The sequence below is a fragment of the Massilia frigida genome, from assembly GCF_011682175.1.
GTDB lineage: Bacteria > Pseudomonadota > Gammaproteobacteria > Burkholderiales > Burkholderiaceae_D > Telluria_A > Telluria_A frigida.
This window is the reverse complement of the sequence record NZ_WHJG01000009.1, coordinates 1-114,243: the sequence shown is the minus strand read 5'-3', so window position 1 is coordinate 114,243 and position 114,243 is coordinate 1. Positions and strand designations below refer to the sequence as shown.

At 64.5% G+C, this 114,243-nt stretch carries 100 protein-coding genes and 2 tRNA genes (1 of these 102 only partly in view); 55 read left to right on the top strand and 47 right to left on the bottom strand.

Translation table 11 applies throughout. The annotated features are described in order from the left end of the window. Positions 1 to 1,277, bottom strand: partial view of a M4 family metallopeptidase gene (locus F2P44_RS11530; RefSeq protein WP_167086841.1) — the 5' portion only. The gene continues 472 nt to the left of window position 1, outside the view; the window shows 1,277 of its 1,749 coding nt (coding positions 1-1,277); it begins with the start codon at positions 1,275 to 1,277; the stop codon falls past the left edge of the window. Between the two features lie 206 nt (positions 1,278 to 1,483). Between F2P44_RS11530 and F2P44_RS11525 the strand changes: the two genes are divergently transcribed. Further along, positions 1,484 to 2,644, top strand: a complete 1,161-nt coding sequence (locus F2P44_RS11525; RefSeq protein WP_167086840.1) for a glycerophosphodiester phosphodiesterase — start codon at positions 1,484 to 1,486, stop codon at positions 2,642 to 2,644. A gap of 48 nt (positions 2,645 to 2,692) precedes the next feature. Here F2P44_RS11525 and F2P44_RS11520 read toward each other — a convergent pair whose 3' ends face one another. Continuing rightward, complete coding sequence (locus tag F2P44_RS11520; protein ID WP_229423500.1) at positions 2,693 to 4,831, bottom strand: TonB-dependent receptor; 2,139 nt, start codon at positions 4,829 to 4,831, stop codon at positions 2,693 to 2,695. Positions 4,832 to 4,960: 129 nt separating this feature from the next. Between F2P44_RS11520 and F2P44_RS11515 the strand changes: the two genes are divergently transcribed. Both F2P44_RS11515 and F2P44_RS11510 read left to right on the top strand, forming a co-directional pair. Further along, positions 4,961 to 6,142 carry a PepSY-associated TM helix domain-containing protein gene (locus tag F2P44_RS11515; protein WP_167086839.1) on the top strand — a complete coding sequence of 394 codons (1,182 nt, stop codon included), beginning with the start codon at positions 4,961 to 4,963 and terminating at the stop codon, positions 6,140 to 6,142. Positions 6,143 to 6,595: 453 nt separating this feature from the next. After that, the gene (locus F2P44_RS11510) at positions 6,596 to 9,181 is read left to right on the top strand and encodes a TonB-dependent receptor plug domain-containing protein (RefSeq protein ID WP_167086838.1); all 2,586 of its coding nucleotides are present in this window, start codon (positions 6,596 to 6,598) and stop codon (positions 9,179 to 9,181) included. A 165-nt stretch (positions 9,182 to 9,346) separates the two neighbouring features. On the opposite strand, the gene F2P44_RS11505 is transcribed toward F2P44_RS11510, so the two are convergent. Then, a complete protein-coding gene (locus tag F2P44_RS11505; RefSeq protein ID WP_167086837.1) occupies positions 9,347 to 9,964 on the bottom strand; it encodes an FMN-dependent NADH-azoreductase in 618 nt (205 codons plus the stop codon). Between the two features lie 115 nt (positions 9,965 to 10,079). Between F2P44_RS11505 and F2P44_RS36105 the strand changes: the two genes are divergently transcribed. Together F2P44_RS36105 and F2P44_RS11500 are read left to right on the top strand one after the other, a co-directional pair. Next, positions 10,080 to 10,244 (top strand): LysR family transcriptional regulator, encoded by a 165-nt coding sequence (locus F2P44_RS36105; protein ID WP_308610099.1) that lies wholly within the window; start codon positions 10,080 to 10,082, stop codon positions 10,242 to 10,244. Between the two features lie 30 nt (positions 10,245 to 10,274). Then, complete coding sequence (locus F2P44_RS11500; protein WP_370662675.1) at positions 10,275 to 11,024, top strand: LysR family transcriptional regulator; 750 nt, start codon at positions 10,275 to 10,277, stop codon at positions 11,022 to 11,024. A gap of 166 nt (positions 11,025 to 11,190) precedes the next feature. Here F2P44_RS11500 and F2P44_RS11495 read toward each other — a convergent pair whose 3' ends face one another. Further along, entirely contained in the window at positions 11,191 to 12,198 is a 1,008-nt protein-coding gene (locus F2P44_RS11495; protein WP_229423510.1) for a serine hydrolase domain-containing protein, read from the bottom strand. Here F2P44_RS11495 and F2P44_RS11490 point away from each other — a divergent pair. The 3 genes from F2P44_RS11490 to F2P44_RS11480 are packed head-to-tail and all read left to right on the top strand — an operon-like array spanning position 12,155 to position 14,529. Next, on the top strand, positions 12,155 to 12,502 hold the full coding sequence (locus tag F2P44_RS11490) for a hypothetical protein (protein WP_167086755.1): 348 nt from the start codon (positions 12,155 to 12,157) through the stop codon (positions 12,500 to 12,502). The two genes, F2P44_RS11495 and F2P44_RS11490, sit on opposite strands and share 44 nt — an antisense overlap. A 6-nt stretch (positions 12,503 to 12,508) precedes the next feature. Further along, positions 12,509 to 13,168, top strand: coding sequence for a response regulator (locus F2P44_RS11485; protein WP_167086835.1), 660 nt, complete (start codon positions 12,509 to 12,511; stop codon positions 13,166 to 13,168). Beyond that, entirely contained in the window at positions 13,162 to 14,529 is a 1,368-nt protein-coding gene (locus F2P44_RS11480) for a sensor histidine kinase (protein ID WP_167086834.1), read from the top strand. The genes F2P44_RS11485 and F2P44_RS11480 overlap by 7 nt, the downstream gene beginning before the upstream one ends. A 166-nt stretch (positions 14,530 to 14,695) precedes the next feature. Here the strand turns inward: F2P44_RS11480 and F2P44_RS11475 are convergent, their stop codons facing one another. The 3 genes from F2P44_RS11475 to F2P44_RS11465 all read right to left on the bottom strand — a co-directional run bounded on the left by F2P44_RS11475 (position 14,696) and on the right by F2P44_RS11465 (position 20,048). Beyond that, complete coding sequence (locus F2P44_RS11475) at positions 14,696 to 18,097, bottom strand: membrane dipeptidase (RefSeq protein WP_167086833.1); 3,402 nt, start codon at positions 18,095 to 18,097, stop codon at positions 14,696 to 14,698. Between the two features lie 138 nt (positions 18,098 to 18,235). Beyond that, positions 18,236 to 19,168, bottom strand: a complete 933-nt coding sequence (locus F2P44_RS11470; RefSeq protein WP_167086832.1) for a LysR family transcriptional regulator — start codon at positions 19,166 to 19,168, stop codon at positions 18,236 to 18,238. Between the two features lie 82 nt (positions 19,169 to 19,250). Then, entirely contained in the window at positions 19,251 to 20,048 is a 798-nt protein-coding gene (locus tag F2P44_RS11465) for a MipA/OmpV family protein (RefSeq protein ID WP_167086831.1), read from the bottom strand. A gap of 311 nt (positions 20,049 to 20,359) precedes the next feature. Between F2P44_RS11465 and F2P44_RS11460 the strand changes: the two genes are divergently transcribed. From F2P44_RS11460 to F2P44_RS11430, 7 genes are all read left to right on the top strand, one after another. Beyond that, the gene (locus tag F2P44_RS11460; protein ID WP_167086830.1) at positions 20,360 to 21,658 is read left to right on the top strand and encodes an NAD(P)/FAD-dependent oxidoreductase; all 1,299 of its coding nucleotides are present in this window, start codon (positions 20,360 to 20,362) and stop codon (positions 21,656 to 21,658) included. 102 nt (positions 21,659 to 21,760) lie between these two features. Next, positions 21,761 to 23,239, top strand: coding sequence for a DUF4832 domain-containing protein (locus tag F2P44_RS11455; RefSeq protein WP_167086829.1), 1,479 nt, complete (start codon positions 21,761 to 21,763; stop codon positions 23,237 to 23,239). Positions 23,240 to 23,292: 53 nt separating this feature from the next. Beyond that, on the top strand, positions 23,293 to 23,907 hold the full coding sequence (locus F2P44_RS11450) for a DUF2799 domain-containing protein (RefSeq protein ID WP_167086828.1): 615 nt from the start codon (positions 23,293 to 23,295) through the stop codon (positions 23,905 to 23,907). 168 nt (positions 23,908 to 24,075) lie between these two features. After that, on the top strand, positions 24,076 to 24,498 hold the full coding sequence (locus F2P44_RS11445) for a DUF2141 domain-containing protein (RefSeq protein ID WP_167086827.1): 423 nt from the start codon (positions 24,076 to 24,078) through the stop codon (positions 24,496 to 24,498). A gap of 13 nt (positions 24,499 to 24,511) precedes the next feature. After that, a complete protein-coding gene (locus tag F2P44_RS11440; RefSeq protein ID WP_167086826.1) occupies positions 24,512 to 26,008 on the top strand; it encodes a carotenoid oxygenase family protein in 1,497 nt (498 codons plus the stop codon). After that, the gene (locus tag F2P44_RS11435) at positions 26,008 to 27,174 is read left to right on the top strand and encodes a sensor histidine kinase (protein WP_229423499.1); all 1,167 of its coding nucleotides are present in this window, start codon (positions 26,008 to 26,010) and stop codon (positions 27,172 to 27,174) included. The genes F2P44_RS11440 and F2P44_RS11435 overlap by 1 nt, the downstream gene beginning before the upstream one ends. Continuing rightward, positions 27,102 to 27,938 (top strand): LytR/AlgR family response regulator transcription factor, encoded by an 837-nt coding sequence (locus F2P44_RS11430; RefSeq protein ID WP_370662674.1) that lies wholly within the window; start codon positions 27,102 to 27,104, stop codon positions 27,936 to 27,938. Before F2P44_RS11435 ends, F2P44_RS11430 begins: the two co-directional genes overlap by 73 nt. 53 nt (positions 27,939 to 27,991) lie before the next feature. Here the strand turns inward: F2P44_RS11430 and F2P44_RS11425 are convergent, their stop codons facing one another. Both F2P44_RS11425 and F2P44_RS11420 read right to left on the bottom strand, forming a co-directional pair. Continuing rightward, the gene (locus tag F2P44_RS11425; protein WP_167086825.1) at positions 27,992 to 28,456 is read right to left on the bottom strand and encodes a hypothetical protein; all 465 of its coding nucleotides are present in this window, start codon (positions 28,454 to 28,456) and stop codon (positions 27,992 to 27,994) included. Positions 28,457 to 28,657: 201 nt separating this feature from the next. Further along, the gene (locus F2P44_RS11420) at positions 28,658 to 29,035 is read right to left on the bottom strand and encodes a carboxymuconolactone decarboxylase family protein (RefSeq protein WP_167086824.1); all 378 of its coding nucleotides are present in this window, start codon (positions 29,033 to 29,035) and stop codon (positions 28,658 to 28,660) included. A gap of 107 nt (positions 29,036 to 29,142) precedes the next feature. On the opposite strand from F2P44_RS11420, the gene F2P44_RS11415 reads away from it, so the two are divergent. After that, positions 29,143 to 29,760 carry a LysE family translocator gene (locus tag F2P44_RS11415; protein WP_167086823.1) on the top strand — a complete coding sequence of 206 codons (618 nt, stop codon included), beginning with the start codon at positions 29,143 to 29,145 and terminating at the stop codon, positions 29,758 to 29,760. Positions 29,761 to 29,998: 238 nt separating this feature from the next. On the opposite strand, the gene F2P44_RS11410 is transcribed toward F2P44_RS11415, so the two are convergent. Further along, positions 29,999 to 32,248, bottom strand: a complete 2,250-nt coding sequence (locus F2P44_RS11410) for a heparinase II/III domain-containing protein (RefSeq protein ID WP_167086822.1) — start codon at positions 32,246 to 32,248, stop codon at positions 29,999 to 30,001. 169 nt (positions 32,249 to 32,417) lie between these two features. Between F2P44_RS11410 and F2P44_RS11405 the strand changes: the two genes are divergently transcribed. From F2P44_RS11405 to F2P44_RS11395, 3 genes are all read left to right on the top strand, one after another. Continuing rightward, positions 32,418 to 33,203, top strand: a complete 786-nt coding sequence (locus F2P44_RS11405; protein WP_167086821.1) for a hypothetical protein — start codon at positions 32,418 to 32,420, stop codon at positions 33,201 to 33,203. Between the two features lie 3 nt (positions 33,204 to 33,206). Further along, positions 33,207 to 35,444, top strand: a complete 2,238-nt coding sequence (locus F2P44_RS11400; RefSeq protein ID WP_167086820.1) for a hypothetical protein — start codon at positions 33,207 to 33,209, stop codon at positions 35,442 to 35,444. Between the two features lie 169 nt (positions 35,445 to 35,613). Continuing rightward, a complete protein-coding gene (locus F2P44_RS11395) occupies positions 35,614 to 36,093 on the top strand; it encodes a DUF2569 domain-containing protein (protein WP_167086819.1) in 480 nt (159 codons plus the stop codon). Between the two features lie 100 nt (positions 36,094 to 36,193). On the opposite strand, the gene F2P44_RS11390 is transcribed toward F2P44_RS11395, so the two are convergent. After that, positions 36,194 to 36,541 (bottom strand): 50S ribosome-binding protein YggL, encoded by a 348-nt coding sequence (locus F2P44_RS11390; protein ID WP_167086818.1) that lies wholly within the window; start codon positions 36,539 to 36,541, stop codon positions 36,194 to 36,196. Positions 36,542 to 36,770: 229 nt separating this feature from the next. Between F2P44_RS11390 and F2P44_RS11385 the strand changes: the two genes are divergently transcribed. Then, positions 36,771 to 37,391 (top strand): hypothetical protein, encoded by a 621-nt coding sequence (locus F2P44_RS11385; RefSeq protein ID WP_167086817.1) that lies wholly within the window; start codon positions 36,771 to 36,773, stop codon positions 37,389 to 37,391. A 200-nt stretch (positions 37,392 to 37,591) separates the two neighbouring features. Beyond that, entirely contained in the window at positions 37,592 to 38,665 is a 1,074-nt protein-coding gene (locus F2P44_RS11380) for a DUF4349 domain-containing protein (protein ID WP_167086816.1), read from the top strand. 65 nt (positions 38,666 to 38,730) lie between these two features. Here the strand turns inward: F2P44_RS11380 and msrA are convergent, their stop codons facing one another. After that, positions 38,731 to 39,243: a peptide-methionine (S)-S-oxide reductase MsrA gene (msrA, locus tag F2P44_RS11375; RefSeq protein ID WP_167086815.1), complete on the bottom strand. Its 513-nt coding sequence runs from the start codon at positions 39,241 to 39,243 to the stop codon at positions 38,731 to 38,733. Positions 39,244 to 39,431: 188 nt separating this feature from the next. Here msrA and F2P44_RS11370 point away from each other — a divergent pair, with 188 nt between their 5' ends. After that, entirely contained in the window at positions 39,432 to 40,271 is an 840-nt protein-coding gene (locus F2P44_RS11370) for a DUF3054 domain-containing protein (RefSeq protein WP_167086814.1), read from the top strand. 151 nt (positions 40,272 to 40,422) lie between these two features. Next, complete coding sequence (locus tag F2P44_RS11365; protein WP_167086813.1) at positions 40,423 to 41,235, top strand: hypothetical protein; 813 nt, start codon at positions 40,423 to 40,425, stop codon at positions 41,233 to 41,235. 52 nt (positions 41,236 to 41,287) lie between these two features. Here the strand turns inward: F2P44_RS11365 and F2P44_RS11360 are convergent, their stop codons facing one another. From F2P44_RS11360 to F2P44_RS11300, 14 genes are all read right to left on the bottom strand, one after another. Beyond that, the gene (locus F2P44_RS11360) at positions 41,288 to 41,983 is read right to left on the bottom strand and encodes a hypothetical protein (RefSeq protein WP_167086812.1); all 696 of its coding nucleotides are present in this window, start codon (positions 41,981 to 41,983) and stop codon (positions 41,288 to 41,290) included. A 319-nt stretch (positions 41,984 to 42,302) separates the two neighbouring features. Continuing rightward, positions 42,303 to 42,437, bottom strand: a complete 135-nt coding sequence (locus F2P44_RS36100) for a hypothetical protein (RefSeq protein WP_267877596.1) — start codon at positions 42,435 to 42,437, stop codon at positions 42,303 to 42,305. A 55-nt stretch (positions 42,438 to 42,492) separates the two neighbouring features. Further along, a complete protein-coding gene (locus F2P44_RS11355; RefSeq protein ID WP_167086811.1) occupies positions 42,493 to 43,140 on the bottom strand; it encodes a hypothetical protein in 648 nt (215 codons plus the stop codon). A 287-nt stretch (positions 43,141 to 43,427) separates the two neighbouring features. Beyond that, positions 43,428 to 44,051 carry a hypothetical protein gene (locus F2P44_RS11350; RefSeq protein WP_167086810.1) on the bottom strand — a complete coding sequence of 208 codons (624 nt, stop codon included), beginning with the start codon at positions 44,049 to 44,051 and terminating at the stop codon, positions 43,428 to 43,430. A 163-nt stretch (positions 44,052 to 44,214) separates the two neighbouring features. Then, positions 44,215 to 44,305, bottom strand: a tRNA-Ser gene (locus F2P44_RS11345). A gap of 52 nt (positions 44,306 to 44,357) precedes the next feature. Next, positions 44,358 to 44,447: transfer RNA gene (locus F2P44_RS11340), tRNA-Ser, on the bottom strand. Positions 44,448 to 44,512: 65 nt separating this feature from the next. Further along, complete coding sequence (gene serS / locus F2P44_RS11335) at positions 44,513 to 45,802, bottom strand: serine--tRNA ligase (protein WP_167086809.1); 1,290 nt, start codon at positions 45,800 to 45,802, stop codon at positions 44,513 to 44,515. Between the two features lie 299 nt (positions 45,803 to 46,101). Beyond that, a complete protein-coding gene (locus F2P44_RS11330; RefSeq protein WP_167086808.1) occupies positions 46,102 to 46,818 on the bottom strand; it encodes a DUF3053 family protein in 717 nt (238 codons plus the stop codon). 141 nt (positions 46,819 to 46,959) lie between these two features. Next, the gene (locus F2P44_RS11325; RefSeq protein ID WP_167086807.1) at positions 46,960 to 47,160 is read right to left on the bottom strand and encodes a hypothetical protein; all 201 of its coding nucleotides are present in this window, start codon (positions 47,158 to 47,160) and stop codon (positions 46,960 to 46,962) included. Positions 47,161 to 47,423: 263 nt separating this feature from the next. Next, on the bottom strand, positions 47,424 to 48,725 hold the full coding sequence (locus F2P44_RS11320) for a replication-associated recombination protein A (protein WP_167086806.1): 1,302 nt from the start codon (positions 48,723 to 48,725) through the stop codon (positions 47,424 to 47,426). A gap of 118 nt (positions 48,726 to 48,843) precedes the next feature. After that, positions 48,844 to 49,233 (bottom strand): DUF6463 family protein, encoded by a 390-nt coding sequence (locus tag F2P44_RS11315; protein ID WP_167086805.1) that lies wholly within the window; start codon positions 49,231 to 49,233, stop codon positions 48,844 to 48,846. Between the two features lie 86 nt (positions 49,234 to 49,319). Then, positions 49,320 to 49,925 (bottom strand): energy transducer TonB, encoded by a 606-nt coding sequence (locus tag F2P44_RS11310; RefSeq protein WP_167086804.1) that lies wholly within the window; start codon positions 49,923 to 49,925, stop codon positions 49,320 to 49,322. 80 nt (positions 49,926 to 50,005) lie between these two features. Then, entirely contained in the window at positions 50,006 to 50,638 is a 633-nt protein-coding gene (lolA, locus tag F2P44_RS11305; RefSeq protein WP_167086803.1) for an outer membrane lipoprotein chaperone LolA, read from the bottom strand. A gap of 235 nt (positions 50,639 to 50,873) precedes the next feature. Continuing rightward, positions 50,874 to 53,243 carry a DNA translocase FtsK gene (locus tag F2P44_RS11300; RefSeq protein WP_167086802.1) on the bottom strand — a complete coding sequence of 790 codons (2,370 nt, stop codon included), beginning with the start codon at positions 53,241 to 53,243 and terminating at the stop codon, positions 50,874 to 50,876. A gap of 203 nt (positions 53,244 to 53,446) precedes the next feature. Here F2P44_RS11300 and trxB point away from each other — a divergent pair, with 203 nt between their 5' ends. The 3 genes from trxB to F2P44_RS11285 all read left to right on the top strand — a co-directional run bounded on the left by trxB (position 53,447) and on the right by F2P44_RS11285 (position 55,788). Further along, entirely contained in the window at positions 53,447 to 54,403 is a 957-nt protein-coding gene (gene trxB / locus F2P44_RS11295) for a thioredoxin-disulfide reductase (RefSeq protein ID WP_167086801.1), read from the top strand. A gap of 12 nt (positions 54,404 to 54,415) precedes the next feature. Continuing rightward, the gene (locus tag F2P44_RS11290) at positions 54,416 to 55,081 is read left to right on the top strand and encodes a Smr/MutS family protein (protein ID WP_167086800.1); all 666 of its coding nucleotides are present in this window, start codon (positions 54,416 to 54,418) and stop codon (positions 55,079 to 55,081) included. A gap of 98 nt (positions 55,082 to 55,179) precedes the next feature. Continuing rightward, positions 55,180 to 55,788: a trimeric intracellular cation channel family protein gene (locus tag F2P44_RS11285; protein ID WP_167086799.1), complete on the top strand. Its 609-nt coding sequence runs from the start codon at positions 55,180 to 55,182 to the stop codon at positions 55,786 to 55,788. 97 nt (positions 55,789 to 55,885) lie between these two features. Here the strand turns inward: F2P44_RS11285 and F2P44_RS11280 are convergent, their stop codons facing one another. Both F2P44_RS11280 and F2P44_RS11275 read right to left on the bottom strand, forming a co-directional pair. Further along, a complete protein-coding gene (locus F2P44_RS11280; protein WP_054263304.1) occupies positions 55,886 to 56,224 on the bottom strand; it encodes a P-II family nitrogen regulator in 339 nt (112 codons plus the stop codon). Between the two features lie 70 nt (positions 56,225 to 56,294). Beyond that, positions 56,295 to 58,364: an NAD(+) synthase gene (locus F2P44_RS11275; RefSeq protein ID WP_167086798.1), complete on the bottom strand. Its 2,070-nt coding sequence runs from the start codon at positions 58,362 to 58,364 to the stop codon at positions 56,295 to 56,297. A gap of 130 nt (positions 58,365 to 58,494) precedes the next feature. On the opposite strand from F2P44_RS11275, the gene F2P44_RS11270 reads away from it, so the two are divergent. The 3 genes from F2P44_RS11270 to F2P44_RS11260 all read left to right on the top strand — a co-directional run bounded on the left by F2P44_RS11270 (position 58,495) and on the right by F2P44_RS11260 (position 63,112). Next, positions 58,495 to 59,634: a GNAT family N-acetyltransferase gene (locus tag F2P44_RS11270; RefSeq protein ID WP_167086797.1), complete on the top strand. Its 1,140-nt coding sequence runs from the start codon at positions 58,495 to 58,497 to the stop codon at positions 59,632 to 59,634. Then, entirely contained in the window at positions 59,631 to 60,014 is a 384-nt protein-coding gene (locus F2P44_RS11265; RefSeq protein ID WP_167086796.1) for a VOC family protein, read from the top strand. The genes F2P44_RS11270 and F2P44_RS11265 overlap by 4 nt, the downstream gene beginning before the upstream one ends. Before the next feature lie 230 nt (positions 60,015 to 60,244). Continuing rightward, on the top strand, positions 60,245 to 63,112 hold the full coding sequence (locus tag F2P44_RS11260) for a hypothetical protein (RefSeq protein ID WP_167086795.1): 2,868 nt from the start codon (positions 60,245 to 60,247) through the stop codon (positions 63,110 to 63,112). Positions 63,113 to 63,207: 95 nt separating this feature from the next. On the opposite strand, the gene F2P44_RS11255 is transcribed toward F2P44_RS11260, so the two are convergent. Genes F2P44_RS11255 through F2P44_RS11245 form a run of 3 tightly spaced genes read right to left on the bottom strand, consistent with a single transcriptional unit; the run spans position 63,208 to position 64,755 of the window. Then, the gene (locus tag F2P44_RS11255) at positions 63,208 to 63,468 is read right to left on the bottom strand and encodes a type II toxin-antitoxin system RelE/ParE family toxin (RefSeq protein WP_167086794.1); all 261 of its coding nucleotides are present in this window, start codon (positions 63,466 to 63,468) and stop codon (positions 63,208 to 63,210) included. Between the two features lie 24 nt (positions 63,469 to 63,492). Next, on the bottom strand, positions 63,493 to 63,783 hold the full coding sequence (locus tag F2P44_RS11250) for a CopG family ribbon-helix-helix protein (RefSeq protein ID WP_187363289.1): 291 nt from the start codon (positions 63,781 to 63,783) through the stop codon (positions 63,493 to 63,495). A 57-nt stretch (positions 63,784 to 63,840) separates the two neighbouring features. Further along, positions 63,841 to 64,755 (bottom strand): LysR family transcriptional regulator, encoded by a 915-nt coding sequence (locus F2P44_RS11245; RefSeq protein WP_167086793.1) that lies wholly within the window; start codon positions 64,753 to 64,755, stop codon positions 63,841 to 63,843. Positions 64,756 to 65,021: 266 nt separating this feature from the next. Here F2P44_RS11245 and F2P44_RS11240 point away from each other — a divergent pair, with 266 nt between their 5' ends. From F2P44_RS11240 to F2P44_RS11195, 10 genes are all read left to right on the top strand, one after another. Next, on the top strand, positions 65,022 to 67,325 hold the full coding sequence (locus F2P44_RS11240; RefSeq protein WP_167086792.1) for a TonB-dependent receptor: 2,304 nt from the start codon (positions 65,022 to 65,024) through the stop codon (positions 67,323 to 67,325). Between the two features lie 2 nt (positions 67,326 to 67,327). Beyond that, positions 67,328 to 68,275 (top strand): alpha/beta fold hydrolase, encoded by a 948-nt coding sequence (locus tag F2P44_RS11235; protein WP_167086791.1) that lies wholly within the window; start codon positions 67,328 to 67,330, stop codon positions 68,273 to 68,275. Between the two features lie 54 nt (positions 68,276 to 68,329). After that, complete coding sequence (locus F2P44_RS11230) at positions 68,330 to 69,523, top strand: substrate-binding domain-containing protein (protein ID WP_167086790.1); 1,194 nt, start codon at positions 68,330 to 68,332, stop codon at positions 69,521 to 69,523. Next, positions 69,520 to 70,290, top strand: a complete 771-nt coding sequence (locus F2P44_RS11225; protein WP_167086789.1) for an ABC transporter ATP-binding protein — start codon at positions 69,520 to 69,522, stop codon at positions 70,288 to 70,290. The genes F2P44_RS11230 and F2P44_RS11225 overlap by 4 nt, the downstream gene beginning before the upstream one ends. A gap of 4 nt (positions 70,291 to 70,294) precedes the next feature. After that, complete coding sequence (locus tag F2P44_RS11220) at positions 70,295 to 71,020, top strand: ABC transporter ATP-binding protein (protein WP_167086788.1); 726 nt, start codon at positions 70,295 to 70,297, stop codon at positions 71,018 to 71,020. 55 nt (positions 71,021 to 71,075) lie between these two features. Beyond that, complete coding sequence (locus F2P44_RS11215; protein ID WP_167086922.1) at positions 71,076 to 72,113, top strand: branched-chain amino acid ABC transporter permease; 1,038 nt, start codon at positions 71,076 to 71,078, stop codon at positions 72,111 to 72,113. 9 nt (positions 72,114 to 72,122) lie between these two features. Further along, positions 72,123 to 73,205 (top strand): branched-chain amino acid ABC transporter permease, encoded by a 1,083-nt coding sequence (locus F2P44_RS11210; RefSeq protein ID WP_167086787.1) that lies wholly within the window; start codon positions 72,123 to 72,125, stop codon positions 73,203 to 73,205. Positions 73,206 to 73,451: 246 nt separating this feature from the next. Further along, positions 73,452 to 74,144 (top strand): choice-of-anchor J family PEP-CTERM protein, encoded by a 693-nt coding sequence (locus F2P44_RS11205; RefSeq protein WP_167086786.1) that lies wholly within the window; start codon positions 73,452 to 73,454, stop codon positions 74,142 to 74,144. Next, positions 74,138 to 74,515, top strand: coding sequence for a post-PEP-CTERM-1 domain-containing protein (locus tag F2P44_RS11200; protein ID WP_167086785.1), 378 nt, complete (start codon positions 74,138 to 74,140; stop codon positions 74,513 to 74,515). Before F2P44_RS11205 ends, F2P44_RS11200 begins: the two co-directional genes overlap by 7 nt. Next, on the top strand, positions 74,505 to 75,944 hold the full coding sequence (locus tag F2P44_RS11195; protein WP_167086784.1) for a PA domain-containing protein: 1,440 nt from the start codon (positions 74,505 to 74,507) through the stop codon (positions 75,942 to 75,944). The genes F2P44_RS11200 and F2P44_RS11195 overlap by 11 nt, the downstream gene beginning before the upstream one ends. Before the next feature lie 185 nt (positions 75,945 to 76,129). Here F2P44_RS11195 and ppa read toward each other — a convergent pair whose 3' ends face one another. Further along, positions 76,130 to 76,675, bottom strand: coding sequence for an inorganic diphosphatase (gene ppa, locus F2P44_RS11190; RefSeq protein ID WP_054263314.1), 546 nt, complete (start codon positions 76,673 to 76,675; stop codon positions 76,130 to 76,132). Positions 76,676 to 76,704: 29 nt separating this feature from the next. On the opposite strand from ppa, the gene F2P44_RS11185 reads away from it, so the two are divergent. Beyond that, positions 76,705 to 77,184, top strand: a complete 480-nt coding sequence (locus tag F2P44_RS11185; protein WP_167086783.1) for a hypothetical protein — start codon at positions 76,705 to 76,707, stop codon at positions 77,182 to 77,184. Between the two features lie 88 nt (positions 77,185 to 77,272). On the opposite strand, the gene F2P44_RS11180 is transcribed toward F2P44_RS11185, so the two are convergent. From F2P44_RS11180 to hemC, 4 genes are all read right to left on the bottom strand, one after another. After that, positions 77,273 to 78,469, bottom strand: a complete 1,197-nt coding sequence (locus F2P44_RS11180) for a heme biosynthesis protein HemY (protein ID WP_167086782.1) — start codon at positions 78,467 to 78,469, stop codon at positions 77,273 to 77,275. Position 78,470: 1 nt separating this feature from the next. Next, positions 78,471 to 79,529 (bottom strand): uroporphyrinogen-III C-methyltransferase, encoded by a 1,059-nt coding sequence (locus F2P44_RS11175; RefSeq protein ID WP_370662673.1) that lies wholly within the window; start codon positions 79,527 to 79,529, stop codon positions 78,471 to 78,473. Positions 79,530 to 79,639: 110 nt separating this feature from the next. Further along, entirely contained in the window at positions 79,640 to 80,410 is a 771-nt protein-coding gene (locus tag F2P44_RS11170; RefSeq protein WP_167086780.1) for a uroporphyrinogen-III synthase, read from the bottom strand. Beyond that, a complete protein-coding gene (hemC, locus tag F2P44_RS11165) occupies positions 80,403 to 81,377 on the bottom strand; it encodes a hydroxymethylbilane synthase (RefSeq protein WP_370662672.1) in 975 nt (324 codons plus the stop codon). Before hemC ends, F2P44_RS11170 begins: the two co-directional genes overlap by 8 nt. 142 nt (positions 81,378 to 81,519) lie before the next feature. Between hemC and ppc the strand changes: the two genes are divergently transcribed. Then, positions 81,520 to 84,339 (top strand): phosphoenolpyruvate carboxylase, encoded by a 2,820-nt coding sequence (ppc, locus tag F2P44_RS11160; protein ID WP_167086779.1) that lies wholly within the window; start codon positions 81,520 to 81,522, stop codon positions 84,337 to 84,339. An 84-nt stretch (positions 84,340 to 84,423) separates the two neighbouring features. On the opposite strand, the gene F2P44_RS11155 is transcribed toward ppc, so the two are convergent. Beyond that, positions 84,424 to 84,912 carry a DUF4124 domain-containing protein gene (locus F2P44_RS11155; RefSeq protein ID WP_167086778.1) on the bottom strand — a complete coding sequence of 163 codons (489 nt, stop codon included), beginning with the start codon at positions 84,910 to 84,912 and terminating at the stop codon, positions 84,424 to 84,426. Positions 84,913 to 85,069: 157 nt separating this feature from the next. Between F2P44_RS11155 and F2P44_RS11150 the strand changes: the two genes are divergently transcribed. After that, complete coding sequence (locus tag F2P44_RS11150; protein ID WP_167086777.1) at positions 85,070 to 86,440, top strand: PAS domain-containing sensor histidine kinase; 1,371 nt, start codon at positions 85,070 to 85,072, stop codon at positions 86,438 to 86,440. A 421-nt stretch (positions 86,441 to 86,861) separates the two neighbouring features. Here the strand turns inward: F2P44_RS11150 and rpoD are convergent, their stop codons facing one another. Further along, on the bottom strand, positions 86,862 to 89,420 hold the full coding sequence (rpoD, locus tag F2P44_RS11145) for an RNA polymerase sigma factor RpoD (RefSeq protein ID WP_167086776.1): 2,559 nt from the start codon (positions 89,418 to 89,420) through the stop codon (positions 86,862 to 86,864). 541 nt (positions 89,421 to 89,961) lie between these two features. On the opposite strand from rpoD, the gene F2P44_RS11140 reads away from it, so the two are divergent. Further along, positions 89,962 to 90,426: a ProQ/FINO family protein gene (locus F2P44_RS11140; RefSeq protein ID WP_167086775.1), complete on the top strand. Its 465-nt coding sequence runs from the start codon at positions 89,962 to 89,964 to the stop codon at positions 90,424 to 90,426. A gap of 11 nt (positions 90,427 to 90,437) precedes the next feature. Continuing rightward, the gene (locus tag F2P44_RS11135; RefSeq protein ID WP_167086774.1) at positions 90,438 to 91,034 is read left to right on the top strand and encodes a 3'-5' exonuclease; all 597 of its coding nucleotides are present in this window, start codon (positions 90,438 to 90,440) and stop codon (positions 91,032 to 91,034) included. 52 nt (positions 91,035 to 91,086) lie between these two features. Here the strand turns inward: F2P44_RS11135 and F2P44_RS11130 are convergent, their stop codons facing one another. The 3 genes from F2P44_RS11130 to F2P44_RS11120 all read right to left on the bottom strand — a co-directional run bounded on the left by F2P44_RS11130 (position 91,087) and on the right by F2P44_RS11120 (position 93,418). Next, entirely contained in the window at positions 91,087 to 91,920 is an 834-nt protein-coding gene (locus F2P44_RS11130) for a hypothetical protein (RefSeq protein WP_167086773.1), read from the bottom strand. Positions 91,921 to 91,994: 74 nt separating this feature from the next. After that, the gene (locus F2P44_RS11125; protein WP_167086772.1) at positions 91,995 to 92,399 is read right to left on the bottom strand and encodes a RidA family protein; all 405 of its coding nucleotides are present in this window, start codon (positions 92,397 to 92,399) and stop codon (positions 91,995 to 91,997) included. Between the two features lie 131 nt (positions 92,400 to 92,530). After that, a complete protein-coding gene (locus tag F2P44_RS11120; RefSeq protein WP_167086771.1) occupies positions 92,531 to 93,418 on the bottom strand; it encodes a LysR family transcriptional regulator in 888 nt (295 codons plus the stop codon). A 142-nt stretch (positions 93,419 to 93,560) separates the two neighbouring features. Between F2P44_RS11120 and F2P44_RS11115 the strand changes: the two genes are divergently transcribed. Next, the gene (locus tag F2P44_RS11115; protein WP_370662671.1) at positions 93,561 to 94,274 is read left to right on the top strand and encodes a c-type cytochrome; all 714 of its coding nucleotides are present in this window, start codon (positions 93,561 to 93,563) and stop codon (positions 94,272 to 94,274) included. Positions 94,275 to 94,289: 15 nt separating this feature from the next. Then, entirely contained in the window at positions 94,290 to 95,564 is a 1,275-nt protein-coding gene (locus tag F2P44_RS11110; RefSeq protein ID WP_167086770.1) for a c-type cytochrome, read from the top strand. A 104-nt stretch (positions 95,565 to 95,668) separates the two neighbouring features. Here the strand turns inward: F2P44_RS11110 and F2P44_RS11105 are convergent, their stop codons facing one another. From F2P44_RS11105 to F2P44_RS11085, 5 genes are all read right to left on the bottom strand, one after another. Next, positions 95,669 to 96,262: a putative adenosine monophosphate-protein transferase Fic gene (locus F2P44_RS11105; protein WP_167086769.1), complete on the bottom strand. Its 594-nt coding sequence runs from the start codon at positions 96,260 to 96,262 to the stop codon at positions 95,669 to 95,671. After that, entirely contained in the window at positions 96,252 to 96,503 is a 252-nt protein-coding gene (locus tag F2P44_RS11100) for a YhfG family protein (RefSeq protein ID WP_167086768.1), read from the bottom strand. The genes F2P44_RS11105 and F2P44_RS11100 overlap by 11 nt, the downstream gene beginning before the upstream one ends. A gap of 134 nt (positions 96,504 to 96,637) precedes the next feature. Beyond that, positions 96,638 to 97,792 carry a type IV pilus twitching motility protein PilT gene (locus F2P44_RS11095; RefSeq protein ID WP_167086767.1) on the bottom strand — a complete coding sequence of 385 codons (1,155 nt, stop codon included), beginning with the start codon at positions 97,790 to 97,792 and terminating at the stop codon, positions 96,638 to 96,640. Positions 97,793 to 97,903: 111 nt separating this feature from the next. Next, complete coding sequence (locus tag F2P44_RS11090; protein WP_167086766.1) at positions 97,904 to 99,085, bottom strand: MFS transporter; 1,182 nt, start codon at positions 99,083 to 99,085, stop codon at positions 97,904 to 97,906. Further along, positions 99,078 to 100,160: a 3-deoxy-7-phosphoheptulonate synthase gene (locus F2P44_RS11085; protein ID WP_167086765.1), complete on the bottom strand. Its 1,083-nt coding sequence runs from the start codon at positions 100,158 to 100,160 to the stop codon at positions 99,078 to 99,080. Before F2P44_RS11085 ends, F2P44_RS11090 begins: the two co-directional genes overlap by 8 nt. A gap of 294 nt (positions 100,161 to 100,454) precedes the next feature. On the opposite strand from F2P44_RS11085, the gene F2P44_RS11080 reads away from it, so the two are divergent. The 6 genes from F2P44_RS11080 to F2P44_RS11060 are packed head-to-tail and all read left to right on the top strand — an operon-like array spanning position 100,455 to position 109,638. After that, positions 100,455 to 101,663 carry an isochorismate synthase gene (locus F2P44_RS11080; protein WP_167086764.1) on the top strand — a complete coding sequence of 403 codons (1,209 nt, stop codon included), beginning with the start codon at positions 100,455 to 100,457 and terminating at the stop codon, positions 101,661 to 101,663. Next, the gene (locus F2P44_RS11075) at positions 101,660 to 103,291 is read left to right on the top strand and encodes a (2,3-dihydroxybenzoyl)adenylate synthase (protein WP_167086763.1); all 1,632 of its coding nucleotides are present in this window, start codon (positions 101,660 to 101,662) and stop codon (positions 103,289 to 103,291) included. The genes F2P44_RS11080 and F2P44_RS11075 overlap by 4 nt, the downstream gene beginning before the upstream one ends. After that, positions 103,288 to 104,163 (top strand): isochorismatase, encoded by an 876-nt coding sequence (locus tag F2P44_RS35060; RefSeq protein ID WP_223165022.1) that lies wholly within the window; start codon positions 103,288 to 103,290, stop codon positions 104,161 to 104,163. The genes F2P44_RS11075 and F2P44_RS35060 overlap by 4 nt, the downstream gene beginning before the upstream one ends. Next, positions 104,160 to 108,020, top strand: coding sequence for a non-ribosomal peptide synthetase (locus tag F2P44_RS11070; protein ID WP_223165021.1), 3,861 nt, complete (start codon positions 104,160 to 104,162; stop codon positions 108,018 to 108,020). Before F2P44_RS35060 ends, F2P44_RS11070 begins: the two co-directional genes overlap by 4 nt. After that, positions 108,017 to 108,847, top strand: coding sequence for a siderophore-interacting protein (locus F2P44_RS11065; RefSeq protein WP_167086761.1), 831 nt, complete (start codon positions 108,017 to 108,019; stop codon positions 108,845 to 108,847). Before F2P44_RS11070 ends, F2P44_RS11065 begins: the two co-directional genes overlap by 4 nt. Then, positions 108,844 to 109,638: a 2,3-dihydro-2,3-dihydroxybenzoate dehydrogenase gene (locus tag F2P44_RS11060; protein WP_167086760.1), complete on the top strand. Its 795-nt coding sequence runs from the start codon at positions 108,844 to 108,846 to the stop codon at positions 109,636 to 109,638. Before F2P44_RS11065 ends, F2P44_RS11060 begins: the two co-directional genes overlap by 4 nt. A 613-nt stretch (positions 109,639 to 110,251) precedes the next feature. Here F2P44_RS11060 and F2P44_RS11055 read toward each other — a convergent pair. Then, positions 110,252 to 110,437: a hypothetical protein gene (locus tag F2P44_RS11055; protein WP_167086759.1), complete on the bottom strand. Its 186-nt coding sequence runs from the start codon at positions 110,435 to 110,437 to the stop codon at positions 110,252 to 110,254. 381 nt (positions 110,438 to 110,818) lie between these two features. On the opposite strand from F2P44_RS11055, the gene F2P44_RS11050 reads away from it, so the two are divergent. From F2P44_RS11050 to F2P44_RS11040, 3 genes are all read left to right on the top strand, one after another. Then, positions 110,819 to 112,408, top strand: a complete 1,590-nt coding sequence (locus tag F2P44_RS11050; RefSeq protein WP_167086758.1) for a hypothetical protein — start codon at positions 110,819 to 110,821, stop codon at positions 112,406 to 112,408. 30 nt (positions 112,409 to 112,438) lie between these two features. Next, positions 112,439 to 112,915 (top strand): hypothetical protein, encoded by a 477-nt coding sequence (locus F2P44_RS11045; protein ID WP_167086757.1) that lies wholly within the window; start codon positions 112,439 to 112,441, stop codon positions 112,913 to 112,915. Positions 112,916 to 113,016: 101 nt separating this feature from the next. After that, positions 113,017 to 113,562 carry a PEP-CTERM sorting domain-containing protein gene (locus tag F2P44_RS11040; protein WP_229423498.1) on the top strand — a complete coding sequence of 182 codons (546 nt, stop codon included), beginning with the start codon at positions 113,017 to 113,019 and terminating at the stop codon, positions 113,560 to 113,562. Positions 113,563 to 114,243: the final 681 nt, after the last annotated feature.

Genomic DNA, 114,243 nt, shown 5'->3' with positions numbered 1-114,243 from the left:
GCGCGCGCATACGCTTCCACCACTTCGCCGGTGATGTCCGACGACGATTCGTTCAAGCCGCCCGACTCGCCCGCATACACCAGGCGCGAGGTGGCGTCGGTGATGCCATGGCCCATTTCGTGCCCCACCACATCGAGCGCGCCGAGGCTGTTGAAGGTTGAACCATCGCCGATGAACATGCATTTGCAGGCGTCGCTGTAGTAGGCGTTGTCGTAGGCGGTGTTCACGTGCGCCGCGATGTAGGTGGCGCTGTCCTGCCCGTCCAGCGAGTGCCAGCCCAGCGCGTTCTTGAGCATGTCGTAGGTGTTGGCCAGGCCCCACATGGCATTGACCGCCGCCGTCTGGCCGTTGGCGCCGGTGGTGCTGCCGCCGGCCACGTACTGCTTGCCGTCGCCCCAGGCATTGGCGCTGTTGGTGAACACTTCCCCGGCCGTGGTGCCGTGGTTGGCGTTGGTCACCGCCAGCCCGCCGAACTTGCCACCCTTGGCGCGCAGCGGATCGACCATGCGAAAGCCGGCGCCGCCTTCGCTCGTGCTGAGCGGCACCTCGCCGCTGTACTGGCTCTTGCCGCTGCCGGTGGCGCTCTGCAGCATGCTCCACTGCGCCAGGATGCGCCCGTTGCGGGCGCTGACGATGGTGTCGTGGTACACCGGCAGCGGACCGGCACGCAGGCGCGTGCCGACCAGCCAGGCCAGCTCGTAGCCGGCCACCACATCGGCCATGTCGAGCGCGTTGAGGGCGTCGTCGGCCTTGGCCAGCGCGGCCGGCACGCGCTCGCTCCAGAGCAGCGGAAAGATCACCAGTTCGGCCGCCGGCGGCGTCTCGGCCACGGCGCCGGCCCGCACCGTGCGCAGCACCAGCGCGATGGCCTCGGCCGCCGTCAGCGCCGGCTTCACATTGAACCCGGCCGTGGCCGCGCCCAGCTGGTTGGCGCTGCCGCGCCCGAGGTGGACGCGCCGCGCCGACACCGATTCGCGCACGATATTGCCGGCGCCATCGGCCACGATCACCGATTCCGAGCCGAACACGCGTACGCCTTTGTACGTATGGTGGGCGCGCACCACCGTGCTACCCTGTATGCCCGGATGCTGGCTGGCGAGCAGGAAATGGTGGTCGGCGTCCAGCCCGAGCCGGGAGCGCTGGGCGGCCAGCTGCCCCACCAGCGCGGCGGCGTTCGGCACCACTGTCACGGGGCCGTTCATCAGCGGCGGCGCGGCGCTCGGCGTCGGGTGGGCAGCAGCGAGCGCAACCGCCAGCAGGGTCGGACGAATGTTCATCAAGCATCTCCAGTGAAAAGGCCCTACTCCAGAAACGGCGCAGGCAACACCGATTGTCACAGCAGAAATCCATGAAGAATTTGCTCAAACGCAAAGAAAAGCGGAAATCCGGCGGGCTCGACGTCATCGTACGGTCATGCAAGCTTGCTACGCTCTGCATTTTTTCAGTATCAACACTGATTCCCCCCACAGCGGAGCCTATTGCGATGTACCACGTGTCCCGTACCACCCTATCCCTGATGTGCGCCGCCAGCGTTGCGGTCTTGATGAGCGCTTGCGGCGGCGACGACACGCCCGAGCTGCAAAATCCGGGCGCCAGCTGGCCGCAGCAGCCGGCCGTGACCGGGCATCGCGGCGCCTCGGCCCTGCGTCCCGAGCACACGCTGGCCTCGTACAAGAAGGCGATTGAAGATGGCGCCGACATCGTCGAGCCGGACCTGGTGGCGACCAAAGATGGCGTGCTGGTGGCGCGCCACGAAAACGAGATCTCGGGCACGACCAACGTCTCGGCGCTGCCGCAATTCGCCAGCCGCAAGGCCACCAAGACCATCGACGGCATTCCCGTCAGCGGCTGGTTCACGGAAGACTTCACGCTGGCGGAACTGAAAACCCTGCGCGCGAAAGAACGCATTCCCGCCAACCGCCCGGCCAACACCGCTTTTGATGGCCAGTTCGAGGTGCCGACCCTGCAGGAAGTGATCGACCTGGTGAAGCAGGAAAGCCAGGCGCGCCACAAGACCATCGGCATCTACCCCGAGACCAAGCACCCGACCTACTTCAAGGGCATCGGCCTGCCGCTCGAAAAGCGCCTGGTCGACCTGCTGGTGGCCAATGGCTATCGCGGCAAGGACGCCGCAGTGTATCTGCAATCGTTTGAGGTGGCCAACCTGAAGCAATTGCGCCAGCTGACCGACATGCGCATCGTGCAGCTGATCGACAATCCGGCCAATCCGCCGGCGCCCAATGGCGCGCCACGCAATGCGCCGTACGACTTCGTCGCGGCAGGCAGCAAGAGCACCTACAAGGACCTGGTCACGCCGGCCGGGCTGAAAGAAATCGCCACCTACGCCGACGCCGTGTCGCCTTACAAGGAAGTGATCATCGCGCGCACCGCCGCCAATGAACTGGGCAAGCCGACCAGCTTCGTGGCGGACGCCCACGCCGCCGGCCTGAAAGTGCACACCTGGACCCTGCGTCCGGAAAACCCGTTCCTGCCGCCGAGCATGCGCCGTGGCGATGTGGCCTCGCCCAGCGAGCGCGGTGACGCCGTGGCTGAAATCACGGCCTACCTGAACGCCGGCATCGACGGCTTCTTCACCGACGATCCGGCCGTGGGCCGGGCGGCGGTGGCGCAATTCAAGAAGTAAGCGGCTTGGCGCGTCGCTGGTGGCGGCAGCACCAAGCGACGCGCGCTGTTACCAGGTGCGGTTCCAGCTGAGCGCCAGGGTGCGCCCGCGGCCGGCAAACGTCCCCGTGGCGTCCTGCGCCGCCGCCGACTGCGAGTAGTAGCCGACATACTGCTTGTCGAGCAGGTTCTCCACGCTCACCCCGATGCGCCCGTAGCTGCTCTCGAACGTCAGCGCCATGTCGGCCAGCGTGTAACCCTTGAAGTGCTCTTCCAGGTTGCTGGTGCCGACCTTGCGCCCGATGTTGATGTCGCGGTCGCGCAGATGGCTGGCCTGCACCCGCAGCTGGGCCTTGGGCGCCCACTGCCAGTTCGCGCCGAGCACACCTTTGTCCGGTCCCTGCGAGCGCGCCGACAGCGCCAGGTCGAGCGGCGCGCCCTGGCTGGCCGCCGTCTTGCCGTCGGTGACGGCGTAGCTGCCGAACACCGACACGGTCTTCAGCGGACGCCAGTCGCCCGATACTTCCCAGCCCTTGACCACCGTCGGCACCCGCTCGACCGAGCCGATGCCGGCCGCATTCACGCGCAGCACGCTGCCCAGCTTCGAGCGCGAATCGTAGCGCGACAGGCCGACCTGCCCGTGGGCGCCGCGCCAGTTGACGCCCACTTCATTGTTACGGGTGATGATGGGCTTGAGGTCGATCAGGGTCGCCACCGATTTGCCATCGGTGTTCACGGCACGCAGCACCAGGCCGACGTCGGGCAGGCCGAAGCCTTCCGAGCTGGCCACGAAGGCCGACCAGCGCGGCGCGAAACGCCACAGCGCGCCGATATTCTTGACCGACTTGGAAAACTCGGTCTCGCCGCCCGCGACCCGCCGGCTGCCGTACACCGCCAGCGTGGTGTAGGTATCGACAGTGAGCTTGGCCTGCTCGTGGCGCACGCCGCCGCGCACCGTCAACGGGCCGATTTCGTATTCGAGCTGCGCGAACGGCGCCGTCGATTGGAACTGCAGCTGCGGCACCCAGGTGCGGCTGGTGGCGGCCAGGCGCTGCTGGGTGTTGTCCCTGAGGAGATCGAGGCCGGCCGTCACTTCCAGGCCGGAGACGAGCATGTCGGGACGCACCCAGGTCATGCGCGCGCCGCGCTTGTCGGCGACGATCTGCGACTGGTCCCACAGGGTCCCGAGCGGCGCCAGGCGCACGTCCTGGAAGGTCGCCACCGGGGTGGCACCGTACAGGGCCTCGAAGTCGTGGCTGAACAGCTGGGCACTGAAGGCGCCGCCGAACAGTTCATCGTGGCGGTAATCGAGGCTGGCGCTGCGCACCTTGTTACGCGGCGGCTCGCCCGGCGCCCGGCCCGGCAGCGATGTCGTGGTCACGCCGGCGGCCACCACGCCCGGTTCGTTCTTGTAGTCGCCGTCGCCGCGCAGGTTGAAGCGGTTCAGGCTCAATTGCATGCGCTGGGCACCGAAACGCTGGCCGATCTTGAGGAACAGGTCGTCGCCGCGGCTGTCGAGGGTATCGCCCTGGACGTTGTCGATGCCGAGGCGACGCCCGTCGCCGTCGTAGCCCATGCCGCGCCGCTGCAGGCCGACGTAGCCGAGCAGGTCGAAGCCGCCATCCTTGTGGGTGACGCTGTAGCCGGTTTTCCAGTCCAGGTTATCGGAGCGCAGCTGGCCCGATGCGCGCACGTTCAGGCCATGCGTGGTGCCGTCGGCGCGCGCGGTCCTGGTGATGTAGTTGATGATGCCGCCGGTCGCGCCCATGCCTTGCATGGCGGAGGCGCCGTTGATCACTTCGATGCGCTCGATGATGGCGCTGTCGGCAAAGTAGCCTTCGCGCGCGCCGGCGCGCAGCGGATTCGATTGCGGTATGCCGTCGAGCAGGATCAGCGGCTGGCGTCCGCGCAGCGATTCGCCGGTCGAGGTCATTTTTTGCCGGCTCGGCGCGTAACCCGGCACGTAGGTCGCCAGCGCCTGCGACGGATCGTCCGCGATCAGGTATTGCGATGCCAGTTCCTGCTGGCTGATGACCGAAATCGCGCCCGGAATCTTGTCCACCGCCTTGGCGCCGCGCGTGGCCGTGACCACCACCGTGCTGGAGGGCTCGGCCCCGTCGCCAGCGCCTTGCTGGGCCAGCGCATCGGTGCTCGCCATGAACAGGCAGGCCAGCGCAACCGCGCGGGAAAGGGGCGTCAATGTGCTCATACAGGGGAAATCCTTGATCGTGGGACAGATATGTTGGCGTTCGGAGTACAATGCGAATGATAACGATTCCCATTCATTTATTCAAGAAGCATTAAAAATGATGTGCCCTGCCCTCGATTGTTCTTTCCCATGAAACCCGTGATCCGCTTTGTCCACCTGTGGGCCGGACTCGTTTTCGGGACCATCCTCGTCGTGCTGGGCCTGACCGGCAGCGCGCTGGCGTGGATGCACGAACTCGATGTGCTGCTCAACCCCGCTTTGCTGCAGGTCGCGCCGCCGCCCGGCATGGCGCCCGGCGCCGCCATGCGCGTGGCGCCGGCCACCGTGCAGGCGGCTACCGAGCGCCTGCTGCGCGATCCGCGCTACGGGCGCCCGAGCCAATTGATGTTCCCCGAGCGTGCCGGCGATGTGTTCGTGGCGTGGTACCGCGATCCGAAGCAGCAGGCGTCGGCGTGGAAGGTGGCTGTGTCGCGCCAGGTGATGCTGGACCCGGCCACCCTGGCCGTGACCGGCGAGCGCACCTGGGGCGGATTCGGTTTCTCGCGCCCGCAGTTGATGTCCACGCTGTTCCATATTCACCGCTACCTGGTGGCGGGCGAGACCGGCAAGACCGTGATCGGCGTGACCGGCGTGGCACTGCTCCTGCTGTCGATCACCGGCATCGTGCTGTGGTGGCCGCGCATGACGGCGGCCGCCATCAAGGGCGCGCTGACGGTGCGCCACGGCGGCAACTGGCCGCGCTTTAACTTCCAGCTGCACCGCGCCGGCGGCTTTTTTGCCGCGCCGGTGCTGCTGGTGCTGGCGGTCTCTGGCGTGTACTTCAATATGCCGCAGTGGGTGCTGCCGCTGGTGGGTGCGGTCGCGACCCTGGCGCCGGCCGGCAAGGCGGCCAATCGCAGCGCGGCCGACGCGGCGCCGATCGCGCCGCTGGAGGCGATGGTGGCGGCGCAGGCGCAGTTTCCGGACGCGCGCGTGTCGCGCCTGGCGCTGCCGGCGAAACCCGGCCAGCCTTACGAAATCCGCCTGCGCCAGCCGGACGAACTGCGCGCCGGCGACGGCGCCACGCGCGTGTCCATCGACGCCGGCGACGCCAGCGTGCTGCGCACGGTGGACCCGCAGCGCGCAGCGGCCGGCGACAGGTTGTTGAGCTGGATGTTTCCGCTGCACACCGGCGAAGCGTTCGGCATCGCGGGACGCACCTTCATCAGCATCTTCGGCGTGGTGCCGCTGATGTTCTTCGTGACCGGGCTGGTGATCTGGATCAAGCTGCACCGACCGAAGAAGCGCAAGGCCAGGGCCGTCGCTGCCTGAACTGACGTCGACGTTGCGCTATCCATGGCGCAACATCCCGCCGGCCGTCGGCCAGCGACATCGGCCAAACACTTTATACGGTTTACCTTTCGCGAAACTTGCATTCTCCGGCTTGCGGGCCGCCGCCCCATCCCTCGTTGTATTCTGTTCACTTCCCCTGCCCCACAAGCCAATTTCGTAGACATACGTAGATTCTGTCTATAGATTAGACCCGGCAATCGATGTTAACTAAATTTCCACAAAACAAACTTTGTTCATGGGGAGGTGTCGACGTTTTTCGCTGGATCCGAGACTTGACATGTAGATCAGGCTACGGCGAGCACATCTGAAACAAGTCCACTCACGTCACGCAATACGGCTGCAAAGGTTGCCTGTTGTTCCCTCGTTTCCACCCAGGGGAGGCGCCAGCTTGAGCTTTTCTTGATCTAACTGCATCCGCTAAGAGAGATTTTAATGAAAAAGACTTTTCCCATTGCTGTCATGCTGTTCTCCACTGGTGCCGCAGTCGCGCAAACTCCTGCGCCTCAAGCCGCTACCCCTGACGCTGCCGCACCCGCCACACCCGGTACGGAAGAAATCCAGAAAGTCGTGATTGTTTCCACCGGTAGCCGCGGTTCGCAGCGCACCGTGGTCGATGCTCCCGTCCCGGTCGACATCATCAACACCAAGGACTTGAACAAGACTGGCCAGATCTCGCTGGACAAGGCGCTTGGCATGCGCGTGCCGTCGTTCAATACCGTGCAGACGCCGGTCAACGACGCCACTTCCCTGCTCGATCCTTACGAGATCCGCAACATGGGCCCGAGCCGTTCGCTGATCCTGATCAACGGCAAGCGCAAGAATTCGAGCGCGCTGATTTACACCCAGACATCGCCGGGCCGAGGCGAAAGCGGTTCCGACATTTCCGCCATTCCGCAAGATGCGATCAAGCGCATCGAAGTGCTGCGCGACGGCGCCTCGGCCCAATACGGCTCCGACGCCATTTCGGGCGTGGTCAACATCATCCTGAAAGATAATCCCCAAGGCGGCTCCCTGACCGCGCGCACCGGCATCACCCACGAGGGCGATGGCAAGATGGGCGCCCTGAGCCTGAACCACGGCATCGGCCTGTCCGACAAGGGCTTCGTCAACTACACCATCGACGTGTCGAAGGTCGGCCTGGCCGAACGGTCGGGCATCGTCGACGGCCGTGGCGACGCCGCCGACTTCGGCGCCAATCTGGTCAAGGATGTGCAGCCCTTCCTCGACCAGTACCCCACCGCCGGCAACATCAACGGTTCGCCTAAAACCCGGGCCAATAAATTCCTGGTCAACAGCCGTCTCGACATTACCGACGAGTTCAACATTTACGGCAACGCGGCCTACGTCAAGAAGCAGGTCGACAGTTACGCCAACTACCGCACGCCCTACTGGCGCGACACCGACTACGGCCTGCTGCATGCGCAGGGCACGCCGTACGTCGGCTACGTGCCCGATTTCATCGGCAAGCTGGACGACTACAACGCGACCCTGGGCGCCAAGTTCACCGTGGGCGACTGGAACGGCGACGTCAGCCTGACCATCGGCGGCAACAAGCAAGCCTATGAAGTGCACAACTCGGTCAACCGCGGCATCGAAAAAGCGCGCCTGGAAGCGATCGCAGCCGGTAAAACCCCCGGCCCGCGTTCGCCCACCGATTTCGAGGCCGGCGGCACACGCTTTCGCCACACCGTCGTCAACGCCGACATCTCCAAACAGATCACCGAGTCCGTCAATGTGTATGCCGGTACCGAGCTGCGCAGGGAAAAATATGACGTCATCGCCGGCGAATACGCTTCCTACGCCGCGGGCGGCGCCGATTCGTATGCCGGCAACCTGCCGGAGAATGCCCTGTCGGCCGACCGCAAGAACTACGGTGTCTACGGCGGCAGCATGTTCGACATCACCAAGCAGTGGCTGATCGACCTGACCGGGCGCTACGAAAAATACAGCGACTTCGGCAACGCCACCGTCGGCAAGCTGAGCACCCGCTACAAGGTCAGCGACATGGTCACCTTGCGCGGTTCGCTCTCGAGCGGCTTCCGGGCGCCATCGCTGCACCAGATTTACACCCAGAAGAAGCAGTACGCCTTCGTGGCCGGTTCGGGCATCCAGGTATCGGGCCTGACCAACAATCTGTCGCCCGAAGCGCGCGCGCTCAATGTGCCGCTGCTGAAAGCGGAAAAGTCGAAAAACATCACGCTGGGCCTGGGCCTGACGCCCGATGCCAACACCAGCATCACGCTCGACTACTACCATATCTCGCTGAAAGACCGCATCATCCTGGGCAAGGAAATCAAGCCGACGGGTGATTCGACGCAGGAACTGGACAAGATCCTCACCGCCGGCGGCGTGGTCTCGCTCAGTTTCTTCGCCAATGCGCTCGACAGCCAGACTTCAGGCATCGACTATGTTGTCAGCCGCAGGAATATCCCTGCCCTGGACGGCAAGCTGGCGGTCAACCTGTCGGGCAACTACACGCTGAAAAACGAGCGTGACGGCGAGATCAACAATCCGCCGGCGATTGCCGCCGCGCGCCAGTCGGTGCTCGACGCGACCCAGGAAGCGCTGATGTTCACCTCGCGGCCGAAGCACAAGACAGTGCTCGGCCTCGACCTGGATTACAGCAAGATGAACTTCTCGCTCAACAACACGCTGTACGGCCCGACCCAGTTCCGCAATGCGGGCCTGGACGACAACCTGGCGGTCAAGTTCAAGACCCGCACCGTGACCGACTTCGCGCTCAACTACCAGTTGACGAACAACACCACCCTGTCGTTCAACATCAACAATATGTTCGATGTGTTGCCGAAGTGGGAACTCAAGCCCGTCAACAACACCGCCAAGGGTAGCGAGATCCTCAGCAGCACGACCGTCAATCCGAAGACCGGGATGACTCCGCGCGAGACCCAGGTCAACCTGATCACGTTCAACGGACGCTACCCGATCGTGACCTACGATGGCTCGCATTTCAGCCAGCTGGGCCGCGCGTACAATATGTCGCTCAACGTGCGCTTCTGATGATCCGACGACCCCGCCGGTTGGGGATGTATCCATCCTGAACCGGCGCCGGCATGGCTGGTTGGCGATGCGCTGGGAAACAGGTCCAGCGCGCCGCTGACCAGTTGCTCCTGACTGAAGCGAGGCCGACCGCGCGCGGCGCATGAGGGCGCGGGCTTGGCAAGGTCACACGCTGGCAGCCAATTTGATATCCGCGCCGAGCTTTTCCACAAAGCGCTCCATGCTTGCCTCGCCTAAATCAACCGCTTTGGCCCCGCCACCGGCAACGAATGTCACGTCGCTCATCCCGATCACGCCGAGTACGAGACGCAGATATTGGCTTGCGATATCGCGATCCTGGATCGGCGATCCCTCGGTATAGATGCCACCCGATGCGATCAATACGGTTGCCTTCTTGCCAGTCACCAGGCCGCTCCCATCGAAGCCCAGCGTCAATCCCTTGCGAACGACATGGTCGATCCATGCCTTGAGCACTGCCGGCACGTTGTAGTTGTAGACCGGCGTTGCAATGACAATGTGATCGGCGCCGAGCAATTCCGCAACGAGTTCGTCCGAGAGCTGTAACTCCTTCGCCATCTCGGGAGAATGCTGCTGCGCAGGGGTGAAATAGGCCTGCAGCCAGGCAGCGCTGACAAACTGAAGTCCGGCATCCATGAGGTCGCGTTCGATCACTTCGCCATCCGGGTGGACGGCAAGCCAGTCGTGCACGAAACGACGCGCCATGTTGCGCGACACGGAGTGTTGGCCACGAGGGCTGGCCTCGATCAGCAAGAGCTTGGTCATGATAATCATCCTTAAAAATTGCATTGCGGGAAACGCCTGAAGCAGGCTTGCCGATCAGGCTGCTTGTGTGCCCACACTGTATCGCCGCGAATATATTTCCGATAGAGATTAAAATATGATGAAATCCATCGGTAATTGTGATGGAGTGCGCCATGGAGAATGTATTTTGATTGGAAATCTGACGCTTGATCAGTTACGTGTTCTGGTAACGATCGCAGACACGGGGAGCTTTTCTGCCGCCGGTCGACAACTAGGCCGCGTGCAATCGGCCATTAGCTAGGCCATCGCGACTCTGGAGGATGTGCAAGGCGTGTTGCTGTTTGACCGCGCTGGCCACCGCCCACGGTTGACCGAGACTGGACGGGTCCTGGTCGCGCAGGCGCGATTGGTCCTGGCGAGCGCTGCCCGGTTCGAGGGAGTGGCCATGGGGACGCGCTCGGGCTTGGAACCGGAGCTTGTCATTGCGATCGATCCGCTGGTGCCGACGGCGCCATTCATCGACAGCCTGTCCGCGCTGAGCCGGACTTTTCCGAATCTGCCAGTCAGCTTTTCGACAGAAGGCCTGGGCGGCTCGTTGAGACGCCTGCGAAGCGACCCGGCCGCCATCGGCATCTGCCTGCTGCTTCCTTCCATTCCAGACGACATTGCCGCCTATCCGCTGCTGCGGGTCGGCATGCAGGCTGTGGTGGCGCCAGGGCATCCACTTGCTTTGCTGGGACGTCCGGCGACGCAGACCGATCTGGAGCCCTACGTCCAGCTTGTGCTGTCAGACCCCGTCAATTCCGGCAGTGACAACTTCGGGATTGCGAGCGGAAAACTTTGGCGCTTCGTGGATCTCGGCCGGCGCCTGGACTTCCTGCTCGGCGGTTTCGGATGGTGCCGCATGCCCGACCATCTCGTGTCTCGATTGATGGCTGCCGGGAGCCTGGTTGCGCTGCATATCGAGCACGATCCGACGCCCCCCGAGGGGCTGACGATCTATGCGGCGCATCAGCGCAGCCGCACGCTCGGCCCTGCCGGACGATGGCTGCTGGACGACCTCAGGCGGCGTCTATCTTGAAACGATCCTGGCCGGAACAGACTCGCCATCTGTCTTCCTGTGGCAGCGATACGCTCTGGTAAGCGACAATGATCTTTGCCGGTTTGTCAGCTGAAACCGGCCCGGTGCGCAAGTGCGGCATACAGCCGTGGCCTCTGTGCGCCCCTTCCCTCAGCTTTAGAGGCAGTTACAGGCCCGCGTCCTTGAGCACTGCCTCGATCCGATGCAGAATTTGGAGCTGATACGATGCATCGCCCGATGGATTGTTTTCGTCCAGCTTATTCATCATCACCGCGTAACTGATGCCCGACGGCAGTTGGCGCAGCACGGTTGCAACGCCGGGATCGGCGCCACTGAATCCACTATTATTTTTCGCGCCCGCCAGCGGCACGCCGTCCGGAATGCGGTAGTGGGCCGCGAATAGCGTCATCGCCTTCGCCGTGGAGATGATCTGACCGGCGGGGGCCCAATTTTCGGCGCGGACTGCGCCGTCGAGCGCCAGGACAGTGGTGCCGGGCACAAAGACGCTGGGCGCCATTAACGTCGTGATGTAATGCGGTTCGCGCGGATGCCGATCGCGCATCAGCGACCGCATCACCTCGAAATCGGCCTTTGGAATGCCCAGCGGGCCCATGATGTTGTCTTGAACGTACGTCAAGTAGCTCGACCCGGACGCTTTTTCGATGATCTGTCCGAGCACCAGATAGCCAAAATTCGAATATGCCGTTGTTGAACCGGGCACGAAATCGAGTTGCTGGCGCATGACAAAGCGAATGATATCGTCCTGTTGCGGCGGCACCGACAAGCCGAGCGATTGCTGGATATCGAACTCGGATTGCATCGGGTCGCCGCTGATGTCGGCATCCCAGCCACCTTGATGTTCCAGCAGCTGCGCGATGGTGATCGCGCCCACCCGGGCATCGGGCAACGCCGGCTGCAGTTCGCGCGCCAGCCAGCACGGTGCGTTCAGCCCGGTACAAAACACATGGTCGGTGAGGGCAAGCTTGCGCTCGCGCGCCAGTTTCTGGATCGCCGCCGCAGTGACCGGCTTGACGATGCTGGCGGTGATGAACATGGCATCGGCCGGCAGGGGAATCCGGCGGGCGCTATCGCGATGGCCATAGCCACGTTCGGCGAGCATGACACCCTCCTTGGCCACGGCCACCGTGGCTGCGGTGATCCCGTTGGCGGCCATGAAGGGCGTCATGACGGCGTCGATTTTGCCATTCAAATCGGCGCTGCAAGCAAGCAGTTCGGCCGCCGATGCGCCTGGCCGCTGCGCCACGCACCCGAGCGATGTGCCGGCATTCGACGCCACGTCGCCGCCGCTTCCGCCGCCACATCCGGCCAGAACGGCAATGAAAGCGGCGCCAGTGACGGCCTGCGTTGCGCCAGGTAGATACGATAACAATTTCATGCGACTCCTTCTTCAGTTCAAAGTAAGACGCGATTATCGCAACAGTAATCTTTTGCAAATCTTAAGACCGGCACATCTATAATGAGCGATGCACATACTGATTATTGAAGACGATCTCGACCTCGGCCGGGCCCTGCAGAAAGCGCTCAACCTGGAAGGTTTCAGCAGCGAGTGGCTGCGCCAGGCCGCCGACGCGCCGCGTTCGTTCGAGGGCCTGCATTACGCCTGCATCCTGCTGGACCTGTCGCTGCCGGACGGCGACGGGCAAACGCTGCTGGCCCGCTGGCGCCGCGAGGGCGTGGCAATTCCCATCATTATCATGACGGCCCGCGCCGCACTGGAAGAGCGTATCGCGGGGCTCGACGGCGGTGCGGACGATTTCATCGTCAAGCCTTTCGCCACGGTGGAACTGGCCTCGCGCATGCGCGCCGTGCTGCGCCGCTATGCGCAGCAGTCCAGGCAGGTGTGGACCATCGGCGACCTGGAACTGGAGCCAAAATCCTATCTGATGCGGCTGGCCGGCAGTCCCGTCGATTTGTCGCGCCGCGAATTTCAGCTGATGCTCGAACTTGCGCGCGAACCGGGCATCGTGGTCTCGAAAAGCGCGCTGTCCGAGCGCCTCGAACCGCTCGGCGAGCCGGTCAACTTTGGCGCCATCGACGTGCATATCTTTAACTTGCGCGGCAAGATAGGCGGGCACCGGATCCGCACCGTGCGCGGGGTTGGCTACATGCTCGTCCCATGCTGAATTTCCTGCGTCCCACGCTGGTCAGGCGCGTGGTCCTGGCGCTGATGATGGCGTTTTTCATCGCCTGGATGTTGTTGTTGGCGGTGATATTCATCGAGGCGGTAGATCCGGCCGTCACGGACAAGAGCATCCAGGAGGTGGGACAGGGACTGGCCGCATCGCTGGCGCGGCTCGACAATGCGGGACAAGCACGCGCCGTCGCCGCAGCCACATCGGAACAGATCGAGCGGCTCTACCGCACCTACGACATTCCGGCAGTCATGCTGATCCAGCTGAACGATCAGGATGGAACGCGTTTGTATTCATCGCCCGCGGCCGGCACCGCACTGCCGCGCGGCGACACAAGCACGATCACCACGGCGCGTGTGAATGGCCGCTCGTTCCGGGTTTTCAAGGGCATGGCCGGGCGCTGGTCGGTCACGGTGGCCGGGTCGAGGGTGGACGACGGCTTTTTGCTGCTGTCGATCACGCGCGACCTGGTCTATTACCTGCTGATCGCCTTTCCCTGCTTTCTGCTGCCGGTCTGGATTGCCGTATCGCGCGGCATGCGCCCGCTGCGGCAAATGAGCAAACGGATCGCCGCGCGCGGCGCCGACGACATGTCGCCCACCGGCGTCGACCCGATCTATGCCGAGCTGACGCCGCTGGCGGGAGCGCTGGACCGCCTGCTTGCGCAACTGCGCGAGAAAGTCGCCCGCGAACATGGCTTCGTCCAGGACGCCGCGCACGAACTGCGCACACCGATGGCGGTCATTTCCGCCCAGGCCCACGTGCTGGCCATCGAGCCTGAACTGGAGGGGAGGCGCGAGGCGCAGCGGCATCTCGACCAGGCGATTGGCCGCGCCTCGCACCTGATCGCGCAGCAGCTGGCGCTGGCGCGCATGGACGGCACGCGCATGGGCGACACCGGCACCATCGACGTGGCACGCCTGGTGCGCGACGAACTCGCGCGGGCGGCACCGACAGCGATCGAGAACGGCATCGAACTGGGCCTGGAGGCGCCCGAGCGCCTGCCGTTCACGCTCGAGGTGGATGCGTTTCAATCGATCCTGAACAACCTACTCGATAACGCGCTGCGCTATGCGGGTGCCGGTGCCAATATTGCGCTCGAACTGGTTCAGCAAGACGACGGCTATCTGATGCTGGCGGTGGCCGATGATGGACCGGGTATCGCGCAGGCGGATCTGGCGCATGTCTTCGAACGCTTTTACCGCGCCCGGTCGCAGGACAAGACCGGCTCGGGCCTCGGCCTGGCGATCGTCAGGCAGGCCGCCTTGCGCATGAATGGCACGGTCACGCTGGCGCCGGGTCCTGGCGGGCGCGGTTGCCGCTTCGTCGTGCGGATCGCGGCGCCGCGCTGAGTAGCGCCGCACTCTGCGCCGTTGGCCGGACGCTCGCTTCCGGTTCGACGGCGCGGCGCTCCCTGGGCCCAGCGCAATTCGCGACGCACTGCGTCCTGCATCGGGTTGCGGCCCCGACGGCCGATGAAGGCCTGCCGGCAAAGGTGGGCGCTGTACCCATGGCGGGCTATTCGTACAAGCGGCGTTCTCCGCATCCGCGCACCAGGCTCGAAGGCGTAGTCCCTTCCTGATAGGCCAGGAAGCACGATTCTTCCCACATCCGGATCAGCGATTCGGCCGAACGGAACAAGCTGCCCATTTCTTCCGCACCGGTGCCAAGCACTATCAGCTCCTGCAAGAAATCGGGGATCATGCCGTAGTGCGCCAAGCCGTCGTAATTGATGTCGAAGCTGCGCGTCGTGACGCCGTCACGGCTCACCTGGTGGGCGTTCAGCGGCGTGTGCGTGGCCATGCGCGCGCTCCAGCTGTCACAGGCCGGATCGCACTCCGGCAAGGTGCTTGCCCACGGATTGGTCCCGGCTGGATAGGGCGCATAGTTGACCAGGTTGCCGATGCCGCCATGGCGTCCGGACCGCTGCCGTTCGCTGCGCTCGCGCGCCGGGTTGCCGCTGCCAGTACCGTGATAGAACGCGAAGCGGCCGAAGCGCGGCGCCGCGTGCCAGTCCAAACCGTTGAAATCGCTGCCGAGGGCCACGCCGCGCGTGTGCAGCGCCACCGCGCGCTGTGCTTCGGACGGCGAGCCACCGGTGGCCACCTCCCTGATCTGCTCCACCAGCGCAGCCGACGACTGCATGCCGAGCCCCACCAACCCGGGCGTGAAGCCGGCGGGCGGCGCGTAGACATCGCGCATCTGCTTGCGCGACAGTACGTTCTCGGTGTGACGCGTCAGGCCTGTCTGCACACCGCCATGCGACGCCATGACCGGATAAGGGCCGGTCAATGCGAGGATGTCGTTCTTGGTTCGTTCGGACCCGTGCTGGAGGTCGATCATCATTGCGTGCCGCATCATCGAGCGCACGAAGCGTTCGCCGTCGCCGCTCAGGCCGCGCGCGTTGACGTGAAACGGCAGGTCGCGTTTCGGCTGGTCCAGGGCCAGCGGCACCATGGCCGGGGAATCGGTCGCACCTTCATACGGAAGCGCGTTGCGCACGGCGTCGATGGCCGCTGCGGTGAGGGTCGACAATGCGCACGACAGTTCACTCGCGCCGAGCGAAAAGAAAGCGGCGATTCCGCGTGCAACGGGGTCGTCGATGCATTGTCCTGCCACGTGCTGGACAATCGTGCGCCCGATGCCCGGCGGGACGATACTGCCGTCGAGAATGCTCTCCGGGGCGAGCTTCGCCCAGATCGGCACCGTCACTTCGGACAATTTGAACGATAGCGGGAGCGCGCGCCGCCAGCGCTCCTCGCGGTCGCTGTTTTCGCCAGGGTAGATTTCGCGCGGCACGGGAACGAACGGGCGCACGCTGTTGCCATACTGTGCGGTCAGCTCCTCCTGCGTCATCAGCGTGGGCATGCGGGCCGACGCGTCGCCAAAGATGGCGCTGGCGACGAACAGGTCGCTGGTGATCGCATAACCGCCCAGCATGCTGTCCGAAAAGTGGACCGGAATGACATGGCGTACCCCTTCGCGGTACAGCGCCTCGACGCGCGCCTCGATCTGGGACGGCGTACAGGTTTCGGGATGAGCGTCGGTATGCATGACCCGGGTCTGCGCACCGATGAACTGCGCGGCCGTTGCGATGCTCCCGCCGCTACCCAGGTCCACGCCCGTTTGCGATGCCCACGGGCCGGGGTGTGCGTATTCGCGCGCCGTATGGTGGGCGAGCGTGCCGACAGCGGGATCGCAGCGTTTGCTGTCCATGATGTGATCGAGTTCGACGCCGATGACGATCGCCAGCTTGCCGCCGTTGATGATGCGGCGTGCCTCCTGTGGCGTGTAGGCGACCTGCGCCCAGCTGGAATTGAGGCGCGCGAATTCCTTAATCGCGGGAATTTGCAGGGCGAGCGCATCCTGGTCGGAGCTGAACGGCAGGTTCTTCTCCTTGACCATGGCGAAGGAAATGACCTCCGAGTTGCCGACTGTCGCCACCATCAGCCGCACGCCTCCCTGGTAGGCACGCTCGACCCAGGTCCAGTGCATCTGCTGGTGGATGGACGAATACCACATCGGCCAGTTCTTGAAGGTCGGGTAGCCGCTTTCACTGTTGTTGTGATAGCCCCCGAACACCCCGTCCTGCGAGAGCTGGTCGCCCGGCAGGTTGGGCACGCCGGCGCCTTCGAGCAGATTCAGGCAGACATCGCGGCACAGCGTGTAGGTGGTGCCGAGGAGCTCGTCCTGGTGCGGCTTGAAATGGAGGTCGTTGGTGGTGTGGGTGTCGTTGCAATTACCCAGTGAACTGATGGGGCCGAAGGCACTGCCCCACAGTGCGCGCGCTTCCGGAATCCGGCCACCCGCGCCGTAGGCGGTGAAGGCTTTCTCGTTCATCAGATGGGCATGCAGGTCGGCCACGCCCCATACCGGATCGGTATCGCGCGAGCTTGGCGCCGGCGCGGTATTGGTCAGCCAGATATCGTCCACGTTGATATGGCCCCAGGTCCCGGTGGCCCGGTCCTCGATCATGATGCGCGCCCTGGTGCCGCGCAAATTGCCGATGTTGAAGGACACCCGCACCATGTTTTCGATGCAGTGGCCGCGCGCGGCAACCGGACGCCCGTCGCGATCGAGCAGCGTCTCCCAGACATAGCTCAGCGCCGGCGCGCTGCGCCGGCCGCCGCTGCCCGGCAAGCCAGGCAGGTCGTCGCGGCCGACCGCCCCCTCGCCCAGCACCGGACGCCGGTGCTGGAGATACACGCCGACATCGGCCGTGCAGCCACCGCCCACCAGCAAGTGAAAGTAGTCGTGCTGCAGTTCGATCTCGGGTGACACGATGCGTCCCACGCGGCGCTCGCCCTGCAGGTTGCCCCAAGCGGCCGAGGGAAGGTGCGAGGGAATGGCAAGGCGCATGGTGTTGGCGCGCGCGTAAGCGGAGGGCCGGTGTTCCGCGGTGCCGAGCCAGTACAGGCCTTTCTTCCCGATCGGAAAAGGTGTATTGGCATAGCTGCCGCCCACCGTCGCCAAATTGTTGCGCAGGCGCGTGAAATCGGCATTGAGCCGGGTGAGATAGGATAACTGTGCGCCCGCGCCAAATTCGCAGGTGCTCGCCTCGTCCAGCACCAGGCCGGCACAGGGGTCCGGCGGCAGGCGCAGCGATGCCGTGTCCAGGGCCCGCTTGCTGGAGACGTTATCGCCGAAGGTGGGCTGGTTGTGGAAGGCGCTTCCGGTGACGCCCATGACCGATTCGAAGGTGAAACCTTGCAGGGTGCCATCTTCAAAGTCCCAGTGCCGGGGCTTCTGGCGCGCGATGTCGATCCGCGCCTCGGGTTGCCCCGGCAGCTTGTCCGGAGGCGGCAGCAGGTGCCGCCCGGAGTCGATGATGGTCGGTTGCGCCACCAGCCGTGTTGGAAAAGCGGCCATGCCCACGACCGCCAGGAATACACATGCAAAGCTGCGCCATGGCGAAGTCATACTGCCCCCTCAGGTTCAGATTTCAGACTACAGCCTTGGCGTCGCCGGGCGGTTGAGGACTATCAAACCGGGCCGGACCGGTGGTGAGAGGGCTCGGGAAACGAGCGCCTGTTCCTGTCTGCCGTAACAGGCCCTTGGTCAGCTGCGCTGGTAAAACCCTTCCAGCTCGCTGCGCACCAGTTCCTGGCCATGTTCGATCACGAAATCCTGGAACGCGGCGGCCACCTTGGGGATCGGCTGGCCGGCCAGGTGCATCACCTGCCAGTCGGCATCAACCGGATTGCCCTTGAGCGGCAGCATCCGCAGCAAGCCGGATTTGAATTCGAGCGCGCAGGCGTGCACCGACAGGAAGCCCACGCCGAGACCGGCCGACACCATGCGCTTGATCGCCTCGTTGGATGACACTTCCGAGCCGAAGTTGAGCGCGTGCCCGCCCTCCTTGAACAGCCGTTCCACCGCCGTGCGCGTACCCGAGCCGCGCTCGCGCACCAGCAGGTTGGCGCCCACCACATCGGCCAGGGTCAGCTTGCGCTTCTTCATCAGAGGATGGTCGGCGGCGGCCACGAAGCCCATCGGATGGCGTGCGAAGCGCGCCGCGTTGGTGCGCAGTTCGCGCGGCGGCGTGCCCATGATGGCCACATCGATCTCCTGGCGCGCCAGCATGTTGACGATTTCGACCCGGTTGCCGACCTGGAGTTTCAGGCGCACGTCGGGCCGCTCCAGGGTGAACGGCACCAGCAGCGGCGGCAGCAAATGCTCGGCCGTGGTGACCGCGCCGATGCGCAGCGTGCCGCTGGTGACGCCCTGCAGCGCCGACAGCTCGTCGCCGGCATGCTCCCACAGGCGCAGGATGCGTTCGGCGAAATCGACCATCACTTCGCCGGCGGCGGTCAGCTGGATGCCGCGCCCGTCCTTGCGCACCAGCGCCACGCCGGTGATGCTTTCCAGCGTGCGCAGTTGCAGCGACACCGCCGGCTGCGTCACGTGCATGGCTTCCGCCGCCTTCGACACGCTCTCGTGGCGGGCTACCAGAACCAGCGACTGGAGTTGGCGAAAGCTGGCGTGATACATAAGCTATTCCCTATCGATTGGGTGGATTACGCGGTCTGGCCGCAACGGCCACGCCATGATAGACCAGTTGGCGCGGCCCGGTTCAGAATGCGTAATTGACCGTCACCGCCAGCAGCGGCGCCGTCTTGCGCTTGACGATCGGGCTGTCGGCGGCGTCGCCCACCACGCTCGCCACGCCGGCCATGGTGTTGACCGACCATTGCTTGTTCAGCTTATGGTTCCAGTTCACGCCCGCATTCACGCGCGAGAAGCCGGCCTTGGTGTCGTAACGTTTGTAGCCGGACGTCAGGCTCTGGGCCGCAGTAACACCGTAAAACGCCTGCATGTTCTTCTTGTCGCTGTAGGTGGCCGTCACGAACAGGCCCAGCTGGTTCGCTTCGCTCTTGATCAGGGGTGCCTGCGCGCCGAATTCATAGCTGTTGCCGCGCTCGCGGTGGGTGAGCGCCATCATGGCGCGCATGCCGATGCCGATGCCGCCATCGAACTCATAGCCGACGCCGAACACGCCCAGCGCCGACGTCTTGATTTCGCCCATGCCCCTGAGCGCGTCCGAGCCCCTGAACGGACCGTGATCGCGGTCGCTGCGGCTGGGCGCTACGCCGAGCGCGCCGCTCAGGGCCACCGGACCGACCTTGGTCTTGTAGCCAATGCCGCTGACCGTGCTGGCGAAAAATCCGCTGCTGTGCTGATAATCCAGCACCACCACCGGCACCGCCCGGGTCTGGTCGCTGCCGGAGTATGCGGGAAGGGCCGCCACGCCCAGGCCCACGGTCATGCTCGATTCGCCTGGCTTGGCGGCGGCAACGCCCATGTCGGCGGCGTGAAGGGCGGGAGCAATCGTGCTCAGCAGGAAGATGGCGGCGTGGCGAAAACGTAACATGGCAGTGTCCTTGAAGTAGTGGTGGGCGGTGTTTGCTTGAGATATTGAAACGACGGGCCGGAGTGTCGCAACGTTTTCAAAGCAGCACCATGGAATCCTCCGGCGTACCGGACGACGGTCTTCAACGTAGCGCCAGGAGATACTTTCAGCCCCTGTCCGTGATACCGGCGGTGCCGCCGGCGCATGCATATGTATAAGTAAAGGCTTATGGATATCCATGAATGTCTGATTTTTCTTTTGTAGCGTGCGCCGATATATTGACATCCGGTCAACGCCCTTTTCACATCGCGACACCTACAGGAGGAGACACCATGGAAACCATCGTCATCGTCGGCGGCGGCGCCGGAGGACTGGAACTGGCCACCCGGCTTGGCAACAGCGCCGGCAAGGCAGGCCGCGCACGCGTCGTGCTGGTCGACCGCTGGCCCACGCATTTCTGGAAGCCCCTGCTGCACACGGTCGCCTCGGGCAAGCACGATCCCCAGGTGATGGCGATCGACTACGCGGCGCAGGCGTCCGAACACGGCTTCGAGTTCGCCCGCGGCGAAGTGCTGGGCGTGGACCGCGCGGCGCGGCGCGTGTCGCTGGCGCCGTGGATCGCCGACGACGGCGCCGAAGTGCTGCCCGCGCGCTCGATCGGCTACGACAAGCTGGTGCTGGCGCTCGGATCGGTCACCAACTTTTTCGGCGTGCCCGGAGCCGAGCAGCACGTGCTGACCCTGGACGACGTGGCGCAGGCCGAAACGTTCCGCCAGCGCTTCGTGGACGGCTGCATCCAGGCCAGCGCGCGCCAGGCCGCCGGCGGCCAGCACAATCCCGGCATCGACATCGTGATCGTCGGCGGCGGCGCCACCGGCGTGGAGCTGGCGGCCGAATTGAGCCACAGCGCGCGCACGCTGGCCAAATACAATGTGCATGCGCTCGACCCGGTGCGCCACGTGCGCATCCGCATCCTGGAGCGCGGTTCGCTGCTGCTGCCGCATCTGCATCCGCGCCTGTCCAAGCGCGCCGCGCGCCATCTGCGCGCGCTCGGCATCAAGGTGCTGCTTGACACCGCCGTGGCGCGCGTCGATGCCGGCGCGGTGCTCGACACGCAGGGCTGCGTGTATCCGTCCGCGATCACCCTGTGGGCGGCGGGGGTGGAAGCGCCGCCGCTGTGCGCCACGCTGGGACTGAGCACCAACCGCCTGCGCCAGATCGCGGTGGCGCCCTCGCTGCAGGCGCTGGACGATCCGGACCTGTATGCGATCGGCGACTGCGCCAATTTCGTGTGCCCGATCATGGGCAAGGTCCCGCCGCGCGCGCAGGCTGCGCACCAGCAGGCCATGTACCTGGCGCAGGTGCTGGGACAGGCGGCGCCGCTCAAGACCCCGTTTGCCTACCGCGACTACGGCTCGCTGGTATCGCTCGGGCCACTGGCGGCGGTCGGCGTGCTCACGCGCACGGCCGGCGGGCGCAAATATGCGGTGGGCGGCGCGCTGGCCAGGTTGTTGTATGCGCTGATGTACCGCAAGCACCAGATGGCGCTGCACGGGGTGGTGCGGATGTCGGCGCAAACCGTGGCGGACTGGATCCGCCAAAAGCTCTCGCCGGCGGTCAAGCTGCACTAGGGCGCAGCGGGCGCGCGTGGCGATTGCCGGCGCCCGCCGCCTGGGTTTATAGTCGGACCTGGTGTTCAAGATCATTGACCTGCACGGACAAAGGAGATCGCCATGCCGCTTCTACCGCCCCTGGACCTGCCGCCGCGCCGGCTGCTCGCCTGCGCCCTCGTCGCCGCCGTCGCCGCCGGTCCGGCCCACGCGGGCGGCTGGGAGACCGTCTCGGCGTCGCGCACCTACAACACCATTGCGCTGGACAGCGACGACACCGTCAACCCCATGCGCGGCTACCACCGCTGGCAAAACCAGGAGCTGGTGCCGCAGGCGGCGCCCGCCCTCGACGCCTTCCGCCGCTACCACTGGCGCGACCTGGAAAGCGTGCAAGGCCAGTACACCTTCGGCGCCATCCTGGCCGACCTGAAGGCCGCGCGCGAGCAGGGCCGCAAGTACGCCTTCCGCCTGCGCATGATGGCCGGCTACGACGACGGCCAGCTGTATGCCCCGGCCTACCTGGCCGGCAACCCGTCCTGCCTGCACGGCTGCGGCTTCTGGGCCGATTCCGGCGCCGCATCGGGCAAGACCTGGGTGCCCGACTGGAACGATCCTTTCGTGCTGGCGCGTTCGCGCGCGCTGCTGCAGGCGCTGGCGCAAGCGATTGCCGCCTCCGGCAACGGCGCCAGCATCGCCTGGATCGACGTCGGCCTATATGGCCAGTACGGCGAATGGGCGATGCGCAAGAGCGTCTACGCCAACCGCCCGGCCGGCATCGAAGAAGCCAGCACGGACACCCGGCGCGCGATCGCGCAGATGCATTTCGAGGCCTTCCCCACCCGCCAATTCGTCATGTTCATCCCGTACGCGAACCGCGACGCGCTGCGCTACGCCCTGCTGGAACAGACCATCACCAGCAAACCGGTGGGCCTGCGCGCCGATTGCCTGGCCCAGGCGGGCTATTTCAGGCAGTGGACCGACCACGCGGACGACTGGCGCCTGTTCTCCGACCAATGGCGCAAGGCGCCCTTCGTCGCCGAATTCTGCCCGTTCGAAAGCGGCCAGGCTGGCCCGGCGACGGCGCGCGCCCAGGCCAGCGAATTTCACATCTCCTCGGTGGGCAACGCGAATTTCGCCCTGTCCAAGCCGGATAATCAACGCTGGCTCTCGCTGACCGAGCCGGAACGGCACGACATGCTGATGCTGGGCCGCGAGGCAGGCTACCGCTACAGCGTCGACAGCAGCTGGGTCAGCCTGACCGGCGATGGCCAGCTGACCCTGGCGGCCACCTTCCGCAACAGCGGCAACGCGCCGGCTTACGAGCCGTGGAACGTCAGGCTGGAGATCGTCGACGCCGGCGGCGTGGCGCGCTGGTCGGCTAGCGTGCCGGTGGCCATGAACAGCCTGGCGGGCGGCGGCGTCACCACGTCGGTGCAGTCGAGCTGGCGGGTGCCGGCGCTGGCGGCGGGCAGCTATGCGCTACGCCTGGTCGCGCGCGACGCCCGCCCGGCCGATGGCCAGCAGCGCCGCCCCCTGGCATGGGTGTTGGCTGAACGTGACGCCGACGGAGGCCTGACCTTGCGCAACTTGCGTAGCCGATAAAATGGGGCGGACCCATGGTAGCATCGGTTTCAGGCGACAAACTTGCGAGGGCAATGATGACTAAGACCATGCTTGGACCGTTGGCAGCACTGTTGATGGGAGCACTCCTGTCGGGCTGCGAAACGATGACCCCGGACGAATGCAAATCGGCCAACTGGAACGATATCGGCCTGCGCGACGGCACGGCCGGAAAGCCCATCTACCTGCTGGAAGAGCGCGCCAAGGCATGCGCCAAGGCCGGTACCAGCGTCGATTCAGCCGGCTACATCGCCGGCCGGGAGCGCGGCTTGCGCAGCTTTTGCCGGCTGGAAAACGCCGCCCCGCTCGGCCTGAACGGCACCGCGTACGCGGGAGTCTGCCCGGCGCCGCTCGACTTCGAGTTCCGCCGCCGCCATCAAGCCGGATTCGCCGTGCACACCTTGCGCAGCGAGATCAGCGCTCTCGACAGCCGCAGCGACCGTTTGCAACGCAAGCTGCGCGATGCCGACCATGACGAATCGAAGCAGCTGGCGGCCACCGACAAGGACGACGAGCGCAAGCGCATTCGCAGGGAGTTCGACGAACGCCGCCGCCATCTGCGCAACGAATTGCGCGATATCGACCGCTCGGTGCAAAGCGCCCGCGACGCCCTGCGCTCCGCCGAATATACGCTCGACACCCTGCGCTGAGCACCGCCGCGCGCGCCGCCGGGCTGCCATCCCGGCCGGCGCGCCGCATTTCGCGCCGCCCCGCTGCATTTCGCGCCGTTTCCCCGCATTTCGTCGCATGTCCTCCCCGCCCCGCTTGCGTGTCGATACAGTCACCTCATCGACACCACAACCCCACCGGAGAACACCATGCGCCACCTGCCCGCCACCGCCTTCTGCGCCGCCGCCCTGCTGACAGCCTCCCTGGCCGGCGCCGCCGACCTCACCATCCGCATCGACGATGTGCGCAGCGACGACGGCACGGTCATGGTGGCCCTGTATGACTCGGCCGACGGCTTCCTCAAAAAAACCGTGGGCAGCGCCGGTGGAAAAGCCGCCAAAGGCAGCACCACCGTCGTCGTCAGGGATCTGCCGGCCGGCGCCTACGCCTTCGCCATCTACCACGATGCCAACAGCAATGGCAAAATGGATGCCAACATGATGGGCATGCCGACCGAGGACTACGCATTCAGCAATAACGCCCTCGGCAGAATGGGCCCGCCCAAATTCGACGACGCCATGTTCACCCTTCCAGCGGCTGGCCTGAACGCCACCGTCAGCCTGAAACACTAAGCCGGAGACCGCCATGCAACGCCGCACCTTCCTCACTTCCGCCGCCAGCCTGGCCGCCGCAGGCCTCGTTCCCGGCAGCGCCATGGCCGATGGTGCCACCTTCCAGCGCTTCCACGCGGCGCTCGAACGCGACCCCACGCTGGCGGTGTACGCCAACACCGTGGGCCAGCAGTCCGGCGCGGCGCGCATCGTGGGGCGCATTCCGTCGGACCTGAACGGCGTCTTTTTCCGCAATGGTCCGGGACGTTTTGAACTGGGCGGCGAGCGCCATCACCACTGGTTCGACGGTGACGGCTTCGCCCAGCGCTGGCAGATCGGCGGCGGCAAAGTAAGCCACATCGGCAAATTCGTCGACACCGAGCGCTTCACCGAGGAAAACGCCGCCGGCAAGTTCCTCTACCCATCCTTCGGCACCTATGTCGGCCGGCGCGGCGTCAAGACCAACGACACCATGAACGCGGCCAATACCAACCTGCTGCCCTTCAATGGCCGACTGTACGCCCTGTGGGAAGGCGGTTCGGCCACCGAGGTCGATGCGCAGACCCTGGCCACGGTCGGCATCAAGACCTGGAACGAGGACATGAAGTCGATGCCGTTTTCGGCCCACCCCAAGATCGACCCAAACGGCGGCATGTGGAATTTCGGCGCCCTCCCCGGCGGCAACGGCCTGGCCCTGTACCGCATCGGCGCCGATGGCCAGGTGCTCAAGACGGCCATGGTCAGCGTGCCGCAACTGGCCATGGTGCACGACTTCGCGGTCAGCGAGCAGCACCTGATCTTCCTGATTCCACCGTATGACGTGATCAAGGCCGACGACCAGAGCTTCGCCGAACAGCACCACTGGGCCGGCAGCGGCGCCAATGCGCGGCCGTTGCGGGTAGTGGTGGTGTCCAAGGAGAGCATGGCGATCCGCCAGGTGTTCGAGATGGCGCCGCATATGGTTTTCCACTTCGGGAACGCCTTCGACGATGGCGCCACCACCCGCTTCGACGTGGTGCTGCACGAAGGCGATGCGCTGGCCGAAGTGGGCCGCGTGATGCGCGGCGAGCGCCAGCAGAATTCACCCACGCGCGGCTTCGCGGCCCAGGTCACGCTCGATTACGCGAGCGGCCAGGCCAGCACCGCGCGCCTGTTCGGCGCCAGCGAATTCCCGCGCGTGATGCCGCAGGTGGTATCACGCCGCCACCGCCAGCTTGCGCTGTTGAGCAGTTCGTCGCGCAACGCCGACATCTTTCTCGACACCGTCAATCTGGTTGGCACCGACACGGGCAAGGCCGACAGCTACCGCTTCGACGCCGGCTGGCAAGTGGAAGAACACGTGCTGGTCCCGCGCGCCAACGCCCGCTCGGAAACCGACGGCTACCTGGTCGGCGTGGCGCAGGACACCAAACGCGGGCACACCGTCATGACCGTATTCGACGCCGCCCGCGTCAAGGCCGGCCCGGTGGCGCTGGCGCGCCTGCCCTACCGCGCGCCACACTGCTTCCACGGTAATTTTCTGGCGGCTTGATGAACGCAATGCCCTCTCCGTCGCACACCTCGTCGCACCCGCTCGACATGATCCCGCTGTTCCGGCGCTGGCCCAGTTCGCCGTGGCGCGACGTGCTCTATACCGGCATCTGGAACCTCCTGATCGCCCTGTTCCTGACGGCGGCGAACATGCTGTTCAGCGGCGACAGCCGCGGCTTCCCCGCCTTTTTCGGGCCGACGCTGGTGATCTCGAACGTGATCGGCTACCTGATTCACGCAGTCCTGAGCGGCGGCGACTATCTGCTGCGCGGCTGGCCATCGCGCCTGACCGGGCTGCCGCGCGTGCTGTATTTCCTCGGCACGGTCTCACTGTGCGTGGTCACGGGCCTCATCCTTGGCAGCGGCCTGCTCAGGGGCGTCAATCCGCTTAGCTACCTGACCGGCGGCGCGAACCTGGCGCCGCTGCTGCCGTTTACCCTGTTCGCCGCCCTGATCATGGCCATTGTGCTGGTCAGCGGCGAGCGCCGCATCGCCAGCGAGACCCTGGCCGCGCGCCAACGCGAGCAAATTGCCAGCGCCGCCCAGCTGCTGGCGGAAGCCCGCCTGCGCGCGCTGCAGGCCCAGATCGAGCCGCATTTTTTGTACAACACCCTGGCCAACGTGGTCGGCCTGATCGACACCCATCCCGCCCAGGCGCGCCACATGCTGGAACGCTTCATCGACTACCTGCGCGCCAGCCTGGCCGCCAGCCGCGCCGACCAGGCCACCCTGGGCGCGGAACTCGACCTGGTGGCCGCCTACCTCGACGTGCTGGCGGTGCGCATGGGCGCGCGCCTGTCGTACCGCATCGAAGCCGACGGCTGCCGCGAGATCCGCATGCCGCCCATGCTGCTGCAGCCGGTGGTCGAAAACGCCGTGGCGCACGGGCTCGAACCGAAGGTCGAGGGCGGCGAGATCGTCATCCGCGCGAGCTGCCGCGACGCTCTGCTGTGCATCGAAGTGAGCGACAGCGGCGCGGGACTGGGCAATGCCCCGCCCAAACCGGGCGGCGGGGTCGGACTGTCCAACCTGCGTTCGCGCCTGCGCAGTGTGTATGGCCCCGGCGCTCAGGTACAATTGCTCGAAAATGAGCCGTGCGGGATCACCGTGCGCCTGCTGCTGCCCCTGAAAGACACACTGCCATCGACCATCCAAGCACCCTCCTAGCGGACGATGAACCGCACCTGCTCAACTACCTGCAAACCCAGCTGGCCGCCGTGTGGCCGCAGCTGCGCATCGTCGGCAAAGCCGGCAATGGCATCGAAGCGCTACGCCTGATCGACGAGCTGGCGCCGGACGTGGTCTTCCTCGACATCCAGATGCCCGGCCTGAACGGCCTCTCGCTGGCGGAGCGGCTGGCGACGGATGGCAAGGCGCCGCACATCGTGTTCGTCACCGCCCATCACGAGTATGCGGTCGACGCTTTTGAGCATGCGGCGCTCGACTACCTGCTCAAGCCGACCACGCCGGAGCGGCTGGCCAAGACGGTCGCCAAGCTCCAACTGGCACTGCGCGCTGCGGCGCCCGCGCCGGCTGTGGCGCCCGATGCCCTGCGTGCGCTGCTGCAGCAGCTGGCCGCGCCGCTGCCTGCCGCGCCGGTGGCCACGCCGCTGCAATGGATACGCGCCGCGCATGGCGACGAGACGCGCCTGATCGCCATCGATGAAGTGATTTACTTCCAGAGCAACGACAAATACACCAGCGTGTTTTTGCAGGAAGGCGAATGCCTGATCCGCACGCCGCTGAGCAAACTGCGCGAGCAGCTCGACGAGGCGCGCTTCTGGCAAATTCACCGCAGCGTGATCGTCGCCGCCAAGTCGGTGGCCGGCACCCACACCGATTTTCGCGGCCGCCTCGTGGTCAAGCTCAAGGAACGGCGCGAACAGCTCACTGTCAGCCGCAATTACGCCGAGCAGTTCAAGCAGATGTAGGCCTGTGGTGTGGCGACGGCAGGCGTCCAGCGCTGACGGCGCTCCTGCTCCGGTCAATCCGCAAAATAGCGTTTTGCCTTGCGCGAGAAGCCGAATCGGTAGGCCCACAACAGCATCAGCGAAGGCATGAGGATGGTGCGGCCAAAAAAACCGCCGCTTTGTTGGGCGGCATTGGCGTAGTGCGTCGTATCGGGCATGAGAAACATCGCGGCCGTCAGTGCAACCATGACCAATAAGCCGAGCCAGCGCCCCCACTGGCGCCGACGCGCAATGCCAACAAGCGCACCGGCCCCGAACAGCACGAGGGCGAGGAACAAGGCCGTGTTAGCCCCAAAGCGGCTGAGCATCACGGACGGATAAGCGGCCATGAGCCAGATGGAACGTGCGGTACCGATGGCGAGCGCGATTGTCATCACGCCCAGGACGAGCAGAAGTAGCCATACGGATAACGGTCGCTTGATGGGTGGCTGGATGACTTCCGTTGCGGAGGTTGCCGTGGATTGGTAGGGATTATGCATCCAGCCACTATAGGTTCAATCAATCTCTGGAGCAACTACTTCATGTCATGAATCAGGCGCCGCGTGAGAACCCGCCAGGGACGCCTCCCTCAGCCCCTGCTGTTTGTAACACCTTGCACCGCGGATGGCGCTTGTTTCCCTGGCTATCGTGCATGCTTCATGCGTTTCAGCTACACCATCGTCCAGGACATGAAACAGGCGTCACGCGCCGCGCTCGGCGAAGACTTCCTTGGCCGCGAACAAGCCGTTGAGGGCAGCGGGAAAGCCGGCGTACAAGGCCATCTGCATCATCACTTCCACGATTTCCTCGCGGGTGCAGCCGACATTGAGCGCGCCATGGAGATGCACGCGCAGCTGCGGCGCCGCCGTACCGAGCGCGCACAAGGCGGCGATCGTGGCAATCTCGCGCGAGCGCAGGTCCAGGCCCGGGCGCGAATAGATATCACCGAAGCCGAATTCAATCAGCAGCCGGCCGAAATCGGGCGCGATGCCGGCCAGGCTGGCGATCACGCGTTCGCCCTGCTCGCCATCGATTTCCTTCAGCTTGGCCCAGCCGCGCATGTAACGTTCTTGCTCCATCGTGTTCTCCTTGGGGTGGTTGATGACGCCACTGTAGGGCCGCGCGCTGCGACGGTCCAATACCGTTTCTGTGATACCTTTTCGGTATTGTTAACCTGGGAGATCGCATGGATACCGCTACGCTGACCCTGTTCGTTCCCGCCTGCTTTGCACTGAACATGGCGCCCGGTCCCAACAACCTGCTCTCGCTGAGCAACGCGACACGCTACGGCTTTCGCCAGTCCTGCGCTGCGGGCGTAGGCAGGCTGGTGGCATTCGCGGGGATGCTGTGCCTCGCTTGCGCCGGCCTGGCGGTGATCCTGCACACGTCCGAACTGCTGTTCCACGCGATCAAAATCGGCGGCGCGGCCTATCTGTTTTACCTGGCCATACAACTGTGGCGCGCGCCAGCGGCGGCGCAGGAAGCCACGCAGTCGCCCGCCGCCGGCCTGTTCGGCCTTGCACGCCAGGAGTTCCTGGTCGCTGCCGGCAATCCCAAGGCAATCCTGATCTTCACCGCCTTCCTGCCGCAATTCGTCAGCCCCGCCGAAGCATCCGCGCCGCAGTTCGCCGTGCTGGGCATGCTGTTCCTGCTGCTCGAACTGCTGGCGATTGCCGCCTACGCCTACATGGGCGTGCATCTGCGCCGCTGGTTTGCCCAGCCGCGTGGACAGCGCATGTTCAACCGTAGCTGCGCGGTGCTGCTGGCCGGCGCCGGTGCGGGCTTGCTGGCGGCGCGCCGCTAACAACCCAAAACCGCGCCGTGCAAACGCTCGCCGGCAGCGGTCCGTGCGAGAGCGATCTCAGCGCCCGGTCGGCGGCCGTGCCGCTGGCCGCCACCCCGACGGTGCGATGCGGGCTTCCAGCGCCACGCGGCGCTTGGCCAGCTCCGGCGGGGGGCATGAGACGACACAGCGGCGCTTGCCGCCGCTGGAAGGGCCGGCTCCGTTCGATGACGCACGGAGCCGGCAGCGCGCGCGGCGCTTAGTACAAACGCAGTGGCTGGCCGTCGATCGTCACGACCGGCTCGGCCGCGGTACCGCCCAGGACCGCGACGTTGCCTTTGCAGCCGATGTCGAGCACCACCACGAATTCGCCTTTGGTGGCACGCGCCTTGGTATTGAACGCAGCGTGGTACTGGAGCGGCCCGGCGGCAATCGCGGGCGCCGGGTATTCCGCGTAGACCGATGGCGTCAGCGAAAGCAGACACAGCGAACTGGTATCGTTGGTAATCCGTACGCTGCCATCGGTCCTGTGAGTCATCGGATTCAGCGCATGCATATTCCATTCAAAAATGCGCTCCACGGGCGCACTCAATTTGTCGCGCACCACCACCACGTTCTTCTGGCGCAAGTACCACACCTGGCGCACCGCCGAATCGAGCGCGCTGCCGTAGGCGGCGGTGGCGGTGCCGGTCACGCTGTCGAGCGTGGCCGTGGTGCGGAAATTGGAAATGGCGCCGTTCCAGCCGAGCGACTCCACCTTGTCGCCAATGCCCAGCTTCTGGCCGACGCCGCCATCGTAAGTGATGGCGTTGTGCGCGCGCGTCTGGCGATACCATGCGGCCGCCTGATCCGAGCCGTACTTGTCCGCCGTGCCTGCTTCAATCAGCAATTGGCGCCCGCCGCTGTTGATGACCAGGCTGTTCTGGTCGGCGTGACCATGGTTGTAGGAGCCGTAGGGGCTGGACTTGAAGTAGACCGAGGTCATCTTCTCCGGCGGGTCTGTCATCTTGCTGTGCATGGCCACCCAGCCAATGCTCGGATACTCTGCCGCGTCGGCCGGTGCGACCGGCGTAAGTGGCTGCTCGGTGCTGATCGGCGCCTGCAAGCCGACCAGCGCATTTTCCTTCTCGCCCAGACTTTGCGCATACCACGCCGCAACGGGGGAACGCACCTGCTGGGCATAGGACTTGGAGCGCTGGCGCACCGGGATGACCTCGTGCTCGTCGCCGAACAGATGGGTAGGCGTGCCTGGCGGATCGAAATGCGCCATGAACCGGACGAAGTTGATGGCCCACGGCTTGCTGAACAAATTAACGCCGGTAGCGGCGGCAATCGGCTGCCATAGCTGCCCGAAGAGTTCCTCGGAATATTCAGCGTAGGCCGTGCCGTTGGCAAAGCCGCCATCGGCCCCGCCCCACGGCGACAGCGAATTGGCGTAGCCCCGGAAACTGAATCTGAACCACTGCTCGGCTCCCTCGACACGGCCAAGCCCGAGCGTGGCGATGGCGCTGAGCATGCCGTAATTGGTGCCGCCATGCGAGTTGAAGGGATACTGGTCGATCTTGTTGCCGGCACCCAGGACATCGTTATAAATGGCGGCGCCGCGGCTCTTCACCGCCGCCAGCCAGCGATCGCTGTCGGCCTTGCCAACAGCCGGACCCAGCAAGTCAATCGCCTTGATCAGCGAAAGCGCGATGACGCGCGTGGCCTGGTCCTGCTCGCGGTAGCTGGTGGGGCCGTCGGAACTGAGGGCGGCCAATTCGTTGCCGCGCCGGATCGCTTCGTCCAGGTTGGCCTTGACCACCTCCGGCTTGTCGTTACCGCACAGGCGCCACAGCAGCGCCGCCGATTCCAGCTGGCGCGCCAGCGGCGTGATGGCATTGCGTATCACGGCAGCCTGGTCGAGATAGGCCTGCGTGGGCGGGTTGGTGACACGCTCGGGCCAGGTCGCGTCAGACGGCGTGGGCAAGGCAGTCTTGTTCCTGATTACCTCGTTTTGCAGGCTCTCGCGCAGCTTGAGGCGTTCGGCCGGGAGCACGACGTAGCGGCTGGCGGCCAGCTCGGGCGGCAGGGAGCGCACGGCGCCGCGCGCCTTGATGAAATCGATGAGGGCGGTTTCGGAAGGCACAATAAACGGCAACGAAGCGACCGCGTCGATCCTGAACTTGCGCGCCTCGGTCCATTCCGTGTCTTCATTGGCGCGCACGCGCCAGCTGTAGCTGCCCGGGGCGAAAATTTTGTCCGGCAGCAGCCAGTTGCGGCTGACCTTGAAACTCTGCGTCGCGCCGCCCGGGCCCGTCACTTCCACCACGTAGCCGGAAGCGAGTTTTTTGTTGATCGTTTTCTGCGACCAGGCAAACCCGGGCGGATTCTGGCCCTGGTCGCCTACGGGCACCGGCCGCACCACCGACAGGGTGGCGCTGGCAGCCCAGTCGGCATGCGCGGGGGCGCCGATGATGCCCGCACAGAACAGCAGGCAGGGCAAAGGACGTACGGAAAAAAAGGACATGCATCACTCCATCAAATAGATAAACCAGCAAGGTTGCGACGGCATCTTATTGTAAAAATAGTCATTTTGAATATCTATTAATTAAAATACATCCTCTAGAACCATTGCACGCTTCGCAAGGGCGCGCACTCGGTTAAGATACGGCTCACCTCATGCAACGACGCTCACCATGCCCCGCCCACGCACGCTACTCCTCGATCTTCTCGCGCTGCTGATGCTGCGCATCGACAGCGGCGCCAGCGGCCGGCCCCCTGTCCATCCGGCCCTGGCCGCCCTGCCTGCCGAGCTGGTCTGGGCGTGGGAACGGCCGGAAGACCTGCGCTGGCTGCCGGCCGGGGTCGGCGTGGCCTATGTCGCCTCGACCGTGCTGCTGCAGGGCGAGCAGGCGCTGGTCTACCGGCGCGCCGCACCGCTGCTGCTGGCGCCCGGCGCGGCGCGGGTGCCGGTGCTGCACGTGGACCTGTCCTGGCGCCAGCCGCCGGCGCTGACCGACGCCCAGGGCCGGCGCATCGCCGACGAACTGCTGCGCCTGGCCGGACGCGCCAACCGCCAGGTGGTTCAGCTCGACTTCGAGGTGCGCCGCTCGCAGCGCCCCTTCCTGGCGCGCACCATCGGCGCCATCCGCGCCCGCCTCGACCCCGCCATCGCGCTGTCGGTCACGGCGCTGGCCTCGTGGTGCCTGGACGATTACTGGCTGCACGAGATCGCCGCCGATGAAGTGGTGCCGATGGCCTTTCGCATGGGCGGCGAGCAGCACGCCCTGCGCGCCCGCTTGCTGGAGCAGCGCGGTTTTACGCGCGCGCGCTGCGGCGCCGCGATCGGCTTTTCCACCGATGAACCCATGATCGCGGTGCGTGAAGGCCGCCACTATTATTTTTCGCCGCAAGCCTGGAGCGCCGCCCGCTGGCAGGCGCTGCGCGGCGCTCCCCGTTCCTCCATTCCATCGAGACCCTAAACCATGCGCCTCTCCCATACCTGTTCCCTGCTCGCGTGCGCCTTCCTGTCGATGGCGGCCGTGCCCGCCGCTGCCAGCGGCGGCGACGGTTACCAGACCAACCGCTTCGCTTCCGAATTCCAGCCCGCCAACGCCGCGCTGTTCGCCTCCGGCAATCTGGGCGTGCTGCCGGGCAGTTACTGGCGCGTGTATCACTACCTGGCCTACCAGGCCGCGCGCGGGCGTCCGCTGACCAAAGAGCAGGTGGCGGCGCTGGGCCTCCATACCTGGCACGTGGGCCATTCCAGCGAGTGGGCCGGGGTGTATCCCGAGAAAAACAGCGCCGATGCCTGGCTGGCCGCGCGCGCGCCGTACGCGGCGCACATGGCGCTGCCGGCCACGCTCGAGATCGACGCGAACGCCGACACCGCCGACAGCGAGAGCTATCTGAATTGCCATTCCGATGCGTTCAGGCAGGCTGGCGTCACCATGGCCGCGCGCGCCCGCCTCGGTGCGGGCGGCAAGCCCGATGCCTGGTTCAAGTCGTGGCTGCAGGGACAGGACGCGGTGTTCTCCAACTGCGCGGAACCGCCGCACGCGTTTGGCGAACCGGTGCCGAAACGCGTGGTCAAGCTGCCGCCGCCGCTGCCGGCCAGCGCCCCGGACTGGCTCAAGGACGACCACGTCTACCAGACGGCCGCCGCCAATTTCTATGCGCGCAACTTCGATCTGGCGCGCACCCAGTTCCAGGCCATCGCGCGCCAGCCCAAGTCGCCATGGCAGGCGCTGGCGCCCTACCTGGCCGCGCGCACGCTGATCCGCAAGGCCATGCTCGATTACCCCCTGCGCGACAAGCAGCCGGCGGCGCGCGAGCGGGTCGAGGCGCTGGCGCAAACCAGGCAGGAACTCGACGCGCTGGCCAAGACGTCCGGTCCCGCCAGGCACATGGTGACCCTGGTCGAGGCGCGCCTGAACCCGGCCGAACGCCTGGCCGCGCTGGCGCGTGCGCTCGACAAGGAGGCCTTCGGTCCCGATACGCCGCGCATGCTGCACGACTATCTGGTGTTGATGGACAAGGTGATGGAGTCGGCGCCGAACAGCGCCCTCGCGGCCAGGGAGCCGATGACGGCCTGGATTGCCAGCATGCAGGCCGGCCCGGGGAGCGGCGCCATTCACGCCCTGCGCAAGAGCTGGCTCAAGCAGGGAGATCCGCTGTGGCTGGCGCCACTGCTCGGCATGGCGCGCGCCAGCGAGCTGACGGCGGCCGAGCGCAAGGCGGCGGCGGCCGTGCCGGCCACGCATCCGCTGTACCAGACGCTGCAATACCACCTGGCGCGCCTGGCGCTGGCCGAACAGCAGGCCGAGCGCGCCGACAAGGACATCGACCGCCTGCTGTCTGCCTACGGCAAGCAGATGTCGGTGGCCACCACCAACCGCTTTCTCGCGCTCAAGATGGTGTCGGCAGGCAGCGTGGAGGAATTCCTCAAGGCGGCGCTGCGCCGTCCCGATCCGGTCGAGCGGGGCGAGGCCATCGATGCGGCGCCGGCCAGGGCCGATGTTGCCGAGACCGACCAGGACTTCGGCATCGCCATGTCGCGCCACCTGCCGATGACGGAACTGAAGGTGCTGCTCAAGCACCCGCTGCTGCCGCCGGCGTGGAAGCCCCAGTTGCAGGAAACCATGCTCACGCGCGCGCTCATCTTCAACGACGAGGAGAGCGCGCTCGGACTGCTCGATGCGGTGTCCAAATCGCGCAAGAGCACCGCGCATTTGTACGAGCGCTACCGCAAAGCGGCGAGCGGTACCGAACGCAAGCTGGCCGGCGCGCTGATCCTGGTCAATACGCCGGAGCTGCAGCCGTCGGTGGTCGACAAGGACGACAAGCCGCGCTACTGGGGCTGCGCCGGCACGGACGGCCAGCCGCAGGTGGCGCCGCACGTGGTGATGCCGGCGCCGCGTTTCCTCGGTGCGCAACGCACGGCGGAAGCGGCCAAGGAGCAGGCAGTGCTGCTGGGCCTGCCCCTGCGCACCGAGTTCCTCGCGCCCGCCCTGCTGGAATGGGCGCGCACCAAGCCGGTGGACGAGGAGGCGCCGAAAGCGCTGCACTTCCTGGTTGCGTCGACCCGGATGGAGTGCCCGTACGGCACGGCAGTGCCCGCGGAGAAGCAGTTGCGCGCCCGCTATTCGCGCGAGGCGTATGAAGTGACGCACAAGCTGTATCCGGCGAGTAAATGGACCAAGGCCACCAAGTACTATTATTGAGGCGGCAGAGTCCGCGTGAGCGTCTCAGGAAATGACGCCGGCGCCGGTGTTGGACAGGCCGTCATGGCATTTCCTGAGGGGCATGCTCACGAAACGATAAATTTCTTTTGGGCATTATCGGCGGATCACCTAAGATAGCGCCGTGCCTGATTAATGAAAGAAGTGGAACGTGAGCGAACTGAAGAAAGACCTGGAAGGATTGAATGGCTGGCTGATGATTGTGGGAATGGGAGTGCTGTTCACGCCGCTGCGCATGTTGTTTGTATTTCCGGAAATGTATGTAAATTTGTTCAATAGCGCCAACTGGGTCGACATGATCACGCCCGGCTCTGGCACCTACAATGCGGCGTGGAAGCCGCTGGTGTTTACGGAAGTGCTATTCAACTGCGCGATGCTGCTGGCATCCTTGGCGCTGATCTACCTGTTCTTCGCTAAAAAACGGCGCTTTCCGATGCTGTTCATCGTGCTGCAAGTGGCCGGGATCCTGTTCATCGTGTGCCAGAGCATGATCATTCACCTGATCTTGCCGACGGAGCCGCTGTTCGACCCCGACACCAGTGGCGACCTGGTGCGTTCCCTACTCGCGGCGCTGATCTGGGTGCCGTACATGCTGGTGTCGGAGCGGGTGGAACAGACGTTCGTGGAATAAATTGAATGGCGTCCGGACATGCCGGCCTGCGACCCGCACAGCCTGGCCGGCACGCTGCGGTATGCGTGACAGTGCGCCATCTGCAAGGTCGATATATGAATCAGTCAGAATCCGTCCAGGCATCGATCAACGGCCCGACGATGACGTCCTCAAGCAAAGCTTGATTCTCCAGCCAGGCACCGACCGAAGCGCGGTGGCACTCGCCCAAGGGTGCGTAGCTCACGCCCGAGGATACAACTCCGTGAAACGCCTCAGTGCCGCCGCCGCCGAACACCAGGCCTTGCCCTTCGATCGCAACGTCGATGAACTCGTCCATCATCGCAAACAGCGCGGGCAAACCTGGAGCGTTGCGATAGCGCGCCTTGACGACGAAGCAGAACTCCTGGAATTCACCGACATGCTTTTTCTTCCTTTGGCGCCGGTTCAAGCGGTGCGTTGCGCGCGTCATCGTTTTCCCTCCCTTCGTCATTCATCGGCCATGACATTGGCTTTTACACAAAATCAGTCCTGGCGACTGTCGGGTATTCCCCACGACAATGTTGTATTTTTCCCTAAGGAAAGTGCCAAAAATGATATTGCCCTGCTACATCCATCATTGCTCATTGAATAATACGCACGGACAGGTCATACTTGTCGGCCGCCCGAACCGGACGCGGACGCATTTTATTGGAGAGAGCATGTTGATTATATGGGGTAAGCGCACCTATGGCGCGGTACACAAGGTGGGTGACACGTCGGTGAAAACCGTGTTCGGACACCTGTGGTATCTGCCCCTGTTCCCGATGAGCAGCCATTATGTCGACGGCAAGACCGGCGCCTCGTTCGAACTCAACGGCATGAATGGCCGGTCGGTCCTGTGCGGCTACATGCGCGTGTGGCTGCCGGTGGTGCTGGTCTTCTTCTTGATGGCTTTTCAGGCCAACCACGAGGAAATCAAGACATTCTCCGCGCTGGCGATGTTTCTGATGGCCGCGCTCGTCATCGGTTCCTATATTTTCGACAAAAAGGTCGTCAGCCCGTCGACCGTCCAGGTGCGCAACATGATGAAGCGCCATTTTGGCGTGGCTGTCGATCCGTATCAGTGCCTGACCAGCCTGCAGATGGAAATCGACGAGCGGATGCACGCCCACAGCAGCGGCTCGCTGGACGCGTTCTGGTACAAAAACATGCTCAACTCCCCTGCCGTCCCGCCGGAAATGGTTGAGCTGGCCGTCCTGCGCGCGCGCTGCGACCAGCACGACAAGCCGCTGCAACAGCTCGCCCTGCAAAAATTGCCGGGCGTACGCACGGTGGCGTAAAGCGCCCTTGTCGCTGACGGTGCGCGGGCGCCCGTGCCGCCAGCCCCCCGTCCATCCCTGCCGGCACAGTTGACGCAGGTCTAACCCCGTTTTCCTCGTCGCTCCGTTTAAAGAACGAGGGCAACACATTCGTCCCTTTTGCCGCAGCCGCCGATACGCCGGATGGCTGCGTTCTTCGATCGACAAACGCAAGGAATGCCATGATGGACCTGAAACCTGTGACGCGCGCCGCCGCCTGCATCACCCTGCTCGCCTTGTCGGCGGCATGTTCGAAAAAAGAACCGATCGCGGCACCGCAGGGAAACTCTGCCGCGATGATGATGGCCGATACGGCCGCGGCGCCGGCTGCCGGCGCCGCAGCCCCGGCTGCCGCGCCAGCGCCCCCGCCCCCGCCTGAGGCGCGAATTGCAGAGCGGCGCGGGGAGAACGAGAAATCGGGCGCCGCCGAGGCCAAGCCCCTCACCACGGCCAGCCCCGCACAGCAAATGGCTGCGGGCACGAGCCCCCTTACCGACGGCGAGCGCAAGTTCATCCGCACCGCGGGCGCGCACTTTCGCGTCAAGGATGTGTATGTGGCCGCGCTGGGCATCGAAGACACCGTCGCCAGCCACGGTGGCTTCGTCGTCAAGAACGATATCCGGACCGAAAGCATGAGTACCCAGCGCCATCCGGCCGGCGAGGGCAAGTTGATCGAGCTGAACGAATATACGGTGCACGGGCATCTGATCGTACGCGTGCCCAGCACCAAGACGCAGGAGTTCCTGCGCGCGATTGCCGGTCATGTGGTGTTCCTGGACGAGCGCACCTATGCCGCCCACGACGCCCAATTCGACCTGCTGCGCCAGCAACTGCAAGCCATGCGCGAGCAGGAAACGCAACGCGAGCTGGGCGACGCCGTCCGTGATGGCGGCAAGCTGGAGCAAAAAACGGACGCGATTACCGTGCGCAACGATGTCAAGGCCGCGCGCGATGCCGCCCTTCTCGCGAAAAAAGAATTCGAGGACCAGGTCGCTTTCAGTACCATCGACCTGACCCTGATCCAGCCATCGCGCGTACTGGAGAGCGAACGCGTGGATGTGAACAGCGTGTATCGCCAGTTCCGTCCCGGCTTTGCCAGCCAGCTGCGCGAGCAGTTGCGCGGCGGCTGGGAAAGCACGCTGGGATTTCTCCTGGCGCTGGCCGGGCTGTGGCCGCTATTGCTGATCGCCGCTGCCGGTAGCCTGGTGCTGCGGCGTTTCCTGCGGCGCCAGAAGAAAGCCGCCGCGCCGCATTAAACGCTGGCGCAGCGGCCGCGATACGGTCGCGCTGGGCCCGGTCAGGCGACGCTCCTGGCCGAAGCTCAGGCCGCGTTGTGGCCGCGCCGTGCTAGGCGCCAGTCCTTGCGGATGAAGTGGCAGGTATAGCCGGACGGATTGCGCACCAGATAGTCCTGGTGCTCCGGTTCGGCTTCCCAGAACGGGCCTGCGGGCGCCAGTTCGGTGACAACTTTGCCGGGCCACATGCCGGATGCGTCGACGTCCGCGATGGTGTCGAGCGCGCGTGCCTTCTGCGCGTCGCTGGTGAAGAAAATGGCCGAACGGTAGCTCATCCCGGTGTCGTTGCCCTGCCGGTTGACGGTGGAGGGATCGTGGATCTGGAAGAAGAATTCCAGCAACTGCCGATAACTCAACACATCGGGGTCGAACACGATCTCGATGGCCTCCGCGTGCGTTCCGTGATTGCGGTAGGTAGCGTTGGGCACATCGCCGCCCGAGTAACCGACCCGGGTCGAGGTCACGCCAGGCATCTTGCGGATCAAGTCTTGCATGCCCCAAAAACATCCGCCGGCCAGGATTGCTTGTTCTGATTTCATGTGTGCCTTTCATTGTCGCCGCTCAGCGGCATCGGCAATAGATGGGACGTGACCGGGTAATTGCAATAGAGCGGCGGAAAACGACCGGCCGATCAATCTCCCGGTTTGGTAAAATCCAGATTGACATTATCAATATGCAGTATCAGGTCGCTACACGGGCCATCAGCGATGGACCACGAGAGCGAATAATGACACAACAACTGGAACAGACCAGTCAGGCACAAGCCGCCCCGGCGCCGGATGCGGACGCACTGGGGGCGCTGATCGGGAGCTACGACAAAGGCTTTCCACACGCATTCGGAATATGGTTCGCGGCCGCGCTATCGTTCGGCGTCGGCTTATTCGTATTGTGGCTCAGCGTGCAAAATCACTCCGCCACGGCCCATCCCGGGGATGTGTACGCACTGTACGCGGTCGGGCTTATTGCCGTAGCCGTGGGCGCTGTTTTGGGACTTCTCATCCGGCGCCTGGTGGCGGCGCAGCCGGCATATGATGTGTTCGAGCACGGTATCCGTACACGCAATCGCGCCGGGGAACAAACCGCCCTGTATAGCGATATCGAGGATATGTTTTCCTTCAATAGTCGCGCCGTGGCCTTTCGCATATCGCCGCGAACCCCGTGGGTTTTTCTCGGCTATTCCCCGGCCCAGCTCGCCGTTTTAAGCGAACTGCACGGCAAGCACATGGCCCAGCGCGCCTCGACCTTGTTTCAACAAGTGATGGACGGAAAAACGGTGCTGTTTCGCTATTTCCAGAATACGAGTTGGCTGACGAGAAACATGTTGATGAATGCCCCGACGTCCGAGCTAACGCTGAACAAGCAGCAGCTGACAATCGGAGACAAGCGCATCGCCATCGACCGCATCGACGGTATCCATATCAGTGCCTGGACGGGGAAAAAGACCATCATGGCCAAGGATGGTACCGTTTTTCAGACCATGCCCATGAATGCGGTTCTGTCCTTCGAAGTGCTACATCTTGTCCTCTCCACTCTTCAGATAGTCCAACCTCCGCAGCCCGGGCCGTAATGCCCCGCCCATCGCGCACGCCCTGAGTGTCCTTGCGCGCCAGAGAGGCTAGTGTGCGGCCCAGGTTTGCTAGAATCGGCTGATTGTATTTTCAACGTTGCCTGTTTGGCCTGAGGCCAGGCACATTCACAATCGATGAGGAAAGCGAGCGATGACACACATAGAACAAGCACGAGACGCGCAAGCGCTGGGTCCACTGATCGCCACCTATGGCAAAAGCCGCTCCTTCCTGTTTGTCGGATGGTTCATGGCGGCGCTGTTCGCCGTGGTCGGACTCTTTGTGCTGTGGCTGACCACCCGTATTGGCCCGAATTTTCGCTTCAGCGGCGATGTGTCGCTGCTGTATGGAGTCGGATTTGGCGCGCTGGCGCTTGGGGCGGCGATTGCATTTTTTATCTGGCGGCTGGCCGCATCGCAGCCGACTTTCCAGCTGTTCGACAATGGCATCCGCGCGAGTGGGCCGGATGGGGAGAATGTCACGCTGTACCGCGAGCTGGAAGACTTGTACACCTTCTTTTATGGCGGCATCGGCTACCGCGCCTCGGCGAATGCGCCGTGGACGTTTATCGGCAGCCGGATTCACAAATTCGCCGAATTGAGCGAGCGCTTGCGCAGCCTGCAGGTGGCGCACCGGGGCGAGGTATTGCATCACCAGCTACAGGCCGGAAAGCCGGTAGTGTTCCGCTATCTTGAGGACAGCGTGGCCCAGTCAAAAAGCATGGTCGCTTCGCGCAATATGAACTTCCCCACGTTCGAGCTGGCCTTGAGCGCGCACCAGTTGCAGATCGGGCAGAAAAGCATCGATATCGACCGCATCGCCAACATCAATACCAATTTGTGGACCGAGACATCGAGCATCATGGATGTCGATGGCAAGGTGTTTCACAAGATTCATCCGAGTTCGATCCTGTCGTTCGACCTGCTGCGGGCACTGATCGCGCGGCAGCAGCAAGCGATGCGGTAGAACTCGCCCAGGGCTGGTCATGCTTCAGGCGGGAGATTCGCCGCCTGGGCGATTAACGCGTACAGATGCCTTTACTATCCATCAGTACATGCGGCATCGAGTGCCCCGCTTGCGGCTTGCCGATCAGTTGCTGTTCCACAGCATCTTTTTCGCACTGCCGCGCGTCCTTGGCGGGTGATACCGTCGGCGCAATGACCTCAGGGGCGGGATCGGGAGCGCTCGCGGGCGGCGCACCCATCAGAACCGTCATGACTGGTTCAGGGGCGACCGTAGTGGCGGCAGGCACTGCCGGCACGGGCTGGGCTTCGCCAATGGAGCAGCCGGCTGCGGACAAAGCGAGCACCGCCGCGCCGGCAATGCCCGGCAGCCTGCGCCATGGCTGGCGCGCCGTGGAGCGCACGCTGTCGCCGCAATCGCTGGACACGACGCTGCCATCCTGGCGCTTGTCCATCCGCACGCACAGATCGCCGTTGAAGTTGCCCGCGATGAGCGCGGCCCCTTCCACGGCAGGCATGGCGGAGAGATTGAAGACGTTCTTGTTGCAATCCTTGCAGTGACGGACGCGATGATCGCCCGTCATGGCCTCCCATGACGCGGTACAGGGCAAGGCAATCTCGATACGGTGCAATTCAATCGGCTGGTGCGGCGCGCGCGGTGGTTTCATGGTGAAGTTCATTTCGTTGAATGAGTCGGAGGCCCGGATGGACGTTTCCACATCGGTATGAAGTGAAACGGCCGCGTCAGGCAAACGGGGTTAATCCTCTCAAGAAAATGTTTCCTGGTTCGATGCAGCGCTTCGATATGCTGTCTGCGCTGCTTACGCAGCAGCAGCGTTTTGCCTGAAAGCAAATCAACGGCATGGCGAGCGCGGGTGACGGTTGATCTGCCTCAAATCCGGTCCAACACGCATAGCGTGCCTTTGTCCCCGGCGTGAAGCGCAACGATGATCGATGCATGGAAAGCCGGATTCAAAAGCTGGAAGAGTTTGCCGAGGAGACGCGCCATCGGCTCACGCGGATTGAAACACGCCTGGAGCAAACTGCGACCAAAGCGGATCTGTACGAACTTCAGGTCACCATGGTCAAATGGATCGTCGGTACCGTGAGCGCCCTCGGTATCAGCGGCATCACTGTCATGGCCTTTGTGCTGAATAATGCGACGCCGAAGGCGGCGAGCGTAGCGCCCGCCCCGATCATCATCATCAGCGCTCCCTCCACGCTCCTGGCGCCATCCAGGTATCCTGTGGACGGCCTTGACTCAGGTATGGATGCCGGAATCCGCGCGCGTGCCAAGGTCCTGATTGGACGGCTGGGCATCCTGGTCGACTTCCGGGCCAGGCATCGGCTCGCTTGTTGGCGAGGCCTCCATGCCATCCGGCGCGGCTGGACGTGCCTGCGCTTTTCGGCTGGTCCCATGCGCGCGTGGCACCTTTCGCGCTGGCGGCGGTTTCACAAACTCGTCAATGACCATCGAGCCCATCATCAGTGTCGACTCGGGCGATACCATATCGAGCGAGACGGTAACGACGTTGTCGACCGGCGCCGCCTCGCGGGTGCTACAGCCGGCCGCCGAGAGGGCAAGGACAGCAGCACCCACCAGGCGGGGGAGCGAGCGCGGTGCAGGACGCGCGAAGGACTCCGGGGCGGCACCGCAATCGCTGGTCATGACCGTTCCATCCTGGCGCCGGTAAAACTTGACGCACAGCTCGCCCTTCACATTGCCGGCGACCAGGGCGGCCGCTTCGGATTCAGTCATGGCGGATAGGTCGAACACATTCTTTTTGCAATCGCCGCAGTGCCGCACGCGGTTGTCGCCAGTCATTTCGTCCCAGGACACCGCGCATGGCACAGGAATGCTGAATCGATGGTGCGCAAGCGTGTTGGCGAGCTTCACAGGCTGTGTCATGGTCATATTTCTTTCTGTGCAGTGATTGCCTGATCCAAGGAGAGCGCCCCCCGATTCAGGAAGCGACCACGGTCAATATCGTCAATGCTGAAAACGTTCAGTTGCGGCGCACCCGACGCCGTCGGGATTGCCCTCGATGCAAGGCTCGATCAACTCGCCTTGCACGACGCGTTTGCCCACCGCCGTCTGGGAGACTGCGGCGAGTTGCTAGATGATAACGTCATTTCCTCTGATCTCAGCCGGTGTTTTTCCCAATTCTTTCGCGACCTCTGCAACCGGCCACTTGCTCATCGGAGGTTCCGTACCGGCCGCTTCGCGCTGTTGGCCGCTCGCTTGACAGGTTTTCGCGGTGCCGCAACGTTGCCCAGCCATTCCGCCGATTTGGCTTTTTTCACTTGCTGGCCAGTCTCGCCGGCAGGCGCCGCTGGCTTCGCGTTATCAGGAACGTCCACCCTCGTTGCCGGCGGTGCGCCCATCGTCTCCATCATGGGCGCTGGAGGCAATGGAGGCAATGTTGGTACGGCGGCATCGACGTTGGCAACGGGCACAGGGTCGGTCATGGCGCAGCCCGCAGCGGATAAAGCCAGCATGGCCGCACCAGCCATGAAAGGCAGCTTGCGCCACGCTTGGCGGACGACGGCGCGCGGGCTATCGCTGCAATCGCTGCTTATGACCGTGCCGTCCTGACGTCGATAAAACCTGACGCACAGGTCGCCGCTATGGTTGTCCGCCAGCAGCGCAGCTGCGTCGGCTTGCGGCATGGCTGAGAGATTGAAAACGTTCTTGTTACAGTCCTTGCAGTGGCGAACGCGATCGTCGCCTTGCATCTTGTCCCACGACGCCGTGCAGGGCGAAGCGATATCGATATGCTGCAGTGCGATCGACTGCTTGTGGGCACTGGATTGCTTCATTTGGACATCCGTTTCTGGTGATTGAGGGATCCGACTGGACATATCGACGCCGGCTACCTCATGAAACGGAGCGCACGCGCAATCGGGGTTAAACGCGGGAAAAAATTCGTTTAGCCGGCGACAGACGAAAAAAAGCTCCCGTTCGGGAGCTTTTTCCTGCTACTGGCGGAAAGGGTGAGATTCGAACTCACGGTACACCAAAGATGTACACTGGATTTCGAGTCCAGCGCATTCGACCACTCTGCCACCTTTCCTGGTCTTGCTTCAAAAAAAATCCCCAACTACGGGGATTTTTTTCTTTATTCATGGCGGAGAGGGTGGGATTCGAACCCACGGATGGGTCGCCCCATCGCTTGATTTCGAGTCAAGTACATTCGACCACTCTGCCACCTCTCCTTTCTCACATTGCTGCGAGAAGGCAAAATTATAGCCCCCCTCCCTAAAAAAAGGAAGGACTATTTTCAGGGGGCCAGACGGGTCAGCCCGCCCATGTAGGGATGCAGTACCTCGGGAATCGCCACGCTGCCATCGGCCTGCTGATAGTTTTCCAGCACCGCCACCAAGGTGCGTCCCACCGCCAGGCCCGAACCGTTGAGCGTGTGCAGCAATTCCGGCTTGCCGGCCGCATTGCGGAAGCGCGCCTGCATGCGGCGCGCCTGGAAGGCCTCGCAGTTCGACAGCGAGGAAATCTCGCGGTAGGTGTTCTGCGCCGGCAGCCACACTTCCAGGTCGTAGGTCTTGGTCGCGCCAAAACCCATGTCGCCGGTGCACAGCGACATCACGCGGTACGGCAGGCCAAGCCCCTTCAGGATGGCTTCAGCGTGGCCGACCATCTCTTCCAGCACCTCGTACGAGGTGTCCGGATGCACCACCTGCACCAATTCCACCTTGTCGAACTGGTGCTGGCGGATCATGCCGCGCGTGTCGCGACCGGCACTGCCCGCTTCCGAGCGGAAGCACGGCGTGTGAGCCGTCATCTTGATCGGCAAGGTTTCGATGGCGACGATCTCGTCGCGCACGGTGTTCGTCAGCGATACTTCCGAGGTCGGAATCAGGTAAAAGGTTTCGCCCTCGCCTTCCGCGCCGCCCTTCTTCACCGAAAACAGGTCGGCTTCGAACTTCGGCAGCTGGCCGGTGCCGCGCAGCGAATCGGCGTTGACCATGTACGGGGTATAGCATTCGGTATAGCCATGCTCACCCGTGTGGGTGTTGAGCATGTACTGGGCCAGGGCGCGGTGCAGGCGCGCAATGCCGCCCTTCATCACCGAAAAGCGCGAGCCGGTCAGTTTCACGGCGGTCACCAGATCAAGTCCCAGCGCGCTGCCCACGTCCACGTGGTCGCGCACCTCGAAGTCGAACGCCGGCGGCGTGCCGACCTTGCGCACTTCGACATTGCCGCTTTCATCCGCGCCAACCGGCACCGACGCGTGCGGCAGGTTCGGCACCGCTTCCATGAACGCGGCCAGTTTCGCCTGGACCTCGCCCAGCGACGTTTCATTGGCCTTGAGCTCGTCGCCCAGGCCGGCGACGTCCGCCATCACGGCCGATGTATCTTCGCCCTTGCCCTTGAGCATGCCGATCTGCTTCGACAGCGAGTTGCGCTTGCTTTGCAGGTCTTCGGTACGCGTTTGAATCGCCTTGCGTTCGGCTTCGAGGGCGTTGAAGCCGGCCACGTCGAGCTGGAACTTGCGCGTCGCGAGGCGGGCCGCGACGTTGTCGATATCTTTACGGAGAAGTTGAATGTCTATCATTGTCGGTAGTGCCGCTATGTGGAGGAACAGGAAAAATCCGTTGCCGGAATCACTTTTCCGAGGGAACCGTGCGGGCGGATGCTGCCGCGCACGAATCAAGCAAATTAAAAGCTTCGCTACGAAGCCGGTGTCACAACGCTCCCAGCAAGGCGATGCACTTGATGAGGCAGCCAGGCGGCAAGCCCAAGCTTGCACAACGCGCACTGGCCCTGTTGTTCAATGCGCAGTTTAACCGATTCCCTGCGCAATCGCACCTTGTCGGGCCCGCATTGCGCCCACGGTGCCGCAGGCAAGCGGCATTACCGTCCGGAGATCATGCTGAACAGCTTATGCTGCGCCCGCGCGACCTCGGCATTCCTGGCGTCGAGCTCTTTCATGAGCACATTGGCATCGTCGAGGACTTTCTGGTCGTCGATCTGGGCCATGATTCCGGAGAACTTGATTTGGTCCTTGTGGGCGTCCAGAAAATCGGCCATTTTTTCGGCACTGGTCAGCATGCCCTCCATCACCACGAGCAATTCCTTGAAGTTATTTCCCGGATCGGTGACCGTACGGGCATACGCCTTGTCGTAGACCGGTTTCAGGTCGTCCGGCTGCTTGAGCGCGGCGCGCCTGGTGCCGGCCGCCGCCTGTTCGGTGTCGATCACCGCGCGCAGTTGCACACTGGACTTGTGCAAGGCAAGCACGTCGGCCCGGTGCGCCATCAGATCCTGCATGGTAGTCGGCATGTTCCTGCCCATCATATCGCGCAAGGGCTTCTGGACCTTCGCATCCATCGACTTGTTGTAGTCGGTGATCACGGCAAAGTGCTTGCTGTAGTCGCCGAACGATTTTTCTTCCGCGGGCGTCAGCCTGGGTACATGGAGCCCTGGCTTATCGACGATGCGCGCTTGCAGGAACGCAATGAACGCCGCGCGCTCCTTCGGTTCGGCACTGCAGCCCGCGATGCCGAGGGCAAGAATGCCGCCCAGGGCCCACATCAGTGCGCGTTGTGAAAAGCTGGTAGCTGCTTGCATGAACGACTCCTCTATGATCAGCGCTTGATCATAGTGCAAACATGCAAAAATGGCAGCAATTAAATATGCTTTATCTACTAAATACGTGCCTCTAAGCAACTGGCCGGCACGCTGCGGGGTGCGGGATCGCCCGTCCCGGACTTACTGTTGTGCGGCTTTTTCGGCGGCGGTGAGGCGCTTGGCGCTGACCACGACGACGGTCACATTGCTGTCGGTGGCGGCAGCGGCATGGGTTGGCGCGGCGCTCGCACGCAGCGGTACTTCGGCGGTGGCGTAGGCGGCAAACGTGGCCATGACGGTGGCGGCGAGGAAGACGGCTTCGAGGTTTTTACGGACTTTCATGATCTTCTCCAGTGGGTGAGGCGAGTTGGTATGGTGGTACTTTACCCACTCGTCCCCTGCCCTTCCACCAGCTTGCGATGAAGCGACGGAAATCTGGAACAGGATGCGAAAAAACGCGACGGCCCGTTATCCACATGCCAGAGCGCCCGCCGTTGCAGGCGAACGCCGCGCAGCCGGCAATTTTCCGGCGCGGCGGATGGCCGGCACTGCCCGCCGCATGCTGCCGCTCGCGGTGCCGCCGGCATGTACGCCGTCCCCGCGTCTCAGTTGCCGGCGTCCTCGTCGAGCCCGCGCAGCCAGGCCAGCTTTTCGGCGATCTTCGCTTCGATCCCGCGCGGCACCGGCTCGTACCAGCGCGGCTCGACCATGCCTTCGGGCAGATAGGTTTCGCCGGCCGCATAGGCATTCGGTTCGTCGTGCGCGTAGCGGTACTCGTGGCCGTAGCCGAGTTCCTTCATCAGCTTGGTCGGCGCATTGCGCAGGTGCACCGGCACTTCGCGCGACTTGTCCTTTTTGACGAAGGCCACGGCGCGGTTGTAGGCGTTGTAGCCGGCATTGCTCTTGGCCGCGATAGCCAGGTAGATGACCGCCTGCCCCAGCGCCAGTTCACCTTCCGGCGAGCCCAGCCGCTCATAGGTGGCGGCGGCATCGTTGGCGATCTGGATCGCGCGCGGGTCGGCAATGCCGATATCTTCCCACGCCATGCGCACGATGCGGCGCAGCAGGTATTGCGGATCGGCGCCGCCATCGAGCATGCGGCACAGCCAGTACAGGGCCGCGTCCGGATGCGAGCCGCGCACCGATTTGTGGAGCGCCGAAATCTGGTCGTAGAAATTGTCGCCGCCCTTGTCGAAACGGCGCGAATTGAGGGTCAGCGCATTGTCGACGAAGTCGCCCGTGATGTGCGTGAGGCCGGACGTTGCGGCCGAGGTCTTGGTCTGTTCGAGCAGGTTGAGGAAGCGGCGCGCGTCGCCGTCGGCGTAGCCGATCAGGGTGGCGATGGCGACCTCGTCGAACGTCAGGTGGCCCAGCACCTTTTCCTGGGCGCGCTTGAGCAGTAGCAGCAACTCGGCGTCGGTGAGCGCCTTGAGCACGTACACCTGCGAGCGCGACAGCAGCGCCGAATTGACCTCGAACGAGGGATTTTCGGTGGTCGCGCCAATCAGGGTCACCAGGCCCGACTCGACGAACGGCAGCAAGGCATCCTGCTGCGACTTGTTGAAGCGGTGAATCTCGTCGATGAACAGGATGGTGTGCTTGCCCGTTGCCAGGTGATGCTCGGCCTGTTCGATGGCGGCACGGATATCCTTCACCCCCGACAGCACGGCCGACAAGGCGATGAATTCGCAGCCGAAGGCATTCGCCGTCAGGCGCGCCAGGGTGGTCTTGCCGACGCCGGGCGGGCCCCACAAGATCATCGAATGGGGTTTCCCCGACTTGAATACCAGGCGCAGGGGCTTGCCCTCGCCCAGCAAATGGCTTTGGCCGATAACCTCGTCAATTGTTGCCGGACGCAGCGCTTCGGCGAGGGGCGCGGCAGGTTCGGTCTTGAACAAATCGTCCATGCGACCTCTTCATTTATAGGAAGCGCGTAGTCTAGCGCATGGCGCGAATCGGCGTTCAAGATAAGACCCGCGCAGGGCGCGACAGTTCCCGCCCAACGCAAAATTACCTCACGACGCCTCAGGCGGCGCCGACCCCGCGCACGCTGCCGGCATCGACCCGTGCGCCGGCCTTGCGCAGCAAGATGGCTAGCGCAGGCGGAAACACCAGCCAGAAGCCCGAGTCCGGCATCAGCACCACACCCAGCGCGGCCATCCCGAGCAAGCCCCAGCCGATCGCCTTGGGCAGCGCGACACCGGCTTTTTCGAGCGCATGCACCGGGACCGCGAACAAGGCCAGTAACAGGCCGAACAGGAAGAACCAGGTAGTTGCGCCCTCGGTCATACTCTTGGCTGTATCAAACAAGCCGTTGCGTAGCATGGTCAGCATGACCGGCCCCATGACGACGAATGCAAACACGGTGTGAAGAAACGCAACCCCTACCAACCAACGGCTGATCCAATGCTTCATGAAGCTCTCCCGATGACCCGGCCCCGGCGGGACCGACGCCCGATCATATACCCGTGAAATCAATATTGCCAGATATGCATGCCTGATTATTTTCCTGCGGAGGGCGCTGCCAGCAGCACGCGCCCATACACCGCATCGGTCTTCGGCCCGGGCGCGTTGGCGGCGACGAAGCGGCAGCGTTGCACGTACTGCCGGATGTGCTCTGCGAGCGCGGCATCGGTGACGCGCCCTTCGAGGCGGATGTTAAACGGTTCGCCGCGGCCATTGGTCAGGAAGCGCACCAGCACGCCATCGTGGGCGGTGGGCGTCCTGTCGAGCGGCACGAAGCCACTGAACAGCCGCGTTGGCGCGCAACTGTCGGCATGCAGCTGCGGTCGCGCCGACGGTCCGCCGGTTGTTGCCCACACGTAGTCGACCGACTGCACGGCGCTGTGGTGCGGCCGGGCACCATCGATTTTCAGCTTGCATGCGTGCAGGCTGCGCGCCGCGGCGGCATCGAGAATCGGCCAGCCGCTACTCTTGCGCACCTTCACCTCGGCGATGCGCCACTCCCTGATCCGGTAGTCGAGCACGGTCGTGCCCTCCAGATCGTAGCGCCTGGCCTCGGGTGGCCAGTCGGGCCGGGTGCAGGCCGATGGCAGTTTACCCGCCTCGGGCGCTGGCGCCCTGGGCTGCGCCAGGGCGGAAGCCATCGTGGTGCCAGTAAAAAACGTTACAGCCAGTGCAGTACCGATTGTTCGACGATTCAAGTGTGCTCCACGAGGAAGAGAGATCAGTTATTGACGACGTCGGCACCTTTCGGGATGACGAATTTGAACTGGGTCGCCGTCAATGGCGGGTTTTTCTCGAATTTCTTGAACGCCAGTATCGAGGTCTGGCCGAAGGCATCGCGCAGCTCCATCGCTTCCGGCGTGCCATTGCGCAAGCCGATGCTGATCTGCTCGAACTGCGAATCCTTGCCCTTGGGCGCGGCGTTGAGCCATTCCAGGCCATCGCGCGTGCCTGCTTCGGTCAGGGTGAAGTTCTTTTCCAAATCGTTGCTGCCGAACAAGATGGCGGCCGGCGAGGAACCGAGCGCATCGCCCAGTTTCTTGGTCGTGACCTGGTTCAGGTCCTTGTCGTAGATATACAGCTGCTCGCCATCGGCCTGCAGCAATTGCTCGTACGGCTTCACGTAGGTCCAGATGAACTTGCCGGGACGGGCGAACACGAAGGTGCCCGACGATGGCGCCGCTGCCTTGCCGGAATCGGCCTTCTTGACCTGGCGCTGGGTGAACTCGCCGCGCGCGGCCTTGGTGCCGGAGACAAAGGTCTTGAATTGATCAAGCGCGGTGGCGTGGGCCATGCCGGCGCAGGCCAGGCTCAGGGCCAGGATGGCGGTGGTTTTGTTCAGTATAAATCGCATAATGTCCTTATTAATGGGAGCGCGCTCGTGGTGGGCACTCGTGTTCGTTTAACGGATGAGCGGGCATGGTGGTGGACAGCAGGGCACGACGATCCGTCGCCCCCCTATTATCCGTCGCCCCTCGCTTGATATCCGTCGCCGCGCTTGATATCCGTCGCCGCGCTTGATATCCGTCGCGGCGACGGATAAGGAGCTAACGGCCCCATGCAAAATCCGCATATGCCGCTTATTCCGCTTATTCCGCGCTGGCAGCCGGCACCAAAATGTCCCGATTACCATTCGATTGCATCGGCGACACAACCCCGCTGTTTTCCATCTGCTCCAGCAAACGCGCCGCACGGTTGTAGCCGATGCGCAAGTGACGCTGCACCAGCGAGATCGACGCGCGCCGGTTCTTGAGCACCACCTGCACCGCCTGGTCGTACATCGGATCGGCTTCGCCGCCCGCCTCGCCGGCCGCGCCGCCTTCCGCGCCGCCGCCCTCGCCTTCGAGCGTGCCGCCTTCGAGAATGCCTTCAATATAGTTCGGTTCGCCCGACAGCTTGAGGTGGGCCACCACCCGGTGCACTTCCTCGTCGGACACAAACGCACCGTGCACCCGCACCGGCAAACCGGTACCTGGCGGCATGTACAGCATATCGCCCATGCCCAGCAGCGCTTCCGCGCCCATCTGGTCGAGAATGGTGCGCGAATCGATCTTGGACGACACCTGGAACGCGATCCTGGTCGGAATGTTCGCCTTGATCAAGCCGGTAATCACATCCACCGACGGCCGCTGCGTCGCCAAAATCAGGTGCAAGCCGGCCGCGCGCGCCTTTTGCGCGATCCGGGCAATCAATTCCTCGACCTTTTTGCCGACCACCATCATCAAATCGGCCAGCTCGTCGATGATGATGACGATGGTCGGCAGTTTTTCCAGCGGCTCCGGCGAATCGGGCGTCAGGCTGAACGGATTCGGAATATGCTCCTCGCGCTTGGCCGCCTCGGCGATTTTCGCGTTGTAGCCAGCCAGGTTACGCACCCCGAGCTTACTCATCAGCTTATAGCGGCGCTCCATCTCGTTGACCGCCCAGTTCAGCGCATGCCCCGCCTGGCGCATGTCGGTCACCACGGGCGCCAGCAAGTGCGGAATGCCTTCGTACACCGACATTTCCAGCATCTTCGGATCGATCAGGATCATGCGCACATCGGCCGGGTCGGACTTGTACAGCAGCGACAGGATGGTCGCATTGATGCCGACCGATTTACCCGAACCGGTGGTACCGGCCACCAGCAAGTGCGGCATCTTGGCCAGGTCGGCGATGACGGCCTTGCCGGCAATATCCTTGCCCAGCGCCACGGTCAGCTGCGAGGCGCTGTCGTTATAGATCTTGGAGCCAACGATTTCAGTCAGGCGCACAATCTGGCGCTTAGGATTGGGCAACTCCAGCGCCATGAAATTCTTGCCGGGAATAGTTTCCACCACCCGGATCGAGGTCAGCGACAGCGAACGCGCCAGGTCGCGCGCCAGGCCAACGATCTGGCTGCCCTTGACGCCCGTGGCCGGTTCGATTTCGTAGCGCGTCACCACCGGACCCGGATAGGCCGCCACCACCTTGGCATCGACCCCGAAGTCCGACAATTTCTTTTCGATCAGGCGGCTGGTGAATTCCAGCGTTTCCACCGACACCGTTTCCTGCACCTCGGGCGCGTCGTCCAGCAAGGACAAGGGCGGCAGCGACGAGTCGCCCGGCAGGTCGCGGAACAGCGGCGCCTGCCGTTCGGCGAGCTTTTCCTTCTGCACCCGCTCGGACTTGACCACCTCCATCACCTGCGGTTCGATCTTGACCGGCGCCGCCGTCACATGCTTTTCCACATGCTTGGCGCGCTCGTGCACCACCACTTCATCGCGCTTGACGGCCGCCACTTCGCCCTGCTTGCGGTCTTCGCGGTCCTGGTAGCGCAGGCGGAACCAGTCGATGGCGTTTTCGATGGCGCCGCCGATGCGTTCGGCCACGCCCAGCCACGACACATGGAAGAACAGGCTGAACCCGAGTCCGAACAGCAGCAACAGCAGCAAGGTGGCGCCGGTGAACCCGAACGCCGAATGGGCCGCATGGCCGATCAGTTGCCCCAGCACCCCGCCGGGCGCGCGCGGCAACTGCACCGATAGCGACCACATGCGCAAATATTCCAGGCCCAGGCTGCCGATGAACAGCACCGCGAAGCCGAGCCAGCGGATGGCCGCTTCCTGCTGGTGCTCGGGATCTTCTTCCGTTTCCAGCACAAACTTGTGATTGAGCGAACGATAGCCCTTCCACAGCATGCGCAGGAAACAGACGCACCACCACCAGGCTGAAAAGCCGAAGATAAACAGCAGCAAGTCGGCCAGGTAAGCGCCTGCGCGCCCGCCCAGGTTGCTCACCTGCGATACCTGCACCTCGTGCGACCAGCCGGGATCGCCCTTGTTATAGCTAAGCAAGATCATCACGAAATACAGGAACATCACGCCCAGCGCGATCCAGCGCGCCTCGGACAGCAGGCGCACCACGCGGTTCGGCAGGGGTTGCCGCATGACGGGCTTGCGGGTGTAACTGGCGTTGGAAGGTTGGCTTGTCTTAGTCATTCTTGTTACTTACAGTGCTGCCGTGTTTACCGATGTTGGCGATGCGCTCATTCTAAGCCATCCGGCGTGCATCGGCCCCATGATTCATGCCAGCTCGCATCATGGACTATAATCGAGGGTGCGCAACTTAATGTGCGCGCCCTTGATCTGACCGCCATCGACCCCAGTTTCTCTTCATACACATTTCGATTAAAGCCCGCCCCATGACCACTACCAAACACGCCAAAGTTCTGATTCTCGGCTCCGGCCCAGCCGGCTACAGCGCAGCCGTCTACGCCGCGCGCGCCAACCTGCAGCCGATGCTCGTCACCGGCGTGGAGCAAGGCGGCCAGCTGATGACCACGACCGACGTCGAAAATTGGCCGGGCGACCCGATGGGCGTGCAAGGGCCCGACCTCATGCAGCGCCTGCTGGAACACGCCAAGCGCTTTAATACCGAGATCGTGTTTGACCACATTCACACGACAAAGCTCAATGAAAAACCGATGCGTTTGATCGGCGACAGCCATGAGTACACCTGCGACGCCTTGATCATCGCCACCGGCGCCTCGGCCATGTACCTGGGCTTGCCGTCCGAAACGGCGTTCATGGGCCGCGGCGTCTCCGCCTGCGCCACCTGCGACGGTTTCTTCTACCGCAACCAGGAAGTCGCGGTCGTCGGCGGCGGCAACACCGCGGTCGAAGAAGCGCTGTACCTGTCGAACATCGCCAACAAGGTCACGATCATCCACCGCCGCGACAAATTCCGCGCCGAACCGATCCTGATCGACCGCTTGAATGCCAAGGCGGCCGAAGGCAAGATTGTCATCAAGTACAACCATACCCTGGATGAAGTGGTCGGCAACGACAGCGGCGTGACCGGCGTGCACATCAAGTCCACCGTCGACGGCGCCATCACGCCGATTTCCGTGCACGGCCTGTTCGTGGCGATCGGCCACAAGCCGAACACCAGCATCTTCGAAGGCCAGCTCGACATGCACAACGGCTACATCAAGACCCGCACCGGTCTCGAAGGCATGGCCACCGCGACCAACATCCCGGGCGTATTTGCCGCCGGCGACGTGCAGGATCACATCTACCGCCAAGCCATCACCAGCTCCGGCACCGGTTGCATGGCGGCGCTCGATGCCCAGCGCTACCTGGAAAGCCTGAACGACTAACACAGTAAAGCGATGCCGATGAAAGACTTTTCCGATCTGAAATCCCTGCGCGAACAGCTCAAGGGCCAGGATGAAGCGCGCGCCCGCGACAAAGCCGAGCGCGAAGAACGTGAACGGGTGGCCGCGCAAGAGGCCAACCTGTTTACGAGCGCCATCGGCGGCGTGCGCAAGTTGCCCGAATCGAACCGCTTCGTGCCCAACGCCCCGCCCGGCATCAACGTCAAGCTCAAGCCGGCCAAGGTGTTTCGCAGCCAGGCCGAGGATGACGCGGCGGTGCTGCGCGAGTCGCTGTCGGACCAGTTCGAGGTCGATCACCTGCTCGAAGACGATCCCAGCCTGAGTTTTTCGCGCGCCGGGATCGGCACGGACGTGGTACGCAAGCTGCGCAAGGGCCACTGGCCGGTCCAGGACGAGCTCGACCTGCACGGCTTGCGCCGCGATGGCGCGCGCGATGCCATCGGGGAATTTCTGCACAATGCCGGCAAGCGCAAGCTGCGTTGCGTGTGCGTAATCCACGGCAAGGGCTTAGGTTCAGCCGGTGGCGAGCCGGTGCTGCGTTCCATGGTGCACAGCTGGCTCGAACAGAAGGATGAAGTGATCGCCTTCTGCGCCGCCAACGTGGACGGGCGCAGCCATGGCGCCCTGATCGTCCTGCTCAAATCGGCCATCGCGGTCTGACCTCGCGCCCGGTATTTTCCCGGGCGCACTCCTTACACTGTCCATCATGCCTTATCGCATGTTAGGCTAGCCATATTCGCCACCGTACAGTGCACCGCATGTCCCTTATTACGCTCATTGAAATCATGGCGATCCTGGTCGGAGCCTTCTCCGGCTTTATCGAAGCGCGCCGCAAGCGCATGGATCTGGTCGGCGTATTTACCGTGGCCTTCATTACCGCGTTCGGCGGCGGCACCCTGCGCGACATCCTGCTCGACCGGCGCCCGCTGTTCTGGGTCACGCACCAGGAATACGCCATTCTCATTTTTGTTCTGGCCCTGATGGCCGCGCCCCTGATCCGGACGCTGCGCCAGATCGTCTCGGAACGCCTGATCGTGGTGGCCGATGCGGTGGGGCTGGGATTGTTCTCGATTGCCGGCGTGGCATCGGCGCTGGAAGCGCACATGCCGATTTTCATCGCCTCGATGATGGGCGTGATTACGGGGATTTTCGGTGGGGTACTGCGCGACATCGTCTGCAACGAAGTGCCGATGGTGTTCCGGGATGGGAAACCTTACGCGATTTGCGCGTTTATCGGCAGCTGGATGTATCTGCTGATGAAGAAATTCGGCGCCGACCCGGATCTGGCGCTGTGGTCGAGCGCCACGGTGATCAGCGGCCTGCGCCTGCTCACATGGAAATTCGACATGCGCATGGGGCGCTCATAAAGGTTCGTAAACGGCGGCGGCCCCATCTACGCTGTCCTGGAAGCCGTCGCCCCCGCCGAGTGCCGCCTTGGCGCGGGGGGCGACGGCACAGCCCTCCTTAAACTGCTTCCGGACCCGTCTCGCCAGTGCGAATCCGGATCACCTGCTCCACATCCTGCACGAAAATCTTGCCGTCGCCGATCTTGCCGGTGCGCGCGGCCTTGATGATGGCATCGACCACCTGGTCCGCCATGCTGTCGTCCACCACCACTTCAATCTTGACCTTCGGCAGGAAATCAACCACATACTCCGCGCCACGGTACAGCTCGGTATGACCCTTCTGACGGCCGAAACCCTTGACCTCGGTGACCGTCAGCCCCGTCACATTGACGTCGGCCAGCGCTTCGCGCACTTCATCCAGCTTGAACGGTTTGATAACACAGGTAATTTGTTTCATGGCTACTCCTAAATAGTTGCTCGTCACGCGATGGAATTGCTGTTGCCGCTATTCTAAACGAACGGCAGTGCTATTTCGCGGCTTCATCCGGAATCCTGTCCAGATCGGCCTGCCACACCACCGCCTCGGCGTCGCTCGGCGCGCGCCAGTCGCCGCGTGGCGACAGCGATCCGCCATTGCCGACTTTCGGCCCGTTCGGCACGCACGAGCGCTTGAACTGGCTGATCTTGAAGAAGCGGTACACAAAAGTGGCCAGGTGTTTCTTGATATCGGCCAGCGCATACTGGTTACGGCTGGCATGCAGCGCGTCCGGCCACGCGCCCTGCTCGCGGTCCTTCCACGCCGACCACGCCAGAAACGCCACCTTCGATGGCGCAAACCCGTAGCGCAGGATGTAATACAGATTGAAATCCTGCAGCTCGTAGGGTCCGATCGAACTTTCCGTGCTCTGCGCCGGCTTGTCCTCGCCGGCCTTGCCGGGCACCAGCTCGGGGCTGATTTCGGTCGCCAGCACTTGCAGCAGCACGTCCGAACCGCTGGTACCGATCACGCCCGACTCGGCCACCCAGCGCACCAGATGGCTGATCAGGGTCTTGGGCACGCTGGCGTTGACGTTGTAGTGCGACATATGGTCGCCCACCCCGTACGTACACCAGCCCAGCGCCAGCTCGCTCAGGTCGCCCGTGCCGATCACGATCCCGTTATGGAAATTCGCCAGCCGGAACAGATGGCTGGTGCGCTCGCCCGCCTGCACGTTCTCGAACGTGATGTCGTAGGTCTCCTGCCCTTGCGCATACGGATGGCCGAGGTCCTTGAGCATCTGGATGCAGCTCGGCCGGATGTCGATTTCGTGCGCCTCGCAGCCCACCGCCTCCATCAGCGCGCGCGCCTGGCGCAACGTGCGTTCGCTGGTCGCAAAGCCCGGCATGGTATAAGCCAGGATATTCGTGCGCGGCAGCTTCAAACGGTCCATCGCCTTGGCGCACACCAGCAGCGCGTGGGTCGAATCGAGTCCGCCCGACACCCCGATGATCACCTTCTTCATGCCGCTTTGCGAGAGCCGCTGCACCAGCGCCTGCACCTGGATGTGATACACCTCGGTGCAGCGCTCGTCGCGCCGCTGCGGGTCCGACGGCACGTACGGAAAGCGCTCGACCGCGCGGCCCAAGGCCAGCGTATTGCCGCCGCCCGGCGCGCCCGGCAAGGCAAACCGCACCACGCGGAACGCCGCCACCTGCTGCGCATGGTGCCGCACCTGCTGCGCGAAGGTAGTGGTGTGCATGCGCTCGCGCGAGAGGCGCTCCAGGTCCACGTCGCCATAAATGATGTGCGAGTCGTCCTGGAAGCGCTCGGCCTCGGCCAGCAAGTCGCCTTTTTCGTAGATCAGGGTCTGGCCATCCCACGCCATGTCGGTCGACGATTCGCCGCGCCCGGCCGAGGTGTACAGATACGCCGCCAGGCAGCGCGCCGACTGCTGCGACACCAGCTGGTGCCGGTAGCCGCTCTTGCCCACCAAAACGTTTGACGCCGACAGGTTGACCAGCACCGTGGCCCCGGCCAGCGCCGCAAACGACGATGGCGGAATCGGCACCCACACATCCTCGCAGATCTCCACATGAAAGCGCAGCAGCGCCACGCCCTCGACCTCGAACAGCAGGCCGGCGCCGAACGGCACGCTCTGTCCCAGCAAGTCGATCTGGCCGCACGGCGCGCTGTCGGCGGCGCTGAACTGGCGCGCTTCGTAGAATTCACCGTAGTTCGGCAGGTAGCTTTTCGGGACCACGCCCAGGATTTTCCCGCCCGCGACGGCCACCCCGCAATTGAACAACTGATGCCCGACCCGCAGCGGCAGCCCGACCACCAGCGCCAGCGGCAGCTGCGCGCTCGCTTCCACCACCGTGCGCAAGCCCGCTTCGCAGGCGTCGAGCAGCGCGGCCTGGTGAAACAGGTCGTCGCAGCTGTAGGCCGACAATCCCAGCTCGGGAAACGCCACCAGCGCCGCGCCCTGCTGCGCGGCTGCCTCGGCCAGCGCGATGGTCTGGGCCGCATTGAACACGGGATCGGCGATCTTGCAGCGTGGCGTGGCCACCGCGACCCGGGCGAAACCGTGCGAATAGAGGTTAAAGAAGTCGTTCTGCATGCAGTGTCTTTCGTAGGGTGGCGGCGCGGCGTCCGAACGCATTGCGTCTTTTTGCGTAGAATGCAATGGCCGACCCGAAGCGCCGCCCGGCGTCGCCCGCCAAAATAATGGAATAGCCGATTCGACAAGAATGAATTATCGCACGCATATCGTATCCTCTCTGAGCGAGATCGGCCAACCCGCCTGGGACGCCCTGGCGTCCTCCCAGGCCGAGACCAATCCCTTCCTCTCGTTCGCTTTTCTCGACGCGCTGCACGAATCGGGCAGCGCCTGCGCGGACACCGGCTGGCAGCCCCAGTTCCTGGCCCTGTACGACGGCGCCGACCTGGCCGCCGCCATGCCGCTGTACGTCAAGATGCACTCCTACGGCGAGTACGTGTTCGACTGGGCCTGGGCCGACGCTTACCAGCGCAACGGCGTCGATTACTATCCCAAGCTGCTCTCGGCGATTCCCTTCACGCCGGTGAGCGGCCCGCGCCTGCTGGCGCGCGACGCCGCCGCCCGCAGCGCGCTCCTGGCCGCGCTGGTGTCCACGCAAAAAGCCTCCGACGTCTCCTCTACCCACATCCTGTATCCGCCCGAAGACCAGGTGCAGCAGTTGGAGGACGCCGGCTTCATGCTGCGTAGCGGCGTGCAGTTCCACTGGCTGAACGCCGGCTACCGCGATTTCGAGGATTTCCTCGCCACGCTGGAGCAAAAGAAGCGCAAGAACATCCGCGCCGAACGGCGCAAGGTGCGCGAAGCCGGGGTGACGCTGCGCCGCGTGCGCGGAACCGAGGCGACGGACGCCGACTGGCACCTGTTCAACCGCTGCTACCAGCGCACCTACGCGGCGCACCGTTCCTCGCCTTACCTCAACCTGGATTTTTTCCAGCGCATCGGACGCACCATGCCTGGCAATATCCTGCTGGTGATCGCCGAGCGCGAAGGCGCGCCGATCGCCGCCTCGCTGGTGATCCACAGCGCCGACACCCTGTTCGGGCGCTACTGGGGCGAACTCGAACACGTGCCCTGCCTGCACTTCGAGACTGCCTACTACCAGCCGCTCGAATTCTGCATCGAGCAAAAAATCGGCGTGTTCGAGGGCGGCGCCCAGGGCGAACACAAAATGGCGCGCGGTTTCCTGCCGACCCGCACCTGGTCGGCGCACTGGCTGGCCCACCCCGCGTTTTCGGACGCCATCGAGCGCTTCCTGGAGCGCGAAAGCGGCGGCATCGACGAATACATCGATGAACTGAACGACCGCAATCCATTCAAGGACCCGGCATGATCTCGCATGTCTTCATCGGCGTCGCCGAGTTCGCGCGCGCCTTCGATTTTTACGCCGCCGTCATGCCCGAACTGGGCCTGGCGCTCAAGTTCAGCGATCCGGCCAAGCCGTGGGCCGGCTGGATGAAGCCGGACAGCCCGCGCCCGCTGTTCCTGATCGGCCATCCCTTCGCCGGCCGGCATGCCGCCGGCAACGGCCAGATGACCGCCCTGCTGGCGCCCTCGCGCGCGGCGGTCGAGCGCGCCCATGCCACCGCGCTCGCCCACGGCGCCACCTGCGAAGGCGCGCCCGGCCTGCGGCCCGAATACCACGCGCGCTATTACGGCGCCTACTTCCGCGATTCCGAAGGCAACAAACTGTGCGTCTGCTGCCATGAATAGAGAGATGGACAGCTAAATTTTTGTCGCGCTGGTATGGAGAGTGGCGGCGACTTTCAATGTCCCGGTCGAAACCTTGTTCCAGCTGGAAGTGGAAAGTCCTTAACACTTGCGTCGCGACATTCCAAACACCCCCCACCTTGACGCAGGTCGGTTTTAACACTGACGCAGACTGAACTCCGGCGCGTCATCCCGGCCCATGATGAACTTCCACCTCATCACCGGGAGATATCATGACGCAAGCTACCGCCAATGCCGAGGAACTGTTTCGCTTCGCCAGCATTCGGGCACCCAACCCCACGCCGGCGCCAGCGGCACTCCTTGAACTGCCGGACCAGTCGCACGTCGCGGCGTGGATCGCCTCCGCCGCCGAACAGGACTTCACGGCCTGGATCGATGCCCTGACGGCGCGCTGGACCGCCCTGGCCCAGCGCACGCCGGAAGCCATCGAGGCCGACCTCAACGCCGCGCGCGAGGGCCGCCTGACGCTGGCCGCCGAGACCCTGTTCCCCATCACCCAGAGCGCACCGGCCGCGATCACGCCCCTGCAAAGCGACCTCTGGCAGTTCTACCTGCAAGGCATCGCCTCCGGCAAAGCCGGCAACACCGAGTTGCAGCGCGCGCGCCAGTTGCTGGGCCAGATCACCTTGCTGCAAAAATTCCTGGGCGGCGAACAGGACGCCCTCGCGCCCGCCTCCTTGCAGGCCGCGCTCGCGCCTGCGCTCAAGCTGCCGGCCGCGTTCGAGGAACAGATGCGCCTGCGCCGCGAGCAGCAAGGCGCCCAGCAAAACACCGCCGGCGCCAACGCCGCCGGGGACGACGATACGATCCTGCGCGACCTGCTCAAGCAGATCGACAAGCTGATCCAGCTCGAACAGCGCCTGGCCGCGGCCCTCGACCAGCTGGCCGGCGGCGGCACGCACGCACCCGGCACGCCTGGTACCGGCAGCCCGTCCGACCTGCAAAAAGTGTTCCGCACCCAGCCCGCCGCCGACATCGACGCGCAGTTCCGCGCCGACAACGCGAACCTGCTCCAGGAACTGGCCGACGCCAAGGTGCCCACCGACACGCTGAGCGCCTACGCGCTGCTCGACGACGTACGGCGCCGCATTTCGAGCGGCGTCGCCAGCGCCGCCGGCACGCCCGCCAGCGGCCCGGAAGCGGCCGCCATGCTGGCCGCCAGTCCGGAACTGGGCAAGCTGCTCCCCACCGCGCCAGTCTCCAAACCGGCCCCGGCGCCAAGCATGAAATTCGGCATCCGTCCGGTGGGCGTGGCCGACCTGCGCGTGGTGCGCCAGGTGCTGGTCGGCTACGAAAAGGGGGAACTGGCCAACATCCACAACATCCTGCAGGGCGAAGAGCACGAGCACTTCCGCTCGCGCCTGAGCCGCGCCGAAGAAAGCCAGGGCAACTACAACGACGGCGAGGCCGAGCTGTCGCAGGAAGAAACGGGCGTTAGCCGCTTCGAGCTGGGCCAGTCGGCCTTCCAGACCGCGCGCAACCAGCAGGACCGCAACGCCAGCATCAACCTCACCTCCAACTACGGCACCGTGAATGCCCAGACATCGACCTTCATGAACAGCTCGAAAGGCGGCGACCAGTCGCGCGGCAACGATCTGCGCCAGTCGCGCGAACTGGTCGAGCGCGCAGTGGCCGTGCTGCGCGAACGGGTCGGGCGCCAGCGCTTCCTCACGCGCAGCGCCGAAGTGTACGAAAGCGATGTGGTGCGCCACAGCGCACCGGCGTCCAGCCTGCGCGCCCAGTACCGCTGGGTCGACAAGGTCTACCAGGCACAGGTGTTCACCTACGGCGCGCGCGCCATGTACGAGGTCATGGTGCCGGCCCCGGCGGCCATGTTCCGCCACCTGCTGGCCCGGCAGCCGGGCTTCGGCGGGCATGCCGGACCAGCGCCGCTCAAGCCCACCCTGCGCCCGGCCGAGATCACCGACGCCAGCTGGCTGGCGCTCGCCGAACGCTTCGGCGTGACCCTGCCGCCGCCACCGACGGCCGCCATCACTGAATACGCCAGCCTGAGCTACCCGGCCGGCGGCAGCGGCGCGCCCACCGTCAGCGGGGTATTCAATTCGCCCAAGGCGCTGGAACAGGGTTACGCGGCGGCGGCGGCAGGCGTCTCGATGGCCTGGTACGGGGTCGGGAACCAGTCGGGCATCAGCGCCAGCATCGGCACCAGACTGTTTTCGAGCAGCCCGGCCGGCAATGCGCCGATTGCGGCCCAGGCCATCGGCACCAATAGCGGCGCGGTCAGCTACAACGCCAGCGGCTGGGGCCTGCTGGACCAGTTCACGGTCAATTTCTACCTGGTCTGGACCCGCACCAAGGTGGCGCTCGAGAAGTGGCAGCTGGCATGCCACCAGATCATCATGGACCAGTACGAAAGCGAGCTGAAACAGCACCATGCCCTGCTGGCGGCGGCGCGCGCGGATCAGGAAGGTCCCTACGCGGCGCTCGGCGAAGAACAGATGCGCAGCATCGAACGTACCGAGCTCAAGCGTGCAGTACTGGAAATCGTGCGCAGCGGCAGCGGCCAGGCTGTGCCGGCCCCGGCCATCGTCATCGGCAGCGCGCTACCGGCCATCGCACCGGAGCGGCTGGAGCAGGCGGCGCGCGAAGTGCGCTTTTTCGAGTACGCCTTCGAGTGGGATCAGCTGACCTATACCTTCTTCCCCTACTTCTGGAGCGAGGGTGCGCAGCAGTGGGCCGCTTCCCGCTTCGAGCAGCAGGGAGACAGCGTGTTCACGGCCTTCCTGAATGCCGGTTTCGCATCGGTGATCCTGCCGGTACGCAGCGGGTATGAGGATGCCGCCGCGCTCTACCTTCAGACCGGGATCGTCTCCGACATCGCGCTGGTGCCGGCCGACCAGATGCTGGCCGACCTGAACCGCGAAGTCCAGCTGGTCAACCGCACCACGCCGATGGAAGGAGCGCCCGAAGGCGCGGCATGGACCTATCGCGTGCCGACCACGCTGATGGTGCTCGATGATGGCACCGACATCGCCTTTCCCGAGCTGGCGATGCCGGCGGACCAGGAGGAAACCATTCTGATGCCACCGCTGCTGATTGATGATCGTCCGGAAGCCTGAACCGGAGGCGCAAGCAGGGCCGGGAAACCCCGGCCTTTTGATTGCGGCGCATGTTGAAACGCGCGCAGCTGGGGCTGGGACCGCCAACAATTCCGTCAGTCCCCGGCTTCTTTCTGGTGACGTACTGCGAGGATGATCACGGCATCGGGCGCAACGCGATAACGCACGACATAGCCGCTGTCGCCAAAGTCGATCTGCCACTCCCGGTATGCCTCCGCCATATCCTCCACTGGCCGGCCGAGTTGCGGCTGATGCCCCAGCATTTTCACCCCTTGCCGGACGGCTTGGACGGCACGCTTGGCCGCGCCAGGATTCTTGTGCGCCAGGAAGCGATAGAAGCGCTGCACGTCACGCAAGGCGGATGGCGGATGGCGACCAGATCAACTGTGGCATTCAGGCGGCTCAATGTCGTTGCTTTCTTCGAGAGCCGCCAGCCAGGCGTCGGCTTCGTCAGCCGTGACATGCAGTCCGGTGACCTGATACTCCTCCCACGCCTTGAGCGTATCCTGGCGAAAAGTATCACGCTTTTCCTCGCGCACTACGTACTGCGCAATGGCCTCGCGCAGCATCCAGTGCGGTGTTCTGCGGCGCGACTCCGCCAGGCGTTCCAGACGGGAGCGCATGTCCGGGTCCAACTTGACCGACATGGGGCGGGCAATGGTAGCAGTCATGGTACTCTGCCTGGCAGTGATTGATAGGTATTACCTTATCATACCTAGTCCCGCAAGTCAGCGATGCTCCTCGCGCCCGTGCACAAACAGCGATGGCTGCCGGTCCGAATATTCCCGCAGCAAATTCCACACCGCGCGCACCCGCTGCAAGCGGTACAAATCGGTCGGCGCGGCCAGCCAGAACGAGCGTTCCGCGAAGAACTGATCGAGCACCGGCACCAGCCGTCCATCGTCCGGCACCGCATACGGCGGCGCCATGATCAGCCCCATCCCCAGCGACGCCGCCTCTACCTGCGCGGTCATCCCGGTGCAGCACAAGCGGCGCCTTGGCGTGAACCCGAGTTCATTGAGATAACTGAGCTCGCGGCTGGCCAGCCGGTCCTGCACGTAATCGACAAAATCATGGCGCGCCAGGTCGGCATGCTCGCGGATCGGCGGATGGCGCGCCAGGTACGCGGGCGAGGCGTACAGATAGAAACGGAACGACGCCAGCCGCGTGATCATGTAGCGCCCGGTGCTGGGCGGATCGAGCATCACGCCCAGGTCGGCCTCGCGGTTGGCCAGGTTGGCAAAGCGCGGCAGCACCAGCAGGTCGATGCTCAGGTCCGGATGGGTCTGCAACAAGCCGACCAGCAGCGGCGCCACCACGCGCACGCCGAACACTTCCGGCACGCCCAGCCGCACCACGCCGTGCGCCGCCACTTCGGTGCCGCCCAGCTGTTCGGTGGCGGCCAGCGCCGCGCTTTCCATCGCTTCGGCATGCGGCAGCAGCGCCTGCCCCATCTCGGTCAGCTCATAGCCCTCGCGGCTGCGGTCGAACAAGGTGGTGGCGAGCTGGATTTCGAGCCGGTCGATGCGGCGTGCCACCGTGGTGTGCTCCACCTCCAGCCGGCGCGACGCGCCCGACAAGGTGCCGGCGCGCGCCAGCTCCAGAAAGAAACGCAGGTCTGTCCATTCAGGCAAGGTATTCATGGAATCCATATCCGGTATTCATCGCGGATATTGTGCACCAGTGCACATCACGCACGCAAACTTTTCGTTTCTCTGTATTGATAAAACGCAAAGTCCCACAGGAACTAGCCCGTGTGCAAAGAAGAAGTTGAACAATAAACCACTGTGCAAATTTGCACAGTGGGTGGGCGTTTCGTTATCTTTCGCGCAAATTTAAATGGGGGCACACTGCATGGCGATCATTTCTGGCTTCCCGCATTGTCCAAAAAATCCAAGGAGACAACAACATGCGCCTGACCATCCGACATTTTCCCTTACATCGTATTGCCGCTGCCGTACTCGCCCTGTCCGGTGGGGCGATCGGCACGGCACAGGCGCAGACCGAATCGGGCGCACCCGCCGCCGGCGCCATCCAGGACGCCGGCGTGGTGACGGTGAGCGCGCGGCGCCGTCCGGAAAACCTGCAAGACGTCCCGGTGTCGGTCACCGCCTTCGGCGGCGACCAGTTGTCCAAGCAGGGCACGCCCGACATCACCGCCCTCGCCCTGTCGATTCCGAACACCACGCTCAAGGCCTCGCGCGCCACCAACTCGACCCTGACCGCGTTTATCCGCGGCGTCGGCCAGCAAGACCCGCTGGCCGGCTTCGAGGCCGGCGTCGGCATCTACCTCGACGATATTTACCTGGCACGCCCGCAGGCCGCCGTGACCGACATCTACGACGTCGAGCGCATCGAAGTGCTGCGCGGCCCGCAAGGTACCCTGTACGGGCGCAACACCATCGGCGGCGCGGTCAAGTACGTCACCCGCAAGCTCGGCTCCAAGACCGATATCCGGGCCCGCGTCACCCTGGGCGACTACAGCCAGCGCGAAGCGGTGCTCACCGCCAGCACCCCGATCTCCGACGCCGTGCGGGTGGGCGGCTCGATCGCCCGCTTCAAGCGCGACGGCTACGGGCGCAACCTCGTCACCGGCGCCCACAACTACGACAAGGACATGACCGCCGCGCGCCTGTCGGCCGAATTCACGCCCACGCCGGAACTGTTCATCCGCCTCGCGGGCGACGCCACGCAAGACGATTCCAGCCCGCGCAACGGCCACCGCGTGACGGTCGGGCGCACCAGCGGCGCGCAAATCCTGTCGAACGTCTACGATACCCGCGCCAACCTGGCCCGCGCGCTCGGGCACGAGCAGGAAGTCAAGGCCCACGGCTGGTCGGCGCTGCTCGAATACACGGTCAGCCCGCAACTGAGCGTCAAGTCGGTGACCGCCGCGCGCCGCGACAAATCGTACGCGCCGATCGATTTCGATTCGCTGCAGATGGTCGACTTCGAAGTGCCCGCGCTATACAAGAACAAGCAGTTCAGCCAGGAATTCCAGCTGACCTACACCGGCGACAAGGTGCAAGGCGTGGCCGGCGTGTACTACATCGACGCCAACGCCTTCAACATCTTCGACACCGTGCTGGCCGGCGCCTTCCCCAGCTCGACCTACACCCTGGGCGACATCGACACCAAGGCCTGGGCCGTGTTCGCCGACGCCAACTACAAAGTCAGCGATGCCCTCAGCTTTTCGCTGGGCGGGCGCTACACGGCCGACAAGCGCGAAGCGAGCGTGCTGCGCCAGATCTACCTGGGCCTGAACGGTACGCCCGGGATGGGCACCCCCAACGCCGTGCTGTTCCGCACCGATACCGACTTCACCCACGGCGAACTGGAACGCGAAGACAAGAAGTTTACGCCAAAAGTGGGCCTGGCCTACAAGGCCAGCGCCAGCCAGAATATCTACGCCAGCTGGGCGCGCGGCTTCAAGGGCGGCGGCTTCGACCCGCGCATGAACGTGCTGGGCACCAAGATCAGCAACGCCACCGCGCGCGCCGGCTTCCTGCCGGAAACCATCGACACGCTGGAACTGGGCTTGAAATCGTCGTACAACAACAACCGCATCCTGACCAACATCGCCCTGTTCGACAGCAAATACAAGGATGTGCAGATTCCCGGCTCGGTGGAGGTCGACACCAACGGCGACGGCCGCCCCGACAGCTTCGCCGGGGTGACCACCAACGCCGGCAAGGCCAAGATCCGCGGCATCGAACTGGAAGCGAGCGCGCGCGTGAGCAATGCCTTCAGCGTCACCGGCATGGTTAGCCACATCAACGCCGAATACACCCAGTTCCTGACCTCGCAACTGGTCGGCGGCGTGCCGGCCCTGGTCAACGTGGCCAGCGAGCGCTACTTCCAGAACACGCCGAAGAACTCGGCCAACCTGCGCGCCACCTACGATATGGCACTGCCGATGATGGGCCGCGGCGGCACCTTCAGCGTCAGCGGCAACGCCTCCTACAAGGACGAGACCAGCCAGTTCGAGTACGCTTCGGTGCTCGACCAGCCGGCCTATACCTTGTACGACCTGAGCCTGACGTGGACCAGCGCCGACAACAAGATCCGCGCCGGCCTGCACGGCAAGAACCTGGGCGACCAACGCTATCGCACCGGCGGCTACGTCTTCCCGAACCTCGGCAAGGAGGGTGTATTGACGGCCTTCTACGGCGCCCCGCGCACCGTGTCGGCAACGCTCGAATACCGGTTCTGAGCATGGGCGTACACGTACACGAACAGGATGGCGCGCAGGCCACCCGCCACCTCCACGCCATTGGCGCAGCGGGCGCGGCCAGGCAGTTCAACGACGTCAGCTACACCAGCGACGACGGCCTGACCCTGTACGCGCGCGACTATCCGGGCCACAGCGGACCGGCGCGCCTGCCCGTCATCTGCATCCATGGGCTGACGCGCAACTCGGGCGACTTCGACGAGCTGGCGCCATGGATCGCCAGCCAGGGCCGGCGCGTGCTGGCGCTCGACGTGCGCGGGCGCGGCCAGTCCGCGCGCGACCCCGACCCGGCCCACTACAACCCGGCGGTCTACGCCGCCGACGTGGTCAAGCTGGCGCACGACCTGGGCATCGAGCGCGCCGTGTTCGTCGGCACCTCGATGGGCGGCATCATCACCATGACCCTGGCCCTGCGCCGCCTGAACCTGATCGCCGCCGCCGTGCTCAACGATGTCGGCCCGGTGATCTCGCAAAAAGGCTTGTCGCGCATCGCCACCTATGCCGGCAAGGGCGCCACCATGGGAACGTGGGAACAGGCCGCCGAGTACATGCGCGACATCAACCAGCCGGCCTTTCCATCGAACGACATGGCCGAGTGGAACAAGTGGGCCCGCCGCGCGTTCAGCGAAAACGATGCCGGCCAGCTGGTGCTGCACTACGACCCCAACATCGCCCTGCCGCTGCAAACCGGCAAGCTCAAACCGTCGTCATGGATGTCGCGCCTGGCGTTCCGGCGCCTGGCGCGCAACCGCCCCACCCTGCTGGTGCGCGGCAGCCTGTCCGACCTGGTCGAGCAGGAGCAGGCCAGCTACATGCAGCGCGCCGCGCCGAGCATGCAGTACGCCGAAGTGCCCGGCGTCGGCCACGCGCCGATGCTGACCGAAGCCCCGGCCCGGCAAGCGATCGAACGCTTCCTGAGCCAGGTAGACTGAACCGTATCAGCCCCACCCTATAAATATAAAGCAGCATTCCCAAGAGGAGACACGATGTACAAACTCAACACCCTGGCAGCCGCCGTCCTGGCCACCCTCGCGACCACCCTGGCGGCACCGGCCACGGCCGCGCCCGACCTGAAAATCGCCCTCATCGCGGGCAAGACCGGGATCCTTGAAACCTATGCCAAGGAAACCGAAACCGGCTTCATGATGGGCCTGGAGTACCTCACCGGCGGCAAGATGGAAATCAACGGGCGCAAGCTCAAGGTGATCGTCAAGGATGACCAGGGCAAGCCCGACCTGGGACGCACCCTGCTGGCCGAAGCCTACGGCGACGACAAGGCCGATATCGCGGTCGGCACCACCTCGTCCGGCTCGGCGATTGCCATGCTGCCGGTGGCGCTGGAATACAAGAAAATCCTGATCGTCGAGCCGGCCGTGGCCGACGCCATCACCGGCGACAAATGGAATCGCTACATTTTCCGCACCGCGCGCAGCTCGATGCAGGATGCGCTGGCCGCCGCCAGCACCCTCAAGGCCGGCAGTGTGGCCTTCCTGGCGCAGGACTACGCCTTCGGCAAGGATGCGGTCAAGGCCGGCCGCGAAGCGCTGGCCGCCACCGGCAGCAAGGCCCAGGTGATCCACGAGGAATACGCCGCCCAGAACACGACCGACTTCACCGCCCCGGCCCAGCGCATCTTCGACGCCCTGAAAAACAAGCCCGAGCCGCGCCTGCTACAAATCGTCTGGGCCGGGCCGAATCCCATGAACAAGCTGGCCGACATGAAGCCCGAGCGCTACGGCATCGTGTTATCCCCGGGCGGCAATATCCTGCCGGTGATGAAAACCTGGAAAAATTTCGCCGGCACCCAGGGCACCATCTATTACTATCACGGCTTCCCGAAGAACAAGATGAACGACTGGCTCGTGGCCGAGCACAGCAAGCGCTTCAAGGCCCCGCCCGACATGTTCACCGCCGGCGGTTTCGCGGCGGCCAGCGCGGTGGTCACGGCATTGACCAAGGCCAACTCGGGCGACACCGAAAAACTGATCACGGCCATGGAAGGCATGGACTTCGAGACGCCCAAGGGCAAGATGAGCTTCCGCAAGGAAGACCACCAGGCGCTGCAGCCGATGTACCACTTCAAAATCAAGAAAGACCAGAAAAACGAGTGGGACCTGCTGGAACTGGTGCGCGAAATCCCGCCTGGCGAGCTGCCGCTCCCGGTGAGGAACAAGCGATGACGCCGGCGGCCATGCCATCGCTGTCGACGCGCGAACTGTGCATCCGCTTCGGCGGGCACGTGGCGGTCAACAAGGTCAGCGCCGACTTCTATCCCGGCACCCTGACCGTGATCGTCGGCCCCAACGGCGCCGGCAAGACCACCTACTTCAACCTGATGTCGGGCCAGCTGCCGGCCACCTCGGGCACGGTCTTGCTCGATGGCGCCGACATCACCCGCCATGGCGCGGCCAAACGCACCGCGCTCGGGATCGGGCGCGCCTTCCAGCTGACCAACCTGTTCCCGCACCTGACGGTGGCCGAAAACGTGCGCCTGGCGGTGCAGAGCCGCGCGCGCATCGGCATGAACATGTTCTCGCGCTGGTCCAGCCACAGCGACCTGATCGTGCGCGCCGACGATTACCTGGAGCGGGTCGCCATGGCCGGCCGCCGCGACACGCGGGTGGCAGCCCTGTCGCACGGCGACAAGCGCAAGCTGGAAGTGGCGATCTTGCTGGCGCTGGAACCGGCGGTGATGATGTTCGACGAACCGACCGCCGGCATGAGCGTGGACGAAGTGCCGGTCGTGCTCGACCTGATCCACCAGGTCAAGGCTGAGCGCAACAAGACCATTTTGTTGGTCGAACACAAGATGGACGTGGTGCGCTCGCTGGCCGACCGCATCATCGTCCTGCACAACGGCGCCCTGGTCGCCGACGGCAATCCAGCCGAGGTGATGGCCTCGGCCATCGTCCAGGAAGCCTACCTGGGGACGCCCGAACATGCGTGAAGCCATGCCTGAACCACTCCTCCAGCTCAGCGGGGTCCACACCCACATCGGCGAGTACCACATCCTGCAAGGGGTGGACTTGACGGTGCCGCGCGGCGGCCTGTCGGTGCTGCTGGGACGCAATGGCGCCGGCAAGACCACCACCCTGCGCACCATCATGGGCTTGTGGAAAGCCAGCGCCGGCACCGTACGCTTCGACGGGCACGACATTGCCGCCCTGCCCACGCCCGACATCGCGCAACTGGGCATCGCCTACGTGCCCGAATCGATGGCCGTGTTTTCCGACCTGACCGTGCGCGAAAACCTGTACCTGGCCGCGCGCAACGGGCCGCTCGACGAGCAGCGGGTCGCGTGGCTCTTCGGTTTTTTTCCGGCGCTCAAAAAATTCTGGCACTACCCGGCCGGCAACCTGTCGGGCGGGCAAAAGCAGATGGTGGCGATCGCGCGCGCCATCGTCGAGCCGCGCAAGCTGCTGCTGATCGACGAGCCGACCAAGGGCCTGGCCCCGGCCATCATCCAGAGCCTGATCGCCGCCTTCCGCGAACTCAAGCAGACCGACACCACCATCCTGCTGGTCGAGCAGAATTTCAGCTTCGTCAAGCACCTCGGCGACACGGTGTCGGTGATGGATGACGGGCGCGTGGTCCACGCCGGCGCCATGCGCGAGCTGGTCGACGACCTGGACTTGCAGCAACGCCTGCTCGGGCTGGCACTGAGCTCCCATCAATGAACCTGCATCCATCATGAACACGGAGACCAACAACGTGACCACCAAATTGCCGCCGGTGAGCAGCGCCACCGCGCTGCCCGCCGCCCCGGCCGCCTCGGCCGACGCGCCCTTGCCGGCCGCCAGGCGCGACATCGCACCGCTGCTGCTGGTTCCGGCGCTGATCCTGCTCATGCTGCCGCTGGTGGGCAGCTTTCCCACCTGGGTCACCCTGACCATCGCCGGCCTGGCAATGGGCATGATGATCTTCATCATGGCCAGCGGACTGACGCTCGTGTTCGGGCTGATGGACGTGCTCAACTTCGGCCACGGCGCCTTCGTCTCGGTCGGCGCCTACGCCGCCACCATGGTGCTGATTCCCATGCGCGGCTGGCTCGAGGTCGACTCATTGCTGATCAACCTGGGCGTGCTGGGCCTGGCGATCACGGTGGCCATGCTCGCCACCGCGCTGCTCGGCTGGGCCTTCGAGCGCATCATCATCGCGCCTGTGTACGGCCAGCATCTCAAGCAAATCCTGATCACCATGGGCGGCATGATCGTGGCCGAGCAGTTGATCAACGTGATCTGGGGCGCCGAGCAGATTCCCCTGCCGCTGCCGGCCAGCCTGCGCGGGGCCGTGATGCTGGGCGACGCGGCGGTCGAAAAATACCGGCTGGTGGCGGTCGTGATCGGCCTGCTGGTGTTCGCAGCCATGTTCCTGGTGCTCAACCGCACCAAGATCGGCCTGCTGATCCGCGCCGGCGTCGAGAACCGCGAGATGGTCGAGGCCATGGGCTACCGCATCCGGCGCCTGTTCGTGGCCGTGTTCGCGGCCGGTTCGGCGCTGGCCGGCCTGGGCGGCGTGCTGTGGGGCCTGTACAAGGAAACCCTGAACGCGGCCATGGGCGGCGAGATCATGGTGATGATTTTTATCGTCATCATCATCGGCGGGCTGGGCTCGGTCGGCGGCTGCTTCATCGGCGCGCTGCTGATGGCGCTGGTAGCCAACTATGCCGGCTTCCTGGCGCCCAAGTTCGCGCTGGTGTCGCACATCGCGCTGATGATCGCCATCTTGCTATGGCGCCCGGCCGGCCTGTATTCCAACCTGAGGCGTTAAGGAAGCACGATGCTCAACCAACTATTATCCGGCGACTTGCCGCGTAGCCGGGCCTTGTCCGCCACCCTGCTGCTGATCCTGCTGGGACTGGCGCTGGCGCCATTTCTCACCAGCGGCGCGCGTCCGCTCAACACCGCCGCCACCATCTGCATCTACATCGTGCTGGTGGCTTCCTACGATTTGCTGCTCGGCTACACCGGCATCGTCTCCTTCGCCCACACCATGTTCTTCGGCATCGGCGCGTATGGGGTCGGGCTGGGACTGGCGAGCGGCGAGCCGACCTGGGGCGCGGCCTTCACCGGCCTGCTGCTGGCCCTGCTGCTGACGCTGGTGCTGGCCCTGGTGGTGGGCTTGTTCGCACTGCGCGTGCGCGCCATTTTCTACGCCATGATCACGCTGGCGGTGGCCTCGTCGTTTGCCGTGCTGGCCTCGCAGCTGTCCGACCTGACCGGCGGCGAGGACGGCAAGACCTTCAGCGTGCCGGAGTTGCTCACGCCGGGCTTTCGCCTGTTTGAGTCCGACGTGTTCGGGCGCGCCATCGATGGCAAGCTGATTACCTACTACATCGTGTTCGGCGGCTGCCTGCTGCTATTCCTGTTCCTGCTGCGGCTGGTGAATTCGCCGTTCGGACGGGTGCTGCAAGCGATCCGCGAAAACGAATTCCGCGCCGAGGCGCTGGGCTACCGCACGGTGCTGTACCGGATCTGGGCCAACGTGCTGGCGGCGCTGGTGGCAGCCCTGGCCGGCGCGCTGATGGCGCTGTGGCTACACTACGTGGGGCCGAAAACCATGCTCGGCTTCGAGGTGATGACCGACATCCTGCTGATCGTGGTGATCGGCGGCATGGGCACCATGTATGGCGCGGTGGTCGGTGCGACCTTGTTCATCATTGCGCAGAATTACCTCAAGGCGCTGATGGCCGAGGGTTCGGCCGCCCTGCAAGGCGTGCCCTTGCTGGCGCAGGCGCTGCATCCCGACCGCTGGATGCTGTGGCTGGGCGTGCTGTTCGTGCTGTCGATCTACTTTTTCCCTGTCGGCATCGTGGGGAAACTGCGTTTGCGAAAGCTTGCTGCACGGCCAGCCAGCAACTGAGTGTTCCCGAGCACGTCCCCGCCGCGCCGGGGACGTCCAGCGCCACCCCCTCCCTCGCCGGCTGAACCCGCTTCGCCGCGCATCTTCGATGAAGTTCCCGGCAATTGCCCTTCAATGTGCTTCGCACATTAAGCACACATCAATGCCGGCGCCTGTTCCACTCCTATCATGGGATGAACCGTGGCCTCGCTGCCTGCCAGAGCGCGTGGAAGTGCCATCCTGCTGGCAACTGCTGAAAGAACGACGATGAAACTACCTCCTACCCTGCTTGCCACGGCGGCCTTCGCCGTGGCCGCCGCGCTGCCCGCTGCGTCGCACGCGATCGAACCCATCGTAGTCCTCAACGAAAACTTCAACGATATCAGCACCCTGAACAACTGGGCCTTCACCAACAACAGCGTTCCGCCGGGCCAGGCCTGGTCGCAAGGCAACCCCGGCGTCTTTCCGGCGCCCTCGGGTCCCCCCTCCTCCTATGTCGCCGCCAATTACCTGAGCGCACAAAACGGCATGGGCAGCATCGACAACTGGCTGATCACCCCGGTCGTGACCCTGATCGGCCCCAGCGAGCTCTCGTTTTTCACGCGCTCGGCCAGCGCCTCCGGCTTTGGCGACACGCTCGAAGTGCGCTTTTCCCCCGGCGGCGGCACCGATACCGGCGGCTTCAACACCGTCCTGGGCGTGCTTGGCGGCATTTCCGACTATCCCACGGTCTGGCAACAGGTCATTTCCAGTCTCGACTATAACGGCCAGGGCCGTTTCGCCTTTCGTTACGTTGGCGACGCCTCAGCGGCGAACTATATTGGCCTTGACGCTGTCGTAGTCACTACGGTGCCCGAACCTGGCACCTGGCTGATGCTGCTGGTCGGCGTGGGCAGTCTGGTATTGCTGCGCCGAAGGCAGTTGACAATGAACGAAACCAGGAGACTTCCGACATGTTGAGTAAAACCCTGATCACCTGCTGCGCGCTGGCTGCCTTCTCGACGGCAGCCACGGTCGCGGCGCAAACGGACGGCATGGCCGTGGTGCGCGACAAGCAAACCGGGCAACTGCGTCCGGCCACCGCGGCCGAGCTGCGCGCGATGCAAGGCAGCTTGCAGCAGCCGCAGATTGTGCATCCGCAGCCGCAGGTCCGGGTGCGTGCCGACGGTACCCGCAGCGCGCCCCTGGGCGGACGCGGCGTGGTGTATTCCGTCGTCTCGCGCACGGCCGACGGCAAGCTGGTCCAGCGCTGCGTGGAAGGCGAAGCCGCCGCGCAGCACGCCGTCCACGAGCATGCGGCACCAGTGGAGGAGCACGGCAATGAGCAATAAGCGCCCCCTCCTGCGGCAGGCCGCCGCCGCCCTCGCCCTGGCCTTGTCCTGCTGCGCCATCGGTGGCGCCCACGCGGCCGCCACCATCACGATCGTCAATACCAACGCGCCCAACATCGGCTTCAACGATCCCACGCCGGTACAGCCGGTCGGGGGCAACAGCGGGCGCACGCTCGGCGCCCAGCGCCTCATCGCGTTCCAGCAGGCGGCCGACATCTGGGGCCGCACCATCACCAGCCCGGTCCCGGTCCGGGTGGCCGCCTCGTTCGAGCCGCTGCCGTGCGACGCCGATGGCGCGGTGCTCGGCTCGGCGGGTGCGCTGGAAGTGTTTGCCGACTTCCCCAACGCACCCAAGGCCAACACCTGGTATCCGGGTGCGCTGGCGAGCAAGCTGGCCCGCACCGACCTGGCCACGCCGGGCGAAGCGCATATCCGGGCGCGTTTCAACTCGCGCCTTGGCCTGTTTCCCGATTGCATGCCCGGCTCCGGCTTTTACCTGGGGCTGGACCGCAAGGCGGGCGACCAGATCGACCTGGTGGCGGTGCTGCTGCACGAACTGGCGCATGGCCTGGGCTTCCAGAACTTCACCGACGAGGGCACCGGCGAGTTCTTCCTTGGCATCCCATCGATCTGGGATTATTTCCTGGTCGATATCCGGAATAACAAGGCCTGGATCAACATGAAAGATGACGAGCGCCGCCGCTCGGCCATTGGCGGCGCCACCCTGTCGTGGAACGGCGAACGCGTGTACAAGGTTACCGCGCAGGTGCTCGCAGCCCAGCCCAACCTGATGGTCAGCGGCATGGCTGCGGGCAAGGCCGGCGGCAGCCATGACGTGGGCGAGGCCTCGTTCGGGCCGCAGCTGGGGCAAAACGCGGTAGCGGGCGAATTGATGCCGGTGGTCGACCAGGCCAATGGCAGCGGCCTGGCGTGCACGCCGCTCAGTCCCGCCAACGCGCTGGCGGTCCGCGGCAACATCGCCCTGGTCGACCGTGGCGCCTGCCCATTCGTGACCAAGGCCCGCATCGTGCAGAACGCGGGCGCGCGCGGCATGGTGGTGATGGAAAACACGAGCGACCCCGTCAGCCCGCTGGGCGGCACCGACCCGGCCGTGCGCATTCCTGCCGTGCGCATCGACAAGGCGACCGGCCAGCAACTCAAGTCGGTGATGGCCCGTCGTTCGCGCACCTCGTCGGGCGTGACGGCCAGCCTCGGCCTCGATCCCAACAAACTGGCCGGTACCGACCTGGTCAGGCGGATACGCATGTACAGTCCGGAAGAGTATTCGCCGGGCTCGTCGGTGTCGCACTATTCCGTCGATACCAAGCCGAACCAGCTGATGGAGCCCGCCATCAACACCGACCTGCTGCACGACGTCATCCCGCCGCACGACCTGACGTACCCGCTGCTGCAGGATATTGGCTGGTGATTGCCCCGCTGCTCAATGCGCGGTGCGCGCATGCGGAACTGGTGAAGCAAGCGCGGCTGGTGCAGCATGCGGGGCTGGTGAAAACCGGGCTGTAAACGCACGACGCGCTCCCTGGGGAGCGCGTCGGATACCACCGCAGCCGTGGCCAATGGCAGGTCGCTGCCATTGGCCACGCGCTGGAAGGCTTACGCCTTGGCGGCCTTGTCTTTGTCGAACGCGGCGATGCCGTTCATGATCTCTGCCTTGGCATCCTCAGGACCGCCCCAGCCTTCGACCTTGACCCACTTGCCTGGCTCCAGGTCTTTGTAGTGCTCGAAGAAATGCTGGATCTGCTGCAGGCGCAGTTCGTTCATGTCTTCCGGCTTTTGCCAGTGTTTGTAGATCGGCAAGATCTTATCGACAGGAACCGCCAGCACCTTGGCGTCGCCGCCGGCTTCGTCGGTCATTTTCAGCACGCCGATGGCGCGGCAACGTACCACGACGCCAGGAATCAGCGGGAACGGGGTAATGACCAGCACATCGCACGGGTCGCCGTCGTCGGCGATCGTGTTCGGCACGTAACCGTAGTTGCACGGGTAGTGCATGGCGGTGCCCATGAAACGGTCGACGAAAATCGCGCCCGATTCCTTGTCCACTTCGTACTTGATCGGATCGGCATTCATCGGGATTTCGATGATCACATTGAAATCATTCGGCACATCGCGGCCGGCGGAGACTTTATTCAAACTCATGGGATATCCTTAGATTGCTGAGGGGGTCAATGGCCGACATTATAACGAAGTTTCACGCGGGCTTGTGCATTGCAGCAAGCGCAGTCGCGCGCTTTGCTCGGCAGGATTGGCTGTCGGGGCATGGGAAATCGGCTGGAGGAGAGCAGAAAATCGCTTGGGACCGGGCAGGAAATCGCTTGGAGGGGCCCACGAAATCGGCTGAAGGCGCCCAGGAATCGGCCGGGGACGCCCAGGAATCGGCCGGGGACGCCCAGGAATCGGCCGGGAACGCCCAGGAATCGGTCGAAAACGCTCAGGAATCGGTCGGCGACGCCCAGGAAACCGGCGGCGACGCCCAGGAAACCGGCGGCGACGCCCAGGAAACCGGCGGCGACGCCCGGAAACGGCCGGCGAACGCCCCGAAAATCGGCCGGCGAACGCACAAAAATCGGCGAACCACACAGTACCGCCGACCTCCAAACCGTCGCCCCCGCGCAGGCGGGGGCCCAAGTTCGTCGTTCAGCCGTTGACTGCGGAGTTCGCCACCCGGGACCGCCTTGCGCGGGCGACGAATTCGCCGTATCGACTGAACAAGCGGCCTTCGGTCAACCGCAAGGCCTACAAAATACTGGCCAGCGCGCACTGCCTGAAATGCGCATTCGCCTCTTCCTGCTGGCCAAGCGCTTCGTGCATCTGCGCCAGCTTCAGGTGCGCCTCGCGCACCATGCGCGGCTCGGTCGCGTCCGACAGGGCCTGTTCCAGGTAGCGCTGGGCCTTGCCCCACAGTTTCTGCTTCAGGCACAGCGAACCGAGCGTCAGCGCCAGTTCGGCATCGGTCGGGCGCTGCTTCATCCAGGTTTCGCAATGCTCGATCTGGGCCAGCAGCGCCGGCGAACCGGCCTGCGCCGCCGCATCGCGGTAGGCGCGCACCACGCGGTCGTCCCAGTCGGCGCGCAGTGCCTCCTCGGCGCTGGCGCGCGCTTCATCGTGCAGGCCGCGTGCATTCAGGGCTGCCGCCGCGCGCGCCGCCACGTACGGCTTGACCCGGTCGGCGCTCGGCACGGTGGACCACACCCGCAGGATCGATTCGGCATCGTGCGAACTATCGGACAGCAAGGCGTCGTACGCCAGTTCACGCAGGCGCGCCGACAGGGCCGGATGCAGCGCCTTGTGCTTGTCGAGCGAACGCACCAGGCGCAGCACTTCCGGCCAGTTCTTGGCTTGCTGGTGCGCCTTCATCGACCATTGCAGCGCGTGGATGTGGCGCGTACCGCTGGCATTGAGTTCGGCCACGGCGTCGAGCGCCGCCTGCGGCTGGTGGTCGTCGACCAGCAGTTCGGTCATCGTCATCAGGCGCGCGGTTTTCAGCGAATTGTCATGCACCACGCCGGCCAGCCAGTGGTCGCGCCGCGCGCCCTGGCGCATGCGGTGCGCGGCGCGCGCGCCGATCAGGGCGGCGATACCGGCGTTTTCCGGCAGTTCGGCGGCCCGGATGGCGGCTTTTTCGGCGTGCCCGAAGCGGCCCTCGAACAGGGCCTTGAGCGCATCGCGCAAGCCCTTGTTGCCATCGCGCTCGCGTTTGCGCTGGCGGTAGGCGGCCACCCGGCCCGGCATGCCGACGGTGGCACGCAAGGCGCGCAGCAAGGCATACAGGACGATGAACAGCAGTACCACCACCACCACGAAGAAATTGAGCGACATGTCGATCCGGTGCGGCGGGTAGAAAAACACCACGTTGCCCGGATTGAAGCGTGCCGTCACGGCAATGCCGATGGCCGCGGCCATCAGCGCGACTAACCAGAGAAGAAGACGCATGTTATGGCTTCGCTTTGTAGTTGCGCACGGCGTTCAGGCTGTCGGACAGGGACGGCATCTCGATGGCGAGGTTGCTGGCCTGGACCTGGCGCAGCAGCGCTTGCGCAGCCTGGGTGGTGCCTGCGCGCGTGTCGAAATACTTGGCGAGGGCGTCTTGCGCCGCCACCAGGTCGTTGCGGAAGGCCACTTCATTGCGCGCCAGCAACGCCATGCGCGCATTCAGAAGGCGCAGCTTGACGTTTTCGCGCACAAAATAGGTTTCCGAGGGCGAGAGCATCAGCGCTTCCGGCGTATCGACGCGGCGCACCCGGATCAGCTGGCGCACTTCATCCCACATTTCACCGGTCCAGCTCTGCCACACGTCCTGCACCCGCACCAGCATCGAGTCCTTGACCGGTGCCGGCGCCGCAGCCGTGGCTGACGCAACGCCCGCTTTCGGCGCCACCGGAGCGGCCGCCACCTTGACCGGCTTGGCCGGCAGGGCTGGTTTTTCGTCGGCCAGCATCGGCAGGGTATTAACCTGGGTAATCACATTGTCCAGGCGCAGCGCCACACCGGTCAGGTCCAGCGCCGGCAAGGCCTTGAGCTTGTCGATATCGGCCGCAATCGCGCGGCGGATCGTGATGAATTGCGGCTTGTCCGAGCGCGACAGCGAACGGTCGGCATTTTGCAGCGCGATCAGCGCGCCCTGCACATTGCCGGCCAGTTGCAGCTGCTGGCTGGCGGTCGACAGCACCTGCTCGATTTCAGCCAGCGCCCATTCGTCGCGGTTCTTCGACAAATCCTGGTACAGCTGTTCCAGCGCCAATTGCTGGCTCTGGGCTTCGACCTGGCGGTTTTCCAGCAAGCTGACCTTGGCCTGCAAATCCTTGGTCTGGTCCTGCACCGTGCGCACCAGGGTGCTGGTCTCGGTATTGACCACTTCGCCCTTTTGCAGGCGGTTGGCCATTTCCATGCGCAGCTTGAGCAGGTTGCTGCGCGTCGACCAGGCGTGCGCAGCCAGCAGCAGCGCCAGCAGGATCACCACCACCGTCATCGGACGCTGCAGGATTTCAGTCATGCTGTCGCCACCGGACGAGCGCGCGCGCCCTCCCGCTGGTGCACTGTATTGGTCGGCATGGGGAGCAGCGCCGGGCGCTGCACTGTGTTCAGGTAATGTAGGCAATTCGTTCATGCTCGTGATTGTAACGCGGCAAGCAGACGTTCGTCGCCTGATCCGCACAGCGTCAAACGGCACAGACCCAGCGTGCTTGCCGTTTCGGCAATACGGGCATGCGGCACGATCAGATGCTGTTGTTGCATTTTTTCCACAAGGACGGGATCGTCCATCTCCCGCACCAGCGCCACCAGTCCGCGCAGCGCCTCGGAACTGGTGATGATCCAGTCGTTGTCGCCTTCCATCAGCGCGCGCAGCTGCTGCGCCAGTTCCGGGGTCAGCACAGGCACATGGCGCCGGTAAGCGGCCACGGTCGTGACCAGCACGCCGGCCGCGCGCAAGCCGTCGGCCATCAGTTCGCGCCCGCTTTCGCCGCGCACGATCAGCACTTTTTGGCCGGCCAGGGCCGCCAGGTCGAGCGTCTCGAGCAGGTTTTCCGAGTCGCTGCGGGCCGGGTCGCGCGGGCTGACGATGGTCGCCGTATGGTCGTTGATGCCATGCCGTTCCAGCGCGGCGCGGCTACCCTCGCCCAGCACCGCCAAAGTCACCCAGGTCGGCCACACGCTGATGTGGGCAAACGCGGCGTCGATCGCGTTGGGCGACACGAACGCCACCATGGCGCAATCGTGCATGCCGGCCAGCGCCGCCTTGAGCGGGCCCTGGTCGTCCAGCGCCGAGATCTCCAGCAGCGGCAGCAGCACCGCCTCGCGCCCGAGCGCCCTCACCTGCCCGGCCAGGGCGCCGGCCTGCGCCAGCGGACGCGTGATGATGACCGCGTCAGGCATCGGCGCCGGCGTCGACCTTGCAGGCGGCCAGGATCGCGCGCGCATCCTGGTTGTCGAGCAAGTCCGACACCTGCTGGCCCAGCAGCTCCGGGGCGTCGGCCGGGCCGCGCAGTTGCGCATGCGCGCTGCGCTTGCCGTCCGGCGTGGCGACCATGGCGCGCAAGTGCATCACGCCATCGTCAATGGTGGCAAACGCCGCCAGCGGAATCTGGCAACTGCCGCCGAATACTTTTGACACCTTGCGTTCGGCCGCCACGCGTTGCGCGGTCGGCAAATGGTTCAGCGGCGCCAGCACGGCGCGCAGGTCGACGCCATCGCTGCGGGCGGAGACGATTTCAATCGCCATCGCGCCCTGTCCGGCCGCCGGCAGCGAGTGCTCGGGGTCCAGCAGCGAACGGATGCGCTCGGGCAAGCCCAGGCGCTTGAGACCGGCGGCGGCCAGGATGATGGCGGCATACTCGCCGCGATCGAGCTTGCCCAGGCGCGTATCGAGATTGCCACGCAGCGGCTTGATCACCAGATGCGGGTGGCGCGCCGCGATCAGCGACTGGCGCCGCAGGCTGCTGGTGCCCACCACCGCGCCCGGCGGCAGCTCGTCCAGGCTGCCGAAATCGTTCGACACGAAGGCGTCGCGCGGGTCTTCGCGTTCCAGCACGGCGGCCAGTTCGAAGCCTTCCGGCAAGTCCATCGGCACATCCTTGAGCGAATGCACGGCCAGGTCGGCGCGCCCTTCGGCCATCGCCACCTCCAGCTCCTTGACGAACAAGCCCTTGCCGCCGACCTTTGATAAAGTGCGGTCGAGGATCTGGTCGCCGCGCGTCGTCATTCCGAGAATCTCAATGCTGCACTGCGGATATAATAAAGCCAATTGCGCGCGGACATGCTCGGCCTGCCACATGGCGAGCCGGCTTTCGCGCGAAGCGATAATGAGCTTGGAGGGCTGCTGGTTCAATTCAGTTGCTTTCAAAACGGATTCTTTCACTGTCGTAAAACCTCAAACCGGTTATGGCAGTCATCGGCGCCTGCATAAGATCACAAATTTTATCATGCGTCCCCTTTGCAGAACCTGGCCAGAAGCCTTTGCACCAACTTTCACTCTGTGGTCCAACATGGTAAATTCATCCGCTGCACAAGAAAACCCTCCAGTCCTCGACAAGGACGCTCCGCTGAAAGAAGATATCCGCCTGCTCGGCCGCCTGCTCGGTGACGTGCTGCGCGACCAGGAAGGCGAAGCCGTGTTCGACGTCGTCGAGACCATCCGCCAGACCGCGGTGCGTTTCCGGCGCGAAGACGACGCCCAGGCCGGCCAGGACCTGACCGCCCTGCTGCACAAGCTCACGCGCGAGCAAACCATTTCGGTGGTGCGCGCGTTTTCGTATTTTTCGCACCTGGCCAACATCGCCGAGGACCAGCACCACATCCGCCGCCGCCGCGCCCACCTGCTGGCCGGCTCGGCGCCGCAGCAGGGCAGCGTGAGCTTCGCGCTGTCCAAGCTGAAAGCGGCCGGCGTTGGCAGCGACACCGTGCGCACCTTTTTCGGCGACGCCCTGATCGCCCCCGTATTGACAGCCCACCCGACCGAAGTGCAGCGCAAGAGCATTCTCGACGCCGAGCATGACATCGCGCGCCTGCTGGCCGAACGCGACCTGCCGCTCACCCCGCGCGAACGCGTGGCCAATATGCACCTGCTGCACGCGCGCATCGCGACCTTGTGGCAGACGCGCATGCTGCGCTACTCCAAGCTGACCGTGGCCGACGAAATCGACAACGCCCTGTCTTACTACCGCATCACCTTCCTGCGCGAATTGCCCGGCCTGTACGACGACATCGAAGAAGAAATCGCCGCGCACTATCCGGATGATGCGCACGGCGCGGCGCTGGACAACGACAATTCGTATGTCCAGATGGGCAGCTGGATCGGCGGCGACCGCGATGGCAACCCGAACGTCAACGCCGGCACCATGCAGCACGCGCTGGTGCGCCAGGCCACCACCATCCTCGACTTCTACCTCGACGAAGTGCACGCGCTCGGCGCCGAACTGTCGATTTCGACCCTGATGGTGGGCGCCAGCCCGGCCCTGCAAGCGCTGGCCGACGCCTCGCCCGACCAGTCGCCGCACCGCAGCGACGAGCCATACCGGCGCGCCCTGATCGGCATTTACGCGCGCCTGGCCGCTACCGCGCGTGCGCTGGGCGCCACCAACATCCTGCGCAAGGAAGTCGGGCACGCCGCGCCCTACCTGGACGCCACCGAATTCTGCACCGACCTGCAAGTGCTGGCCGACTCGCTGCGCGCCAACCACGGCAAGCTCCTGGTCCGCCCGCGCCTGTCCACGGTGCAGCGCGCGGCCGCCATCTTCGGCTTCCATCTGGCCTCGCTCGACATGCGCCAGACCTCCGACGTGCACGAACGCGTGCTGGCCGAACTGTTTGCCGGCGCCGGCGTCGAAGCCGACTACACCAAACTGACCGAAGAACAAAAGGTACAGCTGCTGCTGGCCGAACTGGCGCAACCGCGCCTGCTGTATTCGCCGTACGCCGAATTGAGCGACGAAACCGCGTCCGAACTGGCGATCCTGCGCGCGGCCAAGGATATCCGCCAGCGCTACGGCAAGCGCGCGATCCGCAACTACATCATCTCGCACACCGAAACCGTGTCCGACCTGCTCGAAGTGCTGCTGCTGCAAAAAGAAACGGGGCTCTTGCGTGCGCGCGACAAGCAGCTCGACGCCATGGTCATCCCGCTGTTCGAAACGATTCCCGACCTGCAGCGCGCGGCCGGCATCATGAACGAGTGGATGGCGCTGCCGCTGGTGAAGGAACTGATCGCGCACCAGGGCCAGCTGCAGGAAGTCATGCTCGGCTACTCGGACTCGAACAAGGATGGCGGCTTCCTGACCTCCAACTGGGAGCTGTACAAGGCTGAAATCCACCTGGTCAAGGTGTTCGCCGACGCCGGCGTCAAGCTGCGCCTGTTCCATGGCCGGGGCGGCACGGTCGGCCGCGGCGGCGGACCAAGCTACGAAGCGATCCTGGCGCAGCCGCCGGGCACCGTGAATGGACAGATCCGCCTGACCGAACAGGGTGAAATCATCGCCTCCAAGTTCTCGAACGCCGAAATCGGCCGCCGCAACCTGGAGCTGCTGGTCGCCGCCACGCTCGAAGCGAGCCTGATGCCGCACGCCGCCGAAGGCGCCAAGGCCAAGCAGCTGGGCGGCTTCGAAGCCATCATGGCCGGCCTGTCCGAGCGCGCCTACAAGGCGTACCGCAACCTGGTCTACGAAACGCCGGGCTTTACCGACTACTTCTTCTCGGCCACGCCGATCGCCGAAATCGCCGAACTCAATCTCGGTTCGCGTCCGGCCTCGCGCAAGTCGACCAAGCGCATCGAAGACTTGCGCGCCATTCCGTGGGGCTTCTCATGGGGCCAGTGCCGCCTGCTGCTGCCGGGCTGGTACGGCTTCGGTTCGGCCATCACGCAATGGATCGAGGAAGGCGAGCGCGATGAAAAAATCGCGACCCTGCAAGCCATGTTCAAGGAGTGGCCGTTCTTCGCCACCTTGCTGTCGAACATGGACATGGTGCTGGCCAAGACCGACCTGGCGATCGCCTCGCGCTACGCCGGCCTGGTGGCTGACGTGGAACTGCGCGAGCGCATCTTCAAGCGCATTGCGGCCGAACACGGCACCACCTTGCGCTGCCTGGAGATGATCACCGGCGCGCATGAACGCCTGGCCGGCAATCCGCTGCTGGCGCGCTCGATCCAGAACCGCTTCGCCTACCTCGATCCGCTCAATCACTTGCAGGTCGAGCTGATCCACCGCCACCGCGCGCTGTCGGGCGAAGCGGGCAAGGTCGACGAACGGGTACACCGCGGCATCCACCTGTCGATCAACGGCGTGGCCGCCGGCCTGCGCAATACGGGTTAAGCGCCTGCCCCGGGCGGCGCGCCGGCATGGCGCGCCGGCATGGCGCGCCGCCTTGGCGCCCCGCCTTGGCGCGCCGCCCGCTGGTCACTTGCAGTTCTGGGCGACGCGCTGCTCGGCCTGCGCGATCTCCGCCGCCCGGCGCTTGGCATCGGCGACCTGCAAGGCCCCTTTTCCATCGGGGACAATCATTTTTTCAGAATCCTTCAGCACACTCACATTCTTGCGATAGATCTCGCACATGCGCACCCGCATGCGTTCGTTGACTGCCGCCAGGTCCGCCTGCTCGGACGACAGCGGCTCCTTGTTCGGCGCGGCGGCGCTGGCCGCCTTCTGCGCGGGCGCCGCCATTTTCTGCTCGCGCGCCCCCTGCTCCGAGGCGCAAGGCGTACTTTGATAGCTCGTGCGGCCGCTGGCGTCTTTGCACTTGATGACCTGTGCCTGAGCGGCACCGTGGGCAGCAGCGAGAATCAGGGCGAAGTAAAGCGGACGTGGAATCATGGTGGCAATCTGGCTCTGGTTGGCGTGGAAGGGGGATGCGCCGTGAAGTCTGGCAGCAAACCGCCGTTTGAGCAATCAACAACTTTCCTTGATGCAATTTACCAACGCGCCATGCCTGCCATGCACGCGGCATACGCCCGATTCGCTTGTCTAACACAAATAATGCTGCTTCCCAAAAGCTGGCATAGAATGAACTGACCAACAACCTGACTGAAGAACGAGGGGGGGGCGCATGAAAACGTGGAGCGTGGAGTCGCTTTGCCTGACCGTAGCCGCCATCGTCCTGATCCTGGCGTCGGTGGTGGCGCTGATTGCCCTGAGCGATGCGCACGCCGTACCCCGCTGGCTGTTTTCCCTCACCATTGCGCTGGCCGGCACCGCCCTCGTGGTCAGCCTGCGCATTCGCGCGCTGGCCATGGCGCGCAACACCGCCCAGAGCCGCTACCGCCACTTCATCGACACCGCCCACGAAGGCGTCTGGACGCTCGATGGCGAATCGAGCACCACCTTTGCCAATGCCCGCCTGGCCCAGATGTTCGGCACCACGCCGGGCCGCATGAGGGGGCGGCCGATGAAAGATTTCCTGGGCGACAATCCGCGCCGTGACCTGGACGAAATGATCAGCGCCGACGCCGCCCATGTCGGCTTCACCCATGACCTGTCGTACCGGCGGGTCGACGGCAGCATCGGCTGGGCCATCGTCAGCGGGCGGCCGATGCTGGGCGACGAAGGCGTGGCCGAAGGCACTTTGCTGATGCTGACCGACATCACCGAACGCAAGGCGGCCGAGCTGGAACTGGCGGCGGTGCAGATCGGGCTGGAAGTGCGTATCCGCATGCGCACGGCCGAACTGGAGCGCAGCAACGCGCAGTTGCGCATCGAAGTGGCCGAGCGCCAGATGGCCGAGAATGCGCTGGCCGAATCGTTCCGCGAGCTGCGCCAGCTCAGTTCCCATCTTGAAACGATCAAGGAAGAAGAGCGCAAGCGCATCGCCAAGGGCATCCACGACGAACTGGGGCAAAACCTGATGGCGCTCAAGCTCGACGTGGAAATGCTGCACGCGCGCGCCGGCCTGCGCCATCCCCTGCTCAAGCGCAAGGTCGGCGACGTGCTCGACACCATCGACCTGACCATCCGTTCGGTGCGCGCGATCATGAACGACCTGCATCCGAGCACCCTGGAACTGGGCTTGCCGGCGGCGGCCGAGTGGCTGGTGCAGCAGTTCGAGAAACGCAGCGGGATTGCCACTTCGCTGAGCGTGAGCGAGGGCGAAGGACCGCTGCCGGACAGTCACCGTACCGAAGTCATTTTCCGCATCATCCAGGAATGCCTGCTCAATATTTTGCGGCACGCGAAAGCGACCCATGTGGACGTGGGGCTGGACATCAGCATGGAATACCTGACCATTACCATCGTCGACAATGGCGTGGGCATGGGACCGGGGGATGCGGCCAAGGTGGCCTCGTTCGGGCTGCGCGGGATCCGCGAGCGGGTCGATGTGTTCGGCGGGCAGATGGTGATCGACAGCCGGCCGGGCGGCGGGACGACCCTGGCCATGATGATTCCGCTGGAAAGCCATGCGACGGAAGCTGGATTGGCGTAAATACAACAGTTCAAAAACTATAACGATTCGATGGTGTTGATGAAAAAAACATAGGTACAATGAAACCAGATAAAGCAGGCGCGACAGGTTCGGCCTGCATTATCGACTACCCCTGTTTGCGCGTCCGGACTTCCGGATGCGCATTTTTTTGCCTATCGTCGCTCCCCCTATCGTCGCTCCCGCGAAGGCGGGAGCCCAAGTTCATTGATTCGCCCGTGGCTGCGCTCGCAACTTGGGCTCCCGCCTTCGCGGGAGCGACGGTGGTGGTGCGCGGCAGCGATGGTGGTGGGCGCGGCAGCGGCGGTGGTGGGCGCGGCAGCACGTAGCGTCTGTCAGGACATAAAAAAACCGTGCGCACCCCGAAGGGTGGACACGGTTTTTTGCTGCCGCGTCGGCCAAGGGCCAACGCGGCAAACGTACTTTAATGGTTGTGCAGGAAGCTCTTGAGCTTGTCCGAACGCGATGGCTGGCGCAGCTTGCTCATGGCCTTCGCTTCGATCTGGCGAATCCGCTCGCGCGTCACGTCGAACTGCTTGCCCACTTCTTCCAGCGTGTGGTCGTTCGACATTTCAACACCGTAGCGCATACGCAACACTTTTGCTTCGCGCGGGGTCAGCGAATCGAGCACTTCCTTGATCACATTGCGCATCGAGGCATGCAGCGCCGCATCCAGCGGCGCCAGCGTCGCATTGTCTTCGATGAAGTCGCCCAGCTGCGAATCGCCATCCTCGCCCATCGGCGTTTCCATCGAAATCGGCTCTTTCGCGATCTTCATGATCTCGCGAACCTTGTTCTCCGGCATTTCCATCTTCAAGGCCAGGGTCGCCAGGTCCGGCTCGCTGCCCGTTTCCTGCATGATTTGACGCGAAATGCGGTTCATCTTGTTGATCGTCTCGATCATGTGCACCGGCACGCGGATGGTGCGCGCCATGTCGGCGATCGAACGCGTGATGGCCTGGCGAATCCACCACGTGGCATACGTGGAGAACTTGTAGCCGCGGCGGTACTCGAACTTGTCGACCGCTTTCAACAGGCCGATATTGCCTTCCTGGATCAGATCGAGGAATTGCAGGCCACGGTTGATGTACTTCTTGGCAATCGAAATCACCAGACGCAAGTTGGCAACCGTCATTTCGCGCTTGGCGTGGCGCGCACGCTTTTCGCCGGCGGCCATCTGCTTGTTGATCTTGCGCAGGTCGGCCAGCGGCAGCGCCACGCGTGCCTGCAGGTCGATCATGCGCTGTTGCAGTTCCTTGATCGCCGGTACGTTACGGCTCAGCACCACGCTGTACGGATAAGCGCAGTCGACTTCGCGGTCGACCCAGGCCAGGTCGGTCTCGTTGCCCGGGAAGACCTTGATGAAGTGGGCGCGCGGCATGCCGCAGCGGTCCACGCAGATCGCCAGCACGGCTTTTTCGATATGGCGCACTTCATCCATCTGGCCGCGCAGGGTGTCGCACAGCTTCTCGACGACCTTGGCGGTGAAGCGGATGCCCAGCAGCTCGTTGGAAATAACTTCCTGCGCCTTGACGTAGTTCTTGGTGCCGTAGCCTTCCTTCTCGAAGGCCTTGGCCATCTTGTCGAATTCGACTTCGATGATCTTGAACTTGTCGAGCGCGTTCTTGCGCAGCTGGACCAGCTGTTCGGCCGAGAAACCGGCCGCGCCGCCATTGGCGTCGCCGTCTTCTTCCTCGACTTCTTCTTCCTCTTCCTCGTCATCTTCCGATGGCGCGGCGTGCACCACGGGCGCGGCCGGGGCCGAGCTCTCGTTGTGGTCGACGAAGCCATCGACCACTTCGTCGACCTTGAGGTCGTCGTTGGCGATCTTGTGCGACAGCGCGATGATTTCGGCGATCGTGGTCGGGCAAGCGGAAATGGCCTGGACCATGTCTTTCAGGCCGCCTTCGATACGCTTGGCGATTTCGATCTCGCCTTCGCGCGTGAGCAGCGCCACAGCACCCATTTCGCGCATGTACATGCGGACCGGGTCGGTGGTGCGGCCGAAGTCGGAATCGACCGTCGACAGCGCCGTGGCCGCAGCCGCTTCGACTTCATCGTCGCTGGTGGCAGTGGCGACCGTGTCGGTCAGCAGCATCATTTCGGCGTCGGGCGCGCGCTCGTAGACGGCAATGCCCATGTCGTTGAAGGTGGCGATAATGCCTTCGACCGCTTCCGGATCGATGATGTTTTCCGGCAGCTGATCGTTGATCTCCGCATAGGTCAGGTAGCCGCGCTCCTTGCCCATGTTGATCAGGTTCTTGATCTGCTGGCGGCGCCGTTCCATATCCGCTTCCGAGGCTTTCGGGTCGGCCGCCAGCATGCCGTTCACGCCGCCCTTGGCCTTGCGTTCCTTGGCTTTCGAAACGGCTTTCAGCTCGGCGCGTTCAACCGCGTTGAGCGCGGCGACTTCATCGTTCTCGGGCGTGAATTCGCTAGGCTTACGGCCACGGCGGCCCGGTACCTTGACCGATGGCAGCAGATAGCCGGAAGTATCGATCGCGGCCAGCGCGGCGGCGTCGGTGGTCTGGCTGACGGCCTGGCCGGCGGTCAGGATCATGGTCGGTTCCGGATCCATTTTCTTGACGGCGGTGCGCGCTTTCGGCGCCACTTTCATGCCCGGCACCAGCTCGGCGTGCACTTCGGCAGCCAGGTCGGGACGCACGGCCAGCTTGGAGCGCTTGCGCACGACAACAGGCACGGCGGCAGCGTCCGCAGGCGCGGAGTCGGCGGAGTACGATACTGGGTCCTGGACAACGTCCTGCAGGGTTTCGGCGGGCATGCCCACTTCGACCTGCTCGACCGGATCGGCGGCAGCCATCACCGCGGCCAGGCGCGAACCCTTCTTGACCACCGTGACCTTGGCCGCCGCTTCCGTTTCGAGGAAGTAGGAGGTCGCGGTTTTCGGTACAGCCAGTTGAGCGCTGCTTTTACGCGGCGCTTTGGTGGCGGTCAGGGTTAAGGTCTTAGCGGTGTTCTTCATTAAAACTCCAGTCAATAATCCACCCGAGCCCGGCGTACCGCGCTCGATGGAACGTGTATCAGGATGGCCCTAGCTAAGGGCGATGTAGCCGAATTGCAAGCACGACCGTATGCATCGATGGCCCTGGCGGGCGTGCCCCGTGCGGGGGTGCAGTGGTGCGTGTGCTATGATCAAAATGGCGCTGTGCATGGCGGAACGAAAAAAAGCCCGTGGCAAAACGGGCTTGAATCTATTTTCAGATGAAGAATAGAGGAGACAGTCACTATTATGCACCAATGCGAGATATCGCGATAATTGATATATCGAATACCAGATATAAGCCAGGAATATAATTCCTTGCCACACCGCCGGTGCCGTGACGCCCTCTTCCTACTGACTGAACCTTCTGCGCTTCGTCAACCCGCGCGCAGGGCAAGAGGTGGATCATACACGATTTCCGGGTCATCCGCACATCTGCGGATAGGTCCAAAGCGAATAAAATCCGCGCACGCGCCTATGGTCGCATGCTATCCTTCCGGTTCCAGCTCTTACAATGAAGTCAATGAATACAACTAGTCTTGCCGCCGAGTCCGCTGACGTTCCCGTCACCGCGCCAGCTCCAGCACCCGCGCAAAGCGCGCGCTCCCTGCTCAAGCAATTGCAACAACAGTTCCCCGCTTTCCGCGACTGCCTGCCGCTGGCCATCGGCATCGACAAGCAGCTGCTGGCGCGCGTTCCCGGCCTGGACCGCAAGACCATGCGCGCCGCGCTGGGCATCCACACGGGTTCCCTGCGCTACCTGCGCGCGATGGAAAAAGCCACGGTGCGTTACGACCTCGACGGCGTGGCCGGTGCGGAAGTGACTGACATCCACCGCACCCACGCCAAGGAAACGCTGCAGCAGCGCTTCAAGAAAGAAGCCGAGCGCAAGAAAGCCGAACGCGACGCCGCCCAGGCGGACGAAGCGAACCGCCTGCGCCAGGAAAAGCTGCTCCAGCTCGCCTCCAAGTTCTCGCGCAACGGTTGATTCCGGGCCCGATGATCACCGATCCGGACGCGCTGCTGCCGCCGTACGACGGCATCACGCTGGCCGACGTACGCATGGTCAAGTCCGACCAGGATGCGGCCGAGGCGCTGGCGGCGCTCTCTTCCACGGACGTGCTCGGCTTCGATACCGAATCGAAGCCGACCTTCCTCAAGGGAGAACAGTCGACCGGCCCGCATCTGGTGCAGCTGGCGACTGACGAAGTCGCTTACCTGTTCCAGATCGGCGCCACACCGGCGCTCGACGTGCTCAAGGCCGTGCTCGAATCGAAGTCCATCCTCAAGGTGGGTTTCGGCTTGAAGGATGACATCCTGCGCCTCCAAAGCAAGCTCGGCATCGACACCAACAACGTGCTCGACCTGTCGAACGCGCTGCGCAAGGGTGAGCGCAACAGCCTGGGCGCCAAGACTGCGGTGGCGCGCTTTTTCGGCCAGAAGCTGCAAAAATCCAAAAAGATCACCACCACCAACTGGTCCCTGCCGCGCCTGAGCGACAAGCAGATCCTGTACGCCGCGGACGATGCCCATGTGGCGCTGCGCGTGTACCGGCGCTGGCGTTCGGACCAGGCAAGGGCCAAAACCGCGCCCTGATCGCGGGCCCGCCGCGCGCGGGCCTTGGCATTACTTGTTCATTCCTTGCTCATTACTTGCCCCAGTTACTCACCTGGTAAGGGTCCTTCTCGCTCTTGGGAATGCGGCGCAGCGAGAGCGGCTCCACGATCGCCGTATAGGCATATTTCGGATTGACGACGTTGGCGTACGCGTGCGACAGCAAGATCAGCGGATCGCCCGACTCGTCGACCAGCACCTTGTCGGTCTGGTAGACGCACATCTCGCGCAAATCCAGATACTTATTGGTGTTCATGGTCCAGAAGTTCGGCGCCAGGCAGCGCAGCTCGACGCCGTTCACGGTACGCGCCTGGGTGTACTCGGTGGTTTCCTTGCCGCGCGGCGCAAAGGCCGGCCACTCGGGAATCTCCTCGACCGAGGTGACCTTGCCGTTATCGACCTGGGTCGACTTGCCGGCGTGACTGACCGAGACCGAGACCATCTTTTCGGACGGCAGCGTGTACACGCAACCGGTCTTGGGATCCATCGAGGATGCGTCCTCGCCGCCGAGCGATTCGGTCTTGACCACGGTCGAGCTGCCATTGGTAATCCGGGTCACGCGCCGGTGGCCATAGTTATCGGGCACCACCGGGAACGGCTTGACGGCCACCTTGAGCAGCTTGGCCACTTCGACGCACGGCAGGTAAGCGGCGTCATGCATCATCCTGATCAGCTGATTGGGCGGTTCGTCACGTTCGAGCAGCACCACTTCCCAGCTCTCGCCGCTGGCGGCCGAGGTGGACGCCACTGGCGCGTCCGGGCTGGTGGCGGCCGGCGCCGGCGTGGGCGACTTGCCGCACGCGGCAAGCAGGACGCACAGGAGAGAACGGATAACTTCAGGTAGCGGTTGCTCATGGGAAGATGGCATGCGGGACGAAAAGGCCCCGATTTTAGCGCACAATCATGCAAAAATCATAAGACCAGAAAAATTTCCGGTTTTCCTCAGCGCGCGCCCACGCGGGCCACCGCCTCGATTTCAACCAGGGTCTCCGGCGACGCCAGCGAAGCGACGCCGATCCCGGTCAGCGCCGGCCGCGCTGCGCCGAAGTACCTAGCCATCACAGGAACCAGTTTGTCCATGTGCTCGCCCAGCTCCCCTCTGACATACACACGCAGCTGCAGGAGTTGGTCAACCGACGAATTGGCCGCTTCCAGCACGGTCAGCAGGTTTTGCACCGCACTGTCGGCCTGCGCCTCGATGTCGCCGTGTTTTACCTGGTAATTGCTATCCCAGTCGACCTGTCCCGACACGAAGACAAGGCCACTGGCGGGGTCGACCGTGGCCTGGGACATGCCGAACGGCGCGCCGTCATACAAGGCTGCCGGATTGATGTGGTTGATGTGCATGAGCGACCTCACTGGACAATGAATGAGGTCGGAGTATGCTGGCGCGCTCGCGTCCGATCAATCGGGCGGCGCTTGTAAGCGATACAAGCGCCACCATGGTGAGCGATGCCCGCCGGCGCCTGGCATGGCATTCATGCGGCCAGCAAGTGCTTCACCCGCGCCAGCAGCCAGCGCATGAAGGGATCCTTGTTTGCGCTCGGATGGCAGGCCGCCACCACTTCATACCCCGGCGGGTATTTTTCGAGAGGGATGTCGAACAATCCTGCGGCCGGCAGCAGGCGTGAAGGCAGAAACGCCACCATGTCCGATTGCCTGAGGAATTCCTGCGCCATGAAAAAGGACGGCGCGGAGAGCACCACCTTGCGGCGCAAGCCCTGCCGCTCGAACCACGCGTCGGCCGACCCTTTAAAACTGCCGGTGCCGGGCGAGGTGATAAGGAAGTCGTACCCGACCAGTGTCGCCAGCGCCATGGGCGCGCCCGTCAGCATGGCGCTGTCGGCCGACACGCAGCGGTATTGTTCAATGAACAGCGGCTCCGACACCAGCCCGGCCGGCACGTAGCCATCGACGGTAAACGTCACGTCAATATCGCCCTGATGCATTTTCGCGGTCAGGTCATTGACCTCGATGTCCACGACGATGATGTTCACCCCCGGTGCGGACACGCGCAAATCGCGGATCAAGGCGGCCACGATGACTTTTTGCGTGTAATCGGTGGCGCAGATCGACAGCGTCCTGCTGATTGTGTCGGGCGTTACCGAATCAGGCAGCGGGATGGCGTGAAGCCGCACCAGCACCTGATGAATATGCGGCTCGATCAGGTTCGCGTACGGCGTCGCCAGCATGCCGTGCCCGGTCCGCACAAACAGCGGGTCACCCAGGATCTCCCTCAGTTTCTTCAACTGCAGGCTGATCGCCTGCTGCGACACGCCCAGGTGCTCCGCCGCCGCCGACAGCTTGCCGAGCTTGTACAAGGCATCCAGGATGCGTAAATGCGTGATGTCCAGCTTGTCGATCATGACCGATATTCCTGCCTCTATTGAATGGCACCGTCTGGCGCAGGTCCGCGCTGATCCGCTTTTTCGCCGCGCACTGCACCTGTCGTGCCCTGCCCCGACACGCTATCATGTTGTCACCGGTCACCTTATCAGAGAATCATCCATGCGAAACACCCTCACCAGCACAGTCGTGCTCGGCGCGCTTGCGTTCGCCGCCATGGCGGCGGCCCCGCTGAACGCGGCCGAGCGCCCCGCCGTGCTGCCGGATACCATGCAGCAGCGCCTGCTCGCCTGCGCCTCCTGCCACGCCAAGAAGAATGTCAACGACGCCTTCTTCCCGCGCATCTCCGGCAAGCCGGCCGGCTACCTGTACAACCAGCTGGTCAATTTCCGCGAGGGCCGGCGCCAGTTTCCGCTGATGAGCTACATGGTCGATTACCTGCCGGACGCCTACCTGCACCAGATCGCCGAACACTTCGCCAACGACCATTTGCCGCCGCTGCCGGCGCGCGCGGCCAACGTCGCGCCCGCCGTGCTCGCGCGCGGCCGCCAGCTCGCCATGCTGGGCGATCCCGCCATCAAGGTGCCGGCCTGCATCGCCTGCCACGGCGACAAGCTGACCGGCGTGACGCCATCGATTCCCGGGCTGGTCGGCTTGCCGCCCGATTATCTCAATGCCCAGTTCGGGGCCTGGCGCAACAAGACGCGCCGTGCCCACCAGCCCGATTGCATGGCCGTCATCACCGAACGTCTCGGCATGGACGACGTGGCCGCCGTGACCGCCTGGCTCGGCACCCAGCAGGCGGCGCCCGACGCCCGCCCCGCCAGCGCCATCGCGCGCCCCTTGCCGATCCAATGCGGCAGCGCCGCGGACTAAGCCAGGAACCGATTCATGAAAAACAAACTACTCATCAGCCTGGCGACGCTGAGCGCCGTGATCGGCGTTGCCGTGGCCATCGCCTGGCCGCGCCAGGACTTCATCGCCGCGTCGTCGCCGGCCGCCTTCGCGCCGAGCGCCGACAATATTGCACGCGGCGCCTACCTGGCCAAGGCGGGCGACTGCATGGCCTGCCACACGGTGCGCGGCGGCCCCGAATACGCTGGCGGGCGCGCGCTGGAAACGCCTTTCGGCAGCCTGGTCGCGCCCAACATCACCTCCGACCGCGCGACCGGCATCGGCGCCTGGAGCGCCGACGATTTCTGGAACGCGCTGCACAACGGCACATCGCGCGATGGCCGCCTGCTGTATCCGGCCTTCCCGTACACCAATTACACCAAGGTCAGCCGCGCCGACTCGGACGCGCTGTACGCCTTCATGCAAAGCATCCCCGCGCAAAAGGCACCGAACCAGCCGCACAGTCTCGCCTTCCCCTACAACCAGCAGATCATGCTGGCCGGCTGGCGCCTGCTGTATTTCAAACCGGGCGAATACGTGCCGGCCAGCACCCAGAACGCCCAGTGGAATCGCGGTGCCTACCTGGTCGAGGGACTCGGTCACTGCGCCGCCTGCCACAGCACGCGCAACAGTGTCGGGGCCAGCGAAGCAGGCCTGGCGGGCGGCCTGATCCCGATGATCGGCTGGTACGCCCCATCGCTGACCTCCGACGCCGAAGCCGGCCTGGGCAGCTGGGAAGTGCCGCACATCGTCGACCTGCTCAAGACCGGCGTCTCGCCGCGCGCGACCGTGTTCGGACCGATGGCCGAGGTGGTGCAGCGCAGCCTCCAGCATTTGAAAACCGAGGACGTGACGGCGATGGCGGTATATCTCAAGTCGCTGCCGGCCACGCCGGTGCCCGCAGTGGAGATATCGACCGATCCGCGCGTGGGCCAGGTGATTGGGGAGGGCAAGAAGCTGTATGAGGCGAGCTGTGTGGAATGCCACGGCGCGGACGGCAAGGGTTTGCCGCCGCACTACCCGCCGCTGGCCGGCAACCGCGCGCTGACGATGAAGGAAGCGGTCAACCCGATCCGCATCGTGCTCAACGGCGGTTTTGCGCCGGGCACGGCCGGCAATCCGCGCCCGTACGGCATGCCGCCCTACAGCCACAGCATGAACGACAATGAAGTGGCGGCCGTGGTGACTTATCTGCGCAGCAGCTGGGGCAACAAGGCGCCGCCAGTGACGGCGTCGGAGGTCAACAGGTATCGCAGCGCGCCGCTCGATTGAGTTGCGGCGGGGCATGCCATTCGCCGCACTCCGCATCGAACAAGCTGTCGTTGCGCAAGGCTTGCGCAATGTTTGCCCAAAACGGTGCGGCTCGCGTGCAGTGCTCAAAAAGGAGTAAGAGCACGATCCAGGAGAGCGGCAAGTGCGTCAAGCCGACAATTATATGCGGCGATGTTGGCATCGACCCATTCCGTGCGCCCAATCGGCTCCCAGCGAAGTTCGAAGCCAGCATTGATACCAATCAATTCAAACATCAACCGTTGCGCACGCCCATTTCCATCGCGAAACGGATGTATGACGTTGAGCTCACAGTAGTAGTGCGCCAACCGGGCGACGAAGTGCGCACGCGGCAAACCAATGAGATAGTTTTCTTGCTCAAGCTGCAGAAAGAGCTTGTCCGCCTCAGCCTCGATCCGGGTGACGTGCGCGAACCGTGTGCTGCCTTTGCTGATGTCGACCGTCCGAAGGTCGCCTGCCCAATCATAAATATCTTGAAAAAGATGGAAGTGAATTGCGCGCAGGGTCGGCAGGGAAATATCATCGAAATTCGGCTCGTACTGCTCGATGCGGGCTTGGGTCAGCTCGATTTCAGCGACTTCCAAGGCATCCTCATCGGTGATGCCGAGCTTATTGACCAGAACGCTAGATTTCGGATAACAATATTGAACGTCCTGGCCTACCCCGTACTTAGCTGACATTCTTCTTCGTGAGCGTCGCCGCCGTTGGTTCAACCACAGGTTTATTGGCGCTTAGCGGACGCTGAACCAAGCCTTCGAGGCGAAGGCTTGCCCGATAGTTTTCGGAGCGCAGCTTGAGGAAGACCTGCCGCTTCATTTCATTAGTCAACATTTCAATACTCCCGCGCGACAGCGATGCCGCTCGCAGACATTGTACCTGATGCCCTGTCTGCCGCCCTGCGCGGCGGGCAATATAAGCCATCGGCGCTATTTGCTCAGCCACACGATGTCGGGATTGCTGCTACCCATGGAGTGGCTGGCAGGCGAAGCGCGGCGGCAAGCGAAAAACGCGCGCGCCTTCTCCTCCTGGTTCGATCCACAGAACGGCAACCAGCCCTACGCAGCGTCCAGCATCCCGCTATAGCACGCGTCGGCAAACCCGATCCGGTCGGTGGTGGCATTGCGCGCATCCTCGACGCTGATCTTCTTCTCGCGCAGCAGGTTCACCAGCGCCGTGTTCATCGAATGGCAGCCCGCGTTGAACTTGCCGGTGCCGCCATCCATCAGCGAGCGCACTTCCGCCACGCGGCCGGATTCGATCATGCGCACCACTTCCGGATTCGAGCTCAGGCACTCGGTGGCCAGGTAATACCGCTCGCCGCCCAGCGATGGCAGCAAAGCCTGGCACAGCACGCCGCGCAGGGCACTGGCCAGGGCTTGCGCCTGCGCGTCTGAATTACCCAGCAGGCGCAGCATCTTCTGCAAACCCAGCTCGGTCGAGCGCGCATGCAGGGTCGCCAGCACCAGCGGACCCGATTCGGCCAGCGCCAGCGCTTCCTGCGCGGTCTGGGCATCGCGGATTTCGCCGATCACGATCACGTCCGGCCGCTCGCGCAGCGCGTCCAGCGCGCCGAGGTAATAGCTCTCGACGTCGCCGTCAAAGCCCACTTCGCGCTGGGTGATGATGCATTTACGCTGCGGTATCAGCGTTTCGACCGGATCTTCGATAGTGATGATGTGGCCCGAGCGCGTCTTGTTGATCTGGTCGATCATCGAGGCGATCGTGGTCGACTTGCCCTGGCAAGTGTCGCCGATGATCAGCACCAGCCCGCTGGTGAGCAGCGCAAAATCCTGCTCGGCCGCGCGCAGGCCCAGCTGGTTAAGCGGCAGCGGTTCGCGCGGAAAGCGCCGCACCACGCAGCCGAGCCGCTTCTTGCCCTGGAACGTGAAGCAGTTGGCGCGGATGCGCGCCGTGTGCAGGTCGATCGAGCGGTCGAAGGCGCGGTCGGAAATGCGCTCAGCCCAATCCGGCTCGATCACCTCGAAGAACTCTTCCAGCTCTTCCTTGGTGATCGGCGAGTCGGTCACCGCCACCAGCCCTTTCGGCTGGCGCAGCATCAGCGGACTGTTCTGGTGAATGATGATATCGCTGAAAATCAGCTTGGAATTGAGCAGGTGGAGAATCTGCTCGACCAGGGTGCCGAACACCGGATGGTCTTCATTCTCCACATAGGTCAGGGTACGGATTTGCGAGGACTGGTGATTTTCCATCTGGCTTTGGGCGTGGTCAATAGTGCCGATAATTATAAGACCAGTCCCCGCAAAAAATTGCATCATTGAAAGATAATTTTTCGGGGTGATGCCATTGGGCCCCGTTCCGTGTCACTCCAGCGCAACAGCGCGGCGCGCACCGGCCAGCCGCGCCAGTCCGAACGCCACCGATACCGCGATGACAGCCGCCAGCGCCGCCACCGGCGCCATCCCGGTGAGCCTGCCGTCGGCCGCCTCGCCCAGCTGCCAGCTGGTCACCAGCGCGGCCGCGCCGATGGCCACATCCTGCACCAGGCTTTGCAGCGACATGAAGCCAGCCCGCTCGTGCGGCGACGGCACCTGGCTGACGGTGGCCGCCATGGTCACGTTGCGCCCCGCATTGCCGGCCATGAACAGCACGAAGAACAGGATCGGCAACGCCGCGCCCAGCCCGAAAAACGGCGCCAGGCCCGCGCAGAAAGCGCTGGTGGCCAGCCCCGCCGCCAGCAGCGGGCCGGTGCGGTCGGCCAGCCGGCCAAGCAGCTGCACGCTCAAGAGCGCCACCACGCCGCCGGCAAAATACAGCATGCCCAGTTGCGCGCGCGGAAAGCCCATATTGAGCAGGAAGTACGCGGAAAAATGCGGGATCACCAGGAAGGCCGAGAACGCGCTGCCGGCCTGCAGCAGGATCGCCAGGCGCACCGTCGGCCGCGCCAGCAGGATGCGCGCCGAGACCTTCGCGCGCGCGTTCAGGTGCCCTTCCAGGGCCGGCAACAGGCACGCCATCGCCACCAGCACCAGCGCCGCCAGCGCCGCCACCATATAAAACGGCGCCTGCCAGCCGCCCGCGCGCGCCAGTTCCAGCCCGAGCGGCACGCCGGCGATCGCCGCCAGCGAAAAGCCCAGCATCACCTTGGCCATCGCCTTGCCGCGCTGTTCGGGCGGGGTCAGGTCGATCACGATAGCCATGCCGATCGCCACCGCCGGCCCGCCAAAGGCGCCGGTCAGCGCGCGCGCCACCATCAGTGCCGGCAAGCCGTGGCACAAGGTGCTCGCCAGCGTCGCCAGCGCCAGCAGGCCGAAGGTGAGCAGCAGCGCCGGTTTGCGGTCGAAGCGGTCAAGCAGGCGGAACGTCACCAGGCCAGAGAGCGCCGACGCCAGCGTGTAGGCCGCCGCCAGCCAGCCCAGGCGGTCGAGTGCAAAGCCATGCTCGCGCGCCAGGTCCGGCCCCAGCGGCAGCACCATCATGAAGTCGACCAGATACACGAACTGCAGCGCCGCGACCAGCAGGATTGCGCGGGACGGCTTAGACATCGCTCCCCTCCCGCAACGCCGCCACGCTCGCGCGCAGGGCCGCGCGCGCAGCGCGCAGCATGGCGGCCGTCTCGGCCCAGTCGACGCACGGGTCGGTCACCGAGCAGCCATAGCGCAGGGTGGACAGTTCGGCCGGGATGGCCTGGTTGCCGGCCTCGATGAAACTCTCGATCATCACCCCGGCCACGCTGCGGTTGCCCGCCAGGCGCTGGCGCACCACGTCGTCCAGCACGCGCGCCTGCAAGGTGTGGTTCTTGTTCGAGTTATCGTGTGCGCAGTCGATCACGATATTCGGCGGCAGGCCGCCCTTTTCCAGCGCCTGCCCGGCCAGCGCCACGCTGTGCGCATCGTAATTGGGACGCCCGCCGCCGCCGCGCAGCACCAGGTGGCCATATGGGTTGCCCGGCGTGCGGATCACGGCCGCGCGGCCATCGGCATCGATGCCGAGGAAGGCATGCGGATGCGAGCTCGATGCGATCGCGTTCACCGCCGTGTCGACCTTGCCGTCGGTGCCGTTCTTGAAGCCGACCGGCACGCCCAGGCCGGACGCCATTTCGCGGTGCGTCTGCGACTCCGTGGTGCGCGCGCCGATCGCGGCCCAGCTGATCAACTCTCCCACGTACTGCGGCGACACCGGGTCCAGCGTCTCGGTCGCCGCCGGCAAACCCAGTGCCGCCACATCGATCAGGAAGCGCCGCGCCAGCGCCAGGCCCTCGCCGATGCGAAACGATCCATCCATGCGCGGATCGTTGATCAGCCCCTTCCAGCCGACCCGCGTACGCGGCTTTTCAAAGTACACGCGCATGACCACGAACAGGGTGTCGGCCACTTCATCGGCCAGCGCCTTGAGGCGGCGCGCGTAATCGAGCCCCGCATGCAGGTCATGGATCGAACAGGGGCCGACCACCACCATCAGGCGCGGGTCGCGCCGGTCGAGGACATCGCGCACGCTCTGGCGCGCGGCGCCGATGAGCAACGCCGTGCTGTCCGGCAGCGGTAGCTGCGCGCGCAATTCGGCGGGCGACGGCAGCGCGCCGGGAATATCGTGCGAGAGCGGAGAGAGGTCGCGCTTCATGCGTGCCCGCCGCGGGTAGTGGCGTGGACGGCAAGGGCCGCCGCGGCATGCGGTGACAAGCCCGGTTGGCGGGCGGCGAGGTGCGGTACGGGCATGATAGGTCTTTTCAGGTGTGATGAACATTCGTCATCGTTGACAGGCGTGAAACTTGAGCATACCATAACAGCTAAATGCGAATCAATCTCATTTGCATTAATATTTATATTGTAAATGATTCTCATTATGATCTATAGTTCGGCCCCGCCTACCCGGCGAATCGCTCCGATTGCCCTCCTAACGCAAGGAATATTCACCATGAATGACAGACTGCACGGCCACTACCTGAGCCGTTCCAGCGCGGCCGACCTGTGCGCGCACTACGAAGCTGGCGCCACCCTGTTTTCGTCGCCCGGCCACACGCTGCTGGCCAGCGGCAAGCGCAGCATCCTGGCGCCGCAGTCCGGGTCCGCACTGGCCGGCGCCGCCAGCGCCCTGCTGCGCTGCGCGCGCCGCGACGGCAGCGCGCTGCCGGTGATGATCGGCGCCGTGCCCTTCCTGGCCGACGCAGCGGCGCACCTGTTCATTCCCGAGCACGTGATGATGGCGACCGGCCCGGCCAACCTGCCCGCCGCAACCCCGCAAGCGCCACCGGTGCGCGCCCGCTTCCCGCGCACCATCGCGTCCGTTCCCACCCAGGACCAGTACCAGCGCGCCGTGGCCCGGGCGGTCGAACGCATCCGCGCCGGCCAGCTTGAAAAAGTGGTGCTGTCGCGCTCACTGACCCTGGAAACCGAGATCGACCTGGCCGGCCTGCTGGCGCGCCTTGGCGCGCGCAACGCGCACGGCTACACCTTCGCCATCGACCTGGCGCCGGATGGCGACGGGCGCCGCACCCTGATCGGCGCCAGTCCCGAGCTGCTGCTCTCGCGCATTGGTGCCCGCGTGCGCTGCCACCCGCTGGCCGGCTCGATCCCGCGCAGCGCCGACCCGCATGAAGACCAGCGCCGCGCGCAAGGCCTGCTGCAGTCCCAAAAGGACCTGCACGAACACGCGCTGGTGGCCGACATGGTGGCCGACTCGCTGCGTCCTTACTGCCACTCGGTGAGCGTACCGGCCGTGCCATCACTGATCGCCACGCCCACCATGTGGCACCTGGGCAGCGAAGTGACGGCGCAACTGAACGAGCGCGATATGAGTTCGCTCGCGCTGGCGATGGCGCTGCATCCAACGCCAGCCGTCTGCGGCCACCCCGCCGCGCTGGCGCGCAGCTTCATCAACGAGGCCGAAGGTTTCGACCGTGGTTTCTTCGCCGGCCTGGTGGGCTGGATGGACGCCAACGGTGACGGCGAATGGGCCGTGACCCTGCGCTGCGCCGACGTCGGCGCCCACAGCGCCACCCTGTACGCCGGCGCCGGCATCGTCGCCGGATCGGACCCCGAACTCGAATTCCTCGAAACGTCCGGCAAGCTGCGCACCATGCTGCGCGCGATGGGCCTCGAAGCGGTGCTGGAGGAAGCGGCATGAGCAGTGACTATCTGCCCGGTTTCACCCCGTATCCCGACGACTTTGCGGCGCGCTATCGCGAAGCCGGCTACTGGACCGGTGAAACCTTCGGTTCTCTCCTGCGCGATCGCGCAACGCAACATCCCGACGGCATCGCCCTGGTCTGCGGCGCACGCCGCTGGAGCTACGCCGAACTTGACCTGCGCGCCGACCGCTTCGCCGCTGGCCTGGTCCGCCTCGGCATCGCCCCGCGCGACCGCGTGGTCGTGCAACTGCCCAACGTGGCCGAATTCTTTGTCGCCTGCTTCGCCCTGTTCCGCATCGGCGCGCTGCCCGTGTTTGCCCTGCCGGCGCACCGCCGCCACGAAATCGGCCATCTGTGCGCGTTTACCGGCGCCGCCGCCTACCTCATCGCCGACAGCGACGCCGGCTTCGACTACCGCACCCTGGCGCGCGAAGTTCCTGCCGTCCCGCGTGTCATCGTGCTCGGGGACGCCGCCGAATTCATTTCCTTCGATTCGCTGTATGACGACCCGATGCCGCTGGCCGGCCCGCAGCCGGGCGACGTGGCCTTCTTGCAGCTCTCCGGCGGCACCACCGGCCTGCCCAAGCTGATCCCGCGCACCCACGACGACTATTTATATAGTGTGCGCGCCAGCGCCGACATCTGCGAACTTGACCGCAGCAGCGTATATTTATGCGCCCTGCCGGTCGCGCACAATTTCCCAATGAGTTCCCCGGGCAGCTTCGGCGTGTTCCATGCGGGCGGCTGCGTGGTACTGGCGCGCCGGCCCACGCCCGACGACGCCTTCCCGCTGATCGACGCCGAAAGCGTGACCATCACCGCGCTGGTGCCGCCTCTGGCCATGGTCTGGCTGGACGCCGCCGGCGCCACCCGCCACAAGCTCGGTAGCCTGAAACTGCTGCAAGTCGGCGGCGCGCGCCTCTCGGCGGAGGCGGCCTGCCGCGTCAAGCCGGTGCTCGGCTGCGCCCTGCAACAGGTATTCGGCATGGCCGAAGGCCTGGTCAACTACACGCGTCCCGACGACTCGCCCGAACTGACCGCCAATACACAGGGCCGCCCGATCTCGCCAGCCGACGAAGTGCGCATCGTCGACGACGAAGACCGCGACCTGCCGGACGGCGAGATCGGCCACCTGCTCACGCGCGGCCCGTACACCATCCGCGGCTACTACAACGCCGAAGAACACAACGCGCGCTCCTTTACCAGCGACGGTTTCTACCGCACCGGCGACCTGGTGATGCGCCTGCCGTCCGGCCATCTGGTGGTCGAAGGACGCGCCAAGGACCAGATCAACCGTGGCGGCGACAAGGTCGCGGCCGAAGAAGTCGAAAACCACCTGCTGGCCCACCCCGCCGTGCACGACGCGGCGCTGGTGTCGATGCCCGACGCCTACCTGGGCGAGCGCAGTTGCGCCTTCATCGTCACGCGCGGCGCGCCGGTACGGGCGATTGAACTGACGCGCTTCCTGCGCGAACGCGGCGTGGCCCAGTACAAGATCCCCGACCGCATCGAATTCGTCGAGCGCTTCCCCACCACCGGCGTCGGCAAAGTTAACAAACGCCAGCTGCGCGAACAAATCGCCCAGTTGATCGGCACTCAATCACAAGATCGGCAAGTACCATGACCATTCCAAAAATCGCTTCCTACCCCATGCCAACGGCCATGCCGGACAACCGCGTCAGCTGGATGCCTGAACCGAAGCGCGCCGTGCTGCTGATTCACGACATGCAGGAATACTTCCTCGACTTTTACGACACCGCCGCCGCGCCGATTCCGGAGCTGATCGCCCACATCAAGCAGCTGCGCGATGCAGCCGATGCCGCCGGCGTACCGGTGGTCTACACCGCGCAGCCGGCCGAACAATCGGCCCAGGACCGTGGCCTGCTGACCGACTGGTGGGGCCCCGGCCTGACCGCGAAGCCCGAGCGCGCCCCGGTGGTGGCAAGCCTGGCGCCGCGCGCGCAGGACGTGGTCCTGACCAAATGGCGCTACAGCGCATTCGTGCGCAGCGACCTGCTGGCGCGCATGCGCGAACAGGGCCGCGACCAGCTGATCGTGTGCGGCGTGTACGCCCACATCGGCTGCCTGATGACCGCCGCCGACGCCTTCATGAGCGACATCCAGCCCTTCCTGGTGGGCGACGCGCTGGCCGACTTCTCGGCCGAACAGCACCAGATGGGCCTCGACTACGTGTCGCAGCGTTGCGGCGTGGTCGCCAGCACGGCCACCGTGACCGGCGCGCTCAAACCGGCAATCGCCTGGCACGCCACGCGCAGCGCCCTGCAAGCGGAAGTGGCCGAACTGCTGGCGGTACCGGCATCGGACCTGCTCCCGGACGACAACCTGCTCTTCGCCGGCCTCGATTCGATCCGTCTTATGAGCCTGATCGAACGCTGGCGCCGTGCCGGCATCGAAACCACGTTCGTCGAACTGGCCGAACGTCCGACCCTGGCCGACTGGTGGGAACTGCTCGACGCGCGCCGGGTGAACAAGTGAGCGGCGCACGGCTGGCGCTCACTAGCGCCCAATACGGCATCTGGCTCGGGCAGCAGCTCGACGCCGCCAGCCCCGCCTACTGGACGGCGGAAGCGGTTGAACTGAACGGCCCGCTGGACGCCGCCCACTTCGAGACCGCGCTGCGCCAGGCCGTGCGTGAATGCGACTGCCTGCACATGCGCTTTGCCAGCGACGGCGACGCGGTCTGGCAAACGCCCGATCCGCAAGAGGACTGGCCGTTCGCCCGCCACGACATGAGCGACGCCGAGGCCCGGCTGTGGATGCAGGCCGACTTGCAGCAGAGCGCCGACCTGGCGCGCGGCCCGCTGTTCGCCAGCGCGCTGCTGCAACTGGCGCCAGGCAAGGCGTTGTGGTACCTGCGCGCCCACCACATCGCCCTCGACGGCTTTGCCTATGCCATGCTGGCGCAGCGCGTGGCGGCCCTGTATTCGGCCCGCTGCGCCAATACCGATGCCCCGCCCGCGCGCGCCGGCAAGCTCGATCCGGTGGTGGCCGAAGATGCCGCCTACGTCGCCTCGCCCGCCTACGCACGCGACCGCGACTTCTGGATGGCGCGCATGGCCGATGCCGGCGCGCCGGCGATGCTGGCCCCACCGGCCACCGTCGCGCGCGGCGTGCGCCGTGTGCGCGGCGGCATCGCCACCAGCATCATCGAACGCTGCCAGGAAGTGGCCAGCGCCGCCGGCGTGGACTGGGCCGCCGTGCTGATCGCCGCCACCGGCGCCTGGCTGCGCCGCTACGCCAGCGCCGGCGACCTGACACTGGGCCTGCCGGTCATGGGCCGCCTTGGCTCGGTGGCGCTGACGATTCCCTGCATGGCGATGAACATCGTCCCGCTGCGCCTCACGCCGACACCGTCGCAATCGCTGGCAGATCTCGCGCGCGCGGTCGCCTCCGAGATGAAGGCGATCCGCCCGCACCAGCGCTACCGCTACGAACACCTGAAACACGACCTGGGCATGAGCGGCGGCACGCGCCGCCTGTTCGGCGCGGTCGTCAACCTGATGCCGTTCGACCGCCCGCCGGTATTCGGCCCGCTGCATGCGGTATCGCACCCGGTGTCGGCCGGTCCGGTCGAAGACCTGTCGATCACCATCGCCCCCGGCACGAACAGCCGCATCGACATCGAAGCCAATCCGGACGCCTACGACGAAGCCACCTTGCATGCGCTGCACCAGTCGCTGTTGACATCGCTGACAGCCCTGCTTGAACAGCCCGACGCGCTGCTTTCCGACATCCTCGGACAAGCGCCGCACGCCACGCCAGCCCTGCTGTCGGGCGGCGCATTGCCCACCGCGCCCACATCGGTGCTCGCCGCCCTGCTCACGCACGACGCGCACAAGACCGCGCTGATACACGGCGACGTCGAACTCAGTTATGCGGAACTGGTAACAGCCGTCCAGAACATGGCCGGCCGCCTGCGCGACGCCGGCGTTACCGAAGAAAGCCGGGTCGTGCTGCTGCTGCCGCGCGGCGTCGATACCGTCGTCGCCATGCTGGCCATCATGTGGGCCGGCGGCGGCTACGTGCCGCTCGACCCGGACGGCCCTGCCCTGCGCGTGGCCGCCGTGCTGGAAGACGTGAAGCCGACGCTGGTGGTCAGCCTGCGCAAATACGCCCTGCTGTTGCCAACGTCAATGCCGCTACTGTGCATCGACGAAGCCATGCCGTGTACACCGATGGCGGCTCCGCTGGCAGTCGCCGACAGCGCACTGGCGTACATCATCTACACCTCCGGTTCCACCGGCCGGCCAAACGGCGTGATGATCGAGCGCGCCGCGCTAGCCCACTTCGGCGCTGGCGCCAGCGCGCGCTACCAGGTCACGGCTGCCGACCGCGTGCTGCAGTTCGCCCCGCTGCATTTCGACGCCAGCGTCGAAGAGATTTTCCTCACCCTGGGCGCCGGCGCGACCCTGATCCTGCGCGACGATGCCATGCTCGAATCGCTGGAGCGCTTCATCGACGCCTGCGCGCGCCTGCGCATCAGCGTCCTCGATCTCCCGACTGCCTTCTGGCACGAACTCGCCTTCCACGTCGGCCAGCACGGCGCCCCGCTGCCCGACTGCCTGCGCCTGGTCATCATCGGCGGCGAGGCCGCGCTGGCCGAACGCGTGGCGCGCTGGCGCACGGCCGCGCCAAGCCATCTGGTGCTGCTCAATACCTATGGCCCGACCGAAGCCACCGTCATCTGCACCACCGCGCAACTGGCCGGCCCGGACGCCATCGCCTGGAGCGGCGATGCCGTGCCGATCGGCCGGCCATTGCCTGGCGTCGATATCGCCGTCTGCGCACCGCACGTGGTCGGTATCGGCGAAGAAGGAGAACTGTGCCTGATCGGCGCCGGCCTCGCGCGCGGCTACTTCGACCGCCAGGCCTTGAGCGCGCAGCGCTTTGTCACCCTGCCCGATGGCCGCCGCGCTTACCGCACCGGCGACCGGGTGGTGCTCGGCGAAGACGGCGAATTGCGCTATCTGGGCCGGCTCGACGATGAAGTCAAGATCAGCGGCCACCGGATCGACCCGACCGAGATCGAAGCGGCCCTGCTTCAGTATCCCGGCGTGCGTGAAGCGGCGGTCGTGTGCCAGCAGCAGGCCGACGGCGGCAAGCACCTGCGCGCTTTCGTGGCCACCGCCGGCAAACTCAATGCACCGGCCCTGCGCGCCTTTTTGGCCGAGCGCTTGCCGGCAGCGGCCGTGCCGTCCAATTACGCCAGCCTGGCGCGCCTGCCGCGCAACGCCAACGGCAAGATCGACCGCTCCGCACTACGCGCGCGTGAGCTGGAGGCCGCGCCAACCGCGCTCGGCGCCACCCCGCTCGAACAGTCGGTGATGTCGGTCTGGCGCGAGGTGCTCGGCGTGGAAGCGTTGACGCCAATGGACGACTTTTTCGCACTGGGCGGCAAATCGCTGCAAGCGATCCAGGTCGCCAACCGCCTCGGCGCGGCGCTCAAGCGCGAAGTCGCGGTATCGGCCCTGTTCCGCCACCGCACCGTGGCCGCGCTGGCGCATTCGCTCGGCACCGTCGGCCATGCGCCGCCGGCCGCCGCCGCTGGGGGCGAGTTCGCGCCGCTGCTGACCATCCAGCGCGGCAGCGGCCCGGCCCTGTTCTGCGTGCATCCGGCCGAAGGCCTGTCGTGGTGCTATCTGGGCCTGGCCGCCTACCTGCCGCACACACCCATCTACGGCTTGCAGGCGCGCGGCATGAGCGGCACGCCGCCGGCCGATATCGACATGCAGCTCGACGACTACCTTGCCCTCGTGCGCGGTGCCCAGCCGCACGGGCCGTACCGCCTGATCGGCTGGTCCTCCGGCGGCGGCCTCGCCCACGCGCTGGCCGCTCGCCTGCAAGCCGCCGGCGAAACGGTATCGCTGCTGGCGATGATGGACTCCTACCCAAGCGACATCTGGGAAGGCAAACCGGAAGCCGACGAACGCGACGCCCTGATCGCGATGCTCGACGTGATCGGCGCAACATCGCTCGACGCCGATGGCCAGCCGCTCCCGCGCGAGGCGCTGCTGGCCCAGTTCCGCCAGCCGGGCAGTTCGCTGGCCACGGCCGACGACGCCCACCTCGAACGCATCACCACCACCGCGCTGCTGTCGATGCGCCTGTACCGCCAGCTGCGCCATCCGCGCTACGAAGGCGACGTGCTGTTCTTCCACGCCAGCCGGCGCGGCCCGGACGCCCCCGACTGGAAAGGCTGGACGCCGTACGTGAACGGCCAGCTCGAACGCATCGACGTCGATTGCACCCATTCGTCCATGAGCCAGCCGGCGCCCCTCGGGCACATCGGCCGCGTGCTGGCCCAACGCATTCACCCGGAAGGCAGATCATGACCACTCCCAAACGCACACCGCCAAGGATGCTGTACGTGCGCCGCACCTTGCAACTGACTGCGCTGATGCGCCGCATTACGCTGGCCGGCGAGGCGCTGGCAGGCTTTCCGGAGAACAGCGACGGTGCCCACATCAAGCTGCTGCTGGCGCGCGACGGCCAGCGCGAGCCGGTGCTGCCGACGCTCGGTCCCGATGGCCCGGTGTGGCCGCCGGCCGACATCCGCCCCATCGCGCGCACCTACACGGTGGCGCGCTACGACCCCGAAGCGGGCGAACTCGATGTGGACCTGGTACTGCACGGCGACGACGGCCCCGCATCGCGCTGGGCCGTCGTCGCACAGCCGGGCGACGCCATCGGCGTGGCCGGTCCGGGCGGACCGCCGCGCTTCGTACCATCCGCCGACTACCACCTGATGATCGGCGACCCGAGCGCGCTGGCCGCGATTGCCGCCGCACTGCGCGGCGTGCCCCGCAAGGCGCGCGGTACCGTGCTGATTGAAGTTCCCGACCACTCCGAAGTCCAGGCGCTGCCCTACCCCGCCGGCTTTGCGGTGCACTGGCTGTCGCGCCGGGGCGCCCGTCCCGGCACCAGCACCTTGCTGCTCGACGCGGTCAAGGCAATGGCATGGCCGCCGGGCCGGGTGTCGGTCACGCTGGCGGGCGAAAGCAACCAGCTGCTGGCCGTGCGCGACTTCTTGCTGTCCGTGCGCGGCGTGGCCCGCGCCGACATGTACGCCGTCCCGTACTGGAAAGACGAACACACCGAAGAGGCGTACCACGCCGAACGCCATCGCATCATGGATGAACTGGAAGAAGCCGCAACATGAATACACGCTCGCCAAAACAATTTGAAGGCAAGGTCGCGCTGGTCACGGGCGGGGCGCAGGGCATCGGCGCGGCCGTGGCACGCCAGCTTGCGCGCGAGGGCGCGGCGGTAGCGGTGCTGGACGTAAAGGCCAGTGCGGTCGAGGACATGGCGGCGACGCTGCGCGCCAGCGGCACCGACGCCATCGGCATCGCGGTCGATGTCACTGACAGCGTAGCCGTGAACGAGGCGGTGGCGCGCGTGCGGCGCGAGCTCGGTGAGATCGATGTGCTGGTCAACGTGGCCGGCATCCTGCGCATGGGGTCCATCCTGGACTATAGCGATGCGGATTGGGAGCAGACGTTTGCCGTCAACGCCGGCGGCGTGTTTCGCCTGTGCCGCGCGGTGGCGGCAGGCATGGTGGAACGCAAGCGCGGCGCCATCGTGACGGTGGCATCGAATGCGTCGACGGTGCCGCGCATGCAGATGGGGGCGTACGCGGCGTCGAAAGCAGCATCCACGCAGTTCATGCGCTGTCTTGGACTGGAACTGGCGCCGTACGGGATTCGCTGCAATGTGGTCTCGCCAGGGTCGACCGATACGGAGATGCAGCGCCAGCTATGGAATGGGACTGATGGGTCGCAGGGGGTGATCGGCGGGTCGCTGGAGACGTTCCGGCTGGGGATTCCGCTAAAACGGATCGCGACACCGGACGATATTGCTGATGCGGTGCTGTACTTGGCGTCCGACAGTGCGCGGCACATCACCATGCATGATTTGCGCATCGATGGTGGAGCGACGCTGGGCGGATAACGCGAAGGGCGTTCTTTACCTGTCGTTATCGCGACCTGACATGAACCATTTTCAGTCTTCTTTTGGCGGCTTTGAATGCGGCGCGACGGGCTCAACGCCCTCCCCGGACAACATTTCCGACAGTTCCTCTGAGGAAAGCCGCTTCATTTTCTCTTCAAGCTTTCGGTCGTACTTTCGGTCGTTCGGGTCGCGCTGTTTGTGTGCCTTGCGGGCATACTGCTGAACAAATCGGCCTAGTTCGCCCGCTAGTCGAGATTTTGTGCGTTTTGGAAGCATGAGTACAAGGCCGAGGATTCGCCGCTGCAGTCCGCAGACCGACGCGCCAAGCTGATCCCGGTCTTTCGCATCATCAGCTGGCGTCTATTTTTCTCGACCATGCTCAACCGCACATACCCAGACGCCAAGCCTGGACTGGCACTGACACGCGCAGACATTGAGCTCCTTGATCACTTGGCAAGAGACGGCAAGAGATCTCGCAAGGCGTTTCCACTTTCCCGCTATCCAGAGAAAATTGCGCAGCTTGGCGGCTATCTCGCGCGGACCAACGATCCGTCACCCGGCAACAGCGTGATGTGGCGCGGGATGCGCCGATTGGCAGACAGGCAGTTCGGCTTCAACCTGGCCTCGGAAAGATATGGGCCACTGCAAGCGTGGCCGGACGCTGACGTTGGACCTGCAACGGCGTGCGCAGCTTGGCGGCCAGGATGTCGATCACCCCGGCCATCAGGCTATCCCTCAGTTCGGCCTTGCCGCCGGAGCTGACGCCAGGCAGCCAATAGAGGTAGTCCAGCAGGCGCATGGGCGGTATTGGCATGGCAGGTGACAGCCATTATTCGCTGCTTGTAGTTTTTTGCCAACGAATAGCAAGAGGCGGCCTCAGCATCTGACAAGTGTCAGAAAATATTTAAATATTTGTTAACGGTGCGATATTGTTAACAAGCAAATCCGCCGCAGGGCGGTATGAGCCCCGCGCTTGCTGCGGCCAGTACAGCCCAGGACACCGAAACGTGACCATGGCAACAGGGCTTGCCATGGTTTTCTTTGCGATTGACCAATAGGGGAGACCTTCATGCGTGTTCGGGGCACATTGGGATATGGACTTCACCAGCTTGAGTCGAGCCGCCTGGCTCGGCTCGTTGGCGTCGGGGCATTCTGTTTGTTCGGCGTTTTAGGTTTGGCTGTGAACGAAGCCAAAGCCGACACCAAGGGCAAGGTGTTGTACGGAAAGCTGACATATGACCGGGTACCCTCCACGCTGGAGGACGGGCTTGACTACAGCGCGCTTGTGCACAAGCCCATTCGCAACGTGCGGGTGGTGCTGGTTGAATACAGCAAAGAGGGCGGCACCAACAGGGAACTCGCGGCCACCATCTCAGGGGAAGATGGTAGCTACAGCTTACCGGTTCCCGATCTGGTCACGCGGGTCAGGGTCCGGGCGTTCGCCGAGACGAGCAATCCGCCATTGCGGGTTCAGGACAACACCAACGGCAACGCCTTGTACACGCTGGAGTCTGCTGCAATTACGACCACCGCAGCGGTCACGGTCAAGGACCTGAACGCAGGCAGCGGCTGGGGAGGGTCGTCCTACACGGGCGCGCGTGCGGCTGCACCGTTTGCCAGCCTCGACACGCTCTACGCGACGGCACGCGCTTTCATGGCGGTGCGGCCCCAGGCGAATTTTCCTTTGCTGCCAATTAACTGGAGCGTCAACAATCGCCCGGAACCTGGCGATAGTGCTTTGGGCCAGATCAACACGTCGCACTACAACAGTCGCGTGGGCGGCATCTTCATCCTCGGCAAGGCGGATGTGGATACCGACGAATACGATGCCCATGTCATGGTGCATGAATGGGGTCATTACTTTGAAGACAAGCTGGCTCGCTCGGACAGCATCGGTGGCACTCACGGCTCTGGCGACATCGTCGATCCACGGCTTGCCTTTGGCGAAGGGTTTGGAAATGCGCTGAGCGCGATGATCCTTTTTCCGGACGCGAAGTACAGGGATACCGGAGGAGTCGGCCAGGCCCTGACGACGCTGATCATCGACATGAAAACCAACGACTCCGACGATCCGAAGCCGGGTTGGTTCTCCGAAGCGTCGGTGCAATCCGTGCTGTATGACTTTTTCGACCCGGCCAATGAGTCGTTTGACAACGTGGCGCTTGGACTGGGACCCATCTATGACATCATGACGGGGGGGCAGAAGAGTAGCCCGGCTGTGACTTCCATTTTTTCGTTCACCAGCGCCTTGAAAGCAGTCCCCGGCACCCCGGCCTCCACGATGGCGGCCATCGACAGCCTGACCTCGACGTCGGGTATCGACCCGATTCAAGACGCGTTTGGGACCGGCGAGACCCACAACGGCGGCAATGCGGCGAACCTGCCGCTTTTCCGGCAGATGACGGTGGACGGCGATAGCCTGACCCTGACGTTCCTGGCCGATGTGGACAACATCAACAGGCTTGGAGCGAACCGCTACATCAGGTTCACCAGCCCTACCGCAGGTCCGATCCAGGTCATCGGGACCTCGATCAACGACATCGGGCTCACGCTGCTCGAAGACGGCAAGAAGATCGCCGTCGCCGACATCGACACCACCGGAACCGAGCAGCTCTCGTTCCTTGCCAAGGCGAACAAGGTGTACGTCCTCACGGTCCAAGGCTTCGTTACCAAATCGAGCGGCCAATACACCGCGTCGGTTAGCATCGCAAGCGGTGAGAGCGCGGGCAAGGCCACGATTGTCAATCGAAAAACCAAAGCGGTCCGCTAAAGCGTTCCCCGCCTACCTAAGGATGCCATCATGCAAGTGAAAATTTCAACGCTGGCGGCGGCGCTCGCCGTCGGACTGATCACCTCATTCACGGCCGCGGCCGTCCAGGCCAAGCCACAGGCGCCCGTAGAAATCGTCGGAACGGTGCGAGCGCAACAAGCCACGCTGAAGATCGCCTTCGAGTCGGCTGCGCAGCAGGTCAATGTCCGGGTCTACGGCGTGGATGGCCTGACCGTGATTGGAACCGAGTCACCCGTCATCGGCGGGACGTTCGCCGCCGGCCAGGTGATGACGCTGCTTGTCAACTACAAGCCAGGAGCGGGCACGAGCAATCTGGCGGTGCAGGTCGATGGTCAGTTTGACGGCAAACGGCGTTCGACGATTTCGTCGTTCACCGTGCAAGACGGCCAGGCTACCAGATCCAGCGCCGACAGCAGCACGGCGCCGGCCATATCGGTCGACGGCCGAGGCCGGCGGATTGCCATCCTGCCAGCCCAAACCAAATAGCAACGTGCCGGCAAGACCGGCGCTCTTTACAAGCGCTGCGGTCTTGCTTGAGCTTTCGCCCTCCCACCCAATGACTTAGCAACTATCAAAAAGGAATGACCATGTTTCTGAAATCGACACTGCTCGCCCTGGCCTTTTGTGCCTTTGCATCGACCGCCCAGGCTGATTCCATCCACACCATCACCGGCGACACGACTGGTGCCGCCATCTTCAATCGACCGGTCGAGGACCTTTCCGGCTTGTCGGAAATCGGCACGGATGTCAGCTTCAACCAATTCAGCTTCACGGTGTCCGCAGCGGGCCAGTACTCGTTCTTGACGACGGCGGCTTTCGACTCGTTCGTTTTCCTTTACAGCCCGAGCTTCAATTCCAGCTCGTCGCTGACGAACGCCCTGATCGGTAACGACGATCTTCTTGGTACGACCACATCGGGCTTCGTGACCCACCTGGACGCCAACACGTCTTACGTACTGGTGATTACCGGTTTTGAAGGCTTCGAGTATGGCAAGCACAGCACGACCATTGGCGGACCCGGCGCCATCACCATCAGCGCCGTTCCCGAACCCGAGGCCTATGCGCTGTTGGCACTTGGCTTGGGCGTGGTGGGCTTGGCACGCCGTCGTGCGACGTCCCTGAAGACAGCCTGAACGGAACTTGCGAGCTGCGCGCGCAGTGACCATGACAGGGCAAGCAAGTACCTGAATGCCGTGGTCGGCTTTGCATCGGCATGCATGACGAGCCAATAACAAAGCCTAAGCGAGTGCTTCACTGAAAGGGTCGGCTCGGCGCCGTCTTGCATCGGGCGTCGAGTCGCACGACGATAGCGTCACGCCGCCGGAAAGCGGCGTGTAGTTAGGCGGATGCCAGCACGTGGTTTGGTCTTGGATGGCGGCGACATCCCTTCGTTTGATTGCTTCCGTGATCCTGTCGACAAAGGCCTCTAGCCATGTAAATGCCGTCCCATCCTGTTCTGCTGGGTCCCAGCCCCGCTTAACGAGCCACTGGTCGGTCAAGGCTGCCTCTGTTGGGAAGCGCGCGAATATGACGGACGAGGCGATTTTCGTTTTCGTACAAATTCATGCAGAGGTCCGAACCTTTTAAAGGTCTGATTAACGCTAGGAAGGTTACTTGGGCCAGCTTTTACCGGTTGCTTGCCGATTTTACTCTTCGGTCCAGGGGTACCTATCGATCGGTCCGCTCGCGTTAAGGGTTGTCCGATGCCGGCCGCCGTCACAGACTCAAACTGATGCACGCAAGCGTCTCCGGCCGGCGTTGGGCAAGCCGCGAAGGAGGAAACCGCGGGATGTGTCGTTGTCGTCAAGCTGTGC

What these genes read in the sequence shown, in the direction of transcription:
- F2P44_RS11525 (WP_167086840.1), top strand. Translation starts at nt 1,484, where the DNA reads ATGTACCACGTGTCCCGTACCACCCTATCCCTGATGTGCGCCGCCAGC.
- F2P44_RS11520 (WP_229423500.1), bottom strand. Translation starts at nt 4,831, where the DNA reads ATGAGCACATTGACGCCCCTTTCCCGCGCGGTTGCGCTGGCCTGCCTG.
- F2P44_RS11515 (WP_167086839.1), top strand. Translation starts at nt 4,961, where the DNA reads ATGAAACCCGTGATCCGCTTTGTCCACCTGTGGGCCGGACTCGTTTTC.
- F2P44_RS11510 (WP_167086838.1), top strand. Translation starts at nt 6,596, where the DNA reads ATGAAAAAGACTTTTCCCATTGCTGTCATGCTGTTCTCCACTGGTGCC.
- F2P44_RS11505 (WP_167086837.1), bottom strand. Translation starts at nt 9,964, where the DNA reads ATGACCAAGCTCTTGCTGATCGAGGCCAGCCCTCGTGGCCAACACTCC.
- F2P44_RS36105 (WP_308610099.1), top strand. Translation starts at nt 10,080, where the DNA reads ATGATGAAATCCATCGGTAATTGTGATGGAGTGCGCCATGGAGAATGT.
- F2P44_RS11495 (WP_229423510.1), bottom strand. Translation starts at nt 12,198, where the DNA reads ATGGCCGCCAACGGGATCACCGCAGCCACGGTGGCCGTGGCCAAGGAG.
- F2P44_RS11485 (WP_167086835.1), top strand. Translation starts at nt 12,509, where the DNA reads ATGCACATACTGATTATTGAAGACGATCTCGACCTCGGCCGGGCCCTG.
- F2P44_RS11480 (WP_167086834.1), top strand. Translation starts at nt 13,162, where the DNA reads ATGCTGAATTTCCTGCGTCCCACGCTGGTCAGGCGCGTGGTCCTGGCG.
- F2P44_RS11475 (WP_167086833.1), bottom strand. Translation starts at nt 18,097, where the DNA reads ATGACTTCGCCATGGCGCAGCTTTGCATGTGTATTCCTGGCGGTCGTG.
- F2P44_RS11470 (WP_167086832.1), bottom strand. Translation starts at nt 19,168, where the DNA reads ATGTATCACGCCAGCTTTCGCCAACTCCAGTCGCTGGTTCTGGTAGCC.
- F2P44_RS11465 (WP_167086831.1), bottom strand. Translation starts at nt 20,048, where the DNA reads ATGTTACGTTTTCGCCACGCCGCCATCTTCCTGCTGAGCACGATTGCT.
- F2P44_RS11460 (WP_167086830.1), top strand. Translation starts at nt 20,360, where the DNA reads ATGGAAACCATCGTCATCGTCGGCGGCGGCGCCGGAGGACTGGAACTG.
- F2P44_RS11455 (WP_167086829.1), top strand. Translation starts at nt 21,761, where the DNA reads ATGCCGCTTCTACCGCCCCTGGACCTGCCGCCGCGCCGGCTGCTCGCC.
- F2P44_RS11450 (WP_167086828.1), top strand. Translation starts at nt 23,293, where the DNA reads ATGATGACTAAGACCATGCTTGGACCGTTGGCAGCACTGTTGATGGGA.
- F2P44_RS11445 (WP_167086827.1), top strand. Translation starts at nt 24,076, where the DNA reads ATGCGCCACCTGCCCGCCACCGCCTTCTGCGCCGCCGCCCTGCTGACA.
- F2P44_RS11440 (WP_167086826.1), top strand. Translation starts at nt 24,512, where the DNA reads ATGCAACGCCGCACCTTCCTCACTTCCGCCGCCAGCCTGGCCGCCGCA.
- F2P44_RS11435 (WP_229423499.1), top strand. Translation starts at nt 26,008, where the DNA reads ATGAACGCAATGCCCTCTCCGTCGCACACCTCGTCGCACCCGCTCGAC.
- F2P44_RS11425 (WP_167086825.1), bottom strand. Translation starts at nt 28,456, where the DNA reads ATGCATAATCCCTACCAATCCACGGCAACCTCCGCAACGGAAGTCATC.
- F2P44_RS11420 (WP_167086824.1), bottom strand. Translation starts at nt 29,035, where the DNA reads ATGGAGCAAGAACGTTACATGCGCGGCTGGGCCAAGCTGAAGGAAATC.
- F2P44_RS11415 (WP_167086823.1), top strand. Translation starts at nt 29,143, where the DNA reads ATGGATACCGCTACGCTGACCCTGTTCGTTCCCGCCTGCTTTGCACTG.
- F2P44_RS11410 (WP_167086822.1), bottom strand. Translation starts at nt 32,248, where the DNA reads ATGTCCTTTTTTTCCGTACGTCCTTTGCCCTGCCTGCTGTTCTGTGCG.
- F2P44_RS11405 (WP_167086821.1), top strand. Translation starts at nt 32,418, where the DNA reads ATGCCCCGCCCACGCACGCTACTCCTCGATCTTCTCGCGCTGCTGATG.
- F2P44_RS11400 (WP_167086820.1), top strand. Translation starts at nt 33,207, where the DNA reads ATGCGCCTCTCCCATACCTGTTCCCTGCTCGCGTGCGCCTTCCTGTCG.
- F2P44_RS11390 (WP_167086818.1), bottom strand. Translation starts at nt 36,541, where the DNA reads ATGACGCGCGCAACGCACCGCTTGAACCGGCGCCAAAGGAAGAAAAAG.
- F2P44_RS11385 (WP_167086817.1), top strand. Translation starts at nt 36,771, where the DNA reads ATGTTGATTATATGGGGTAAGCGCACCTATGGCGCGGTACACAAGGTG.
- F2P44_RS11380 (WP_167086816.1), top strand. Translation starts at nt 37,592, where the DNA reads ATGATGGACCTGAAACCTGTGACGCGCGCCGCCGCCTGCATCACCCTG.
- msrA (WP_167086815.1), bottom strand. Translation starts at nt 39,243, where the DNA reads ATGAAATCAGAACAAGCAATCCTGGCCGGCGGATGTTTTTGGGGCATG.
- F2P44_RS11370 (WP_167086814.1), top strand. Translation starts at nt 39,432, where the DNA reads ATGACACAACAACTGGAACAGACCAGTCAGGCACAAGCCGCCCCGGCG.
- F2P44_RS11365 (WP_167086813.1), top strand. Translation starts at nt 40,423, where the DNA reads ATGACACACATAGAACAAGCACGAGACGCGCAAGCGCTGGGTCCACTG.
- F2P44_RS36100 (WP_267877596.1), bottom strand. Translation starts at nt 42,437, where the DNA reads ATGATGATGATCGGGGCGGGCGCTACGCTCGCCGCCTTCGGCGTCGCA.
- F2P44_RS11355 (WP_167086811.1), bottom strand. Translation starts at nt 43,140, where the DNA reads ATGACACAGCCTGTGAAGCTCGCCAACACGCTTGCGCACCATCGATTC.
- F2P44_RS11350 (WP_167086810.1), bottom strand. Translation starts at nt 44,051, where the DNA reads ATGAAGCAATCCAGTGCCCACAAGCAGTCGATCGCACTGCAGCATATC.
- serS (WP_167086809.1), bottom strand. Translation starts at nt 45,802, where the DNA reads ATGATAGACATTCAACTTCTCCGTAAAGATATCGACAACGTCGCGGCC.
- F2P44_RS11330 (WP_167086808.1), bottom strand. Translation starts at nt 46,818, where the DNA reads ATGCAAGCAGCTACCAGCTTTTCACAACGCGCACTGATGTGGGCCCTG.
- F2P44_RS11325 (WP_167086807.1), bottom strand. Translation starts at nt 47,160, where the DNA reads ATGAAAGTCCGTAAAAACCTCGAAGCCGTCTTCCTCGCCGCCACCGTC.
- F2P44_RS11320 (WP_167086806.1), bottom strand. Translation starts at nt 48,725, where the DNA reads ATGGACGATTTGTTCAAGACCGAACCTGCCGCGCCCCTCGCCGAAGCG.
- F2P44_RS11315 (WP_167086805.1), bottom strand. Translation starts at nt 49,233, where the DNA reads ATGAAGCATTGGATCAGCCGTTGGTTGGTAGGGGTTGCGTTTCTTCAC.
- F2P44_RS11310 (WP_167086804.1), bottom strand. Translation starts at nt 49,925, where the DNA reads ATGGCTTCCGCCCTGGCGCAGCCCAGGGCGCCAGCGCCCGAGGCGGGT.
- lolA (WP_167086803.1), bottom strand. Translation starts at nt 50,638, where the DNA reads ATGCGATTTATACTGAACAAAACCACCGCCATCCTGGCCCTGAGCCTG.
- F2P44_RS11300 (WP_167086802.1), bottom strand. Translation starts at nt 53,243, where the DNA reads ATGACTAAGACAAGCCAACCTTCCAACGCCAGTTACACCCGCAAGCCC.
- trxB (WP_167086801.1), top strand. Translation starts at nt 53,447, where the DNA reads ATGACCACTACCAAACACGCCAAAGTTCTGATTCTCGGCTCCGGCCCA.
- F2P44_RS11290 (WP_167086800.1), top strand. Translation starts at nt 54,416, where the DNA reads ATGCCGATGAAAGACTTTTCCGATCTGAAATCCCTGCGCGAACAGCTC.
- F2P44_RS11285 (WP_167086799.1), top strand. Translation starts at nt 55,180, where the DNA reads ATGTCCCTTATTACGCTCATTGAAATCATGGCGATCCTGGTCGGAGCC.
- F2P44_RS11280 (WP_054263304.1), bottom strand. Translation starts at nt 56,224, where the DNA reads ATGAAACAAATTACCTGTGTTATCAAACCGTTCAAGCTGGATGAAGTG.
- F2P44_RS11275 (WP_167086798.1), bottom strand. Translation starts at nt 58,364, where the DNA reads ATGCAGAACGACTTCTTTAACCTCTATTCGCACGGTTTCGCCCGGGTC.
- F2P44_RS11270 (WP_167086797.1), top strand. Translation starts at nt 58,495, where the DNA reads ATGAATTATCGCACGCATATCGTATCCTCTCTGAGCGAGATCGGCCAA.
- F2P44_RS11265 (WP_167086796.1), top strand. Translation starts at nt 59,631, where the DNA reads ATGATCTCGCATGTCTTCATCGGCGTCGCCGAGTTCGCGCGCGCCTTC.
- F2P44_RS11260 (WP_167086795.1), top strand. Translation starts at nt 60,245, where the DNA reads ATGACGCAAGCTACCGCCAATGCCGAGGAACTGTTTCGCTTCGCCAGC.
- F2P44_RS11250 (WP_187363289.1), bottom strand. Translation starts at nt 63,783, where the DNA reads ATGACTGCTACCATTGCCCGCCCCATGTCGGTCAAGTTGGACCCGGAC.
- F2P44_RS11245 (WP_167086793.1), bottom strand. Translation starts at nt 64,755, where the DNA reads ATGAATACCTTGCCTGAATGGACAGACCTGCGTTTCTTTCTGGAGCTG.
- F2P44_RS11240 (WP_167086792.1), top strand. Translation starts at nt 65,022, where the DNA reads ATGCGCCTGACCATCCGACATTTTCCCTTACATCGTATTGCCGCTGCC.
- F2P44_RS11235 (WP_167086791.1), top strand. Translation starts at nt 67,328, where the DNA reads ATGGGCGTACACGTACACGAACAGGATGGCGCGCAGGCCACCCGCCAC.
- F2P44_RS11230 (WP_167086790.1), top strand. Translation starts at nt 68,330, where the DNA reads ATGTACAAACTCAACACCCTGGCAGCCGCCGTCCTGGCCACCCTCGCG.
- F2P44_RS11225 (WP_167086789.1), top strand. Translation starts at nt 69,520, where the DNA reads ATGACGCCGGCGGCCATGCCATCGCTGTCGACGCGCGAACTGTGCATC.
- F2P44_RS11220 (WP_167086788.1), top strand. Translation starts at nt 70,295, where the DNA reads ATGCCTGAACCACTCCTCCAGCTCAGCGGGGTCCACACCCACATCGGC.
- F2P44_RS11210 (WP_167086787.1), top strand. Translation starts at nt 72,123, where the DNA reads ATGCTCAACCAACTATTATCCGGCGACTTGCCGCGTAGCCGGGCCTTG.
- F2P44_RS11205 (WP_167086786.1), top strand. Translation starts at nt 73,452, where the DNA reads ATGAAACTACCTCCTACCCTGCTTGCCACGGCGGCCTTCGCCGTGGCC.
- F2P44_RS11200 (WP_167086785.1), top strand. Translation starts at nt 74,138, where the DNA reads ATGTTGAGTAAAACCCTGATCACCTGCTGCGCGCTGGCTGCCTTCTCG.
- F2P44_RS11195 (WP_167086784.1), top strand. Translation starts at nt 74,505, where the DNA reads ATGAGCAATAAGCGCCCCCTCCTGCGGCAGGCCGCCGCCGCCCTCGCC.
- ppa (WP_054263314.1), bottom strand. Translation starts at nt 76,675, where the DNA reads ATGAGTTTGAATAAAGTCTCCGCCGGCCGCGATGTGCCGAATGATTTC.
- F2P44_RS11185 (WP_167086783.1), top strand. Translation starts at nt 76,705, where the DNA reads ATGGCCGACATTATAACGAAGTTTCACGCGGGCTTGTGCATTGCAGCA.
- F2P44_RS11180 (WP_167086782.1), bottom strand. Translation starts at nt 78,469, where the DNA reads ATGCGTCTTCTTCTCTGGTTAGTCGCGCTGATGGCCGCGGCCATCGGC.
- F2P44_RS11175 (WP_370662673.1), bottom strand. Translation starts at nt 79,529, where the DNA reads ATGACTGAAATCCTGCAGCGTCCGATGACGGTGGTGGTGATCCTGCTG.
- F2P44_RS11170 (WP_167086780.1), bottom strand. Translation starts at nt 80,410, where the DNA reads ATGCCTGACGCGGTCATCATCACGCGTCCGCTGGCGCAGGCCGGCGCC.
- ppc (WP_167086779.1), top strand. Translation starts at nt 81,520, where the DNA reads ATGGTAAATTCATCCGCTGCACAAGAAAACCCTCCAGTCCTCGACAAG.
- F2P44_RS11150 (WP_167086777.1), top strand. Translation starts at nt 85,070, where the DNA reads ATGAAAACGTGGAGCGTGGAGTCGCTTTGCCTGACCGTAGCCGCCATC.
- rpoD (WP_167086776.1), bottom strand. Translation starts at nt 89,420, where the DNA reads ATGAAGAACACCGCTAAGACCTTAACCCTGACCGCCACCAAAGCGCCG.
- F2P44_RS11140 (WP_167086775.1), top strand. Translation starts at nt 89,962, where the DNA reads ATGAATACAACTAGTCTTGCCGCCGAGTCCGCTGACGTTCCCGTCACC.
- F2P44_RS11135 (WP_167086774.1), top strand. Translation starts at nt 90,438, where the DNA reads ATGATCACCGATCCGGACGCGCTGCTGCCGCCGTACGACGGCATCACG.
- F2P44_RS11130 (WP_167086773.1), bottom strand. Translation starts at nt 91,920, where the DNA reads ATGCCATCTTCCCATGAGCAACCGCTACCTGAAGTTATCCGTTCTCTC.
- F2P44_RS11125 (WP_167086772.1), bottom strand. Translation starts at nt 92,399, where the DNA reads ATGCACATCAACCACATCAATCCGGCAGCCTTGTATGACGGCGCGCCG.
- F2P44_RS11120 (WP_167086771.1), bottom strand. Translation starts at nt 93,418, where the DNA reads ATGATCGACAAGCTGGACATCACGCATTTACGCATCCTGGATGCCTTG.
- F2P44_RS11115 (WP_370662671.1), top strand. Translation starts at nt 93,561, where the DNA reads ATGCGAAACACCCTCACCAGCACAGTCGTGCTCGGCGCGCTTGCGTTC.
- F2P44_RS11110 (WP_167086770.1), top strand. Translation starts at nt 94,290, where the DNA reads ATGAAAAACAAACTACTCATCAGCCTGGCGACGCTGAGCGCCGTGATC.
- F2P44_RS11105 (WP_167086769.1), bottom strand. Translation starts at nt 96,262, where the DNA reads ATGTCAGCTAAGTACGGGGTAGGCCAGGACGTTCAATATTGTTATCCG.
- F2P44_RS11100 (WP_167086768.1), bottom strand. Translation starts at nt 96,503, where the DNA reads ATGGCTTATATTGCCCGCCGCGCAGGGCGGCAGACAGGGCATCAGGTA.
- F2P44_RS11095 (WP_167086767.1), bottom strand. Translation starts at nt 97,792, where the DNA reads ATGGAAAATCACCAGTCCTCGCAAATCCGTACCCTGACCTATGTGGAG.
- F2P44_RS11090 (WP_167086766.1), bottom strand. Translation starts at nt 99,085, where the DNA reads ATGTCTAAGCCGTCCCGCGCAATCCTGCTGGTCGCGGCGCTGCAGTTC.
- F2P44_RS11085 (WP_167086765.1), bottom strand. Translation starts at nt 100,160, where the DNA reads ATGAAGCGCGACCTCTCTCCGCTCTCGCACGATATTCCCGGCGCGCTG.
- F2P44_RS11080 (WP_167086764.1), top strand. Translation starts at nt 100,455, where the DNA reads ATGAATGACAGACTGCACGGCCACTACCTGAGCCGTTCCAGCGCGGCC.
- F2P44_RS11075 (WP_167086763.1), top strand. Translation starts at nt 101,660, where the DNA reads ATGAGCAGTGACTATCTGCCCGGTTTCACCCCGTATCCCGACGACTTT.
- F2P44_RS35060 (WP_223165022.1), top strand. Translation starts at nt 103,288, where the DNA reads ATGACCATTCCAAAAATCGCTTCCTACCCCATGCCAACGGCCATGCCG.
- F2P44_RS11065 (WP_167086761.1), top strand. Translation starts at nt 108,017, where the DNA reads ATGACCACTCCCAAACGCACACCGCCAAGGATGCTGTACGTGCGCCGC.
- F2P44_RS11060 (WP_167086760.1), top strand. Translation starts at nt 108,844, where the DNA reads ATGAATACACGCTCGCCAAAACAATTTGAAGGCAAGGTCGCGCTGGTC.
- F2P44_RS11055 (WP_167086759.1), bottom strand. Translation starts at nt 110,437, where the DNA reads ATGCGCCTGCTGGACTACCTCTATTGGCTGCCTGGCGTCAGCTCCGGC.
- F2P44_RS11045 (WP_167086757.1), top strand. Translation starts at nt 112,439, where the DNA reads ATGCAAGTGAAAATTTCAACGCTGGCGGCGGCGCTCGCCGTCGGACTG.
- F2P44_RS11040 (WP_229423498.1), top strand. Translation starts at nt 113,017, where the DNA reads ATGTTTCTGAAATCGACACTGCTCGCCCTGGCCTTTTGTGCCTTTGCA.